Genomic DNA, 115,343 nt, shown 5'->3' with positions numbered 1-115,343 from the left:
GGACCTGGCCACCTTCGGGCACCTCTACGTGATCGGCGCCCCGCGCTCGGGCCGCACCCAGGCGCTGCGCACCATCGCGGGTTCCGCCGCGCGCACCGCCCGCCTCAGCGACCTGCACATCTACGGGATCGACGCGGCGGGCGGCGGACTGGCCGCCGTGGCCGCGCTGCCGCACTGCGGAGCCGTGGTGTCCCGGCACGACTTCGAGCACCTGGAGCGCCTCCTCGGCCGCCTGGTACGGGAGTTGACCGAACGTCAGGAGGCGTGCTCGGCGCGGAGCTGTTCCGGGCTCAACGAACTGCGCGACCTGCTGCCGGAGGCGGAACGGCCCGCGCACATCCTGCTGCTCGTGGACGGCTGGGACGCGCTGTCCCCGCTGATCGACGACTACGACAACGGGCGGCTGCTCGGCGACATCACCCGCCTGCTGCGCGAGGGCGCGGCCGCGGGCATCCACGTCGTCGCCACCTCGGAACGCTCCCTGATCGCGGGCCGGATCGCCGCCCACAACGACCACAAGCTGCTGCTGCGGCAGGCCGACCGCAGCGACTACAACCTCATCGGCATGCTGCCCAGCCAGGTCCCCGCGTCCGTCCCCGACGGCCGTGGCTGGCACATCGTCAGCCGCACCGAGACGCAGATCGCGCTCCTCGACGCCGACGACAGCGGCCAGGGCCAGGTCGAGGCGCTGCGCGGGATCGGCGCCGCGGCCACCCGGCGCGCGGTGAACGTCCCCGCCGACCGGCGCCCGTTCCCGGTCGCCCCGCTGCCCGCGGTGGCCGACTTCTCCGAGGTCTACGAGAAGGTGCCCGCCAATCTGCGCCGCCCGATGTGGGGCCTGCTGGGCGTCGGCGGCGACGGCGCGGGCGCGGTCGGCGTGGACTTCGCGCAGGGCGCGCCGTCCTTCCTCGTCGCCGGGCCGCCCGGCTCCGGACGCAGCAACACCCTTGCCTGCCTGGCCGTTTCGCTGCTCGCGGGCGGCACCTCGCTGGTGGTGCTGACCCCGCGCGAGTCGCCGCTGCGGGCGCTCGCCCGGCACCCGCAGGTCCGGCTGCTGACCGAGCCCGACCCGTCCGCCGACGCCGTGCGCGAGGCGCTGGACGCGATGGCGGGACCGCGCGTGGTCATCGTGGACGACGCCGACCTGGTCGCGATGGGCGGCGCGGAGAAGATCCTCAAGGACATCGTGGTCTCCGGAAGGGAACGCGGCATCGGCCTGCTCGCCGCCGGTCCCGCCGACTCCCTCTCGCTGGGCCTGGGCAGTTGGCTCACCGCGGCCAAGCGGTCCCGGCGCGGCCTGGTCCTCGCCCCGCGCAACATGTCCGACGGCGACCTGATCGGCGCCCGGCTGTCCATAAGCGCCGTACGGTCGCACGCCCGCGCGGGCCGCGCCTGGACCTCGGGCCCCGGCGGCACGGCGCTCACCGTGCAGGTCCCGGTCACCACGCTCAAGACGTCCTGAAACGCACAAGCGCCGGGCTCCCGTACCAACGGGAAGCCCGGCGCGGGTGCGTGACGGACCGTCAGCCGTTGGCGGCGTCGCGAATCTTCTTCGCCAGGTCGGCGTCGTTGTCCGCCATCGACTGCTTGATGCCGCGGAACTGCTCCGCGAAGTCCTTGATGCCCTTCACCGCGAGCAGCAGGCTGGAGTTGAACTTCTCGTACGACTCCTTCAGCGCCGCGCTGGACTGCTCGAAGACCATGCCGTCGTCCAGCAGGTTGTTCACGTCGGTGCGGAGCTGGTTGAGCATCGGGACGATGTTCTCGTTGGCGGTGTCCAGCTTGGACGAAGTGGTCTCGATCTTCTCGTAGTCGAGGGAGATGTTGGGCATCGCGGGTGTGCTCCTCGCAGGTTGACGGGCCGGGCTGACGGGCAGGTTGACGGCGCTAGTAGCCGATGTAGTCGTAACTGGGGTCGGGTTCTTCCTCGCTGTCCACCACGCCGTCGCCGTCCTCGTCGCCGACGAGCTTCCACTCCGCGCCCGCCCCGGTGCGCGTGTAGTCGCTCTCCTTGCCGTCGCCGTCGGTGACGGCCATGGTGCCGCTGCCGTCCTCGTTGATGTGGACGTCGGAGTGCGCCTTGCTGCCGTCGGCGTAGACGGTGTCCGTGATGTACGACCGGTGGTCGTCCTGGTACGTGGTGGTCGAGGTGTACGTCTGACCCGCGCCGGTGGTGACGGTGGTCTTCTCCGTGACGACGTTGTAGTCGTCGTCCAGGGTCAGTTGGGTGTGTACGGTGCCGCCGTCCGCGGTGGTCAGCGTCTTGTCGGTGGGCGGCGCGCCGGGGTCGGTGGGCTCGGGCCCCGGGTCGGACGCCGAGCAGTACGCCGGGGCGGTCTCGCCCGGCGCGACCTCGCAGGAGTCCGGATTCGCCTGGTACTGCTCCCACAGGTCGTGGTCCTTGACCCACTGGTCGTGGCCCAGCCACGCCTTGTGCTTGGCGACCCAGTCGCTCAGGCCCATGTCGGCGCTCATGATGCCCGCGCCCTCGGCGATCTGCGCGTCCATGTTGAAGAAGCCGTCGGCCACCGCCCCGAAGGTGTCCCCGAGTTGCCGCAGGTCGTCCTCGGCCTTCTCCATCGGGTGCTTGGAGCGGTAGTACAGCGTGCTGAAGGCGGCGGTGAGCTGGGCGTCGCCGAACACGTCCTGCGCGTCGCCCGAGTCGTCGTTGCCGAGCGTGGCGTAGTCGCTGTTCTTGAGCGTCGGCCCGATCTTGTCGGCCAGCTCGTGCAGGTCGTTGCGGGCGGTGTGCAGAACGGTGTAGTCGAGCGCGAAGTCGACCAATGCCATCTCCTCCTTACGGGCGCCGGGCGCCGGGCGCCGGGGGCCGCCGGGGTCACCGGAACCAGCCGGTCCGACATGTTCACGTACCAGCGGTCCCCGCGGTTCACCCAGGTCCGGGACGTGGGTCCGGGACTTCCCGCAGTGAACCGCCGGGGCTCCTCGTACGTGAGACATGCGGCAGAACTTCGCGGCACACGGCGGTACGGCAGGAGAGGACCCGGAATGCCACGCCCCACGGACTGGGACGCGCTCGGTGTGAGCGGCGACCCCACGCCCGGCGACCCGGTGCGGATCCACACCGTGGCGACCTCGATCGGCGACCTGGGCAGGACCGCCCGGGAGATCGACACCGCGATGGAGACGGTCCTCAACAAGACCGGGCCTGAGGCGTTCTCGGGCGAGACCGCCGAGGCGCTGCGGGACCAGATCAGCGGGCGGCTGCGCGGCTTCGTACAGAGCATCGCCGAGGCGTTCGAGTGGTCGAGCACCGCCCTGACCACGTACGCGGACGCCATGTCGACCGCGCAGAGCAAGGCGGACGCGGCGCTCGACCAGGGGCGCGGGCTGGCCAAGGACGACCCGAATCTGGAGACGCTGGCGAGCACCGCGCGCGACGCGGGTCAGACGCAAAAGGACGCGGCGAGCGCCGCCACCACCACGCTGCGCAAGGCGTCGGGCAACATCAAGTCGCCGGTGTCCGGCTGCGCGGAGTTCTGGGAGATCTTCCAGTGGATCGCCATCGCGCTGATCCTGCCCGCGCTGATCTTCGGCGGTCCGATCGCGCTGGTCGCGATGGCGGTCAACCTCACCATCTTCATCAAGACCGCGGTGGACTTCGCGCAGGGCAAGGTCGGCGCGCTCGACCTGTTCCTGTCCGCGCTCGGCATGATCGCGCCCACCACCCGCGCCGTGCCGATCTTCTCGCTGATCGCGAAGGGCTTCAAACTCGGCTGGCAGGCCATCAAGGCGGGCGGCATCGCCACCCTGACCTTCCTCAAGGACATGATGACCGGCATCGCCAAGCCGTTCGTCGCGCTGCCCTCGTTCAGTGAACTCGCCCACCTGACCGGGAGCTGGACCAAGGCGGGCGGGCTGTGGCTGTCGGGCGTCGGCAAGGGCCTCGGCCAACTCGGCGCCAACGCCTTCAAGGTCGGCTCGCTCACCGTCCTCACCGGCATCAAGGGAATTCCCGCCTTCTTCAAGGGAGTTCCGGAATTCGTCACCAACTTCGGCAAGGGCAGCGCGACGTTCTTCAAGAACGAGTTCGGCGGCGCGAAGTGGCTGCGGGTGTTCCTGCCCGCCGAGGGCGACGAGATCGGGAAGTTCGGCGTCTTCGGCGCCATGAAGATCGCGCTCGTCGACCGCGGTGTGTTCGGCAAGTTCAAGTACGGCGCGGCGGACATCGTACGGCCCGGCGTGCAGGCCGTCGGCAGCGGCGTCAGCCACCTGCCGACGCCGGAGTTCGGCGGCGCGGGCCACTCGGCGCCCGGCCTGTTCATCCCCGACCCGCCCAAGCTCAGCCTCGACCTCGGGCCCAAATTCAGCGACTCGATCACCTTCAGCTTCCAGGCGATCATGGGCAAGGACGCGCTGCTTGACACCCCGATCACCGAACTGTCCTCGATGCACCTGGGCGAGTGGGCGAACGTCACGCACACCCCGACCGGGATCACCTTCGACGTCGGCGCAGGGGTGCACGCGCTGCCGCCGCCCGCCGCCGCGATCCTGGCTCCGCCGCCGCCGATCCACATCTCCACCACCGGCATCAACACCGCGGGCATCGGCGCGACCGGCGTGCACGCCCAGGTCGGCGCGCCCTCCTTCCACGTGCCGGGCATCGGCGCCAACGCCGTCCCCAGCCACATCGTCACGCAGGCCACCGACCTGGTCGTGCCGCCGCAGACCGTGGTCTCCTCGATCGGGGTCCCGCACATCACCCCGGCGGCTGTCGTGACCACCCCGCCCGCCGGGACCGTGCACACCTTCACCCCGACCACCCCGGTGACCAGCGCCCATCTGACGAACCCGGCCGCGGTGATCGCCACCCCGCCGCCCGCCTCGGCCGTCAACGTCAACGTGGCGGGCGCGATCTCGATGCCGCCGCCCGCCGCCACCGCCGGTTTCGCCCACACGGTGCCCGCGCCCGCCCTGCCGCACCTGGCCACCAACGGCGCGGTGAACTTCCACGCGGCGACCGTACCGGTCACCGGGCACGTCCCCGCGACCTTCACCGGCGGCGTCACGCACGTGGTCACCGACATCCACACCGGCGGCTCCTTCAACGCGCTCGACTTGCTGCACACCCCGAACCCGGTCGCCGTGCACGCCTTGGCGCCGACCCCCAACGCGCTCATCACCGGCACCGCCGCGAACATCGCCAACAGCCACACGATGGCGACGCTCGCCCAGCACATCTCGGTGGACCTCGGCCCGGTCCACACCGTCGGGCACACCGCGAGCGACCTCACCCCGCCGCCGACCACCGCGCTGACCGCGACCCCGCCGCCCGCGTCGGTCGTCTCCGCCCCGCCGCCCGCGAGCGTCACCCACATGCCGCCGTCCGCGGCGGTTGCCCAGGTCCCGCCGTCCGCCGCGGTCACGCACATGCCGCCGCCCGTGGCCGTCACCCACATGCCGGGTACGCCCGCGGTGACCACCTTCGACCTCGGCGGTACGGGCGCGGGGGCGGGCAAGGGCAAGGGGCCCGAAGTCCTCACGGCCAACGGCAGCGGAAGCGGCGCGGCGGGCGTGGACCTCCCGCCCGCGCACCGCTTCGACGCCGCGATGGACCTGCTCGACAACGGCTCACTCGGCCGCCCCTCGCCGCTGCCGCACCCCGCGTCCGGCCACGGCACAGCTGGCCACGGCGCTTCGGGCCACGGGGTTTCGGGCCACGGCGCGGACGGCCCGGCCTTCGCCGGCACCGCCGTGCCGGGACTCGGCGACAAGGCGTTCGCGGGCGCCCCTGCGCGTTTCCCAGAACCGGCCCACGTCCCCGAACCGGCACACGTCCCCGAACCGGCCCCCGTTCCCGAACCGGCCCCCGTTCCCGAACCGGCGCCCGTGCCCGCCGCGCCCCCGCACACGACCGGTGACGTACGGCTCGGCGGACCGCCGCCGCGGCTGACCGCCAAGGAACTGGACCGGGCGTGGTCGGCCGACAGTGAGCGGATCGGCGCGCTGTTCGGCCCGGCGACCGACCCGTCACGGCCGCTGCGCTTCGACGCCTGGGGCGACTTCGTCCTGGCACGCCACGACCTCGGCCGCCTCGAACAGCACCTGGACGACCTGCGCGCGATGCCCGGCGGACCCTCCAGCGGCGAATCCCGCGCCGTCACCGAGATTAGGACCCAACTGGCCGCCGCCCAGCAGCAGTTCAACGTCGCGGTACGCGGCCTGCGCGAGCACGGCATCAACCCGGCCGCGATGGACCAGCACATCACCGACCTCAACCTCCAGTCGCTGCGCGAGCGGCCCCGGCTCCTCGGCGGCGCGGTGCCGCCGCCCGTCATCCGGGTCGAGGGCGCCGAAGGCGGGCGTCTCATCGAGGAGTCGGTGCCGCTGAGCGGCCCGACCGGCCTGCCGCACGGCCTCAGCGTCAGCATCGGCTACCACGTCAACGGCGTGGACATCAGGCTCCTCGACGGCGCGGGCAACGACCTGACCGCCACCACCCACCAGGTCGTCCAGGTCAACGGCGGCGGACTGTCCGTCCACGACGTGAACACCGGCATCCGGCAGACCTTCGACTCGCAAGGATCGCTGCGCGCCGAGACCGTCCCGCTGCGCGGCCCGCAGGCCCCGCTCGGCACCGGCATCTCCGTGACCTTCGACCGGACGGGCGCGGCCACCCACCACCTGGTCACCGGCGGCGCCGTGGACGCGGGAGCCACCGTCACCCGGCTGCCCGTACCCGGCGACGGCTTCCGCGTCGACCGCGCCGCGACACCCGGCACGTCCGCCACGTACCAGCTCTTCGACTCCGGCGGCCTGCACCTCGCGGACGGCCACGGGCTCCACACTGCCACCGGAGCCCCGCACTTCGTGGAATTCCCCGCGCCCGGCCGGGGCGGCGGCGCACAGCTCCTCGACGCCAACGGCGCGCCCGTGCACGGCTTCACGCCGGTCCGCGAGACCGACGCGACCGGCGCCACCGTCGCCGTGCGGATCGACCGCAACGGCGCGGACGGCGCCTTCGTCCGCCACGACATCACCGGCGGCCAGGCCGTGGAGACCGGTACGCCGCTGCGGCTGCCCGGCGGCGCGGCGGACGGGCGGCTCGTGGTGCGCCCGGTGGGCGGCGGCGCCCCGCACATCGAACTGCCCGGCGGCGTCAGGCCCGGCGGCGTCCAGGTCTTCGACCACGCGGGAGGCGGCCTGCGTGTCGAACGGCCCGGCGGCGCGGGACAGGCCATGACGTACCAGCGCTTCGGCCCCGACCACGTGCTGGCCGGGGACGGCCGCCAACTCCTGGGCGCGGACGGCCGACCGAGCGGCGCCGTGGACTTCCCCGTCGGCGGCGGCGCGGCCGGGCACCTTGACGGCGCGTGGCAGCCGGTGCCGCACCACGCCGTACGCGTCGACCTCGACCCGGCCACCGGCAACCCCGCCACGATCCGCGTCACCGACACCGGCCGCGGCGACTACTGGACGCACGACCACGCGGGCGGCCACCTCGGCGACCACGCCGTGATGCTGCACGGCCCCGGCGGCGCGCCCCTGCACGAATTCGGCGTCACCCGCTATCCGGCGCCCGGCACCATGGGCGCCGCCCAGCGGCTCGCGACCGACGCCAACGGCGTACCGCTGCCGCACTTCGCGCCGCACGGCGACGGCTGGCGCGTCACGGACCGCACGGCGGGCGTACGCGGCGGCGAGTACCGGCAGTTCGGCGCGGACGGCGGCATCCACCAGCAGGCGATCAACGTCACGCGCGACGGCGTCCGCGTGCCGGGACAGCGGTTCGTCCTCACCTTCACGCCGAACGCGAAGACCTGGCAGCTCATGGACACCGTCGCGGGCGCCCCCTTCACGGGCGCCGGGCGCGGCCTGCTGCACTCCGGGACGGTCGACGTGGCCACCGACGCGGGCCACGTCAAGCTGGTCGCCAAGCCCGGCAAGAGCGCCGTGGAGGTCTTCGAACGCCGACCGCTGGCGACCGGCGGCTTCCTCGACTCCCTCCGCCGTACCGACGCGAGCGGCTTCGGCAGGCTCTCCGGCCAGAACACCCGCTGGACGCACACCGATAACGCGGGCAATGTCACCAACTGGGGCCTGCGCAACGTCGGGACGCTGGACGGCAAGGCGTGGCGGGGCATCGACCACCACGGCACCCTGGTCCACGAGTTCCGCACCGGCATCGACGGCGGCGGCGTCCTCGGCGTCCGCGACGGCGCGGGCGACTGGTCGTGGGTGCGCTACGACGCCCACCACCTGCCGGTGCTCGGCGGCAGGCGCACGATGGACGCCGACGGCGGCTGGACCGACCATCTGCGGCTCGGCGGCGACGACATCGTCGTGCAGCGCCGGTGGGGCCCCGCGCACCTGCCGCAGTCCCACGCCAACCACTACCGCGAGGCCGTGCTCGACCCGGCCAACGGGCACCTGCCCAAGACGGTCACCATCGACCCCAACGGGGCCAATTCCACCAGGCAGTTGTGGAAGGAGCAGTCGGAGCACGGCAAGCCGGCCGGAGCCCTGGAGAAGCTGCCGGACAACCAACTCCTGGAAGTCCGGCGCTGGTCCGAGCAGCGCCCGCCGCAGTGGGTCCGCAAGCATCTCATCGGCATCGGCGACGCCGTGTGGGACACGCACGGCTTCCTCAAGGGCGACACCCGCTTCCAGATGTCGAAGTGGACCAGGACGGATCTGGCGACCGGCGCCGAGACCCACGGCTTCCGCTTCACCGCCATGAACGACAACGTGCTGGACATCGCGGCGGACGGCACCTTGACGCGCGGCACGTTCAAGCTGGACCACGGCAACACCCTCACCGTCGGCGACTCCGTCACGCTGCCCGCGGGTGTCGCCCCCGTCGCCCACCGGATGCCGTGGACCGAGGGGGCGGGGAAGCTCTCCGGCTACCGGATCGAGACGCCCGGCGCGCCCGGCGGCCGGATCTGGGAGGACCACTTCAAGGTCGACCACAACGGGGCCTTCACCGGCGGCGACTGGTACGGCGCGGACGCCGCCCCGACCCGGGTGGCGCGCGCGGGCTACGCGGACGGCACTGTCGTGGAGTTCCAGCCGGTCCCGGCCGCCGGGACCGTCCTGGACGGCGGCCCGGGCGTGCGGGCGGGCGCCTTCGAGGGCAACGGCGGCCCGGCCCTGACCAAGAACGTGCACGGCGCGCCCATCGGCGACGTACGGACCTGGCCCGGCGCCGATCTGCGGCCCGGCCACGGACACGGCCCGACGACCGTCACCACCACCGCGCCGCGCTCCCGGCACTGGGACTGGTCGGGCTACAACGGCCGGACCGACACCCGCCATTGGGCCTGGGACGGACTCGACGGCGCGGGCAACCGCACCACGGGATTCACCGAGTTCGGCCGCGGCTTCAACGGCGCCACACCGTTCGACGACTCCTTCCGCGCGTATCTCCGCACCGACAATGGCCCGGTGGCGATCCGCGGCCGGGACATGCTCGGCGGCGGCGAGCACGTGGACTCCTGGCGCGTCACCAACCCCGACGGCAGCCACCAGTGGCGCTGGGCGAAGTACGACGCGTTCGGCAACGCCGTGGACTTCCACGGCGCCGGCACCCGCCAGTGGTGGAATCCGCGGGCGGGCGGCGGGGCCGGCGCGTACGTGGACGACTGGTTCACCGGCGCCCGGTCCTTCCGCGACCGGGTCGACCTCGGCGGCGGCGCCGCGCCGATCACCGTCCGCGAGGTGCCCACCACCAGCACCACGGGACGTGTGCGCGAGTACCTGCCCGACGGCGCCCGCCTCGGCCCCGGCGCCCCCAACCCCGTGAACCTGAACGTGTGGAAGGAGTTCGACCACAACGCGGCCGTCGTGGAGAGCAAGGTCGTCGGCACCAACCAGGTCCTGACCACGGACGCCTGGCGCGGCCAGTGGGTACGGCACGACGGCAACGGCGTCATCCACGCCCAGGGCTCCGACAGCGGCTACATCTTCGAGGCGGACACCTTCGGACGCCTCCAACTCACCGGACGCGGCGTCGACTTCCGCGGCCCGGCGGCCGAACTGCGCGGCTGGGGACGACGGCTGCGCGAGCCCAACCGCATGCAGTGGAAGACCGACCTCAGCGGCCTGGACATCTCCCGGATCGGCGACGGCCTCTACCAGCCGCAGTGGAAGCTGGTCATGGAGAAGGCCGCCATCGAACTCTTCCAGGAATTCGTCCTGGAGTTCACCGCGAATCTCGCCGTCAACGCGATCGTCGCGGACATCCAGAACAGGCCGTTCTCCGGGAAGGACGCGCTCAAGGCGTTCGCGAACGCGAGCGTCAGCGCGGGCATCAAGACCGCCGTCGGCAGCCTCGTCCACGACAACAAGATCAGCGGGTTGCAGCGCACCGGCGACTGGCGCAACGGCCTGGCCAACACCGACAGCGGAAAGCCCTGGTACCGCAAGCCGATGAACCACGACAAGCACTGGTCCAACGAGTGGGCGGGCAACGAGGCTCCCACCCGCTGGCGCGGCGGCATGTACGACTTCGGCTACAACGCGGGCACCTCCACGCTCGCCGCGTGGGTCAACGGCAGCATGAACGCCTCGGTGTTCGGCATCACCGACGCCAATGGCGACACCGTCTACCTCAGCGGCGGAGCCGCGGCCCTGGACGGTCTGATCAACGCCGTCTCCGGCATGACCGGCGCGGTCAGCGTCGGCGCCATGAAGAACCTGTTCATCATGGGCGGCGGCAGCCGGCTCTTCCATCGGCAGGGCTTCGCCGAGTTCTTCCTCCAGTTCGGCTGGAAGCTCCCCGAGAAGGTCTTCACCTCCCAGCTCACCAACTGGTACCGCGCCGCCATCAACCCCTGGTGGTACCAGGGCGGTTACGGCGACACCGGCACCGCCGAGACCGGCACCGGCACCTCCGACACCAGCGGGGAGCCGCAGCCGTGACCACCGACCGTACGACCGACCACACCGTCCACGTCGCCGCCAAGGGACGCGGCGCCCACCGTACGATCGCCGCCGCCGTACGCGCCGCCCGGCCCGGCGCGACCGTCCTGGTGGAGCCCGGCGAGTACCGGGAGTCGCTGACCGTGGACCGGCCGGTGGTGCTGCGCGCCGAACACGGCGCGGGCAGCGTCACGCTGTACCCGGCGGCCGAGGGAACGCCCGCGCTGACCGTGGCCGACGCGCACTGCGCGGTGCACGGATTCACCCTGCGCGGCGTCGGCCCCGGAGAGGCGGCGGTCCGGGTGACCGACGGTTCGACGCTGGCGCTGCACGACTGCGTGGTCCTCGGCGGCCGGGTCGAGGTGACGGGCACGGACGCCGACGACGGCTCCCAAGGGATGCACGGAACAGTGGAGTTGGTCGTCCCCGACCCCGACGGCCTGGACTTCGACGCCGACCCCGACCCCGATCTGGCCCCGACCCGCGACCCGGGACCCGCGCTGCTCCTGCTGCGCTGCCGGATCGCGGGCGCGGGCGGCGCGGGACTGCACCTGTCGGGCACCGCCCGCGCCCGCGCCGACGACCTGCGGATCGAGGCCGTCGACGGCACCGCGGTCGTCCTGTCCGGCACCGCCCGGCTCTCCGCCGAGCGGCTGCGCGTACGCGACTGCACCGGCACGGGCCTGCGGATCCGGGGCCAGGCCGCCGCCGCACTGGTGGACTGCGCGCTGGAAGGGACCGGCGGCAGCGGACTGCTCGTCGAGGACGAGGCGGCGCTCGTCGCGGGCGACACCCGCGTCACCGGCGCGGGCGCGGTCGGCATCCGCCTCACCGGCTCCGCCACCGCCGAGATCGCCGACTGCCGGATCACCGGCTCCGTCACCAGCGGTCTCGTCGCCCAGGACGCCGCGCGGCTGGCCGCCACCGGCTGCGCGGTCACCGACTCCCGCGCCAACGGCCTGCTGGTCCTCGGCGCCGCCACGGCCCGCCTCGCCGACTGCGCGATCTCCGGCACCGGCTACAGCGCCGTCCACCTCGCCGACGCCGCCCAAGCCGCCCTGCTCGACTGCCGGATACGCGACAGCGCCGAGCACGGTCTGCACGCCGTCGGCACCGCGCACGCCGACCTCACCGAATGCGGCCTGTCCCGTATCGCCATGACCGGCCTGCACACCGCGCAGACCGCGACCCTCACCGCCCGCGGCTGCCGCCTCACCGACACCGCGACCGGAGTGCACGCCGTCTCCGCCGCGGGCACCGAGTTGGAGCACTGCACGGTGCTGCGCGCCGCGAAGACCGGTGTCGAGGTCGGCGCGGGCGGCGGCGTACGGCTCTCCCACGTGCGGGTCGTCGCCGCGGGAGCGGCCGGGATCGTGGTCGACTCCGGCGGCACCGCGCGGGTCGACGGCGGCTCAGTCGAAGGCAGCGCCGGCTCCGCGATCGTCGTGTGGACCGGCGCGTTCCCCGAGGTCAGCGGGGTCTTCATCGACGCGCCCGCGAAGAACGGCATCTACCTCGCCGAGGACGCGGGCGGCACCTTCACCTCCTGCGAGGTCGCGGGCGCGGGCTTCCCCGCCCTCCACGTGGCACGCGGCGCCGCCCCGGTCTTCCGCCGCTGCCGGGTCCGCGACTGCGCCGAGGATCTGGGCCAGGACGAGGGAGCGCGGCCCGCCTTCGAGGACTGCGTCTCCTACGACGTACGGCGGCCGACGATTCCGCAGCTCGGCGGGGGAGCGGCGGGCCGGGCCGCGGGCCTGCCCGCGTCGCCGTCCGGGACGGCCCCGCCCGGCGCACCCGGTGACGACGGACCGGACCCGGACGCGCCGGAGGAGGATCTGGACGACCTGCTCGCCGAACTCCACTCGCTGGTCGGCCTCGACGGCGTCAAGGGCGATGTCGGCTCGCTGGTCAAGCTGATGCGGACGGTACGGCGACGGCAGGAGGCCGGGCTGCCCGCGCCGCCGCTCAGCCGCCACCTGGTCTTCGCGGGCAACCCCGGCACCGGCAAGACCACCGTCGCCCGGCTCTACGGCCGTCTGCTCAAGGCGCTCGGCCTGCTGCGCCGCGGTCACCTGATCGAGGTCGACCGCAGCGCGCTGGTCGGCGAGTACGTCGGCCACACCGGGCCGCGTACCACCGCCGCCTTCCAACAGGCCCTGGGCGGCGTGCTGTTCATCGACGAGGCGTACGCGCTGTCGCCGCTGCACAGCGGCAACGACTTCGGCACCGAGGCCGTCTCGACGCTCGTCAAGCTCATGGAGGACCACCGCGACGACATCGTGGTGATCGCCGCGGGCTACCCCACCGAGATGGACCGCTTCGTCTCCTCCAACCCCGGCCTGTCCTCCCGCTTCAGCCGCACCCTGCACTTCGTGGACTACGACGCGGCGGAACTCGTCTCGATCGTGGAGCACCAGGCGGCCGAGCACCGCTACGAACTCACCGAGAAGGCCCGCGCGGAACTGAGCGGCTTCTTCGACCGGATGCCGCGCGGCGAGGGCTTCGGCAACGGCCGCTCCGCGCGCCAGGTGTTCCAGGAGATGACGGAGCGTCAGGCGCAACGGGTCGCGGAACTGGCCGATCCGCGGGCCGAGGACCTGGTCGCCCTCGAAGCCGACGACTTGCCGCCGCAATCCGTGGCCCTGCCCGCGGCACCCGCCGTCGCCCGCCCCGTCCTCAGACTCTGAGGAGACGCCGAGGCCCCGGCCCCGAGCGAACACCCCGGCCCCGAGCGAACACCCCGCCCCCGCGCCCGACATCCCCCCGGAGACCCCCCGTGCCGACGCCCGACCTCCCGCCGCCCGCCCTGGACAAGCCCGCGTCCGCGCCGCCGCCCGCCGCCTCGGACTTCTCCGCCACCTTCGCCGAGCACGCCTCCGTGCCCCGCCGCGGCCTGGTGCCCGGCGTGCGCGTGTGGGGCACGATCGGCGGCGCGGCGGCGGTGACGGCCGTCTGCGTGCTCGTCGTCCCGCTGCTCGGCGCCCTCGGCGGCGACAACGGCGGGGACGGCGGCCGTACGTCGGACACGGTGGTCGCCGCCGCGCGGACCCAGTCGCCGAGCGCGACGCCGTCGAGCACCGCCACCACCCCCGAGGCGGCGGTGACCACGACGAGCCCGCCGCCGACGACCAGGCCGCCCGCGGCCAAGCACGCCGCCGCCCCGCCCGCCGGGAACTCCAGCGGTTCCGGCGGTTCGGGGGGCTCGGCCGGATCAGGGGGCGGCGCCCCGCGCACCCGGGCCACGAAGAAGGCCACGAGCCCGGCGACCAGGCAGACCGCCAAGCCGCCGGCGAAGGCGACCAAGGCCGCCGCGCCGCCCGCTCCGGCCAGGGTCGGCGACTTCCTGGTCAGCGCCGGGTCGGGCAAGTGCCTGAACGCCTCGGCCGGTTCGGACGGCACCCACCTGCAACTGTGGACCTGCAACGGCAACGTCAACGAGCAGTGGACCTTCGCCTCCGACGGCACGATCCGCAGCAAGGGCCTGTGCATGGACGCCGCTTGGGGCAGCACGGACGACGGGACGATCGTCCAGATCGCCTATTGCAGCGGCAATCCGGCGCAGCAGTTCACGCTGAGCGGCGGCGTGATCCGCGGCGACCAGTCGGGCCTGTGCGTCGACGTATGGATGGCCGCGACCTCCGACGGCACTCCGATCAAGCTCCACCCGTGCAACGGCGGCAGCAACCAGGCGTGGAAACGCAAGGGTTGACGGTCAACGGCCCCGAACTCCGGGCCCGTGCGGGCGTGCGGTGTCGGCTCGGCGACAGCGGGGGCCGCGGCGCGACAGGGTGATACACCGTCAGATCACCCTGCCGTGCCGGAGCTCCCGCTGCCGCCGGTGCCGGAGGGCGTCCAGCGGTTCCGGCGCCTGCGACGACGGATGGCGGGCCTCCTTGACCAGGAAGTGCGGGCGCCGCTTGGTCTCGTAGGAGATCCGGCCGATGTACTCGCCGATCAGGCCGGGCATCACCATCTGCACGCTGCCCATGCCCACGACGATGGCGACCAGGGTGACACAACCGGGCGCGTCGACCCCGGTGACCAGCGCGTCCACCGTGACCCCGGCCGCGGAGAGCCCCCCGAGCCCGGCACGGGTCCGCGCGTCGAAGCGGTCGATGACCGCCTCCTCGTCGTAACAGGGCACGACGACCGAGAGCTTCGTCATGCGCGCCTCCCGGGGCGACGGAGACCGAGGGCGGTTCCGCGGAGCGCGGACCCGTCCAAGAGCCCGTCGCGCGTGGTGCGTTGGGGGAAGAGCCGTCGCGCGAGGGTGCGTCCGGCGGTACCCGAGGAGCCGTCGCGCCCCGAGCGGTCGCGGAACCGGCCGCCGACGCCGACCGCGAGCAGCACGGCCAGGGCGAGGCCGGAGGCCGGGAGCCCGGCGTTCAGACCGGGTGTGCGGAACGAGCAGGAGACCCGCGAACCGCCGCCCAGATCCACGGCGATGAGGCCGCCGAGGGTGCGGGGGGCCGCCGACGCCCCGCCGTCGACCGAACAGCGCCAGCCGGTCACGGCGGGCACGGCGAGGACCGCGGTGCCGTGGCCGCCCCGGCGGAAGGCGGCCGTGATCGTGTGGCCGCCCGCCGTGACCTCGGCCGGGCCGGTGGCCCGCAGCTTCGTGACCGCGCGCCGCAGCGCGCCCTGGTCGAGGCAGCCGACCGGGAACCGCGGGATGTCCTGCGCGGTGGTGGTGCCCAGCGCCAGCCGGATCCGGCCGCTCGCGGGCACGGCGCCGAGCGGCATGATCCCGTTGGCGGCCAGGAGGCGGACGCCGACCGCCCGGTACTCGGCGCCGTTCGCACGGACCGGGCCGGAGAACCAGGGCGTGTACAGATACGCGAGGGTGCCCGGCGCGCAGGTCGCGGTGAACGACGTCCAGGCCGCGCCCTTGGCGTTGCCCGGCAGCCGCCAGGTGCCGTTCGGCTCGGGGACGGGCCGGGGCCCGGAGGCGGGGGTGAGCAGCGGCACGCGGTAGACCCGGGCGCCGAGCACGCGCTGCTGCCGGGCGAAGACCGAGGTGTCGCGGACGGCGCCGTCGAAGGCCGCGCCGGGCCTGAGGGTGACGATCGGGGGAGCGGGCGCGGTGTGCTGGGCGACGGCGCTCGGCGCGCCGGGCACAATGCCGAGGGAACTGCTCACTCCCATGATCGCCCGGCCCACCGGGTCGTCGAGGCCGTAGATGTGACGGCCCCTCATGGTCCAGGCGGAGCCGAGGGCCTGGAGGGTGGCCGCGGTCCGCGCGGGCAGATAGCTGCTGTAGTACGAGCCGCCCTCGCCGCCGAGCAGCAGCGGGTCGTTGGCGGTGTACTGGTGCGGACCGGGGTCGGTGCGGGTCGCGGGCCAGTCGTCCCGCGCGCCGACCGCCGCGTGCGCGGTCAGCGACGCGGCGCTGATCGTCTCCCTCGGCGTCCACTGGGGGTTGTCGTCCCTGATCACGCTGACGGAGAAGACGCTGTAGGCGGTGGCGAGGAAGACCGAGCAGGTCAGCGCGGCGAACACGCCGATACGTACCCGGCGGTCGGTCCGGTGGCGGGCGAGCAGCAGCAGAAGGCCGAGGACGAGGGCGCTGTCGGCGAGGATCAGGATCCACTCGCCGCGCGTGAAGTAGTGGCCGCCGCTCACCACGGCGAGCAGGACCGCCAACGCGGCCCCGCCCGCGAGCAGTTCACGTGGGCGTGGCCTGCGGGAGAGCACCAGCCAGGCGACCGCCACCAGCATGGACGTCAGCGCGATGGCGGCGCGGTAGGGGCTGCCGTTGGGCATGGCCAGGCCGTGCCACAACAAGACCGTCGGCTTCCAGACGTACGACAGGGCCACCAGGACCAGCAGCCCGGTCCAGACCGCGCGTTCCCTGCCCGGCACCCGCCGCATGAAGGGGAAGGCGAGCACGAGCAGCAGCGGCAGCAGCCCGACGGAGATCCGCGGGGCGGACGGGTAGAGGCCGCCGGGCAGCAGGTGCGCGAGGTAGTCGAGGGCGGCGGGCGGCGTGTAGTCCTGGGGCTCGGCGGGCTGGGACGCCTTGCTGGCGGTGTAACTCACCGTCAGCACGGGCGCGGCCAGCAGCAGGCCGGTCGCGGTCGCCGCCGCGGCGCGCAGCAGTGCGCGCCAACGGTCCCGCACCGGACGGGAGTCGAGCAGCAGGCGGGCGCCGAGGACCAGACCCATGCCGAGGGTCGCCATGGCCGCGGTGTAGAAGTTCGCCGCCCAGCACAGGGTGATCACCAGCGTCGCGGGCACCCAACGGCGGCCGCGCAGACACCAGTCGTAGGCGATGCCGAGCAGCGGGAAGGACGACAGGCCCCACATCCACATGGGGTCGCCGAAGCCGTCCGAGATCGTCCAGGTGCTCACCGCGTAGCCGACCGCGAGCAGCGCGCGCAGCCACGGCGAGCCCGGCCGCAGCCTGCCGAGGTAGACCGTCATCAGGGCCGCGCCGAGTCCGATGCTCAGCACCGTGGCCGTGAAGACGGCCGCGTTGACGGCGTCGCGCGGGAAGAGCCCGACCAGCCAGGAGAACGGGTTCATCAGATACGTGAAGAAGTCGGCGAGGAAGGGGACGCCGTATCCGCTGCCCCAGTTGACGATCAGGTCGCCGGTGGCGCGGCCGTGCATCAGGTCCCACAAGTGGGCGTGGTACGGCACGAATTGGTTGCCGAGGTCGTTGACGGCCCGCGATCTCGGTCCGAACGGATACGTCCCGTGCACGGCCAGCGCCAGGCAGTAGGCACCCATGGAGACGGCCGCCGCGAGCAGCGCCGCCAGCGGTGTCGCGGCGGCCCGGAGCGCCGGGCGGCGCGGCGGACCGGCGGGCGGCGCCGCTGGGGGTGTGTCGATGGCCGCGGAGGAGGAGGTCAGCACCGTGTCCCGCTTGCTCGTATGCCTCGGATCGTCTCCCGGCGCATCCTACTACGTTCTTTGTAGTAGTTTTCGGCATCTCGTCGCTTCGTCGTCCTCCGGCGCCGACCGCCGGGGTTCATACCGCGGACGCCGTCGTACGCGACCGGCTCCGCAGCCGTCTCAGGGCCACGTCGAAGGCCCCGCGCGCGCCGGGTGCCAGGCGCAGCGCCAGCGAACCGCCCGCCGTCCGGTACGCCTGGATCAGCGCGACGCCGTACCGCCCGCAGGGGGTGACCGTGCGCCGCAGCCCCGAGTCCTGGGCGCGCGGCGCGAGCGGGGCCGTCACCGTGCCGTCGGCGTACCGCAGCCGCACCCGTACGTCCCAGGTCTGGGTGCCGCGACAGCCCGCGGCGGCGAGCCGGCCCACGTCGAGCGGGACGCTGGCGCGCCAGCGACCGCACTCGTCGTACGCCGTGGCCGTGGTGGTGACGGCGGGTTCCGCGCCGTCCCGCGCGATGACGTCGACCTCCACGGCGACCGGGCCGCCGACCGCGGCGAGGCGGCCGTACAGATCGCGGATTCGCAGCCGCAGTCGCCCGTGGCGGCCGGTGAACAGCGTGCCGTCGACCGTCAACGGCAGTGCTTGGAGCGGAAGTTGGCCGAGCCCGTCGAGCCTGACGTCGCGCAGGCCGTCCGACCAGACGGGACCGGCCGACGTCCGCGCGTACGGCGGGGCCAGTCTGGCCGGGTCCGCCGCGAGCTGCGCGAGCCGGGCCAGGTCGCGCGGGGCGTCACCGGCCAGCACCACCGCGGCGATCCAGCGGGCGGGGGCCGCCGCCGCGGCCCGCTCGGCGTCGGTGAAGGAGGCCAGGTAGGCGCGGGCCAGTCTCCACCACGCGCGCTGGTACGCGGGGTCGCGGCCGGGCAGTTCGCGGACGTACAGGCACAGGTCGTCATCGAGGAATTTGGTGCGGCAGGCGGCGGCGAGCAGGGGGCGGCGGGCGGCGGTGAAGACGTCGACGGCCTGGCGGTGGGCGGCGACGCGGGCGGCCCAGTCGCCGGTGTCCCGGCGGGCGGGCGCGACCGGCTCCCCGGCCTCGCGGCGCGCCCGCCGGACGCAGACGGTGTCGGGCACGACGGCGATCGGCGGTCCCGCGGCCAGGACGCGGGCGGTGAAGACGAAGTCCTCGTAGGCGAAGGTGCCTTCGGGGCAGCGGAGCCGGTGCCGGTCGAGGAAGGCGCGCCGGTAGAGCTTGTTGACGCACAGGGTGTCGCGCAGGAGCTCCGGATGGTCCTCGGGGGACGCGAGGACGGCGGCCTCGCGGTAGAGCGCGGGCTGCCAGCGCACCTCACGGCCGCCGGGCAGTTCGCGGCGGACGGCGACGCCGACGGTGACCGGCGTGCCGTGGGTCTCCGCGGCGGTCAGCAGCGCGCGTACGGCGCCGTCCGGCAGCACGCCGTCGCTGTCGAGGAACATCACGTACTCGGCGGTGGCGACCGCGACGCCGTCGTTGCGGGGCGTGCCGCGACCGCCGCTGTTCTCGGCGCGGCGCACGACGCGCAGCCGGGGCTCGCGGGCGGCCAGCGCGTCCAGGACGTCGGGCGTCCGGTCGCGGGAGGCGTCGTCCACCGCGACGACCTCGGTGACGGCCGGGCCCTGCGCGAGCGCGGACCGTACGGCGGCGTCGACGGACTCCGCGTCGTCGCGGGCGATGACGACGACGCACACGCCCGGCCCTGTCATCCGCATGGCGAACCGTCCATGGCGGCCACTCCCTGTCGGCCCTCTCCCGGTCGGCGGCCCGGTGCTCCGGGACGCCGTGATGCCGGTGGTTACTACACTCCTTGTAGTAACCACCCGGAACCGGAAGCTACTACAGACCTTGTAGTAGCGTAATAAGGGGAGACGAGATCACCGATGGCCCCTCAGCGCCGGAGCCGCGGCAGTCTGGCACGCGACATCCAGGCCGTACTCGCCGCGGGCGCAGGACCGATGACCCCCGCGCAGGTCCGCGACGCGCTCGGCGGGGAGCTGGCCTACACGACGGTGATGACGGTGCTCACCCGGCTGCACGCCAAAGGCGAGGTCACCCGGCGGCAGGAGGGCCGCGGCTACGCGTACACCGCGCCCGCGCACCCGGCCGAGGTCACCGCGCAGCGCATGCAGCGGCTGCTCGACGCCGACGACGACCGCGCCGGCGTGCTGGTCCGCTTCGTCGGCACGCTCAAGGCCGCCGACGAACACCTCCTGCGCAGCCTCCTCGACCCTCCGGGCCCCGAAAGTCGCCGGGACGGCGAGGCAACCGACGGCGCGGCCGATCCGTCTGACGGACCGGAGCCGGACGGAAAGCGGTGAAGGTGCTGACAGCGGTGGACGCGACGAACGGGCGGCACGCGACGGGCGCGACCGCCGTGCGCGGGCCGACGCCCAGGGACCCGACCGCGTCGCGCCGTTCGGCCTCCCCGGACCCGACCGCTGTGCGCGGGCCGATGCCTCAAGACCCGACCGCCGTGCCCGGATCGGCGTACCCGGACCCGACCGACTCGACCGCGTCGTGCGGATCGACGCCCCAGGACCCGACCTGCTCGACCGCGTCGCGCCGTCCGGCACCCCCGGACCGGCGGTGGGCGGCCGACACCGGGGAGGCGGCGTGACCGGAGCCGTCTGCGCGACTACCCTCGTCTGCCTGCTGTTCGCGCTCACCGCGCCCCGGCTCGGAAAGCTGCTGCCGCCCGCCACGGCCACCCGGCTGCTCGTGCCCGCCGCGCTCGCGGTGGCCGCCTCGACCCTGTTCGTCCTCGGCGAGCTGGGCTTCACCTGGCTCGGACAGGTGCCCGCGATCGCCGCGCTCGGACCGTGGTCGCCCAAGCGCCTCGACGCCCTCGACCCCGTGCCCGACCCGCTGGCGGCGGCCAGCCTCGTCCTGCTGGCCGCGGCCGTCGCGCACGCCTCGCTCACCGTCGTCCGCCGACTGCGCGCGCTGGCCGCCGTCTACCGGATCGCCCGCGGCCCCCGCACCGCCGACCCCGTGCTCGTCGTCGACAACGCGTGGCCCGACGCCTTCACCACCCCCGCCCCCGCCGCGCGCATCGTCATCACCACCGGCCTGCTCAGGGCGCTCACCCCGCAGGAGCGGCAGGTCGTCCTCGCCCACGAGCACTCCCACCTCAACCACCGGCACGTCTGGTGGATCCTCGCCGCCGAACTGGCCGCGGGCGTCAACCCGTTGCTGCGCCGTACCGCCAAGGCGGCCGGTCAGGCCGTCGAGCGCTGGGCGGACGAGGACGCCGCCCGCAGCGTCGGCGACCGGCAGCTCGTCGCCAGGACCATCGCCCGCGCGGCGCTGCTCCAGCACGACGCGCCGCACCCGGCCGCCGGAGCCGCGCCCGTCGCGGCGGCCACCGGCAGCGACGTCCCCGCGCGGGTGCACGCCCTGCTCGGCCGCCCGCCGCGCCGCCGCCCGCTGGCCCTCACGACACTGGCCGCGCTGCTGGTCGCCAGCACGGTCGCCACCGCCGCCGTCGAACGCACCGGCGAGCACCTCTTCGACCGCGCGGCCCAGCCGCCGCCCGCCACCGTGCGCGACCACGTCCACGCGGTCGCGCGCGTCCCCGCGCCCGACCGCGCGCGCACCCCCGCACCGGGCCGGGTCACGCGCCACCTCCACTCGTCGCTGGTGCCCGCCCTCGCACGGGACCGGGCCGACCGCGACACGGGCGGCGACCGCCTCCGGGGGTGAGCGCGGCTCGCACCGCCCTTGGCGCGCCCTGTTCCGCGCCGGTACGGACCGGCGTAGGTTCTGGGGCGGAGACCGCGGCCGCAACGGCCGCCGGGGGAGGGCTGCATGACCGTGCTCAAGGGCAAGACCGCTGTGGTCACCGGCGGTTCGCGGGGCATCGGCCGGGCGATCGTGGAATGGCTCGCACGCGACGGCGCGGACGTGGTGTTCGGCTACGCGCGCGACGCCGAGGCCGCGGCCGATGTCGTACGCACCGTCGAGGAGGCGGGCGGGACCGCGCGGGCGCTCCGGGCCGACCTCGTGGAACCCGGCGCCGCCGAGCGGCTGATGGCCACCGCCGACCGCCATCTCGGCGGCCTGGACATCCTGGTCAACAACGCCGCGCTGAGCATCACCCCCGCGCCCCTGGCCGACACCGACGAGGAGATGTACGACCGTGTGATGGCTGGCAACGCCAAGTCCACGTTCCTGACCATGCGTTACGCGGCCAGGCACCTGCGCGACGACGGCCGTGTCATCAACATCTCCACCCTCAACACGCTCCGCCCGGCGCCCGGGAACGCGCCCTACGCGGCCAGCAAGGGCGCGATCGAGCAACTGACCCGCGTGGCCTCCCGCGAACTCGGCGCGCGCGGCATCACCGTCAACACGGTCTCGCCCGGCGCCACCGACACCGACCTCCTGCGCGAGGCCAACCCGGGTGCGGACTTCCAGCCGCTCATCGACCTCACCCCGCTCGGCCGCCTGGGCCGCCCCGCCGACATCGCGGACGTCGTCGCCTTCCTCGCCGGCCCCGCCGCCCGCTGGCTCACCGGCCAGAATCTCCGCGCGGACGGCGGCCTCAGCTAGTGGGGACCTGCGGTCTCCCCGCCGTGTCCCCACGGTGGCCCCGCGACAGACCATCGGATTCCGGCTCCGAACGAGACCGCCGGACGACTCGCCAGACGAACACGGAGAAGACGTCATGACAGCATCCATCCTGGTCACCGGCGGTACGGGCACCCTCGGGCGGCACGTGATCCCGCTCCTGCCGGAGGCGGGCACCAAACCCCGGGTGCTGAGCCGTACGGCCCACGCGTCCGGCGACGGCGTCGAGTACGTCACCGGCGACCTGCTCACGGGCGAGGGAATCGACGCGGCGGTGGACGGCATCGAGACCGTCCTGCACCTCGCGGGCGACGCGAAGAGCGACGACAAGTCCACCCGCGCCCTGCTGACCGCCGCGTCGGCCGCGGGCGTACGGCACTTCGTCTACATCTCGGTCGTCGCGGCGGACAAGGTCCCGCTCGGCTACTTCAAGGTGAAACTGGCCGCCGAGCGGATGGTGGCCGAGTCCGGGCTGCCGTGGACGACGCTGCGCGCCGCGCAGTTCCACGAGTTCGCCTTCACCGTGATCGGGAAGATGGCCAAGCTGCCGGTGCTGCCGATCCCCGGCGTGATGCGGCTCCAGCCGGTCGACTCACGCGAAGTCGCCGCCCGCATGGTGGAGTTGGCCCTCGCCGAGCCCGCGGGGCGGGTCCCCGACATGGTGGGACCCACCGTCTACACGCTGGCCGAGGCGGCCCGCGGCTACCTCCAGGCGGTCGGCAAGCGCCGCCCGATCATGCCGGTCCCGATGCCGGGCAAGGCCGGGCGCGTGTACCGGGACGGGGAGAATCTGACCACCGAGGGCGCCACCGTCGGCGAGCGCACCTGGGAGGCGTTCCTGGCCGAACGGGCGGTCTGACCACGGTACGTGGGCACACCGCGGGCCGCCGTCCGCTCCGCGTACGAGGGGGCGGCCCTCACGTACGCGGAGGTTCGCCCCTGCCCCGGACCGGATGCTCCGGCTGCCCGGACGCGTCCCCCGGCGGGCGCGGCTCGGGTACGGGGGCGGGGGCCGCGCCGCCCGCGACCCGTGTGCTCGACCGGCGGGTACCGGTCGTCGCGTAGGCCGAATAGCGCGGCACCCAGCGCAGCAGCGCGCCCGCCGCCGCGAGGCCGACCGCGCCCATGAGGGCGATCCCGGCCGCGAGGCTGCCGAGGGCGGCGGCGGCCGAGACGGCCAGCGGACCGCCCGCCGCGCCGGAGTCCGCGCACAGCCGCCACACACCGAGGAACTGCGAGCGGGCGCGCGGCGGCGCGACATCGGCGCCGAGGGTCATGAGGATGCCGCTGCCGATCCCGTTGCCGAAGCCCATCAGCATGGCGACGACGGTCAGCGACGCCAGGCTGTGGGTCAGCGGCAGCGCGGCCTGCGCGCAGCCCAGCACCACCATGGACGGCACGGCGATCCACAGGCGGCCCGCCCGGTCCATCACCTGCCCCGACGGGTAGAAGGTCAGGGTGTCGACCAGCCCCGCGATCCCGAAGACCACACTGGTGGACGAAGGGCTCAGACCCAGATGGTCGGCCCACAGCGGCAGCACCGTCTGCCGGGTCGCGCGGACCGAGGCCACCAGCAGGACGGCCAGGCCCAGCGTCAGGAAGACCCGGCGGTGGCCGCGCAGCACCGACCGTACCGAGGCGGTCTCCCGCACGGCCCCCGCCGCCGGGTCCGCGACATCGCGCACGGTCAGCAGCACCACGACCGTCACCGCCGTGCACAGCAGCGCCAGCCAGTAGATGTCATGCACCGGGAACCTGGTGAGCACGGCCGCGCCGAGGAACGGCCCGACGAAGGCGCCGACACGCGACATGCCGCCGAGTGTGGACATCGCCCGCGCGCGCAGCCCGGTGGGCACGACCTCGGTGAGATACGACTGTCTGGCCAGGATGAAGACGGCGTTGGAGGCGCCGGTGACGGTCACGGCCGCCGCGAGCTGCCACACGCTGCGGGCCAGCGCGCAGCCGGACAGCGTCACCGCCGTGACCCCGGAGGCGACCAGCATCGCCTTGCGGTCGCCGAGCCGCGCCGCCAGCGCGCCGGCCGGCACGTCGCCGAGGATCTGCCCGACGCCGAGCAGCGCCAGTACCAGCCCGGCGCTGCCGACGCTCGCGCCGAGCGCTCTGCCGCTGAGCGCGAGCACCGGAGCGAGGGCGCCCATGCCCGTCTCGAAGATCAGGACCGGCAGGAAGACCGCCGGTATCAGACTCCTCAGGGACACGGGACGCGCACTCACCTGTTGATTGCCTCACCTCGGGCCGGACCTCACCGGGCACGCCCTCGGTCGGCGGCGGGCCGTCCACCATTCAACAACAGCCGAGATGTCGATCCGGGCCCGACCCGTTCGTATGGACAGTGAGAGCCGGTCGGCGCACCGGCCGCAGGAACCGGGCAGGAGCCCGGTACGGACCCGGGAGGCACCCCATGCCGCAATATCTGCTCAGCGTCTACCAGCCCGACACCGACGAGCCGCCGTCCGCCGAATTCCTCGCCCCGATCCGGCGCGACCTCGACACGCTCAACGCCGAGATGAAGGACGCCGGGGCCTGGGTCTTCGCCGCGGGCCTGTTCCCCGCGGGCACGGCCACCGTGCTGCGGCACAAGGGCGACGACATCCTGACCACGGACGGCCCGTACGTCGAGGGCAAGGAGCACCTCGGCGGCTTCACGATCGTCGAGGCGCCCGACCTGGACGCCGCCCTCGCGTGGGGCCGCGCGCTCGCCCGCGCGACGACCCTCCCGATCGAGGTCAGGCCCCTCCGGTACGGGCCGTCCGAGTGACGTCGGCATGACGCGCGAGCCGGAGCGACGGCCACCGTACGAGGGGCCGGAGCCACGGGCGGCGTACGGGCCGCGAAAGGGGGCGGCGCCCGAGCCGGAGGTCGCCCGCGTCTTCCGCGAGCAGTACGGCCGCGCCGTCGCCGTCCTCGTCCGCTCCTTCGGCGACATCGACATCGCCGAGGAGGCGGTCCAGGACGCGTTCACCACGGCGGTACGGCGCTGGCCGGCCGACGGGGTGCCGCCGAGCCCGGCGGGCTGGATCATCACCACGGCGCGGAACCGCGCGATCGACCGGCTGCGCCGCGAGTCCTCCCGCGCGGACCACCACGACCAGGCTGCGCTGCTGCGGGCCGACCGGGAACCGGCGCGAGAGGAGGGCCCCGTGCACGACGACCGGCTGCGGCTGATCTTCACCTGCTGCCACCCGGCCCTCTCCCCGGCGGCCAGGACCGCCCTGACGCTGCGGCTGCTCGGCGGGCTGACCACGGCCGAGATCGCGCGGGCCTTCCTGGTGCCCGAGCCGACCATGGCGCAGCGGCTGGTGCGGGCCAAGGGCAAGATCCGCGACGCGCGCATCCCGTACCGCGTCCCGTCCGACGCCGACCTGCCCGACCGGCTCCGCGCGGTGCTCGCCGTCGTCTATCTGATCTTCAACGAGGGCCACACAGCCGGTTCGGGCGACCGGCTGGTCCGCGCCGACCTGTGCGCCGAGGCGGTACGGCTCGGCCGCCTGCTGCACGCGCTGATGCCCGACGAGCCCGAAGTGCCCGGCCTGCTGGCGCTGATGCTGCTCACCCGGTCGCGGGAGGCGGCGCGCACCGCCGGGGACGGCGGCCTCGTCCTCCTCGCCGACCAGGACCGGAGCCGCTGGGACCGCGCCCTGATCGCGGAGGGCCAGGATCTCGTACGGCAGTGCCTGCGGCGGGGGCAGCCGGGTCCGTACCAGATCCAGGCGGCGATCAACGCCGTGCACAGCGACGCGCCGACGGCGGCGGCCACGGACTGGCCGCAGATCGTGACGCTGTACGACCAGTTGCTCGCGGTCGCCCCCGGCCCGGTCGTCGCCCTCAACCGCGCGGTCGCGGTGGCCGAGGTCCAGGGACCGGCGGCGGCGCTCGCCCTCGTCGACCGCCTCGACCTGGACGGCTACCACGTCCTGCACGCCGTCCGCGCCGACCTGTTGCGCCGCCTGGGCCGTACGCGGGAGGCCGCGGCGGCCTACGACGCGGCGCTTGAGCGGACCGACAACGCGGCCGAGCGGGCCTTTCTGGGCGGCAGGCGGCGGTCGCTCGACGGGCCGACGCCGTAGGGCCGGTGGGGGCGGCCCCGTATGCCCTTCGTCAACCGGCGCGCAGCGCGGCCAGGCGGTCGAGGAAGACGCGCTGCCCCTCCACGATCTTCTCGTGGGCCTGCGGCAGACCGAGCCAGGCCACCCGGTCGATCTCCGGGAACTCCTGGAGGCGGCCCGACCCCTTCGGCCACTCCATCGTGAAGGTGCCGGGCACGGCGAGGGCCGGGTCGAAGTCGGCGTGCAGCGCCCAGGCCGTGACGGCCTTGCCGCCGGACTGCTCGGTCTCGCCGAGCGGGAGGAGTTCGCCGTCGGGCAGCGGCAGGCCGACCTCCTCCCGGAACTCGCGCCGGGCGGCGTCCACCGCGGCTTCGTCCGGCCCGTACTCGCCCTTGACGATCGACCAGGCGCCCGCGTCGCGCCGGGCCCAGAAGGGCCCGCCCATGTGCCCGAGAAGGACCTCGATCCCGCCGTCCCGGTCCGCGCCGCCGACCTCGCGGAAGAGCAGGACCCCGGCGCTGCGCTTGTTCACCACACCGCCAAGTCTGGCCTCCCGGCCGAGGTTTACGGGAGAGGCGCACCAGACAGACGCCTGCCGGACCGGGCCCGCGCAAGGCCGCGTCCCCCCGCGCCCCGGTCGGCACCCTCGCACGGCGCCGCTTTGGCCGCAGCCGTCGCCGTCCGCGCGGCGGGGGGATCTCCATGGCGACGTCGACCGGGTGCCACCAGGCGTCCTGGGCGGCGCGGGGCGCCGATCGGGCGCGTGGCACGATGATCGGACCGCGAACCCCCGAACCCCCGAACCCCCGAACACCCGAACACCCGGAGCAGCGCGTGCGCCACCTCGACTATGACGACATCCGGCAGGCGGCCGACCGCATCGACGGCCACATCAGGCCGGTGGCCGTCACCAGGGCCGACCCCGGCCTCGTCGGCGGCGGCCGGGGCGGCGAGCCCTACGAGCTCTGGTTCGCCCTGGAATACCTCCAGTTCACGGGCTCCTTCAAAGCGCGCGGCGCGCGGAATTTCCTGCTCGCGCACAGCGCCGCCGGCACCCTCCCGGCCGCGGGCGTCACCATCGCGTCCGGCGGCAACGCCGGGCTCGCCTGCGCGTGGGCGGCCAAAGCGCTCGGCGTCCCCGCCACCGTCTTCGTGCCCGAGACGGCCCCCGCGGTGAAGGTCGCGCGCCTGCGGGCGTACGGCGCGGACGTACGCCTGGTGGGCAAGGAGTACGCCGAAGCGCTCGCCGCCTGCGAGGAGTTCACCGCCACCGCGGGCGCGCTGGGCAGCCACGCCTACGACCACCCGTACATCGCCGCGGGGGCGGGCACCGTACTGGACGAGATCCGTACCGCGATTCCCGGCCTGGACACCGTCCTTGTGGCGGTCGGCGGCGGCGGACTGTTCGCCGGGGTCGCCACCGCCGCGCGCGAGCACGGCATCCGCGCCGTCGCCGTGGAGCCGGAGAACGCCCGTACGCTGCACGCGGCCGTCGAGGCCGGTCACCCGGTCGACGTGACCGTGGACTCCGTCGCGGGCGACTCGCTCGGCGCGCGCCGCGCCACCGAGATGGCGGTCCACGCGGGCCGTCAGGACAACGCGCGGTCCGTCCTGGTGCCCGACCGGGCCATCATCGCCGCCCGCCAGACGCTCTGGGACGAGCTGAGGATCGTCACCGAGGTGGGCGGGGCCACCGCCTTCGCGCCGCTGCTGCCGACCGGGGGAGAGGACGGCGGCGGGCGGCCGTACGAGCCGCGCCCCGGCGAGAAGGTGGCGGTCCTGCTGTGCGGGGCCAACACCGACCCCGGCGATCTGGTGGCCCGCGCGGAAGGGTGAGCCGCGGCCGTTCGAGGTCGTCCCGCCGGGGCGGGGCGTTCCGAGCGGCGGGGCGTTCCGAGCGGCACCGCTTAGCGCAGGACGGCCGCCAGCGCCGAGCGGCGCCGCTCAGCGCAGGACGGCCGCCAGCAGATCGGAGCCGAGCGACGTCAGATCGGGCGCGTTGAGGGTGTACCGGACGTAACGGCCGTGGCGTTGGCTCGTGAGCAGGCCCGCGCGGCGCAGGACGGCGAGGTGGCGGGAGACCTCGGGGGGCGACAGCTCCCAGGCGTGGGCCAGCTCGACGGTGGTGTGCGGGCCGCGCGCGAGGGTGCGCAGCAGCCGCAGCCGTACCGGATGCGCGAGCGCTTCCAGCCGGAGCGTGACCGTCTCCATCGGCACCTGCTCGGACGGGCCCGGCTCGGCCACCGGGTACTGCACCACCGGCCGCCACCCGGGCGCGTGCACCGCCACCAGGTGCGGGCGGCCGAAGACGCTCGGGATGAAGGTGACCCCGTCGTCGCGGGCGGCGGTCGCGCTGTCCTGGAGCTTGTCCACGACGATCCGGTCACCGCCCGGCGCCAGGGCGACCGCGCCGGAGACCGAGGCGAGCGCCGCACCGAGACCCTGCCGCTTGAGCAGGTCGTGCTTCAGGCGCAGGTCGGAGGCGATGCGTACGGCGGCCCCCGACCAGGCGGCGTCGAAGAACGCCCCGGCGCACTGTTCGAGGGTGTCGCGCACCCGCGCCCGCACGGCGGCCGGGTCCGCGAGCAGCCGTTCCGCGAACGCCTCCTGCAACGCGCCGCGCGCCTGGGCGAGGTCCAGGGCCCGTTCGCGCGCGGTCGCGTCGGTGAGCGGCGACGGGGAGCCGAAGTGGATCCGGTTGCTGCCGCAGGTGGTGACCAGCGCGGCGGTCACGTACCGGGCGTCGTCGATCCGGTCCACATCGTCCAGTTCCTCGGCGAGGGTCGGCCGGGGCCGGGCGGGCACCAGGAAGTCGGCGCGCGAGGACCGCCACAGGAACTCCGCCTCCCGCAGCCGCTCGGCCAGCTCGGGCCGCAGCGCGGCCCACACGTCCGCGGCCCACCCGGCGAGCCGCGGATGGTGTCCGGGTTCCGCCAGGACGTGCAGCATCGCCGTCAGCTCCGCCAGCGGGGAGGCGGCGAACCGCAGCCGCTCGGGCGGCAGGCCGCCGATGTCGATCCGCAAGGTCACCCGCCCATTATGAGCAGCGCAAAGGCCCCTGGCCGCGTCGGTTGACGGTCTGCGTCAACCGACACGGCGGGCGCGGCGGCCGAACGCACCGTTGTCGCCATGGCAACCACCACCCAGATCCGGCCCCGCGCCCTCGTCCGCGCCTTCGGAGGCCCCCGCTACGCCGTCGCCATGACCGTGGACGCGCTCGGCACCGGCCTGCTCCGGCCGTTCCTGCTGCTCTACGGGGTGACGGTGCTGAGCCTGTCCGCGCCCGCCACCGGCATCGCCATGACGGCCGGTGTCGTCGTGGGGCTGGTGTGCGTGCCCGCCGTGGGGCTGTGGCTGGACCGGGGCGCGCGCAGTACGGCCGTGGCGGCGTCGATGCTGGTGCGCGTGCTGGGCGTGGCGCTGCTGCTGGCCACTCCGGCGGGCAACGGCTGGATGTTCGCGGCGGCGGCGCTCTTCCTCGGCATCGGCAACCAGGCGTGGCCCGCCGCCCACGCCGCCGTGGTGGCCACCGTCGCCCACGGCAGGGACCGCGACACCGCGCTCGCGGCGGGCCGCGCCCTGCGCAACGCCGGTATGGGCGCGGGCGCGCTGCTCGCCACCGCGTGCCTGGCGGGCGGCGCCGCCGCATTGCAGGTCCTGGCGGGCGTCACCGGGCTCGCGTATCTCACCGCCGCGGCCCTGGCGTGGTCGGTCCGGCTGCGCGCGGACCCGGCCGCCGCCCCCGCCGAGGGCGGCGACAGCGGTCCCGCGCCCCGGATGCGCGCGCTGCTGGCCGCCAACGTGGTCTACGTCTTCTGCCTCAACGTCCCCGAGATCGCGCTCCCGTTGGTCCTGGTGACCCAACTGCACGCGTCCCCGGTGTGGTCGGCGGCCGTCTTCGTGGCCAACACCGTGCTGGTGGTCACCCTCCAGGTCCCGGTCACCGTCCTGATGTCCCGCTTCTCCCGGCGGTCCGTGCTCGCCCTCGCCGGTGTCGTCCTCACCGCGTCCTACCTCGGCTTCCTCGCGGCCACCGAACTGCGGCACGGCTGGGGCGCCCCGGCCGTGGCCACCGTGTCCGTGGTCTGCACGCTCGGCGAGATCATCTACGCCGGAAGCGCCACCGCGCTCGTCACCGCCCTCGCCCCGGCCCACGTCCTGGGGCGCACCCTCGCCCGCTTCCAACTCTCCACCGGCTTCGGCCTCGCCGTCTCTCCCGCGGCCATCACCGCCCTCGCCCCGTACGGCTCGACGGCTCTGTGGGGCAGCCTCGCCGCCGCGACGCTCCTGTCCTCCGCCGCGGTCGCCACGGAGAAGGACCAGGGGGCACGGCTCAGCGGTTGACGCGGACGGAACGCCTCCTGCCGGACGGCCCTCCTGCCGGACGCCCCTCCTCAAAGCCGGTCTTCGCTGCTACGGTGAGAGTTCGGAAGGTTAACAAACTCAGACGCCGGACCGGCGCTGCCGTGCTGCCCGGGCGCGCGCGGACCGCGAGGACACCGCCGCGCGGGCCGCCGTACCGCCGCGCGCCCGTACCCGAGGCGCGGCGCCACCGGGACCCGCACCGCAACACCCGTACTTCGACCAGTGCTTCGACACGGAGGCCCGTTATGCCGACCCCATCCACGCCGCGCGCCCGGGACGGCGCTCTCTTCGTCGGCGGGGCCTTCGTCCCGGCCGAGAACGGGCGTACGTCGACGGTCCTCGACAAGGCGCGCCAGGAACCGCTCGGCCGGGCGGGCTGGGCCTCGCCCGCTGACCTGGACCGCGCCGCGCGGGAGGCCGCCGTCGCCGGACGGGCCTGGGCCGCCGCGGACTTCGGCGCCCGCGCCGATGTGCTGCGCGAGGCCGCCGCCCGACTGCGCGCCCGCGCGGGGGAGTTCGCCGACCTCATCGTCCGCGAGACCGGCTCGATCCGCGGCAAGGCCGAGTACGAGATCGCCGGAGCGGTCGAAGAACTCCACCTGGCCGCCGCGCTCGCCGGTCACATACGGGCCGAGACGCTGCCCACGCGCGCGCCCGGCCGGGAAAGCGTCGCGCAGCGCGTCCCGTTGGGCGTCGTCGGTGTGATCACCCCGTGGAACTTCCCGCTGGTGCTGGCCATGCGCGTCCTCGCGCCCGCCCTCGCCGTCGGCAACGCCGTCGTCCTCAAGCCCTCACCGCACACCCCGCTCAGCGGCGGACTGCTGATCGCCGATGTCTTCGCCGAGGCCGGACTGCCCGCGGGCGTGCTCCAGGTCGTGCCCGGCGGGCAGGACACCGGCGAGGCGCTGACCGCGCACCCCGACATCGCCATGGTCCACTTCACCGGATCCAGCGCCGTCGGCCGCACCATCGCGCGGGAGGCGGGCGAGCGCCTGAAGAAGGTCTCCCTCGAACTCGGCGGCAACAACGCCCTGATCGTCCTGGACGACGCCGACCTCGACCAGGCCGGACAGATCGGCGCCTGGTCCGCCTTCCACTACCAGGGCCAGACCTGCATCACCGCGGGCCGGCACATCGTCCAGCGGCCCGTCTTCGACGCCTACGTCGCCGATCTCGCCGCGCGTGCCGCCCGGATCACCGTCGGCGACCCGACCAGGGACGGCGTCGGCCTCGGCCCGATGATCAGCGCCGAACAGCGCGAACGGGCCCGCGAACTGCTCGCCGAGGCCGTCGCCGCGGGTGCCACGGTCGTCGAGGGCGGCGACGGCGACGGCCTCTTCCACCGGCCCACCGTCGTCACCGATGTCACCCGCGACATGGCCCTGTGGACCGAGGAGATCTTCGCCCCCATCGCCCCCGTGCTGGCCGTCGACACCGACGCCGAGGCTCTCGCCGTCGCCAACGACACCCCGTACGGCCTGGTCGACGCCGTCCTCACCTCCGACCTCGCGCGCGGTCGCCGCCTCGCCGCGGGGCTCGGCTCCGCCATGGTCCACGTCAACGACTCGACCTGCCTCGACGAGCCCCAGGCGCCCTTCGGCGGCCTCGCCGCGTCCGGCCTCGGCGGCCGTTCCGGCGGTGAGTCCAACCTCCACGAATTCACCCAACTGCGGTGGCTCACCGTGCAGTCCACGCCGGTCCACTACCCGTACTGACCGGGTCGGGTGGGGCCGTTGAGGGGGAGGGGGCCGGTGGGGGATGATCGGGGGCATGAGGGCACTGCTGATCGGAGCTTCCGGAACCGTCGGGAGCGCGGTGGCCGCCGCGCTGACAGCGGCACGGCACGAGGTGGTCGCGGCCTCGCGCCGGGGTCCGCTGAAGGTGGACCTCGAAGTCCCGTCCACGATGGACACACTCTTCGGTGAGGTCGACGGTCTGGACGCGGTCGTGTGCTGCGCCGCCAACGGCCCGCTGCTGGAGCTGGCGTCGGCCACGGACGAGGACTTCGCGACCGGGGTGCGGGCCAAACTCTGGGGCCAGGTCGCCCTGGTCCAGCGCGCGGCCCGCCATGTGCGCGACGGCGGCTCCATCACCCTGACCGGCGGCACCTTCGCCGCGCCCATGGCGGGCGGCTCGCTGGGCGCGCTCATCAACAGCGGCCTCGAGGGCTTCGTCCGCAACGCCGCGAGCGAACTCCCGCGCGGGCTGCGCCTCAACCTCGTCAGCCCCGGCTGGATCAGTGAGACCCTCCGGGCCATGTCCGCCGATCCCGCCGCGGGCACCCCCGTCCGCGAGGTCGCGGAGGTCTACGTCGGGATCGCGGAGGGGACGGTGCGGGGCCGCACCTTCCGCCCGTGAGCCGCGGGCGGGCTTTCTCTGCCTGAGCCGCGGGTCGCTGCGTCCCGTCCCTGGCGTTCCCGGCGGTCGTCGCGTTCCCCGCGTTCCCCGCGTTCTTCGCGTTCCTCACGCCTGCCGTGAGGGGCGGGCGGCCTCCCAGGCCGCGTCGATCATCGCGAAGACCTCGTCCACCGCGGCCTGCGGATCGGCCGACTCGCGGGCCAGCGAGAATGCGTCGATCACGAACCTCGCGAGCGTCCGGCAGGCCGTCGCGCTCTGCGGCAGTCCGGGATCGGCGACGAGGGCCGCGGCCACCGACTCCGCGTGCCGCAGCCGCATCGACTCCTCGTACTTCCGCAGCGCGGGCGACCCGTCGATCATCCGCCAGACCGGCGCGGCGCCGTCCGCCGTGCAGTGCCGTACCAGGGCGTGTATCTCGCGGCGCAGCGCGGGCACGACCGGCTCGTCCGGTGCCCGGTCGGTGACCGCCCGCGTGAGGCGCTCCTCGAAGTCCTCGTCCTGCTCGAACACCAGCGCCTCTTTGGCGGCGAAGTGCGAGAAGAGCGTGGTGACGGCCACGTCGGCCTCGGCCGCCACGTCACGGATTCCCACCGCGTCGTAGCCGCGCTCCAGGAAGAGCCGCAGGGCGGTGTCGGCGATCTTCCGGCGGGTCGCGGCCTTCTTGCGCTCACGGCGCCCGGTCGGCACGGTCATGACCGCACACTATCAGCTACGAAACAGGAACGGTTTCAAAACGCTAACCGTTAGTGTTACGGTCCGTCGCATGAAGAAAGTGAGCTTCGCCGAGTTCGGCGGCCCCGATGTCCTGCGCCTCATCGACGCCGAGGAGCCCCACGCCGGCCCCGGCCTGATACGCGTCGCCGTACGGGCGGCCGGTGTGAACCCCGCCGACTGGCGGGTCCGCGAAGGCCAGATCCTCAAGGCCCATCCGGTCCAACTGCCCGCGGGCGTCGGGCTGGACGCCGCCGGGGTGGTGGACGAGATCGGCGAGGGCGTCGACGGTGTCGAGATCGGCGACCACGTATTCGGCGAAGGGACCAGCACCTACGCCGAGTTCGCGGTCCTCTCGGCCTGGGCCCGGATGCCCGAAGGGCTGACCTTCGAAGAGGCGGCCGGATACCCCTCCGTGGTCGAGACCGCGCTGCGGATCCTCCGCGAGGTCGGCGTCGAGCCGGGACAGACCCTGCTGGTCAGCGGCGCCTCCGGGGGCGTCGGATCAGCGGTCCTCCAGATCGCCCGCGACCGCGGCGTCACCGTCATCGGCACCGCGGGGCCCGCCAACCAGGACTACCTCCGCGAACTCGGCGCCCTCGCCACGACCTACGGCGACGGCTGGACCGACCGGGTCCGCGCCCTCGGCCCCGTCCACGCCGCGCTCGACCTCGCGGGCTCCGGCGTCGTCCCCGAACTCGTCGCCCTCACCGGCGACCCCCGCAAGGTCGTCTCCATCGCCGACCTCACCGCCCCCGACCACGGCGTCCGCTTCTCCGGCACCGCGGGCAGCGTCCCCGCCGCCCTCGCCGAGGCCGCCGCCCTCATCACCCGCCGCGCGCTCCGCATCCCCGTCGACACCTCCTACCCCCTCGCCGAGGCCGCCGCGGCCCACGCCGACAGCCAAGCCGGCCACACCCGCGGCCGCAGAGTCCTGATCGTCTGACCCGCCAGCCGGACGGGACCTTGCGGAGGCCCTAGGGCCTGTCCGGCGGATCACGAACGGCCCCTTCGACCCCTGGCACGCACGCCCGCCGCGTTGCCGGAATACCCGAATAGCTCCGCTATGAGGCCATCCCGGCGCCTTGCGCTCGCACGCGCCAGGCGCCGCCTGGACCGCCCATGATCCGCCGGACAGGCCCTAGGTCATCGAGTCCAGGGCGCGGGTCAGGGCGACGTGGACGGCGCCGAGGAGGGTGGCGCGGTCGGCGAGGCCGCCGATGGTGATGTCGGTGGGCCAGGTCAGTTCGTGGACGGTGCGGCGGACTTCCAGGAGGACCAGCTGGTTCTGGCCCACGCCGCCGCCGAGGACGACGAGGCCGGGGTCGAGCAGGGCGACGACGGCGGCGACGAGGCGGCCGATGGCGGCGGCGTGTTCGTCGACGACGCGGCGGGCGGCGGCGTGGCCGGAGGCGGCGGACGCGAAGAGGGCCTTGGCGTCCAGCGGCACGGGCCCGCCGCCGGAGGCGGGCCAGGCGGCGCGGCAGCGTTCCATCAGGGCGTCGGAGCCGAGGAAGTGCTCGAGCCCGGCGCGCCGGGGCTGTTGGGACTCCGACCAGGGGAAGGGCAGCATGGCGGCCTCACCGGCGGCACCGTTCGCACCCTGCATCAGGCGTCCGTCGAGCACGATGCCGACGCCGATCTTCACGCCGACCTGGATGTAGGCGAACATCTGCTGGTGGCGGGCGACACCGAAGCGGTGCTCGGCGACGGCGGCGCAGTTGACGTTGTTCTCGACGGTGACCGGCACGCCGTCGGGCACGGCGAGCGCGTCGGTGATCCGTACCGTGCCGTCCGGCTGAAGGCCACCGCCTCCGCGTCCCGCACCGGAAGCCCCCACATTCGGCAGCGTCGGCGCCGCGACCACCACCTCGCGCAGCGGCCCGTACCGCGCCCCGACCTCCTCGCGCACCGTACGCACCACCCCCGCCGCCGCGTCCGCCGCCTCCGGTGTGACCGTCGGCTGGTCCGAGGGCAGCCGGACCTCGGCGATGCAGATCTCCTGCCCGTCGAGGGTGTACGCCGCCGCCCGGACCACGGTGGCGCCGATCTCGACGCCGAGGACGTGCCCGGCGGTCGGCGCGAGCGAGTAGAGGACGGCGCTGCGCCCGGTGGCGCCGCGTGAACTGCCCTGCCCCTCGACCAGCCCGAGCCGTGACAGCTCCGCCATGGCCACCGACATGGTGGGCCGGGACAGCGCGAGCGCGGTGCTGAGCTGCGGCCGGGTCGCCGGGCCGTCGGTGGCCAGCGCGCGCAGCACGGCGCGGGCGCTGGCGGGCAGTTCGAAGCGGTCGACGGCGGCGGTGGTGTCCATCAAGTCCCTTCTCGGACGGCGTCGGACGCTGCCGGACGGCGTCGGACGGTGCCGGACGGCGTCGGTCAGTGCCCGGACCGTGCCGGTCAGTGCCGACCAGGCCCCGGCGAAAGTCGCCCGGCCTGTGGGAGGGCGGCTCCCGATCCCACCCCGCGGCCCACGCGACAGGCGCGCAGGGCAAAGTTACCCGATCGACGTCACGGCACCCCGCTGTGTTCACCCGCTTGCCCGAACACCGCCGCCCCCGCGCCCGCCGCGAGCCGTACGTGACACCGCCCCGACGCCGCGACTCCGCCTCCCGCCGAGCCGGCGCTCCACCCCCCGCCGGGCCGCCGCCCCACCCCGCTCCGGGCCGCCACCCCACCCCGCCCGCGGGTACCTGACAACTCTTGACACCCTCCAACCCCGGGAGGAACATCTACAGTTGATCGTTTGACAACGTTGTCGTAAGCGATACACACGAAGGGCGGGAACCGTGTCGGACAGATCAGTGCGACCCGTGGACAGAAGGCGGTGGAAGGGTCGCGGCGTGCGCGCCGTGGCCGCGGTGGCGACGGCGGTCCTCGGCGTCGGCCTGGGCCTCGGCGCCGGGCCCGCCACCGCGAGTCCGGGCGCCTCCGGGGGGCATGACGCCGACCCGGCCTCGTACGTCAACCCCCTGATCGGCTCCTCGAACGCCGGCAACACCTACCCCGGCGCCGTGCTGCCGTTCGGCATGCTGGCGTGGAGCCCGCAGAATTCGACGGGCAACCAGTTCTCGACACCCGCCCCCGGCGGATACCGGTACGACGCGACGAAGATCCGCGGCTTCAGCCTGACCCACCTCAACGGCGTGGGCTGTTCCGGCGCCAACGGCGACATACCGATCATGCCGTACGTGGGCGACGTCGACTCCTCGCCGAGCGCCGACACCAAGGACGCGAAGTACGCCTCGACCTTCTCGCACGCCAACGAGACGGCGCAGGCGGGCTATTACCAGGTCGGCCTGGACAGCGGGGCCAGCGCGCGGCTGACCACCACCGAGCGCACCGGCACCGGCCAGTTCGGCTTCCCGGCCGACAAGCCCGCCAGCGTGCTGTTCCGTACGTCCAACTCCGAGAGCGGCAGCGCCGCGGCGGACGTCACCGTGAACGCGGCGGCCCGTACCGTGACCGGCTCGGTCAGCGCGGGCAACTTCTGCGGACCGCAGAGCGCGAACAACCGGCACGACGTCTACACCCTCTACTTCACGGCCCACTTCGACCAGCCCTTCGCCAAGGTCGGCACCTGGACCGACGGCACCCTGACGCCCGGCTCCACATCGGCCAGCGGCGGCACCGGCTACAACTCCAGCGGCAACGCGACCGCGGGCAAGGGCTCGGGCGCGTATGTGACCTTCGCGTCCGGCACCAAGCAGGTGCAGGCCAAGGTCGCGATCTCGTACGTGAGCGCGCGCAACGCCGAGGCCAACCTGACGGCGGAGAACCCGCAGCGCGCCGGCTTCGACTCGATCAGGTCGAAGGCCACCGCCGCGTGGAACACCGCGCTGCGCAAGATCCAGGTGTCCGGCGGCTCCGCCGACCAGAACACCACCTTCTACACCGCGCTCTACCACTCGATGCTGGAGCCGACCCTCACCAGCGACGTCAACGGCCAGTATCTGGGCGGCGACCGCAAGACCCACTCGCTGGCCAGGGGACAGCACGAGCAGTACGGCACCTTCTCCGGCTGGGACCAGTACCGGGCGCAGGTGCAGTTGCTGACGCTGCTTCAGCCGAGAGTCGGCAGTGACTACGCGCAGTCGCTGTTCAACTATGCCCAGCAGCGTGACGGCGAATGGGACCGCTGGCTGCTGGAGAACGGCAAGACCAGCATCATGTCCGGCGACCCGTCCGACGCGGCGCTCGCGGGCATCTACGCTTTCGGCGGCCGGGACTTCGACGTCAGGGGCGCCCTCGCCTCGCTGGTGAAGGCGGCCACCGTGCCGACCGCCAACGACTCCGACAGCTCCGGCTGCAACGTCGAATGCGTGGGCCAACGACCGGCGTTGGACAAGTACCTGACGCTCGGTTACGTGCCGTCCGACAACTGCCACTGCTGGGGCGGCGCCGCCGAGACCCTGGAGGACGCCGCCGCGGACTTCGGTCTCGCGGAGCTGGCGGGACAGGTCGGCGACCGAAAGAACCAGCGGAAGTTCCTCGACCGCAGCGGCAACTGGACCAACGTCTTCGATCCGAACGCGACCGCGCAGGGCGGCTACATGCGCGACCGCAAGTCCGACGGGTCGTGGGTGGGAGCCACCTTCAACCCCGCGACCGGCAGCGGCTTCGTCGAGGGCAGCAGCGCCCGCTACACATGGATGGTCTACTCCGACATCGCCGGACTGGCCAAGGCCATGGGCGGCAACGCCACCGCGATCTCCCGCCTCGACGCCTTCTTCCGCAACCCGGACGGCACCTTCGACTTCTCCGCGAAGGACGACACGCGCTACGACGCCACCAACGAGCCCGACATCAACGCGCCGTACGTGTACGACTACCTGGGCGCCCCGTACAAGACCCAGGAGACCGTGCGCGCCGAGACCGACGGCCTGTGGACCAACGCGCCCGGCGGCATCCCCGGCAACGACGACGCGGGCACGATGTCGTCCTGGTACGTCTTCTCCGCGCTCGGCATGTACCCGCAGGTGCCCAGCCGCGCCGACCTGGTGCTCTCCAGCCCGGTCTTCCCGCGCGCGGTGATCCACACCGGGCTCGGGAAGACGATCACGGTCAACGCCCCGCGGGCGTCGGCCGAGAACATCTACATCCAGGGCCTGCGCGTCAACGGCAAGAAGTCCGACCAGCCGTGGGTCCCCGCCTCGTTCGTCACCCGCGGCGGCACCCTGGACTACACCCTGGGCGGCACCGCGAACACCACGTGGGGGAGCGCGGCCAAGAACGCGCCGCCGTCCTTCCGCGACGGTGAGGCCCCGTTCTTCGCCTCGCCCGACCCCGGCCAGGTGAAGATCGAGCCCGGCGGCTCCGCGGACGCCGCCGTCAAGCTGTCCACGATCCAGGACAAGAAGGTCGACGTCCGCTGGACCGCGAAGCCGCCCGCGGGCATCACGCTCAAGCCCGCGTCCGGCACGGTGACCGTCCCGAAGGGCGGCGCCACCAGCGCGAAGTTCTCCGTGTCGGTGGCCGCCGACACCAAGGCCGGGGTCTACACGGTCCCGATCACGCTCGGCTCCGCGCACGGCGGCACCGCCCCGGCGGCCTCGCTGTCGGTGACGGTCGGCGTACGCGGCACCCTCACCTGGTACGTCAACAACAACGGCATCTCCGCCGACGACACGAATCCGTCCGCCAACTTCGACGGCGAGGGCTGGAGTTACTCGGCGGCGGCGCTCGCCGCGGCCGGTGCCGCGCCCGGCGGCACGGTGTCCTCCGGGGGCTTCGACTTCACCTGGCCCCAGGTGGCGCCCGGCGCGCCCGACAACATCGTGGTGGGCGGCGGCGACCAAGTGCTCGACGTCTCCAAGTCCGCAGCCGGTGCGACCAAGTTGAGCCTGCTCGGCAGCGCCAGCGAGGGCCAGACCACCGGCACGGTGACGCTGACGTACACCGACGGCACCACTCAGAAGGCCGACATCGGCTTCAGCGACTGGACGCTCGGCGGCGGCTCCCAGCAGCCCTCGTACGGCAACGTCGTGGCGGTGCACACCGCGTACCGCGACGTCCAGGGCGGCGGAAAGGACCCGGTGGGCACCGAGATCTTCTCCACCGCGCCGATCGCGCTCCAGGCGGGCAAGCAACTGGCCAGTGTGACGCTGCCGTCCAGCACGAACGGCGGTGACATGCACATCTTCTCCGTGGCGACCGCCTGACCCCGGCAGCCCACCGCGGAGAGCGCGGGGCGGGCGAGGACCGGCACGACCGGCCCCGCCCGCCCCGCACCCATGTCCGGCGCGAACGAACCGATCGCCGCCCGTTCAGGTCGAGTTGGCCCACGCGCTGTGGTGGCGTCGGCCCGTCAGGCCCTAGGGTCACTGCTGTCACAGGGCTGCCCCGTGCCGCGGGCGGCCCCCCACCGTCCACACCGGGGGTTCCGTTGACCGCACGCGCACTCCGTAGCCGCGCCGCCGCCCTGCTGCTCGCCACCGCGGCCCTGACCGCCGTGGGCACCTCCACCGCGCACGCCGACTCGCCCGGCGGGTGGGTGGCCGCAGGCAACACGGTGTACAGCACGCTCACCGCGGGCGAGGGCATCGCCACCCGCGCCGACGGCTCGGTCCTCACCCGCGGCCTCGGCTCGATCCCGCTGCGGCTGCGCATCGCGGGCTGGAACCACGTCGGAGACCCGGACATCGTCAACGGCTACGTCTTCGACGCCTACCAGGGCGGCGACAGCGCCACCTCGAAGATGTTCGAGGTCACCACGCCCGACGGGCACAGCTACGACTACGTGCACCCGCTGGACCAGGGCGAGTTGCTCAACAACTCCTTCGCGACCGTCTCGCCGGACGCGCGGTGGCTGGTCGAGGGGGAGTGGGGCACGGTCAACCGGCTCCAGGTCTTCCCCGCCCCGCTGACCAACCCGGCCACCCCGGCCACCGGCGGCACCCTCGCGCAGGCCGGACAGATCAGCCTCGACAAGGCCGTCACGGACGTCCAGGGCTGCGACTTCGTCTCCGCGACCCGGCTGGTCTGCGTCTCCGACAACGACGCCAAGGACGTCTTCCAGGTCAACCTGCCGCACGCGCTCGACGGCACGCCCGTCACCGGCCGGGTCGCCACCCTCTTCCAGGTGCCGCGCAGCAGCGTCTGCTCGGGCGGCTTCGAGACCGAGGGCGTCGACTACGACGCGAACGCGAAGGTGCTGCGGGTCGAGATCATTTCGCCGAGCGTGTGCGCGGTCTCCACCACCGCCTACGCCTACCGTCCGACCACCGGCTGACCCTTCCGTATCCCCCGTCACTGTCGTCGCCGCACCACGGGCTTGGTCCAGACCTATTGACGAGTGGTTCAGACCACTTTACGATCCGGTCCACTACGGCCTGTGAGTGCGCGACGACACCACGAGGAGTACGACATGATCGGTCGGAGGGTGCGTCTGCTGGGAGTCGGCCTCGCCATGGCCTTCCTAGCGCAGATTCCGGTCGCCGCGGCGACCCACGCGGCACAACCGGCGTCGGCCGCGGCCGACACCTGCGCGACCAAGGCACGGCCCTCGGGCAAGGTGCTCCAGGGGTACTGGGAGAACTGGGACGGCGCCGCCAACGGCGTGCACCCCGGCCTCGGTTGGATCCCCATCACCGACAGCCGGATCGCCGCCCACGGCTACAACGTGATCAACGCGGCCTTCCCCGTCATCCAGTCCGACGGCACCGTGCTGTGGCAGGACGGCATGGACACCGGCGTCAAGGTCGCCACCCCGGCCGAGATGTGCCAGGCCAAGGCGGCGGGCGCCACGATCCTGATGTCCATCGGCGGGGCCGCGGCCGGCATCGACCTCAGCTCGAGCGCGGTCGCCGACCGCTTCGTCGCCACCGTCGTGCCGATCCTCCAGAAGTACAACTTCGACGGCATCGACATCGACATCGAGACCGGCCTGGTCGGCAGCGGCAACATCAACACCCTCTCCGCCTCGCAGGCCAACCTGGAGCGGATCATCGACGGCGTCCTGTCCCGGATGCCCGCGGGCTTCGGCCTGACGATGGCCCCCGAGACGGCGTACGTCACCGGCGGCAGCATCACCTACGGCTCGATCTGGGGCGCCTACCTGCCGATCGTGAAGAAGTACGCCGACAACGGCAAGCTCTGGTGGCTCAACATGCAGTACTACAACGGCAGCATGTACGGCTGCTCCGGCGACTCCTACCAGGCCGGTACGGTGGCCGGCTTCACCGCGCAGACCACCTGCCTCAACAAGGGGCTCGTCGTCCAGGGCGCCACCATCCGCGTCCCGTACGACAAGCAGGTCCCCGGCCTTCCCGCCCAACCCGGCGCGGGCGGCGGTTACATGACGACCGGTCTGGTCTCCCAGGCGTGGAACAGCTACAGCGGCGCGCTCAAGGGCCTGATGACCTGGTCGCTCAACTGGGACGGCTCGAAGAACTGGACCTTCGGCAACAACGTCAAGGCGCTGCAAGGCCGTTGATCCCGCGCGGGAATCCGGGGCGCCCGTCCGCGGCGGGCGGGCGTCCCGGTCAACTCCGCGCGAATAAGCGGAGACTCAGCCCTCGATCAGCACCGGAGCCAGCCTGCGCCACTCCGCCAGCGGCAACGGCCGCGCCGGATCGCCGGTGACCACCTGGACCGCGAGGTGGTCGGCGCCCGCGGCGAGGAATTCCGCCGCCCGCGCCGCGATGACGCTCTCGTCGCCCACGGCGAAGACCGCGTCCACCAGCCGGTCGCTGCCACCGCCCGCCAGGTCCTCCTCGATGAAGCCCGAACGCAGCAGATTGCTCGTGTAGTTGGGCAGCGCCAGGTACAGCTTCAGATGATCCCTGGCCTTGGCACGCCCCGACTCCAGGTCCGTGTCCAGCACGACCTTGACCTCGGGCGCGAGCAGCGGCCCCGCACCGAGGACCGCGCGCGCCTTCGCGGTGTGCTCGGGGGTGACCAGATACGGGTGCGCGCCGCCCGCACGGTCACGGGACAGCTCCAGCATCTTCGGGCCGAGCGCCGCCAGCACCCGCCGCCCGGCGGGCACCGGCTCCGGCGCCGCGTCCAGCGCCGCCAGGTAGTCGACCATGGCGGAGTACGGCCGCGCGTAGCGCTTGACCAGCGGGCCGTGGCTGACGCCGAGCCCGAGCAGGAACCGGCCCGGATGCGTACGCTCCACCGCCGCCCACTGCGAGGCGACGTCCGCGGCCTCGTCGTTCCAGATGTTGAGGATGCCGGTCGCCACGGTCAGCCGGGTGGTGGCCTTCAGCAGCGGCTCCGCGACGGCGACGCCGGGACTCCCGCCGAGCCAGACGGCGCCGTACCCCAGCGCCTCGACCTCGGCGGCGGCCTCGTCGTACGCGCCGGTGTACGTCACTCCGGCGCCGTTCACCGCCGCCGTCCAGGCGCCGCTCCAGATCCCGATCCTGCCCAGCCGGTCGTGCTGTCCCATGTGAGCCCTTCCTCGATGCGCGCCGCGCGCCCGCCCGGTCGGCCGGGCGCGGTCCGTCACCCATGCAAGCGGAACGGGCGGCCCGTCTGTTCCGCACCCGGTGAGCCGAACGGGTACGAACAGCCGGGCCGCCCGTGTGAGGCGCCCTGGGACGGCGACCCTAGGGGGTCAGCTCCACGATCCGGGTGAAGCTGTTCTGCGCCGCTGTCACCACGACGCGGACCCGCGTGGTGGTGACGGAGCCCGCGAAGGGTATCCAGCGGTACTGGTCGGTGTTGCCGGTGAGGTCGGCCTGTGTCACCCACGCCGCGCCGTCCCAGGTCTGGACGGTGAAGGCGGTCGGGACGCCGTCGCTGTGCGAGGCGAAGCCCACGCCGTTCAGCGTGGTCGGGGCGGGCGCGGTGACGGTCAGGGTGTCGGGGTACCGGGAGTCGGTGTCGTCGTTCCAGAAGGTGCTCAGATCACCGTCGACGGCATTGCCCGCGGTGTACGTACGGGTCGCGCCGTCCACGACGTTCGGCGCGTGTTCGCTGGAGGCGGCGGCCGTGGTGCCCTGCGGCCAACTGCCGAGGACCAGCACCTCGAGGGCGGCCTTGGCCGTCGTACCGTCGGACGACCGTACGGTCACGGTGACCGGATACGTACCGCTCCTCGTCCCGCTCGGCGGTGTGACCTTGACGTTCGCCAAGGTCGCGGTGGACGCTGGGGTCAGCGGGACGCGGGCGGGTGTGGACGTCACGGTCCAGCCCGCGGGGACGTCGGCGCCGACCGTGGCCGTGGCGCCGGGCGCGGTCGAGTGGCCCTCGACCACCGCGCCGATCGTCGTACCGCCGTTCCCCTTGACCAGTGCGGGCGCGGGCGCGCCCGCGGAGACCGACACCTGGGTGTACGGGGTCCGCGGCGGGCGGACGGTGAAGGTGTAGTCACCGGACCCGGCGGTCACGGTGAGCGTCGTGCCGTCCGCCGTGCCCACGCTCAGGCCGGGGTCGCTCCGGCCGCGGCGGCCGTCCGCGAAGATCGTCCGGCCGCTCTCGGTCACCGTCGACCGGGCGCCGCCGAGCAGCGGCACCTTGATGGTCGCGGTCGAGCCGACCGGCACCACCGCGTGGTAGGTCAGCGTGGACCCGTCGCGCTGCCAGGCGCTGATGACCGTGCCGCGCGCGGTCCGCTGCCGCGCGGAGACCCGGGTGAGGTCGCCGACCACGCTGGGCGCGAGGGTGAAGGCGCGGTACGCGGCGCCCGCCGGTCCCGTGTCCGGCTGGATGCCGCCGAGCTGCTGGTAGTACCACTGGCCGATCGAACCGGCGAGACCGATGTGGTCCTTGGACGAGGTGCCGTCCGCCGCCGAGGAGTTCGGCCACTTCTCCCAGATCGTGCCGGGGCCGTTGGCCACCATGTAGCCGAAGCTCGGGAAGTCGGTGCGCTCCGCGACGGCCAGCGCCACGTCGTTGCGGCCGGACATGCCGAGCGCCTGGTAGACGAAGGACGTGCCGACGAAGCCGGTCGTCACGTGATTGCCGTGCTTGGCGATGTCCTGGACGAGCCGGTCGACGGTCGCCTTCTGCTGAGCGGCCGGGACCAGACCGAGCACCAGGGGCATGGCGTAGGCCAGTTGGGTGCCGGTGCTCCACACACCGGTGTCGGCGTCGAGGAACCGCTTGGTGAAGCCCGCCCCGATCTGCCGCGCCAGGTCGGTGTAGCGCCTGGCGTCCGCGGTGTCGCCGACGACCGCGGCCATCTTCGCCAGCAGTGTGGCGTCCAGGAAGTAGTAGCCGGTCTGGAAGAAGACGTGCGGGGTGCTGACCGTCGCCACCCAGTCGTCGCCCCAGGAGCCGGGCGCGGCGGTGACGACGTGGTCGCTGTCGCTGATCGTGCCGAGGTAGTCGACCCAGCTCTTCACCTGCGCGTAATTGGCGCGCACCAGGCCCGCGTCGCCGTACTGCGTGTAGGAGTCCCAGATGATCTGCGGGTAGGCCGAGCCCCACGCGGGGTCGGTGAACCAGTCGGTGGCGCCCTGGGTGGGCGCGACCGAGGGCAGGCTGCCGTCGGGGTGGGCGCTGGTGACGACGGTCTGCGCCCACTGGTCGTAGAACGCCCGCATGTCGAAGTTGCTCATCGCCTCGACGTCGGTGTCGCCCGCGTCGCCGAGCCAGCCGTGCTTCTCTCGCGTCGGGCAGTCCAGCGGAATCGACTGGAGGTTGTTCAACTGGGTCTGCACGAGGGCGGTCTGAATGCTGTTCAGCACCGTGTTCGACGTGTCGAACTGTCCGGTCGTGGCGACGTCGGAGTGCACTTCTTGCGCGGTGACGGTGACGGCGGTGCCCGCGGGCACGCCGGTGAGCTGGGCGTACCGGAAGCCGGAGTAGTTGAAGTGCGGGGCGTAGGTCTCGGCGCCCTTGCCCGCGAAGGTGTAATGCTCGGTCTGCCGGACCGGATCGCCGTCGCCGAAGCTGATGTTGGACGTGGTGACCTGTCCGTCCGAGGCGAGGATCTCGCCCTTCTTGATGTCAACGGTGGTGCCGGACGGGGCGCTTGCCCTGATCGTCACCCAGCCGACGATGTTCTGCCCGAAGTCGTACACCTGCGACCCGGCCACCGGGTGCGTGACGGCCACCGGCTTGAAGGTTTTGACGATACGTGTCGGAGGCGTCGTGTCGGCCTGGAGCCGGGTCAGTGCGCTGAAGACGGTGGCCGGGTGGGCGCCGTACACGCCGAGTTCGGCGAGCCGGAGATTGCACCCGGAGCCGTTGCAGTACAGCTTGGTGGCCGTGACGCGCACATAACGGGCCGTCACCTCGGCCGGTATCGAAACCGACGTCGTACCGGGGTTGGGCTGGTCGGCGCCGGTACGGTCCACGAGGGTCGTCGCGGTGGCGAAGGTCGGATCGTCACCGGCCTCGACGCGGTAGCGGACCGGGAATCCGGCGCCGGGCAGGTCGCCCGCCGGGTCGTTGGTCGGCCGGGCGGGGAAGAGTCTGACGCCCGAGAGCGGCTGCGCGGAACCGAGGTCGACCTGCACCCACTTGGTGTCGTCCGCGGTCGTCGCCACGGCCGAGTGGTAGCCCTGGGAGGCGTCCGTCGAGCCGTCGACGCCGTCGGTGAGGGCGGCGGGCGACCAGCCGCAGCAGGAGGTCGTGTCCCGCGAGGTCACCGGCCTGCCCTGCGCGAGGCTCTGCGGGTGCGTCGCGGCGGCGACCGCCACGACGGGCTTCCACGCGCTGTCGTCGAAGCCCGCGGTGTCCCAGCCGGTCACGGCCCGGCGGGCGTCGTACGTCTCGCCGAGGTAGAAGTCGTCGCCGGTCACCGGCCCCGCGGTGGTGCGCCAGGCCGGTCCGGTGCCGAATGTTGCGGAGGTGCCGTCGGTGTAGGTGACGTTGAGCTGCGCGACGAAGGTCGGCTGCCCGGAGAACTGTCCCTTGCCCGCCATGAAGGCCAACGCGTTGTGTCCGCGCACCAGTTGCCGGGTGACGTCGAAGTCGCGGTAGAGCACGCGCTTGGTGTAGTCGGTCACCGTCGAGTTGAGCACCTGGCCGGGTTCGGCCACGGCGCCGTTGACGTGCGGTTCCACGATGCCCTGTGCGCCGAAGTACAGCCGGGCGCGGGCGACGGACTTGGGGAGGTCGACGCCGCCGCGCACCAGCGCGCCGTCGGCGACCCGCAGCCAGGACGCGGACCAGTCGGACGCGGAGAACAGCGCGGTGTCGAAGTGCGCGGGGGCCGACCAGGGGGAGCGGTCGCCCGCCCGGTCCCAGGTGCGCACCGACCAGGTGTAGGTGGTGTTGCTCGCCAGCGCGGGACCACCATAAGAACGATTCACCGAATCGGCCGAACGAACGCGGCCCGAATCCCACACCTGATGCGCGTGGCCGCCCTTCCCGACGGCCGCCGCCTCGACCACGACCTGATACGCCGTCTGCGCCTCGGCACGCCGCGAGTCGTTCACCACCCACGACAACGTGGGGCGCTGACCGCCGACGACCGCGTCCGAGGACTCCCCGTCCACCTGCAAGGACGTCGGCGCGAGTGCGCCGAGGTGCCCGGACGACGCCTGGGCGGGCGTCACCGAGCCGACGGCGGGAAGCAGGGCCGCGACGGCCGCGGTCACCGCGAGGAGCGCCGATCGGCGCCGGGGGGCGACGCGAGCGGCGGTCGTCCGGACCGGCCGCTTCACGGTGTTCTCCTGGTATGCGATCGAAACGTTTCAAGATGCATGGATAGATTCATACGGTGTGTGGCGGTGCCACGACAAGGTGTGCGACAGCGATTTCTGGGCCGGCCGAACCGGCGGTGACGCGACCCTTGACCCCCGGCGGTGCGGCCCTGCAAGAATTCGTGTGCGATTGGTTGATTCTGTTCAATGCCGGTTGTTCGCCCGTGAGTTGCCGACGCTCGGTCGAGGGCGCCGGAATGCGCGTACCTCAATGAGGAGGGATCCACCATGCCGGTCGATCGCAGGTCGTTCCTGATCGCGGGGGCGGCGGGGGCCGTCGCCGTACCCTCGCTCCCCGGTCTCACCGCAGTCGCGAGCGCCCGTTCCGGATCAACAGGAACCACCATTCCGCGGACGGTCGACCTCGCCGACGGGTGGCGTTTCGCCCTCGTCAACCCGGGCGGCATCACCGACCCGACCGGCGCCTACGCCGACGCCGCACAGCCCGGCTACGACGACTACCGCTGGCGCACCGTCCGCGTCCCGCACGACTGGAGCATCGAGCAGACCCCGACCACCGCCAACGGCACCTCGGGCGGCACCGGCTATCTGCCCGGCGGACTCGGCTGGTACCGCAAGGCGTTCACCCTGCCGCCCTCGGTCGCGGGACGCCGTGTCTCCGTCGAGTTCGACGGCGTCTACATGGACAGCAACGTCTACTGCAACGGCACACTCGTCGGCAACCACCCCTACGGCTACACGGGGTTCGCCCTCGACCTCACCGACCTGCTGCACACCGACGGCCGCACCCCCAACGTCATCGCCGTCGAGGTCCGCAACCAACTCCCCAGCAGCCGCTGGTACTCCGGCAGCGGCATCTACCGCAACGCCCGCCTGGTCATCACCGACCCCGTGCATGTCGCGCGCTGGGGCACCCATGTGACGACGCCGGGACTCGCCGACACCCTCGCCGCCTCGCACGGCAAGGGCTACGCCACCGTCCGCGCGCAGGTCTCGGTCGTCAACGAGTCGGGCGCGGCGCCCTCCGCCACCGTCGTCAACACCGTCCTCGACCGGCGCGGCCGCCAGGTGGCGAAGGCCAGTTCACCGCTGACGCTGCCCGGCGCGGGCGGAGCGCGGGACGTCACCGCCGAACTGCGCGTGGACCGCCCCGACCTCTGGTCGTTCGACACCCCGGAACACCGGTACTCCCTGCTGACCGAAGTCCGCGTCAACGGACGGACGGTGGACACGTACACCACCGGCTTCGGCATCCGCCACGTCACGATCGACCCCGACCGCGGGCTGTTCGTCAACGGGCGGTACGCCAAGCTCAAGGGCGTCGACCTGCACCACGACCAGGGCGCGCTCGGCGCCGCCGTCCACATCGACGCGGTGCGCCGCCAGATGACGATCATGCGGTCGATGGGCGTCAACGCCTTCAGGACCTCGCACAATCCGCCGTCGCCGGAGATCGTCCAGGTCTGCGAGGAACTGGGCATCGTCATGATGGTCGAGGCGTTCGACTGCTGGCGCAGCGGCAAGAACACCTACGACTACGGCCGGTTCTTCGACGCCCACAGCGCCGCCGACATCACCGAGATGGTCGACGCGGCCCGCAACTCGCCCGCCGTCATCCTGTGGTCGATCGGCAACGAGATCCCCGACTCCACCAGCACCGCGGGCCTCGGCATGGCCGACGGGCTGATCACCGCGGTCCGCGCGCGCGACACCAGCCGTCCGGTCGTCATCGGCTCCGACAAATACCGCGGCCTGCCCGCGGTCGGCTCCGCCGCCGACCTCATGCTCGCCAAACTCGACGGCCTCGGCCTCAACTACAACACCGCGGCCTCCGTGGACGCCCTGCACGCCCGCTACCCGCACCTGTTCCTCTTCGAGTCCGAGTCGTCGTCCGAGACCTCGACCCGCGGCGCCTACCAGGAGCCGGAACACCTCAACACCGGCGAGAACCACACCCCGGGCAAGCGCGCCACCTCCAGCTACGACAACAACCTCGCGTCCTGGACGATGAGCGGCGAGTACGGCCTGAAGAAGGACCGCGACCGCGCCTTCTTCGCCGGCGAATTCCTCTGGTCGGGCACCGACTACATCGGCGAACCCACGCCCTACGGCGTCTTCCCGGTGAAGGCGTCCTTCTTCGGCGCCGTCGACACCGCGGGCTTCCCCAAGGACATGTACCACCTCTTCCGCAGCCAGTGGACGAGCGAGCCGATGGTCCACCTGGTGCCCATGGACTGGACCGACCACACGCCGGGCGAGACCGTCGAGGTCTGGGCATACGCCAACGTGGACACCGTCGAGCTGTATCTCAACGGCCGCTCGCTCGGGGTGCGGCGCTTCGACACCAAGAAGACCGTCGACGGGCGGACGTATCTGGAGACCACCGAGGCGACCGGCGACGACAAGACGGTCACCGGCGGCCCGTACCCCGGCAGCTACACCAGCCCCAACGGCAGCGCGGGCAAACTCCACCTGACCTGGAAAGTCCCCTTCGCACCCGGTGAGTTGAAGGCCGTCGCCCGGAAGAACGGCAGGACGGTCGCGACCGACGTGCTGCGCACCGCGGGCGAGCCGCGCGGCCTGCGCCTGACGCCGGACCGCGACTCCCTGACCGCCGACGGCGACCGCCTGGCCTTCGTCACCGCCGAGGTGATCGACGCGCACGGCACCGTCGTCCCCGGCGCCGGCCATCTGATCACCTTCAAGACCACCGGCGGCTCCCTGGCCGGAGTCGACAACGGACAGCAGGAGAGCGCCGAGCGCTACCAGGCCACCACCAGAACCGCCTTCCACGGCAAGGCACTCGCCATCGTCCGCTCGGGCACCGAGGCGGGCCGCCTCACCCTGACCGCGAGCGCGCCGGGGCTGCACCCCGCGTCCACCTCGATACGGACCGGCCGCGCGTCGGGACCCGTCGCCACCACACCCCCGGTCCGCTTCTCACCCGACCCGGGCCCAGGGCCCGTCAGCTACCCGCTGGCGGACGCCAGTTACTCCGGCGCGGGCAACGCGCTGCCCGCCGCGATGCTCGACGGCAACCCCGCCACCGGCTGGTCCAACGCCTTCAACAAGAGCGCCACCGCCCTGCTGCCCGCCTTCCACGGCGCCCGCCCCGCCGACTGGGTCTCGGTCGCCTGGGCCGCGCCGCAGCGGATCGACACCCTCTCGGTCACCTTCACCGTCGACGCCACCCACTCGCTGCCCGGCGCCGTCACGCTCTCCTATTGGGACGGCGACCGCTACGTGCCCGTCAAGAACCCGGCGATCACCTGGGCGACGGCGAGCGGCGCGCCGACGGTCATCACCTTCCCCGCCGTCCGCACCCCGCGGCTGCGCCTCGACCTGACCAGCGCCGCCCCCGGCACACCCGACGGCGCCCAGCGCATCACCGACTTCACCGTCAGCGGGAGCTGACCGCGCCGCCGTCACCGTTCGGTCGTGGTCCGTACCCAGGCGCCCCCGCCTCCGGGCGCGGGGGGGGGCGCCGGGCCCGGGGCAGAACGGGCAGACCGGGAAGGCCGATCCCGCCGCGGTCGCCCGGATTCTGGCCGCTCAGCCGGGCACCCGCTCCTACCTCGGCACCGGGTCGGGCGAGGCGGTCGTCGCCGACCGGTTCCTGAAGGCGGCCGGGGTCCGGGTCGGCGACACCGTCACCCTGGAGCACGACGGCCGCGGCACGCCGGTCCGTATCGTCGGCGAAGCGCTGTCCACGGGCGACTCGGGCACGCGGGTCCTGATGGACGAACGGACGCTCACCCGCGTCGGACTGGCCTTCCGGCCGGACACGTTCTCCGTGCGCCTGACGGCGGGCACCGACCGCGACCGCTACCTCGCGGCCCTCGACACCGCGCTCGGCCTCGGCGTGTTCAAAGCGCTCGGCATGGCGCCGCGGCAGACGGTCGCGATGGTGCTCACCTCGGCGGGCTCGGTCGGCGCGGTCGCGGGACTCGCGGGTGTGCCGCCCGGTATCGCCCTGCACGGCCATGTGCTGCCGATCATGGGCGAAGCGGCCGGTACGGGTATCCCGCACGCCGACCTCGCGGTTTACCACGCCCCGCAGATCGCCCTGCTCGCGGTGGCGGGCCTGGCCATCGCCGCGGGCGGGGCGCTGCTCCCGGCGAGCTGGGCGGCCAGGACGCGGACGGCGGTGGCGCTGCGGACCGAATGACGGGGTGACCGGGTGACCGAGCGACGGGTCGGGACGGGGGCGCCGGTCGTTACGAGGCGTCCTCGTCCTCTTCCTCGTGCGGGGCCTCCGGCGGCGCGAGGAACGGGTCGTTGACCGGCGCCGGGTTGGGCACGGTGGCCGGGCGCGGGGCGGTCTGCTCCGGATTGGAGAAGAGCGAAGGCGAAGAGTCCATGAAGATCCCCCAGTGAGTGGTGATGACGGCGGTCGCCGCTGTCTCGGTCCGCCCGCGGCGGTCGTCGCCGTCATTGGTGACGGCTCCGCCCTGGTGCGTGGGAAAACGGCAGGTCGTCCTGGGACGACGGTACGCGCCGCCTATGACGGTACGCCCTGCGGGCCGCAGGACCGAACGTGGCGTTGGCCCTGGCGGGTCGGCGGGGTCCGGAGCGGGGTCGAAGGGGGCCCGGCGCCGGCCTCGGTGCGGCCCGGCTCGGGCCTGTCGCGGCGCTGCGGCGGTCCCGTCGCGGCCCGGTCGCGGCCCGGTCCCGCGCGGTCAGTCGTGCGGGCGGCCGGGGGAGGGCGGGCCGGGGGCGGCGGCTTCGGGCGCGCCGCGCACCAGGGCGCGGCTCGTGGCCACCGCGAGGTCCGCGGTGCCGTCGACTCCCTCCCGCGGGCTCACGCGGCTGAAGAGGCCGCCGGGGTGCAGTGTCGCGTAGCCGTGGGCGGCCGTCACGTGCTGCTCCAGGAGCGTCAGCGCGGCGGCGGGACCCTGACCGAGGGCGTCCTGGGCCAGTTCGAAGAGCAGGTCCACCAGTCGGCGGCCCGCGTCGGCGAGGTCCCGGTCCTGGAGCGCCACCAGGGGCCTGGCGAAGATCACGTCGAAACCGGCGCCGCGCGCGCCGACGTAGCGGACGTACGCCCCCGCGGTCGCCGCGAAGCGCTCGGCCGGGTCCTGGCCCGCGCCGTCGGCCGCCTGCCGGAACCGCTCGGCCAGTTCCTCGGCGGCGCGGGTCGCGACCGCGGCCAAGAGGTGGTCGCGGTCGGCGAAGTGCCGGTAGGGCGCTGCCGTGCTCACCCCGAGCCTGCGGGCGACCCGCGCGACCGAGAAGGCCGCGGGCCCCGCCTCCGCCAGCAGATCGAAGCTCGCCTCGATCAGCGCGGGGCGCAGCTCGCCGTGGTGGTAGCGGCCCCGCTGGGGGCCGCCCTGCGCGTTCCCCGACACGGGCCGCCTCCTCGCGCGCTGGACGTGATAGTCCTCTTACCGTACCGTAGTGATAGCCCTCTTACATTCCTCGTGCGCGGAACTCCCCCCGCACACTCGAACCCCTCAATCCCGCAGGGACGGAAAAGTCATGACCGAAATCAAGGACAAGGTCGTCGCGATCACAGGAGCCAGCAGCGGAATCGGCGAGGCGACCGCGCTGCTGCTCGCCGAACGCGGCGCGAAAGTGGTGCTCGGTGCCCGTGGGACGGACCGGCTCGCCGCGGTCGCCGCACGGATCGGGAAAGCGGGCGGCGAGGTCGCCCACCTGCGCACCGACGTGCGCAGCCGCGCCGACGTCGCCGGGCTCGTGGGTCTGGCGACCGAGCGCTACGGGCGGCTCGACGTGCTGGTCAGCAACGCGGGGGCGATGCCGATCTCCCCGCTCGACGAACTGCGCGTCGAGGACTGGGAGGAGATGGTCGACGTCAATCTCAAAGGCGTGCTGTACGGCATCGCCGCCGCGCTTCCGGTATTCCGCGCGCAGGGCTTCGGCCATTTCGTGAACACCGCGTCCACGGCGGCCCACCGAATTGTGCCCAGTCAGTCGGTCTATTCGGGTACGAAAATGGCCGTGCGCGCCGTCTCCGAGGGCCTGCGGCAGGAAGCGGGGGGCAAGCTGCGGGTGACGATCGTCTCGCCCGGCATGACGAGGACCGAATTCGCGGGCGGCATGCGGCGCCCCGAAGCGCGCGCCAAGCTGGCCGAGATGGTGGAAGGGATCGCGATGCCGCCGGACGCCGTCGCCCGCGCCATCGCCTTCGCGATCGAGCAGCCCGCCGACATCGACGTCGGCGAGATCGTCGTCCGCCCGACCGCGCAGAGCTGACGGCGCGGGACCGGGTCGGCCGGTCCCGCGCCGCCGGTACGCCAACGCCGCACCTCGGACGGTCAGCGGTCAGGGGTCCGGGGTCAGCGGTCAGGAGGCGGCGGGTCTCAGGCGGTCGTGGTCGTCATCTGCCCGGTGCCGCTGTCCTGGAGCCACTGCGACCAGGACAGGTTGAAGTCGGCGTAGCCGTTGTTACCCGGGGCCTTGCCGCGCGGGGAGCCGGTGATGGTGACCGGGTCGCCCTGCTTGACGTAGTTGTAGAACCACTTGGCGTCGGTGAGCGACAGGTGGACGCAGCCGTGCGAACCGAAGCTGTGCCCCGGCTGCGGGTCCCCGGTCGAGTAGTGGATGTACGTGCCCGAATTCGTCAGGTGCACGTCCCACGGCAGGGTCAGGTCGTAGTAGTCCGGATTGCTCTTGTCGCAGGTTATGTGGACGCTACAGGACGTCATGTGGACCTTCTCCGCCTTGTCGATGACGGCCATCGTCCCGTCCCAGGACGGCCACGTGGGGCTGCCCGCGTCGATCGGCAGGGTCTTCACGACCTGTCCGTTGTGCGTGACCTTCATCGTGTGACCCGGCACCGACACGGTCGCCTCGTTGTCGTCGCCGACGGTGAACGCGTGGTGGTAGCCGTGCACCCCGTACCGCCCGTTGCCGTTGGGCACATCGGTCAGATTCGCGTCGACCGTGACCTTCGTGCCCGGCTTCCAGTACGACTCGGGCCGGAAGTCGACCCGGGTGGTGCTGAACCAGTGCCAGGCGCCGGTGGTCGGCACGGACGTGGTGATCTTGAGGTGCTTCTCTATGTTCGCGCGGGCCGAGGCCGCCACCGGGTTGGTGAAGAGCACCGAGACCGGCATCGCGACGCCGACCGTGGTCCCGGTCTGCGGGGTAATCGTGTCGAGCAGCATCGGCGGCCCCTTCGGGGTCGGCTTCGTCGGCGAGGGCGTGGCGCTCGGCTTCGCCGACGCCGACGCCTTCCCGTCGGCAGCGGACGAGGCGGCGTCGTGCCCGCTCCCGCCGCACGCGCTCGTGCCCGCGAGCACCGCTCCGGCCACCAGCGCGATACCCAAGCTGCCCCTGAACCGACTCATGCCCGTGCTCCACTCGTATCACTGCGTCACTTACGTCCGGTACGTACGGTCGTGTCCCGGCGCGTCCGCTACGCCTGATCACCACGGTACGTCTACTACAGACCCCTACCCGATCACGGCGGTTGCAGGGCTCACGTAAAGCGACGGCCAAGCCTGCCGGATCGCCGCGTGGCGCCTGTCACACAGGGTGATGCGGTGTCACCGGGCGTGTGCCCGGCGCCCGGACGCGCGGAATCGCCGCCCGGACACGCGGAATCCGCGCTGAGACGCGGAATCAGCGGCCGGACACGCGGAATCCGTACTCGGACCCGCGGACGCGGTGTCCGATCAGCCGGGACTCAGTGCTTGATCAGGCAGAAGGGGTGCCCCGCGGGGTCCGCGTAGACGCGCCAGCTCCGGGTCCCGGCGCCGTCGTCGAGCAGGATCGCACCCCTGGCCAGCACCTTCTCCTCGGCCTCGGCCAGATCGGGCACGCCGAAGTCGAGGTGGAACTGCTGCGGGGAGGCGGGCTCCGGCCAGCGCGGCCTGCGGTATTCGGTGACCCGCTGGAAGGCCAGCACCAGCCCGGCCGCGGTGTGCAGTGTCGCCCAGCCGTCGCTCAACGACCAGCGCGGATCGGGCCGGTCGACCGTACCGCCGAGCAACGACTTGTAGAACCTGGCGAGTTCCGCCGGATCGGAACAGTCGAGCACCACGCACTGCAATTCGGCAATCATGAACAGAGCGTAGGGGGCACGGCGGCTCCGGCGCGCGACGGCGGGGCCGAAACCGGCGGTACGGCCCCCGCACGACGGAATCTTGCGAACGGGACCTGTCTCACGCCGTCACACCTGGCGATAATGCGGGGCATGGGGTCAGTGATCACCGTGGTGTCGGTCGCGCTGGTGGTCGCGGGCGCCGCGGCGGCCCTGTTCTGGCTGGTTCGCGGGCGCAGGGGATTCGGGACGCCCGCCGACCGGGCCGCCTTCGCCACCCTGCACTCGGCGTCACTGGCCGCGCCCCCGCTGCGCAACGGCCTCGACCCCGAGTCGGCCCGCAGCGCCGCCCGCCATCTGCGGGCGCTGCTCGGCACACCCGCGCTGGCCGTCATCGGCGACAGCGAACTGCTGGCCTGGGAAGGTCCGGGCCGCAGACACGCGGCGCAGGCCGTGGAACACGCGCGGGAGGCGATGGACGCCGGGCGGCCGTGGGTGGTCCCGGCCGAGGAGATCCACTGCGGCGACGACCGGTGCCCGATCCGCAGCGCCGTCGTCGTACCGCTGGTGGTGGACGGCCTGGTCGTCGGCGCGCTGTCGGTGTACGCGCGCCAGGTGTCGGCGGGCCTGGTCAGAGCCGCGGGCGAGGTCGCGCACTGGGTCATCTCGCAGTTGGAACTCGCCGAGCTGGACCGCTCGCGCACCCGGATGATCGAAGCCGAATTGCGCGCGCTGCGGGCGCAGATCTCCCCGCACTTCGTCTACAACTCGCTGACCGCCATAGCCTCCTTCGTCCGCACCGACCCCGACCAGGCCCGTGAACTGCTCCTCGAATTCGCCGAGCTGACGCGCTACAGCCTGCGCAGGCACGGCCAGTTCTCCACCCTCGCCGAGGAGTTGCGGTCCGTCGACCGCTATCTGCGCCTGGAACGCGCCCGGTTCGGCTCCCGGCTCCGCGTCGATCTGCTCATCGCGCCCGAAGTGCTGCCGGTGGCCGTACCGTTCCTCTGCCTCCAGCCGATCGTTGAGAACGCCGTACGCCACGGACTCGGACCCAAGTCGACGCCGGGGCGCATCACCATCAGGGCCGAGGACGCGGGCGCGGAGTGCCGCATCAGTGTGGAGGACGACGGCGTGGGCATGGACCCCGAGGAGGTCAGGATGCGGCTCGCCGGGGAGGACGACGGCGACTCGCTCGGCCTGGGCAATGTCGACGAGCGGCTGCGTACGGTCTTCGGCGACGAGTACGGCCTGGTGGTGGAGACCGCCCCCGGCGCCGGGACGAAGGTCAACGTCCGGGTGCCCAAGTACCGGAACGGAGTACGCGCATCGTGAAACCGTTGCAGGTCCTGGCCGTCGACGACGAACCGCCCGCCCTGGAGGACCTGACGTATCTGCTGCGCGGCGACCGGCGGGTCGGCCGGGTGCTCAGCGCGGGCAGCAGCGACGAGGCCCTGCGGCTGCTGGAGGACGAGTCGGTCGAGGCCGTCTTCCTCGACATCCGGATGCCGGGCCTCGACGGCCTCGACCTGGTCCGCGTCCTCGGCCGCTTCGCCCGGCCGCCCGCGGTCGTCTTCGTCACCGCCTACGAGGACTTCGCCGTCGACGCCTTCGCCCTCAAGGCCTGCGACTACCTGCTCAAACCGGTCGGCAGGGAACGGCTGGCCGAGGCGGTCCGCCGCGTCGCCGCCGTCATCGAGGGCAACACACCGGGAGCCGCCCCGGCGGGCCGTTCCGACGAGCGCATCCCGGTCGACCTCGGCGGAGTCACCCGCTTCATCCGCCGCGAGGACGTCGCGTACGTCGAGGCGCAGGGGGACTACGTACGCCTGCACGCGGGCGGCCACGCGCCACTGGTCCGGATAGCGCTCGCCGTCCTGGAGGAGCGCTGGGCGCAGCACGGCTTCGTCCGCATCCACCGCGGGTACCTGGTCTCGCTCCGCCACGTGGAGGAGCTGCGCTCGGACGCCGGGCACTGGACGGTACGCGTGGCGGGCGGTGAACTCCCGGTCAGCCGACGCCACTCCAGGGAACTGCGGGACCTGCTGATGCAGTGGTCGCCCGCGCCCGGCGAGGGGCCGTCATGAGCGGTACGCAACCGCCACCGCCGCGCCGGGTCGCGGTGACCGCGCCGCGCCGCGACCGTACCGGCGGCTGGTCCGCGCGAGCCGTCGCCGAGGACCTGCACGCGCAGCCGCGCCTCGGCCAGGTCTATGTCCGCTCCCTGGTCAGGGACCAACTGCGGCTCTCGCTCGGCGTGCTGGCCGTCCTCGCGGTCGTCATCGGCGGTCTGCCCGCCGCCTTCGCGCTCGCGCCGGGGCTGCGCACGGTGGCCGTCCTCGGGGTCCGGCTCGCCTGGCTGCTGCTCGGCGTCGTCGCCTACCCGCTGCTGGTGGGCGCGGCCTGGTTCCACGTACGGCACGCGGAGCGCGTCGAGCGGGACTTCACGGATCTGCTCAACGCCCCGGACGCGCCGCCGGGTTCGGGCCCGGCACCCGCGGCCCCGACGGACACCGCCTTTGACCCGGCGGCGCAGGCCGCGCCCACCGCCCCTGACCCGGCACCCGCGGCCCCGACGCCCGGCGCCCCTGACCCGGCGGCGGGACCCGCGCCCACCGCCTCTGACCCGGCGACGGGCCCCGCGCCCAGCGCCCCCGGCCCGGAGGCCGGATGAATCCGGCGCTCGGCTTCACCGCCCTCGTCGTCGTCCTCGTGGCGACCGTCGTGGTCGGCTTCTACGGCCTGCGGCTGTCCCGCGCCACCTCCGACTTCTACGTCGCCTCCCGCGAGATCTCACCGCTGTGGAACGCCTCGGCGATCGGCGGCGAGTATCTGTCGGCCGCCTCCTTCCTGGGCGTCGCGGGCCTGTTGATGGCCTACGGCGTCGACATGCTGGCCTACCCGGTGGGTTACACGGCCGGATATCTGGTGCTGTTGCTGCTGGTCGCGGCGCCCCTGCGCCGCTCGGGCGCGTACACGCTGCCGGACTTCGCCGAGGAACGCCTCGGGTCCACCGCCGTGCGCCGGGTGGCGAGCGTCTTCGTCGCCGTCATCGCCTGGCTCTACCTCGTACCGCAGTTGCAGGGCGCGGGCCTGACCCTCCAGACGGTGACGGGCGCGCCGCGCTGGGTCGGCGCGGTGGTCGTGGCGGTGGCCGTCGTCGGCGTCTCGGCGGCGGGCGGCATGCGCAGCGTCACCCTCGTGCAGGGCTTCCACTTCTGGCTGAAGCTCACCGCCATCGCGGTGCCCGCCGTCTTCCTCGTCCTGGCCTGGCGGTCGGCGGGCACCCCCTCGCTGACCGCGCCCGACGTGCCGCGCTTCCCGCACACCACGGTCGTACGGCTCGACAGCCAGGTCCGCTTCGACGTGGCGACACCCGTGACGGTGACGGTCAGCGGCACCCTCGACGGCACGGCCTACGGCGCCAAGGGGGCGTCGCGCGCGGAGCGACACGGCGTGCCCGTACGGCTGGTGCGCGGCGAGCACACGGCGGAAGGCGGCACCGGCCTGACCTTCCCCGAAGGCGTCCCCGTGCCGCACAAGGTCGGCCTCGCACCGGCGACCGGCGCCAGGTGGGCGAGCCCGCTGTCCGGCGCGGGCGGCAGATCGCACCCGCTGTACGCCGTCTACTCGATCCTGCTGGCCACCTTCCTCGGCACGATGGGCCTGCCGCACGTCCTCGTCCGCTTCTACACCAACCCCGACGGACGGGCCGCCCGCCGTACGACGCTGCTCGTCCTGATCCTGCTGAGCGGCTTCTACCTGCTGCCGCCGGTCTACGGGGCGCTCGGCCGGATCTTCGCGCCGCAACTGCTGCTCACCGGGCAGACCGACACCGCGGTACTGGTGCTGCCGCAGATCACCCAGGCCGGTGAGGCGGGGCGGCTGCTGGCGGCGCTGGCGACCGCGGGAGCCTTCGCGGCCTTCGTGTCGACCGCGTCGGGACTCACGGTGTCGGTGGCGGGCGTGGTCTCGCAGGACCTGCTGCGCGGCTCGACCCACGGCTTCCGCTGGGCCTCGCTCGCGGCGGCCGTACCGCCGCTGGCGATGACGGTCGCGACCCCCGGCCTGCCGGTGGCCGACGCGATCGGCCTGGCCTTCGCCGTCGCCGCCTCGTCCTTCTGCCCGTTGCTGGTGCTGGGCATCTGGTGGCGCGGACTGACCGACCTGGGCGCGCTGTTCGGCCTGGTGGCCGGTGGCGGACTCGCCGCCGTCGCGGTCGTGCTGACCAGCGTGCGCGGACCCGGCGGCGGCTGGAGCGCCGCGCTGCTCGAAGAACCCGCGGCCTGGACCGTCCCCGTGGCCTTCGCCGTCATGGTCGTCGGGTCGCTGCTGACCCGCGGCCGGATCTCGCGCGCGGACGTCGACCGGGTGATGCTGCGCATGCACCTGCCGGAGGAGGTCGGCGCGCAGCCGGAACCCGGTCAGCCCGGTCGACTCGGCGTCCCCGCGCCGCGGGAGACGCCCGGCGCGCCGGGACCCGCCGCTGAGCGGTCACCGACCGTTCGCCGTATCTGACCGACCGCTCACCGTATCTGACGGACCGTCCGTCGCCCGGACCCGACCGCTGGGCGACGCCCGCTGTGGTGCTGTGGCCCCCCGACGTCGGCGTTCCTAGCGTGGGAGCGGGCCCAGCACGGCCCGCGGCGGCGTACGTACCGCGCTTCGCGCCGCCATTCCTCACCGAGGAGGGAACCGCAGATGAGCACCCCCGTCACGACCGAACGGCCGCCCGTGGACGGCATCGCCGACCCCGGACCGCTCGGCCTCGCCGCGTTCGCCGCCACCACCTTCGTCCTGAGTTCCTTCAACGCCCACCTCATCGACCAGAATCTGCTCACGGTGGTCCTGCCGCTCGCGCTGTTCTACGGCGGACTCATGCAACTGCTGGCCGGAATGTGGGAGTTCAAGAAGGGCAACACCTTCGGCGCCACCGCCTTCGGTTCCTACGGCGCCTTCTGGCTCTCCTACGCGGCCTATGTGAAGTTCGTCGTCGGCGACCTGCCCCCGGACACGGCCAACCAGGCCACCGGCCTCTATCTGCTGATCTGGGCGATCTTCACCGTCTACATGACGGTCGCCGCCCTGCGGACCAACGCCGCGCTGTTCGCGGTCTTCGTGGCCCTGTCGGCGACCTTCATCGTGCTGACCGTCGCGGAATTCGACAAGTCCGTCACCATCACCAAGGTCGGCGGCTGGATCGGGCTGGTCACCGCCGTGTTCGCCTGGTACGCCTCCTTCGCCGTCGTCACCAACAGCACCTGGAAGCGCGCCGTCGTCCCCGTGCTCCCGCTGTCAGGACTCTCCGTCGGCCGCCGCGGCGGACCGGTGGAGGAGCCCCACTCATGACCGAGGAGACCCTCTCCAACCTGCTCAGAGAAGACCGGCGCTTCCCCCCGCCGCCCGAACTGGCCGCGCGGGCCAATGTCACCGCGGCCGCGTACGAGGAAGCCGCGGCCGACGTCGAGGCGTTCTGGGCCGCCGCCGCGGCCCGGCTGGACTGGGCCGAGCCCTGGACCCGGGTACGCGACTGGAGCCGGGCGCCCTTCGCCCGCTGGTTCGTCGGCGGGAAGCTCAACGTCGCCGACAACTGCGTCGACCGGCACGTGCGCGCCGGGCTCGGCGACCGGGTCGCCTTCCACTGGGAGGGCGAGCCCGGCGACACCCGCACGCTCACCTACGCCGACCTCAAGGAACAGGTCTGCCGCGCCGCCAACGCCCTGCTCTCGCTGGGCGTGCGGGCCGGCGACCGGGTCGCGCTCTACATGCCGATGATCCCCGAGACGGTCGTGGCGATGCTGGCCTGCGCCCGTATCGGCGCACCGCACACCGTCGTCTTCGGCGGCTTCTCCGCCGACGCGCTGCGCGGCCGGATCCTCGACTGCGACGCGCGGGTGGTGATCACCGCGGACGGCGGCTACCGCAAGGGCGCCGCCTCGGCCCTGAAACCCGCCGTGGACGAGGCCGTGGAAGGCTGCCCCGACGTCCGCAGCGTCCTGGTCGTGCGCCGTACGGGCCAGGACGTGGCGTGGACCTCGGGCCGGGACGTGTGGTGGCACGACCTGGTGGACGCGCAGTCGGCCGAGCACGAGGCCGAGGCGTTCGACAGCGAGCACCCGCTCTACATCATGTACACCTCGGGCACGACGGCCCGCCCCAAGGGCATCCTGCACACCACCGGCGGCTACCTCACCCAGGCCGCCTGGACGCACTGGGCGGTCTTCGACGTCAAGCCGGAGCGGGACGTGTACTGGACGGCCGCCGACATCGGCTGGGTCACCGGCCACTCCTACATCGTCTACGGCCCCCTCGCCAACGGCGTGACCTCGGTGCTCTACGAGGGCACGCCCGACTCCCCGCACCAGGGCCGGTGGTGGGAGATCGTCGAGAAGTACAAGGTGACGATCCTGTACTGCGCGCCCACCGCGATCCGCACCTTCATGAAGTGGGGCGACACGATCCCGGGCCAGTACGACCTGACGTCGCTGCGGCTGCTCGGCTCGGTCGGCGAACCCATCAACCCCGAGGCGTGGATGTGGTACCGGCGCGCCATCGGCGGCGACCGCTGCCCGGTGGTCGACACCTGGTGGCAGACCGAGACCGGCGCGCAGATGATCAGCCCGCTGCCGGGCGTCAGCGTCTGCAAACCCGGCTCGGCGCTCCGGCCGCTGCCCGGCATCTCGGCGGAGGTCGTGGACGACACGGGCCGTCCGGTGCCGAACGGCTCCGGCGGCTACCTCGTGCTGACCGAGCCGTGGCCCGGCATGCTGCGCACCATCTGGGGCGACGAGCAGCGGTACATCGACACGTACTGGTCGCGCTTCCCCGGCTGGTACTTCGCGGGCGACGGCGCGAAGAAGGACGAGGACGGCGACATCTGGCTGCTCGGACGGGTCGACGACGTGATGAACGTGTCGGGGCACCGGATCTCCACCACCGAGGTGGAGTCCGCGCTGGTGTCCCATCCGCTGGTCGCCGAGGCGGCCGTCGTCGGCGCCACCGACGCCACGACCGGGCAGGGCATCGTCGCCTTCGTGATCCTGCGCGCCGACGGCGAGAAGGCCGCGCGGGAGGCGGGCGGCGACGACGTGGCCAGGCGATTGCGGGCGCACGTCAGCAAGGAGATCGGGCCGATCGCCCGGCCCCGGCAGATCCTCGTCGTCGCCGAACTGCCCAAGACCCGCTCGGGCAAGATCATGCGCCGACTGCTGCGCGACATCGCCGAACACCGCGACCTCGGCGACGTGACGACGCTGACCGACTCCACGGTGATGGACACCATCCGTGAACGGCTGCCCGGCGGCTCGTCCTCCGGCGCTCCGACGGACGAGGAGTAGCGGGGAGCGGCGTACCGCCCCGGATCCGGTCCCGGCCGGTACGCGCCGACGGCCCGCGAGGCGGTCTCCCCACCGCCCGCGGGCCGTCGTCACTCAACTCCCGTGCCGCTGGAGCGCCTTGTGCGAGACCAGCGTGTGGTGCCCGGCGCCGACCGCGTCCACGTACACGTTCACCCCGTCACCGCTCACGCGCGCGCCGCCGACCGCCCGCGTGCCGTCCCAGACGGTCCGCCCGTCCAGGGTGACCCGCACCCTCGCGCCGCCGGTCGGCACCGCGAGCCTGCCGGTGGTGCCGCGCGGCGCGTCGGTGGCCAGCGTGAAGCCGCCGCCGTTCGCGCGCCAGGACGCGCTGATCGCGCCGTGCGGCGTGGGCACCTTGCCCTGCGCCCACGTGAGGTCGCCGGGCGTGGGCACGATCGCGTACGAGGCGAAGCCCGCGCCGGTCGGCCGGATGCCCAGCACCTGGTTGGTGAGGCTGACCGTCGGCCCCGAAGCCCAGCCGTGCGCGAGGCTGGTGAACTGCGAAAGGGCGGGCTGTCCCGCCAGGTCGGCCTTCTCCCAGAAGGTGCCGCCCGGGTCCTGCGAGAGCTGGTACCCCCAGAAGGTACGGATCAGATCCAGGCCGCCGGTCTGCTGCGCGCCGCTCGCGTCGGCCAGACCCAGCCGCGCGCTCGCCTCGAAACCGCTGGGCAGCGGCTCGTAGATCGGCCCGATCGACGCGTTGGGCGTGCTCGGCGCCATCGTCAGCGCGCCGTAGGGACCCCAACTCGTCCGCCGCAGATAGTCCATCGCGCTGCTCGCCTGCCGCTGGTCGGCGACCCCGGTGAGCGCCGCCGCCGCGTTGGCGTCCTGCGGATAGGCGCCGGGGATCTCCCGCGAGAGCCGGTACGCACCGACGGCCGGGTCCCAGAGCTGGTCGTTGACCGCCTTCTTCACCACGGTCGCGCGGTCCGCGTACACCCCGGACGCGGCCTTGTCGTGCCGGGCGGTGGCCAGCTCCGCCATCTCCTGGAGATTGCGCACATACAGCGCGTTCACATAGGTCTCGTGTCCGCAGTCGCTGTAGCCGTAGTGGCCGCAGGAGTTGACCGCGCCGAAGGCGATCAGCCCCTGCGGGTCCTGGGCGCGCACCGACTCCAGCCACGCGGTGGCCTTCGTCAGCGCGGGCCACCACCTGTCGAGATAGCCGCGGTCACCGGTGTAGAGCCAGTGCTGGTACTGGTTGTAGACGAACCACGTCACGTACTCGCCGTACGTGCGGATCTCGTCCTGATTGTGCGGCCCCACCAGGCTCTCGCCGGGCATGTACCCGTCCGGCAACTGCTGCGCGGCCAGCGAGGACAGCGAATTGTCCACCGCGTCCGTGTCGTTGGTGCTCAGATACGTGACCGGGACCTGCACCGCCAGGTCGCCCTGCCACACGATGCGGTCCCGCTTGGCGCCGTCGAAGATGACCTCCTTGGCGGGATCGGCGTTCGGCACCTGACTGTCCGCGTGATCGCCCTCGCCCGTCGCGTACGGCCAGCTCTTGGCCGTGTCCGACATCCAGGTGTCGAGCTGCACGGTGTACGCGCCCGCGTACCAGATCTTGTTCAACTCGTCGTCGCTGGACAGGAACCAGCCCTGGTACGCGGCGGGCGACTTCTGCCGCGGCGCCGCGTCGAACTTCACGGACACCGCGCCGAGGTCCACCCAGCCGGGCCCGTCGAGGAACAGCGTCGCGTAGCGGAAACCGCCGCGCAGCTGAGTGTCCGTCAAGGTCGCGGGCAGCTTCGCCGTGTCCAGGGTGATGGTGTGGCTGTCGGCGTCGTAGGTGTACGGCTGGCCGGGATAGCCGTTCCAGATGTTCGCGGTGTCGCAGCCCGGCGCCTGGGCCGCCTCACCGTTGTTGTCGCCCGGAGCGGTGGCCGCGTACTGCACCGACTCGCTGAAGCACACGTGCAGTCGAGGCGGTGTCCTGGACGCGCCCGCCACCTTGACGCTGATCCGGCCGCCGACGTCCCTGCCGAAGTCCAGTGCCAGCAGCGGGGATTGGGTGCGGTCGCCGGTGCTGACCAGCCGAACGGCCCTGCGACCGTTGCCCAGCACCGCCTTCGGGTCGCCCTGGATCGCGCCGCCTCTCGCGGTCGCCGACAGCACGCGGACCGGGGTGACCGTGTGCCCGGCCGGCGCCAGGACGTACGGGCGCCAGTCGCCGGGGCGCGGGGTGTAGCCGTCCTGCGTCCAGGGGTCGTGCGCCTTCGCCGCCGCGGTCGTCGTCGGCGCGTCGGCGCCGATAGCCGAGCCGGGCAGCAGGCCCAGCATGACGGTCCCGGCCGCGACGGCAGCGGCAGCCGCGCGGCTCCTGCGGACATGAATGGGCATACGTCGTTCCCTCTCTGTGTCCCTCTGCGGAAGCGGGTGCGTTCCCGCGCGATCCCTGTGGGGCGCGGGCGGGCGGCCGGTCAGCGGCGGCGCACGGTCACCTTGCGGGTGCCCGCCGCCACGCCCGCGATCCGCACATAGCCGCCGGAGAAGGTCACCCCGGTGCGCCGCGCCGACCCCTGCCAGACCGTGCGGCCGTCGAGGCGTACGACGCAGGTGCGCGCGTCGGTCACCGGGACCGCGATCTCGTCCACGGCGCCGCCCGGCGCGTTCACCGTCAGGTCGAACTCACCGCCGCCGCGCTGCTGCCACGACGCGCCGATCACACCCTTCGCGGTGGTCAACTGGCCCTGTGCGAAACGCTGTTCGCCGGGGTGCGGCTCCACGCGGTGCCCCGCGCCCGCGTCGCCGGTGGGGGAGATGCCCAGGAAGCGGTAGGTCAGCGCCGAGGTCGGGCCCGTCGACCAGCCGTGCGCGGCGCTCATGTACGAACCGGAGTAGTCCGACGTGCCGTCGGAGCGGTAGCCCTCCCAGAACGTACTGGCCGTCCCCGTGGGGCTGTCGAGCATGAAGCCCCACTCGCGGCGGATCAGGTCGAGCGCGGTCGCGTCCTGCCCCGCGGCGAAGTGCGCGTGCACCTCCATGCCGCCGGGGAACGGGTGCACGGAGGAACCGCTCTTCTCCGGCGACAGCGCGCCGACCGCCGTCCAGCGCCACGCCAGCGAGGCGCTGATGGTCCGCGCGCGGTCCGCGGAGTCCACCAGGCCGAACCACACGGCCAGCGCGTTGCCGTCCTGCGGATACAGCGAGGCGCCGCCGCCGGTCGGCTTGTCGCGGTACAGGCCCACGGCCTCGTCCCAGTAACCGCCGCTCTCCACGGCCGACTTGAGCGCGGCGGCCTTCGCCTTCCACGCGCCCGCCGAGGCCGGGTCGCCGAGCGTCGTGGCGAGCGCGCTCGCGGTCACCAGCGCCCGGTACATGATGGCGTTGGCTTCGAGGTTCTTGCCGTCGGCGTCCGAACGCGCCCAGTCCGCCGCGCTGGTGACGTTCAGCAGCCCGTCACCGTCGATCTTCGCGACGATGTACGTCACGGCCTTCTTGTACGCGTCGTACGCCGTACGCGCCCACGCGGTGTCGCCGCTGAGCTGGACGTAACTCGCCGTGCCGATGAGCGTCCACAGGTGGTAGGCGTCGGAGTTGCCGATGAAGTTCACGGCCGGCCCCGCGTACGGGAGCGCGCCGTCGGCGTCCTGGTGGTTGTAGAGCGTCTGGAGCGAGTCGCGCACGGTCACCAGGTCGCCCAGCGACACATAGTCGGTCAGGACGGAGATGCCGAGGTCGCCCGGCCACACCGTGCGGTCGCGCTTGGCGCCGTCGACCAGCACCGTGCCGCCCGCCTCGCCGACCTTCGCGCTGTTGTCCCAGCCGAGGTCCGGCGGGCCCCAGACCCGGCCCTGGTCGGCGGCGATGATGTTGGTCTGCACGGTGTAGGCGCCCGCGTACCAGACCCGGTTGAGCATGTCGTCGTCGCAGTAGAAGTAGTTGGGGTACGCCGACAGGTCGGCGGCGTTCGGCGCGAAGGTGATCCGTACCGAGACATCGGTCAGGTCCACGGAGCCCGAGGTCTCGTTGACCACCGTCAAGTAGCGGAAGCCGCCCCGCAGTTGGGACGCCGGGTGCGCGGTCGCGGCGGGACCCGCGCCCGCGACCGGGGTGTCCTTGTCGGTACTGATCCGCCCGCCGGGCGTCACCGCGTACTGCACGGCGGGCTCGTTGTTGCTGCCGCCGTTGGACCCGTCGCTGGACGACGCGCTGACGAAGTTGGACAGCTCGGAGTACGTCAGCCCGACCGTCTGATTCGTTTCACCGCCCGGCCCGAAGCTGAGAGTGACGAATCCGCCGACCTCCTTGCCGAAGTCGAAGGTCACGGAGGAGCCCTTGCCGGTGATCCGGGTGACGGCCTTGGCGCCGCGCCCCTTGGTCACCAGCGCCTCGGGCCGCCGCACGACACCGGTGAGCGTGTAGACGGCGACCGGGCGCACCGTACGGCTGGCGGGGGAGAGGTTGAAGGCGTCCCACTTGCCCGAGGGCGCCTTGCCGCCGGGCCGCGAGGCGGGGACCGAGGCGCCCGCGGGCACCGCCGACGCGCCCTGCGGCGCGGCTCCCGCGGCCGGTTCCGCGGCGACGGCCCGGCCCCCGCCCGCCTCCGTCGCCGCGACGAACGCGGCGGCCAGCCCCGTCGTGACGAGTACGCGCCGTGTCGGTCCCTGCACTTCACTGTGCGGCATGTCTCTCCCGGATGAATCGTTTCAAGATCGCGGACGCGGAAACCCTCACTGATCTTCCTGGGCCGCCGAGCACACTACGTCGGTGTTTCGCGGCCCGTCCATACCCGTGCGGGGAGTTGTTGCCCGGCCGATCGCGGCGGATCCGGGCCGCGGAGCGGCCATGGGGGCTGTGACCAGGGAGGCGGTGGGGGCGGGGGAGGCGTCCCGCCCGGGGGAGAAGCGCGCCCTCTCAGCGGATCAGGCGGATCGAGTGCCGTGGCTCGTCCAGCCGGACCCTGGCACGCGGAGCTGTGGATCAACGACGCGGTCAGCGTAGAGACGTACCTGCGCACCTGGCGCACCCTGCGGGAATCCGCCGTGTACGGCGCCGACGCCCTTCGCGTCATCGGCGCGGCCCGGCGGGACCCGCGGGGGATCTGAGGGAGCCGGTCAGACCGTCGCGACCAGCAGCTCCTCGCCGTTGGAGGTGCGCAGGCCGTCCGGGCGGCCGGCGAAGTAGCGCTCGTTGAGGGCGGCGGCCGAGACGTGGCGGGCGTCGGTGAATCCGGCGGCGCGGGCCAGGGCCAGGATCTCGGCGGGGGCGTAGAAGCTGATGAACGGGGTGCCGGAGCCGCGGGCGCCGTTCTCCGCGGCCTGGCGGACGGCGCGCTCGTCGGGTTCCATCAGGTCCAGCGGCGGCATGAACGTCATGACGACGGTGGAGCCGGGTGCGAGCGAGGCGAGGGTACGCAGGGTGGCGGCGTTGGCCTCCTGCGTGAGGTACATGCTGACCCCGGCGGAGGCCACCACCGCGGGCCGTCCGGCGTCGAATCCGGCCCTCCTCAGCCGATCCCACCAGGAACCGGCCGTCTCGAAGTCGACCGGCACCAGGCGCAGCCCGTCGCCGACGCCGTAGCCGAGTTCGGTCAGCCGCCGCCGCTTCCACTCCTGCGGCTCCGGCCGGTCGACCTCGAAGATCCGCAGCCGGTCGGCGAGATCCGGCCTGCGCTGCGCGAAGGTGTCGAGACCCGCGCCCAGCAGCACGTACTGTCCGACGCCCTCGTCCAGCCGCTCGACGACCAGGTCCTCCACGAAGCGCGCGCGGGCCACGACACCCGCCCGGAAACGGCTGGTGCCTTCGGGATGCATGTCCCCGCGCTCCCGCCAGCCCGCCTCGGGGTCGGCCAGCCGCAATCCGATCTCGTCCGCCAGCACATGCGGCGGCGGGTCGTGCAGCACATGGACCGCCCGCCACAGCGCGACCCGTACGGCGGTGCTGTCGGGCTCGGCCGCCGCGCCGACGGCCTCCGGGACGGCGCGGCCCGCCGTCGATCGCTCGTGCCGCTCGCTCATGACGCGCTCCCTGTCGGTGCTGCCTGTCGCCTGGTGTGGTGCACGGCCGCCGCGCGGACGGTCAGCTCTTCGCCGGGGCCTGGAGGCTCCACAGCCGGCCGTCCGGGTCCCGTACGGTCATCTCCCGCGTCCCGAAGTGGGTCTCCTCGAACGGCGTGACGACCTCGACGCCCGGCGCGGCCTCGAAGGCGTCCGCGTCGGCCACGGTCAGCACCATCCGCGGCGCCCGCGGCTCCTGGGTCTCCGGGATCTCGGCGATGAAGAGATACGGTCCTTCGCCGTTGCGCAACTGCCCCGAATTGTGATCGGTCGAGAACTCCAGCTCGTAGCCGAGCCCTTGGAAGAACTTGGCCGCCTTGCCCCAATTGTGCGTTTCCAGGAACACGGCCTCGATGCCCCGCGTCGTCATCTCAACTCTCCTTGTCACTCGCTCGCCGCCGCTGATCGCGGGGCCTCCGCCGCCTCGTCGAGATACGCGCGCAGCGCCTCGGCGACCAGCGCCGACAGCGACTTCTCCGACTCGATGGCGTGGTGCTTGACCTGCTTGATCAGCCCTATCGGCAGATACACGTTGAACTGCTTGACGTCGTCGTCGCCCACATCGCCCATGCTAGCAATCTAGTTCCCTAGGTCAAGCTTCCGGGAAAAACCACGCGACGCGCGGCGCCCGATCGTCGATACTCCGCGCGTGGCCACCATGAACATCGGCAGGACCGAACGCGCCCCGTACCTCCGCTTCTCGCCGGCCGCGCGGGCCCGACGCGGCTTCGGCGCGATCCCGCCGACGGCGCTGGTGCTGCTCGGCACCCTCAGCGTCCAACTGGGCTCGGCGGTGGCCACGCACCTGTTCAGCGCGGTGGGCAGCCTCGGTACGGTCGCGCTGCGGCTGTTCTTCGCCGCGGTCGTGCTGACGGCGCTGTGGCGGCCGTCGCTGCGGATGGACCGCCGGGCGTGGGCCGTGGTGATCGGCTACGGCGTCACGATCGGCGTGATGAACCTCTGCTTCTACCAGGCGCTGACCCGGCTCCCGCTCGGGATCGCGGTGACCACCGAATTCCTCGGACCGCTGACGGTGGCCCTGGCCGGGTCGCGGCGGTGGCTGGACGCTTTCTGGGCACTGCTCGCGGCGGCCGGTGTGCTCCTGCTGGTCGGAGGACGCGGCGACATCGACCTCGTCGGTTTCCTGTTCGCGCTCGCCGCCGCCGCGTGCTGGGCCGCGTACATCCCGGTCGGCGCGGCGCTGGGCCGGCACACCGCCCACGGCAACGGTCTCGCGCTGGGCATGGTCGTCGCGGCCCTGGTGGCCGTCCCGTTCGGTGTGGCCGGCGGCAGTACGGCGCTGGTCCACCCGTGGGTGCTGGCCGCCGGATTCGGCGTCGCGCTGCTGTCGTCGGTGGTCCCGTTCTCGCTGGAACTGGAGGCGCTGCGCAGGATCCCGCCGCGGGTCTTCGGCATCCTCATGAGCCTCGAACCGGCGATGGCCGCCCTCATCGGCCTGATCGTGCTCCAGGAGGCGCTGCGCTGGACGCAGTGGATCGCGGTGCTGTGCGTGGTGGCGGCCTCGGCGGGCGCCGCGCGCGGTGCCCGCCTCGACGTCACGGACGCCCCGTAGGGCCTGCCCGGCGGACCCGTAAGGCTTGTCCGGCGGCCCCTGGCGCCTCGTAGGGCCTGCCCGGCGGACCGCGCCGAACAGGCCCCCGGCAGGGCTCAGAGCTTGAGCAGGAAGGTGAAGTCGCCACCCGCCTTTCCGCTCAGGCGGTGCGCCGAGACGATCTTCCCCTCGTCGATCAGCCGCTTGACCTCGGCGCGTGGGACGCCGAGCCCGTCGGCGATCAGCCGGACGGGCCGGAGCGGGATCTGTGCCGCGAAGCGCACGGACACCTCCAGGGCCTCGTCGTCCGCGTGACCGGGGCCGGTGATGTCGAGGCGCCAGGCGTCGGTCCAGTCGAGGGCGACGCCGTTGCGGTGCCGGACGGCCGGGTGCCGGAGCAGTTCGGCCGTCAGTCCGGGGTCGTTGGTGTGGAGCCTGTCCAGCAGGTCGGGGCGCAGGGAGCGCACGTTGACCCGCTCGAAGACCGTGAGCTTCGCGGTCTCCCCGCATCCTGCGCACAGGACGAGGAGCCAGACGTCGAGGGACTTGTGGTGCGCGTTGACCCGGAATCTGCCGCTCGCCCGGAAGCGATCGGACGGGCACGAGTGGCAACGGCGCACGACAAGAGGCGGGCAGGTGGGAGCGACCACCCAGGTTTGTGACACGAATGAACACCTGTTCGGTGAGAAAAACCGCAGCGAAAAGGGGCACGGCGCCCGGGGGCGACGTGCGACAGATCAGCGCCAGGGGTGTCTCAACAGGTGTACAACGGCGTTCCTTTGCCACGGCGACAGGTGCGGCAGCACGATAACCGTGCGTGGCGGCACGGTTCCACGGGTTTTCGCGGCCCGGCTCCCGAGGCATCCAGCCACACCGCGAATTCGCCCAACTCGGTACAAAATGCCCGCAAGGCGACCGTGTCCTCTGCCGAGTCGGTGCCGATTCAAGGGATTTGACGGACAAATACCCGCCATTGTGGGGGTATGCACCCCGTCCTTTGATCATCCTGCGCTGCGCCATTGACGCCAGGGGCTCTTCGGGCAAAGATTCCTGACGTCTCATTGGCATGTCCCCGTGCCTCCCACCACCTGTATCCCAGGTGTGCTCTGACAACGTTGTCAAACGAGTAGAGGACAAAATGACTCCACGGATGCCGCGTCTGCGCTCCGCGGCGCTGGCCGCGCTCACCGCGCTGCTCGCCGCCGGAGCGGCGACGCTGCCCGCGCAGACCGCGTCGGCCGACGGCGGTTCCGCCGCCGACGGCGATCTCACGCACCTGGTCAACCCTTTCATCGGCTCGCAGGACGACGGGAACACCTACCCCGGCGCCGCCGTGCCGTTCGGAATGGTGCAGCTCTCGCCCGACACCGGCCACAACACGGGTTACGACTACAACCAGGACCACATCCGCGGCTTCAGCTCCGTGCACCTGTCAGGCGTGGGCTGCGGGCTCGGCGGCGACCTGCCCGTACTGCCGACGACCGGTGCGATCACCGCCACCGACGACGCCGCCTACGCCGCGAAGTTCAGCCACGCCGACGAGACCGCTTCCCCCGGCTACTACAAGGTCGAGCTCGACACCGGCATCACCGCCGAACTGAGCGCCACCACCCGCACCGGCTGGCAGCGCTACACCTTCCCGGCGACCGACCAGGCCAATGTGCTGCTCAACAGCGGCCAGGCGCTGCACAAGGTGACCAGCAGCACGGTGACCGTGCTCGACGACCGTACGGTGCTGACCGCCATCACCGGCCGCGGCTTCTGCCAGGACACCCAGCCGTACACGGTCTACACCGAGACCCGCTTCGACCGGCCCTTCCAGTCGTACGGGACGTGGAGCGGCAAGACCGTGACGGCGGGCAGCCGTACCTCGACCTCCACCGGGCTCGGCGGCGCCTACGCGCGCTTCGACACCACGAAGGACCAGCAGGTCACCGCGGTCACCTCGCTGTCGTGGGTGAGCCAGGACGGCGCCGCGAAGAACCTCGCGGCCGAGGGGCGCGGCACCTTCGACACGACGGCCGCCGCCGCGCGGCAGTCCTGGCAGGACCGGCTCGGCCGGATCCGGGTGCGGGGCGGCAGCCAGGAGCAGCAGCGGACCTTCTACTCCTCGCTCTACCGCTCCTTCCTCGCGCCGAACGTCGGCAGCGACGTCGACGGCCGCTACACCGGCTGGGACGACAAGGTGCACCCGGCGGGCGGCATCACGTACTACCAGAACTGGTCGCTGTGGGACACCTACCGCACCCAGCAGCAACTGCTGTCGCTGCTCGCGCCGAGCGAGTCCCGCGACATGGCGCTGTCGCTGCTGCGCGTCGCGGACGAGGGCGGACAGCTCCCGCGCTGGGGGTACGCCACCGCCGAGACGAACATCATGACCGGCGACCCGGTGACCCCGTTCCTGGTGGACGCCTACCGGCAGGGCCTGCTCAAGGGCCATGAGGAGGAGGCGTACCGGGCGCTGAAGAAGCACGCGGACACCGTGCCGCCCGCCTCTTCGCCGTCCGCGGGCCGGCAGGCCGACGTCGAGTACCTGGCGAACGGCTATGTGCCGTACGACCCGGCGCGGCCCGGCAAGCCCGGTGACAACGACTTCCAGCACGGCCCGTCCGCGACGCTCGAATACGCGCTCGCCGACGCCGCCCTGGGCGGGATGGCGCGGTCGCTCGGCCACACCGCGGACGCCCGGCGCTATCTGACGCGAGGTCAGAACTACCGGAACATCCTCGACCCGAGCACCGGCTTCTTCCGGGCCAGGAACACCGACGGCGCCTTCGTCGGCCCGGCGGACCCCGCCTCCAGCGTCGGCTTCCACGAGGGCACGTCCTGGCAGTACATGTGGCTCGTCCCGCAGGACGTGCCGGGGATAGTGGATCTGATCGGCGGCAACGCGACCGCCAACGCCCGGCTCGACTCCTTCTTCGCCTACGGCCAGTTGGTGAAGGACCCGGCGGGCACCGCGCGCGATGTCTGGGTCAACGGCCCGTACTCGTACTACAACCAGGACAAGTACAACCCGCAGAACGAGCCCGACCTCAGCTCCCCGTACACGTATCTGTCCACCGGGCAGCCGTGGAAGACCACCGACGTGGTGCACGCCGGGCTGACCCTCTTCACGGACGCGCCGAACGGCGTCACCGGCAACGACGACCTCGGCACCATGTCGTCGTGGCAGGTGCTCTCGGCGATCGGCATCTACCCGATGACGCCGGGCACCGACCTGTGGGGGCTGTCCACGCCGGTCTTCGACCGGGTCGACCTGACCCTCGACCGGCACTACTACCCGAGCGGCAAGATGACGATCACCGCGCCGGGCAGCACCGACACCAACCGGTACATCCAGTCCGCGCGGCTCGGCGGCAAGAATCTGCGGACCACGTACATCAGCACCCGGGACATCAAGGCGGGCAAGGACCTCTCGCTCACCGTCGGCGCCAAGCCGTCGAGCTGGGGCACCGGCAAGAACGACGGGCCGCCCGCGCCCGCCCACGTGGCGGCGCCCGTACGGCACACCGCCGCGTCGCTCTCCCCGGCCGCGCCCGGCGTCCTCGCGGGCGGCCCCGGGACGGACGTGGACGTCTCCGCCGTCCTCACCGCCCCCGGCAAGGTCTCGGGCACCGTCACGGTCAGCGCGCCGCACGGGCTCACCGCGAGCCCGCGCACGAGCGGCTTCCGCGTGGACTCGGGGACGCTGCCCACCACCAAGGTGGTGCCGGTACGGATCTCCGCCCCGGCGGGCACCCCCGACGGCACCTACCAGGTCACCGTCAAGGTCACGCAGTCCGGCGGCCCCTCGGTGACCAGGACCGTGCCGGTCTCGGTCGCCACCTCGACCTGCCAGGGCGGCAGCGGGTACTGCCCGCAGGACCTGTCCGCGCAGTACGACGTGGACGGCGTCGGCACGGCGGGCGCGACCGGCGCCGACTTCGACGGCACCGGGACCAGCTTCCCCGCGGAACAGCTCCCGGCGCCGGGCCCCGGCGTGCTCGGCGGGCGGGCCTACACCTTCCCCGACACCACCGGCGCCGCGGCCAACTTCGCCACCGCGCACGGCCAGAGCGTCGCTCTCGTGCGGCGCTCCTACTCCGCGCTCGACGTGCTGCTCACCGCGCACCACGGCGACGTCACCGGCGCCGCCACCGTGCACTACTCGGACGGCACGTCCGCGCCCGTCACCCTGACCGCGACCGACTGGGCGGCCGGCGCTCCCCGGCTCGGCGAGGACGCCGCGATCCACGCCGACTCCCGCTACGACAAGCAGGGCGCGCCCGACGGTGTCGGGGTCGACATCTGGCACATCGCGGTCCCGCTGGACAGCGCGAAGACCGCCGTCTCCCTCACCCTGCCCGACGACGCCCGGCTGGCGCTGTACGCGATCAGCGGACGTGACGCGTGACGAGCGACGCCCCTGAACCCGTATCCGAACCCGCACCCGTACCCACAGCGGCACCCGCACCCGTAACAGAACGTCCCGGAGCACGACCCGGAGCCGCAAGCAGAAAGGCAACACCCATGAGACGTGGCCCACTTCGCCGCACCCTCACCAGAACATTGCTGGCAGGTGCGGTATCGATGACCCTGACCGTGCCCGCGTCCGCCGTGGCGCACGCGGACGCGGACGCGGCCAAGTCGGGCGGCGCCCCCGCCTTCACCACCTCCTTCGAGTCCGGCGACACGCAGCCCACGTGGAGCAGCACCGCCGAGACCGACGCCAAGGGCAACCCCCTGGTCTCCGGCGTGACCGCGGGCACCCTCCCGGTGCTGGCCGGCAGCGTCAAGGACAAGATCGCCGAGGTCACGGCCAGTTCGGACAATCCGCCGAACGAGGTCGCGAAGAACGCGGCCGACGAGGACGCCAACACCAAGTGGCTCACCTTCGCGAACACCGGCTGGCTCCAGTACAAGCTGTCCGAGGACGTGACGGTCAAGAAGTACGCGCTGACGTCCGCGAACGACTCGCCCGAGCGCGACCCGAAGGACTTCACCCTCCAGGGCTCCGACGACGGCAGCACCTGGACGACGGTGGACACCCGTAGCGGCGTGAAGTTCAGCGGCCGGTACAAGTCCAACATCTACGACGTCGCCGACCCCGCGCCGCACCGCTACTACCGGCTGAACGTCTCGGCCAACAACAGCGGCGACATCGTGCAGCTCGCGGACCTCATCCTGTCCGACGGCTCCCCGGCGCCGACGCCCGTCGCGGGCATGACCACCGAGATCGGCAAGGGCCCCGCCTCCGGGCCCAATGTGAAGCCGAGCGTCGGCTTCAGCGGCCTGAAGGCGCTCCAGTACTCGGGCACCCACACGAAGTCCGGCGCCGTGCACGCCTATAACAAGCTCTACGACGTGCGCATCCCGGTCAGCCGCAACACCCAGCTCTCGTACGACATATTCCCCGAGCTGACCGGCGGCGACCTGAAGTACCCGAGCACGTACGCCTCCATAGACCTGCACTTCACCGACGGCACGTACCTGAGCAAGCTGCGGACCCCGGCGCTCGACGAGTACGGCACCCCGCTCAGCCCGCAGGGCCAGGGCGCGGGCAAGATCCTCTACGCCTCGCAGTGGAACGCCGTGGTCTCCGCGATCGGCAAGGTCGCCGCGGGCAAGACGATCGACCGGGTCCTGCTCGGCTACGACGACCCGGCCGGCAGCTCCGAGGCGGGCGCGTCCACCCAGTTCAAGGGCTGGATCGACGACCTGACCATCGGCGCCGCCCCGGCGCCCACCGCCAAGAGCTACGCCGAGCACGTCGACACCCGGCGCGGCACCAACGCCTCCGGCTCCTTCTCGCGCGGCAACAACCTGCCGCTGACCGCGGTCCCGAACGGCTTCAACTTCTTCACGCCGGTCACCGACGCGGGTTCGACGAGCTGGGAGTACAGCTACGCGGCCCAGAACAACGCCGACAACCTGCCGACGCTCCAGGCGCTCGGCATCAGCCACGAGCCCAGCCCGTGGATGGGCGACCGCGACACCTTCCAGGTGATGCCGTCCGCGGTGTCCGGCACCCCGGACCTGAACCGGAGCAAGCGGGCGCTGGCCTTCGACCACAAGGACGAGGTCGCGCAGCCGCACTACTACGGCGTCACGTTCAAGAACGGCGTGAAGGCCGAGATAGCACCGACCGACCACTCCGCCGTCTACCGCTTCGCCTTCCCCGGTGACAACGGCGACCTGCTCTTCGACAACGTGAACAACAACGGCGGCCTGACCTTCGACGCCGCCAAGGGCACCCTGGACGGCTTCTCGGACGTCAACATCGGCGGCGGCGAGGCCGCGACGCGGATGTTCGTGCACGCCGAGTTCGACCGGACCCCCGGCACGGCCACCAAGGTCACCGGACAGGGCCGCGACAACGTCACCGGCTACGCGCAGTTCGACACGTCCAAGAGCAAGACCGTGACGATGCGCCTGGCCACCTCGTTCATCAGCGCCGACCAGGCGAAGAAGAACCTGGACCTGGAGATCCCGCAGGGCACGTCCTTCGACAGCGTCAAGAAGAGCGCCGAGCGGCTGTGGAACGCCAAGCTGGGCAAGGTCGAGGTCCAGGGCGCCAGCGACGACCAGCTCACCACGCTGTACTCGAACCTGTACCGGATGAACCTGTACCCCAACTCCGGTTCCGAGAACACCGGTACGGCCAAGAAGCCGGTGTACAAGTACGCCAGCCCGTTCTCCAAGGCCACCGGCAGCAACACGCCCACCGAGACCGGCGCGAAGATCGTGGACGGCAAGGTCTACGTCAACAACGGCTTCTGGGACACCTATCGCACCGAGTGGCCCGCCTACTCGCTGCTGGAGTCGAAGACCGCGGGTGAACTCGCCGACGGCTTCGTGCAGCAGTACAAGGACGGCGGCTGGATCTCGCGCTGGTCCTCGCCGGGCTACGCCGACCTGATGACCGGCACCAGCTCCGACGTCGCCTTCGCGGACGCCTTCGCCAAGGGCGTGGAGAATTTCGACGCCAAGGCCGCCTACGAGGCCGCGGTCAAGAACGCCACCGTCTTCCCGACCGCGGGCGGTGTCGGCCGCAAGGGCCTGGACACCTCGGTGTTCACCGGATACACCAACACCTCGGTCGACGGCAGCGTCTCGTGGTCGCTGGACGGCTACATCAACGACTACGGCATCGCCACCATGGCCGCCAAGCTCGCCAAGGACCCGCACACCTCCAAGGCCGACCGGCAGCGCTACCAGGAGGAGTCCGCGTACTTCCTGGGCCGCGCGCAGAACTACACCAACCTGTTCAACACCGGTGTCGGTTTCTTCGAGGGCCGCAAGGCCGACGGCTCGTGGCGCGTCCCGGACGCCCAGTACGACCCGCAGCAGTGGGGCAACGAGTACACCGAGACCAACGCCTGGAACTACGCCTTCACGGTGCCGCAGGACCCGAACGGCCTCGCCGCGCTCTACGGCGGCCAGAAGGGCCTGGAGAAGAAGCTCGACGCGTTCTTCAACACCCAGGAGACCGCCGACGGTGACGCGGGCGGCTACGGCGGCACCATCCACGAGATGCTGGAGGCCCGCGACGTCCGGATGGGTGAACTCGGCCTGAGCAACCAGCCGTCGTTCGCCATCCCCTACATGTACGACTACGCGGGCGACCCGGCCAAGACCCAGGCCGTCGTGCGCGAGGCCACCCGGCGGCTGTTCACGGGCAGCTCGATCGGCCAGGGCTTCCCCGGTGACGAGGACAACGGCGCCACCGCCACCTGGCAGATCTTCAGCGCGCTGGGCTTCTACCCGCTCCAGGTCGGCAGCGACAACTACGTGATCGGCTCCCCGCTGTTCACCAAGGCGACGGTCCACCTGGACAACGGCAAGAGCATCGTCGTCAACGCGCCGAACAACAGCAGCAGCAACATCTACGTGCAGTCGCTGAAGGTCAACGGCAAGGCGTGGAACAAGGTGTACCTGACGCAGAGCCAGCTCTCGTCCGGTGCGCGCCTGGACTTCACCATGGGCTCCAAGCCGTCCAAGTGGGGCACGGGCAAGAACGCGCTGCCCGCGTCGCTGACCCCGGCGGGCAAGGCGCCGCAGCCGCTGGCGGACCTGACAGGGCCCGACCTCGGCACCGCGACGTCCGCTGACGGCACTGATGTCGCCGCGCTCTTCGACAACACCTCGAAGACCGGGGTGACCTTCCCCGCCGCCGACCCGACGGTGCAGTACGCCTTCACCGGGGGCTCGGCGAAGAAGCAGGCCGGTTTCTACACCCTGACCTCCGGCAGCACCGCGGCACAGGACCCGAAGAGCTGGCAGCTCCAGGGCACCACCGACGGCAAGCACTGGAGCACGCTGGACTCCAGGAGTGGCGAGAGCTTCGACAGCCGCCTCCAGACCCGGCCGTTCCAGATAGCCCACCCCGGCGCGTACTCCACGTACCGCCTGGTGGTGACCGCCAACAACGGTGCCGCGTCCACGACGCTGACCGAGGTGGAACTGCTGGCACAGCAGGGGCAGGGAGGCCACGGGCACTGACCCGCAGGTCCGTACGACCCGTGTGAGACCGGGGGCCGCGACACCATGTCGCGGCCCCCGGCCGCGTTCCCGGCCCCGGTTCTTCGGCGCCCGCATCAGGGATGTCCCGGTGGGGCTGCCCCCACCCCCGTTCGGGCGCGGGCCGCAGTGACCCGGAACCCCGCGGCGCGGGAGGGTCGTTGAAGGCGCCGCGGTCGCGGCGACCTGACCGGAGAGCGGGAGACGGGGAGTCGGACCGATGACGGATTTCACGCGGTGCACGCGACGGACGATGTTGCGCGGGGGCGCGGCGGCGGCGATCGGCGGGGCGGTCGCCCTGAGCGGCGCGGGCGTCGCCGAGGCCCGCTCGGACGGGCGGCGGACCGGGACCGGCGCCGCGCGCCGCGGCACCGTGCCCTACCCCTTCCTCAAGGGCGCGTTCGCACCGGCCACCGAGGAGGTCACCGCCTTCGACCTGCCGGTGACCGGCCGTGTCCCGGCCGCACTCGACGGCCGCTATCTGCGCAACGGCCCCAATGTCCTGGGCCTGGAGGACCCACGGACCCACCACTGGATGCTCGGCCAGGGCATGGTGCACGGCGTACGCCTCAGGGACGGCCGCGCCGAGTGGTACCGCAACCGGTGGGTGAGGTCGGCGGGCGTCGCCGCGCAACTGGGGGAGCCCTACCACGGCCCCGTGCCCGACGACGACTTCGCCAACAACACGCACGTGATCCCGTACAAGGGCAAGCTCCTCGCGGTCCAGGAGAGCGGCCCGGCGCCGTACGAACTCGACGAGGAGCTGAACACCGTCCGCCCGTACGACTTCGGCGGCACGCTCAGCGGGGCGTTCACCGCGCACACCAAGTACGACGAGCGGGCGGACGAACTGCACGCGATCACGTACTACCCGACCTGGGACCACGTACGGCACCTGGTGATCGACCACACGGGGAAGGTCGTACGGACCACGAGGATTCCGGTCGCGGACAGCCCGATGATGCACGACTTCGCGCTCACCGAGCGGTATGTGATCATCTTCGACACCCCGGTGACCTTCGACGCGGCGGCGGCCGAGGCGGGCGCGATCGTGCCGTACGTCTGGAACGACAAGCACCCGGCGCGGGTCGGGGTGATGCCGCGCCGGGGCGGCCGGGTCCGCTGGTTCGAGGCCGACCCCGGCTCGTACTACTCGCACACGCTCAACGCCTACGACGACGGGCACTCGGTGGTCGTCGACTTCATCACCTTCCCCGCGCCGTTCTTCGCGGCGGGCCGCGGCACCCTCGGCGACGGCCCCTCGGCGCTCGGCACCCCCCGGCTCGACCGGCTGACGATCGACCTGGAGCGCGGCCGGGCCCGCCCGCGGCGGATCGACGACCGCCCGCAGGAGTTCCCCCGCATCCGCGAGAGCCTGGTCTCGCGCCGCCACCGCTACGGTTACGCCGCCACGGCCGCCGCGATGTGGACGGCGTACGAGACGCTGGACGGCGTGCCGCCCGACACCCACTTCGGCAACGCGCTCATCAAGCACGACCTGCTGCGCGGCACCACCCAGACGCACCGCTTCCCGAAGGACGCGGCCGTCAGCGAGCCGGTCTTCGTCCCCGCGCACGAGCACGCCAAGGCCGAGGACGACGGTTACGTCCTGTCCTACGTCCACAACCCCGACCGGGGCGCGGCCGACCTCGTCATCCTGTCCGCCCAGGACTTCACGGCCGCCCCGCTGGCCAGGATCCACCTCCCGGCCACCATTCCGCTCGGCCTGCACGGGAGTTGGGTGCCGACGGTCTGACGGGGGAGAGCGGCGACGGTCTGACGGGGGAGCGCGGCGACGGTCTGACGGGGGAGGGCGGCGCGCGGTCCGGCCCGGCACTGTCACAACAACTCTTTCGAAACAACTGTTGTGGGTTTAGGGTGCTGGGCATGACCGACGACTCCCCGCCCGCGCCGACCCCGTCCCCGTCGGTGCCCTCCGTGCCGGGACCCGCGGCGGACGTACGGCTCGACACCGCCGCGCTGCGCCTGCTCGCGCACCCCTTGCGGATCAATGTGCTGACGATGCTGCGCCAGCGCGGGCCGTCCACCGCGACCCGCGTCGCCGACGAACTGGGCATCAACCCCGGCTCCGCCAGCTACCACTTGCGGCGGCTCGCCCTCGGCGGGCTCATCGTGGAGGAGCCGGGGCGAGGCACCGGGCGCGAGCGGTGGTGGCGGGCCGCGCACCGCCAGTCGCAGCACGACCCGGCGGGCGGGCCGCCGGAGGAACGCGAGGCGGGCCGCCCGTACGCGCACGCCGTCGCCCTCGCCGGGGCCGACCGGCTGCGCAGGGCCGCCGACGAGATCCCGCTGCTCCCGCGCGAATGGCTCGACGTCAGCGCGTACGCCGACTTCGTCCTGCGGCTCACGCCCGAGCGGGCCGGTCGCGTGAAGGCGGAGATCTTCGAGGTCTTCGCCCGCCACCGGCAGGAGGCGGAGCGGGCGGAGCAGGCGGAGCGGCCCGCGGAAGGCGAGGTGCCGGTCGCCTTCCAGTTCCAGGTCTTCCCCGTGCCGGGCGCGGTCGCGCCGTCGGCCGCGCGGCCGGACGCGGGTGGCGTATGAGCGGACAGGAAGCGGCGGGGACGGCGGGCACGGCGGAGGCGACAGAGACGGCGGGGCGGGCGGGCACGGCGGGCACGGCTGAGCGTGTGGAGAGGGCGGCGGACCCGGTCGCGCCGCCCGCCTACCGCGACGCGAATGTGCTGCGCTGGCTGACCGCGTACACCGCGTCCGTCACCGGCGACCTGCTGTACTTCCTCGCCCTGACCTGGGCGGCCACCCGCGTGGCAGGACCCTCCCAGGTCGGCCTGGTGATCGCGGCGGGCGCCCTGCCACGGGCCGTGCTGATGCTCGGCGGGGGAGCGGTCGCCGACCGCTTCGGCCCCCGCAAGATCGCCGTCGCCAGCGACGCCACCCGCTGCGCGGTGATCCTCGCCGCCGCCCTGATGCTCGTCGCGACCACGCCGGGCCTGTGGCTGCTGGTCCCCGTGGCGCTGGTCTTCGGCGTCGTGGACGCGGTGTTCATGCCCGCCGTCGGCGCGCTCCCGCCGCGCATCACCACCCACGATCAGCTCGCGCGGGTCAACGGGATGCGCGGACTGTCCATCCGGCTGAGCAACGCCGTCGGCCCGCTGCTCGCGGGCGTCGTCCTCGCCGCCGGGGGCGCGGCGGGCGCCTTCACCGCCGCAGGCCTCCTGTTCGCCGCCTCGCTGGCTCTGCTGCTGACGGTGCGGACGGCGGAACCCGTCGCCGTACGGGAGAGCGAACGCCCTTCCCTGCTGCGGGAGTCCGCCGAAGGGCTGCGGTACATACGGCGGCACGCGCTGCTCGGCCCGCTGGTCGTGGTGGTCGGCCTCAGCGAGATGTGCTTCAGCGGACCGGTCGCCGCCGGTCTCGTCCTGCTCGCCGACGAGCGCGGCTGGGGCGCCTCCGGCATGGGATGGGTGGCGAGCGCCTTCAGCGTCGGCGCGGCGGGCGCCGCCATGCTGCTCACCGTCGGGTCGGGACCGCCTCGCGCGGGACTGGTGATGTTCTGCGCCCTGCTCCTCACCGCGGCGGGCACCGCGGCTCTCGGCTATGCCCCCACGCTGGCGTCCGCCGTCGTGCTCGGCGCGGTCGTCGGCGTCGGCAGCGGCCTCACCTCGACGCTCACCGGCGCTCTCGTCCAGACCGTCACCGAACCCCGCTACCTCGGCCGCGTCACCGCCGTCACCACCCTGTGCGCCCTCGGGCTCGCCCCCGTCCTCTTCCCCGCGGTCGGCCTCACCGTCGCCGCCTGGGGCTCCGGGGTTCTCTTCGCGGCCTTCGCCGCCGTCTGTCTTCTGGCCGCGTCCGTCGCCCTCGCCTCCACGACGCTGCGCCGCGTCGGCCTCGGGACCCCGCACGGGGTGTGATCCAACTCGCTTGTGGCGTATGCCCCCGGCCCCCGATACTGGCCGTACACGGAGCGGCACGTACAGCAGCACGCGGAGCTGTGCGCGCACGCGCAGAAGAGTACGCATACCGCACGGGCGGGTACGCGCGTGTCCCGCGCCGAGCGGGAACTGCCGCGTCGGCACCCGCGTCTTGTCCTCCAGCGGCCGGACGCACGGGCGCGCCCGCGGTGGGGTGGGGAAGCGCGACGGGCGGTGATCCCGTCCGCGCAGGAGCAGGGGGGAATTCGCCATGACCTGGGACCAGCGGGACGGAGCGGACGCCAGCGGTACGCCGGGCGGCGGCGGGAGACCGGACGGCGCCGACGCGCCGGGCGTTGACGGCACACCAGGCGCGGGCAGTACGCCGAGCGCCGGCGACACGCCGAGCGGCAGCGGCACACCGGGCAGCGGCGGCGCGCCGGAGGGCTTCGGGCCCCCGCCGCCGCCCGCGCCACCGGCCTGGCTGCCGCGGCAGCCCGCCGCGCCGCCCGGCATCCCGTCCGGATATCCGTCCGGCTACGCGCCCGGGTTCCCGGCCGGCCCGCCCGCACCACCGGCGCCGCCGCCCGCCCCGGCGAACGCGCTGCGGGCCGTCGCCGTCGGCCTGCTCAATCTCAGCGGCCTCGGCATCGGTTACGCGCTGACCCGCCGCTGGTTGGCCACGGCGGCCTGCCTGGTCGCGACCGGCGTCCTGCTCTTCGTCGCGCTGCCCGCGACGGCGGACGGCGTGTCCGGCGGCGTCGTCGTCGCCTACGCCGTCTTCCTCGTCCTCGCGGCCGCGCACGGCGCCTATCGCGGCCTGCGCACCCCGCTGTCCTGGCCGCCGCGGACGCCCGTCGCGATCGTGCTCGGCCTCGTGCTGCTCGCCGCGCCCGTCGGCGGCGTCGTCTACTACGACGGCGCGCGCGACGAGGCCACCCAGAAGATGCTGCTCGACCGCCTCGACACCGCCGACCAGCTCGTCCAGGCGGCCAAGAGCAAGCCGTTCGACGAGGCGCGCACCGACTACACCACGGCGCTGGCCGCGTACCGCGACCTCAGCGACCACCACGGCGGCTCCCGCGCCGCCAAGCGCGTACCCGACCGGCTGACCACGTACTACACGGCGGTCGGCACGCCCTACGAGCAGAAGAGGTACTGCGACGCCATCGAGCCGCTGAAGTACCTGCGGACCGTGCCCGAGCACTTCGACAAGAAGGCCCTCGGCACGCTGACCGGATGGCCGGACGACCGGCTCGCGACCTCGCTGTACGCGTGCGGTACGGCCGACCTGGCCGACGCGAGCGGCGCGGAGGCGAAGGACGGGTATCTGAGCGACCTGCTCTCCACGTACCCCAAGTCGCCGCAGGCGGCGAAGGTCGAGCCCGCCTTCAAGTCGACCATCGACGCGGCGGCCAGGGACCTGAACGGCGGCGACCCGTGCGCGGCCACCGACAAGGTGCGCGCCCTCGGCGTGCGCGCGGGCAACCTCAAGGGCGGGGACGCGGGCGTGGCCGCGGCCTTCGACAAGGACGCCCGCCGGGCCGACACCTATGTGCAGTCGGGCAGTTACACCTGCGCCGTCCACGAGTACAAGGGCGGCGACTTCAGCAGCGCGCTGGACAAGATCCGCGACTTCGTGAAGAAGTACCCGCGCGACAAGAACACCGCGTACGCCAAGAAGCTCGCCATCGCCGCCGAGGTCGCCGTGACGGTGCCCGCCGCGGGCAAGCGCATGCCGACCAAGGATTCCGGCGGCAGCATCTCCGTGACGGTCAGCAACGACAGCCCCGACCAGGTCGAGGTGCTGTTCACCGGACCGGTGACCGGCAGCTTCACGCTCAAGGGCTGCGGCGCCTGCAAGACGTACTCCAGCCAGGCGTCGGCGCAGACCTCGGCGTGCAACAACAGCGGCAGGAACTACCCGAAGAAGACGCTGAATCTGCCGGTCGGCACCACGTACTTCCTGCACAAGTCGACCAGTTCCGGCGACTCCGCGACGCCCGGCAGCGACACGGTCAAGCTCCGCAGCGGCTACATCTACACGGAGTGCGCCTATGTGGTGCGCGATTCGGCGCTGAGTTTCTGAGGCGCCCGGCTTCCGAGGCGCGGGCTTCTGAGGCGCGGGCTTCTGAGGCGCGAGCTTCCGAGACCTGAGCTTCCGCGACCTGAGGTTCCGAGGCGCGTGCTTCCGAACCAGTAGGCCGTGGGCGGTTGACGGCCCGCGACCCGCGCGGACACGGCGGGGCCCGGACGACCGGGCCCCGCCGTCGTCACTCCGCGATGCCGCGCGTCAGCAGCACGACGGTCACGAAGGTGCGGTAAAGCCGCACCGGATCCTCGTCGGTCATCCGTACCGTCACCGCGTCCGCCGGGTCCCGCTCGACGCCCGTGATCCAGGTCGCCATCTCCGCCAGGTCCGGATTGCGCATCCGCACCGTCAGCGTCGCGGGCAGCGCGATGTCCGGCAGGGCCGCCGACGGCAGCCCCTCGACCGCCCTGCGGGCGGCGTCCCGGATCACCTCGCGCGCCTCCTCCGGGTGCAGGCTGTCGGCCGCGAACCGCGACACCGACGACTTCACGACCGCGCCCACCGCGCCGGGACAGAACGGCTCCAGCTCGGCGGCCGTCGTCGCGTCCCCGGTGACCAGCAGCACCGGCACCCCGTGCCCGAGCGCGACCAGCGCGTTGATCCCGCTCTCGCCCGCGACGACCCCGTTGAGCCGCACCTCGCTGATCGCCGCCGGGTTGTACGTGTGCGACAGCGTGGCCCGCTCGCCCGACATCGAGCCGTGGTACGAGACGAAGAAGACCCCGTCGTACGAGGAGTCCAGGCCCTGCATCATGTACAGCGGCTTGTGGCGGCCGGACAGATAGCGGGCCCGCCCGGCCAGTTCGTCCGGGCGCAGATTGGCCATCGTGGAGTGCGAGTCGTTGACCAGGAACGCGTTCGCGCCGCCCGCTTCCGCGCCCTCGATCGAGGCGTTGACCTCCGCTTGGAGCAGCGTGCGGTAGTACGCGTACTCGGGCTGCCCAGGACGGCACTGCGACCAGTCGACGACGCCCGCCGTGCCCTCCATGTCGGAGGAGACGAAGATCTTCACAGCACGGTCCGGGGGCGGAATTCGGGCTCGGTCGACGCGTCGCTCATCAACGCGTAGACGCTGCCCTCCTGTCCGGCCGCGCCGCCGTGCCTGCCGTCGGGGGTCAGGGCCAGCGCGCGCAGCTCGGAGCGGAACTCGTCGGGCAGGGTGGCCGCGTCGGCGAGCGCGTCCCGGCACGCGTCGGACGGGTCGAGCCCCGCCGCCAGCAGGTCGACGATCGTACGGGCGGTGCCGCCGCGCATGCTCAGCTCGCCGCGGCCGGTGCAGGCGGCGCCACCGGAGCGCAGATCGCACCAGTTGCCCGCGCCGGGCAGCGCGGAGTCGCCGACCCTGCCGGGGTACTTGTACGGATAGCCGGAGGTCGAGACCCCGACGCACATCTCGCCCGACGCGTCCAGCGCGATGATGTTGATCGTGCCCCAGGGGCCGCCGTGCGGGGCGAGCCGGCGGATCAGCGCGAGCGCGCTCTCCCGGTAGCGGGCGTCGCCGTCGGTCGCCGCGGTGTTCTCACCCTCCACCGACTCCTGGGAGTCGGCGACCTGCTTGCGCCACTGCTCGCGCGAGGCGTCGGTCAGCAGGTCCGCGGTGTCGAAGCCGCACTCCCGCGCGAACAGCGCGGCGCCCTCGCCGACCAGCAGGCTGTGCTGCGGCAGTCTCTCCAGCACCGCGCGGGCCACCGAGATCGGGTTCGGGTACCCCTTGAGCGCGCCCACCGCGCCGAACTGCCGCCCGGAGCCCAGCATCAGGGAGGCGTCCAGCTCCACCACGCCCTGCGCGTTGGGCAGTCCCGCGGTGCCCACGTAATGGTCCGCCGGATTGTCCTCGCAGCGGCGCATCGCGGCCTCGACCGCGTCCAGCGCCGAGCCGCCGCGCCGCAGCACGTCCATCCCGGTCGGCAGTCCGACCTCGCTGCGCTCACTGCCGATGATCACCGCTTCGGGCATGTTCCTCCTGTCCTGTGCCTGACCGGCCGGAGCCCCCGTCGTGTGGGGGTTCCCGCCGCTTCGCCCGTCCGACCTGCGTATACGCGCCCGCGTATACGCAGCGCCGGACGTCTGCGCAGTCTGGCACCAGCCGCCCGCGCCGCGGTACCCGGCCTCGCCGGGACCGGGGAAGGGACCTTGGGCGGGCCCCGGTCCCACGCTCCGCCCGCGCTCCGCCCGCGCTCCGACCGGGACCCCGCCGGTCGCTCCGACCAGGACCGCGCCGGGACCCCTCCGGGGCCGCCGTCCGCCGTGAAAAACCATGCGGGGCCCGCCGCGCACCGGGGGGAGACTGGGCCGCGTGGACACGATGACGCGCTTCGGCCTGGCGGTGGTGGAGTGGGCCGCGGGCGGTACGGGAGCCGCGGCGGCCGAGGCGGCGGCGCGCGAGCTGGCCGCGGCCACGCACGTGAGGACCGCGGTGCTGGTAGAGGGGACCAGCGACCAGGCGGCGGTCGAGGCGCTCGCGGTCCGGCGCGGCCGGGACCTGGCCGCCGAGGGAACGGTCGTCGTGCCGCTCGGCGGCGCCATGAGCATCGGACGCTTCCTGAGCCTGGTCGGCCCCGAAGGGCTCGACCTGGCGCTGGCGGGCCTGTGCGACGAGGCGGAGGAGGGTTACTTCCTGCGCGCCCTGGACCGCGCGGGCGTCGGCTCGCCCCGCGACCGTCCGCAGATGGAGGCGCTCGGCTTCCACGTCTGCGTCGCGGACCTGGAGGAGGAACTGATCCGGTCCCTGGGCACCGACGCGGTACGGGAGGTCGCGGCCGAACTGGGCGAGGCGCGCTCCTTCCGGATCTTCCAGAAGCAGCCCGCGCAGCGTGAGCGCCCGGTCGACCGCCAGCTCCGGCGCTTCATCGGCACCCACAGCGGACGCAAGTCGCAGTACGCGCACGCGCTGGTCGACGCGCTGGAGCCGCACCAGGTCCCGCGCCCGCTGGACGGGCTGCTCGCGCACATCTGACCGCGCACCGCTCCTGCGGACAGAGCCACGCATACGGTGACGGATTCGTCGCGTCCGCACGCCCTCCGTGCCCGCGCCCCTGGACAACCAATGTTGTCATGATGTCGATCTCCTCCCTAGGATGCGGAGCATGCCGATCCCCGTGACGGCCACCGAACCAGGCGGCCGGGAGCAGTCCGCGGCCGTCCCCGCCCCTCCCGCCGAGGCCGCGGGACCCGGTCGAGCCGCTGAGCCCACCGCTTCCGTCGAGCGGGCCATGACCGGCCTGACCGACGCCGCCGTACGCGACCTCGTCGGTGAACTGGCCGCGCGATTCGACGAGTTGGCGCCGGGCGACACGTCGTGGGGGCAGCACCCCGAGCCCGCCGCCGCGCCGCTGAACCGGCTGCGCGTGCTGGCCCATCTCATGCGTGCCGTCGACCGGTGCGCGGCGCAGGAGGCCGCGGCCGCGGTCCGGCTCGGCGCGAACTACCCGCGGCTCGGCCAGGCGTGGGGCATCACCCGGCAGGGCGCCCGGCGGCGCTGGCCAGGACTCGTCTTCACCTCGAATCCCCCCTCGAGGCCCCTCATGATCAGGAGCGACCCGATGAACGCCCTCACCCCGCGCCGCACATACAGCGTCCTGCTGGTCGAGGACGACCCCGCGGACGCCCTGCTCATCGAGGACGCGCTGTCCGAGGGCGGCATGACCCGGCAGCTCTCGCACGTCGGCGACGGCATCGAGGCGCTGGAGTACCTGCGCGACCCGGAGCACGAGCGCCCCGACCTGATCGTGCTCGACCTCAACATGCCGCGCATGAACGGCCGCGAATTCCTCGCCGTCCTGCGGGACGACGACGAATTGGGCTCCATTCCGCTGGTCGTGCTGACCACCTCGGCGGCGCCGGACGACATCGCCGACGCCTACCAGAAGCACGCCAACGCGTATGTGACGAAGCCGGTCAATCTGGACGATTTCCTTGAGGCCGTGCAGCGCATCGACGCCTTCTTCCTGGAGACCTCCGCCACGCTGCCCGCGCCCGGCGAATAACCGCTCGGACCCGTCCCGCACCCCCGCATAGGGTGCGGGAATGGCCGACACTTTCTCCCCACCCACCCCGGGGGACATCCGAAGCCCTGTCCGCTTCCTGCTGTGGCTGGTCAGGAACCAGCCCGGCCGGGTCGCGGCCGGGGCGACCCTCGGCACCGTGTGGATGCTCGGCCTGGCCGTACCGCCCTATCTGCTCTCCCGCGCCGTCGACGACGGTCTCCGACCGCGCGACCACACCGCGCTGTTCGGCTGGGCCGCGGCGATGTTCGGCGTCGGGGTGCTCAACGCGTTCATCGGCATCGCCCGGCACCGCACCATGACCAAGGTGCGGATGGACGCCTCCTTCCGCGTCGTACGCGCCACCGTCCGGCGGGCCACCGAACTGGGCGCCACGCTGCCGCACCGGATGAGCGCGGGCGAGGTGGTGGCGATCGGGATGGCCGATGTCATGGTGATCGCCCAGTCGTTGACCGTCACCGGGCCCGGAATCGGCGCGGCCGTCTCGTATCTGGCGGTCGCCGCCGTGCTGCTGTCCATCTCGCCGCTGCTCGCCCTCGTGGTGCTGGCCGGTGTGCCGATGGTCGCCGTCACCGTCGGCCCGCTGCAACGCCGCCTCCAGCGGGTCGGCACCGGCTACCGCGACGAGCAGGGCGAACTGACCGCGCTGCTGGTCGACGTGGCGACCGGGCTGCCCGTGCTCAACGGCCTCGGCGGCAAGGACGTCTACGCGGCCCGCTACCGCCGCCGCTCGCAGGCGCTGCGCGACCAGGGCTACCGGGTCGGCTCCGTCACCAGCTGGGTCGGCGCGCTCGCCGTCGGGCTGCCCGCCCTCTTCCTCGCCCTGGTCACCTGGCTCGCCGCGCGCATGGCGGCCGACGGCTCGCTCGCCATCGGCGAACTGGTCGCGGTGTACGGCTACGCGGCCATGCTCGTCGTCCCGGTCTTCTTCTTCATCGAGGGCGGCAACGACGTGGCCCGCGCGCTGGTCGCCGCCCGCCGCGTGACCGGCTTCCTCGCCCTGACGCCGGAACAGTCCGACGGCGCGCACCCGGCGGCCGCCCCGCCGTCGCCCGCCGCGCTGCGCGACCCGCTCTCCGGCGTCGTCGTCCGCCCCGGCGTCCTCACCGCGCTCGCCTCCGCCCGCCCCGCCGACACCGCCGCCGTCGTGGAACGCCTCGGCCGCTTCGCCGCCTCCGACGCCGAGTGGGGCGCCCTGCGGCTCGACACCGTCGCGCTGCGCGAGACACGCGAGCGCGTCCTGGTCGCCGACAACGATGCCGCGCTCTTCAGCGGCACCGTCCGCGAGGCCGTCTCGGGCCGCGCCGACCCGGACGACGCCACCGTGCGCGCCGCGATCCGCACGGCCGCGGCCACCGACATCGTGGACGCGCTGCCCGCGGGCCTCGACTCCTCCCTCAGCGCGGGCGGCCGCAATCTCTCCGGCGGCCAGCGCCAGCGGCTCCGGCTGGCCCGCGCGGTCTGCGCCGACCCCGAAGTGCTGCTGGCCGTCGAACCCACCTCCGCGGTGGACACCCACACCGAGGCCGCGATGGCCACCGGGCTGCGCGCCGCGCGCACCGGCCGGACGACGGTGGTCACCACCACCTCGCCGCTGGTGCTCGACCGGGCCGACGAGGTCGTCTACCTCGTCGAAGGGCGCGCGGTCGCGGTCGGCCCGCACCACGAACTCCTGAACACCGAGCCCGGCTACCGCGCGCTGGTCTCGCGCGGCGCACAGGAAGAGGCGATCCGATGACCGCGCCGAGCGACCCGCCCGCGGCGGACACCGAACCGTCCCGGCGGGACGGCGTCCCCGTCCCGCGCCCTGCCGCCGGTACCAAAGTCCTGACCGCGCCGGGGGAGCCGCCCGCCGGGCAGGCGCCCGCCGCCCTGTCCGCCGCGCTCCCCGTCGCCGACCAGGAGCGGGTGCGGCGCGCCGCCGTCGGCGAGCTCGCCGCCGACAAGCGCGCGTTCTCCGCGGTCCTCGGCCTCAACGCGCTGGCCGCCGCGGCCGGCCTCGTCAGCCCGTGGCTGCTGGGCCGGATCGTGGACACAGTCAGGGGCTCGACCGGCCACGCCGCGGTGTCCACCGTGGACCGGCTGGCGGTGGCCATCGTGGTCGCAACGGTCGTCCAGACGGTGCTGTCGCGCTACGCGCTCAACCTCGCGGCCCAGTTCGGCGAGCGCGCCGCCGCGCGGATCCGCGAGCGCTTCGTGGACCGTACGCTCGCGCTGCCCGCCGCCGTCGTGGAACACGCGCCGACCGGCGACCTCGCGGCGCGCGGCACCACGGACATCGACGTCGTGGCGACGACGCTGCGCAGCGACGTGCCGACCGTGCTGATCGCCACCATGCAGGCGCTGTTCATCATCGTCGCCGTGCTCGTGCTCGACCCGCTGCTCGGCCTGTGCGGGCTGTCCTGCCTGCTGGTGATCGCGGTCGCCACCCGCTGGTACCTGCGCCGCGCGCGGACCGCGTACCTCGCCGAGGGCGCGGCCAACTCCGTACTCGCCGAAGTCCTCGCGGCGACCGCGGGCGGCGCCCGTACCGTCGAGGCCCTCGGCCTCCAGGAGCGGCGGATCGCCACGGCGGAGGCGGCCATCGCCGGCGCCGGACGCGCCCGCCTCGGCACCCTGTGGCTGCGCTCGGTGTACTTCCCGAGCGTCGACATCTCGTACGCGCTGCCCGTCCTCGGCGTGCTGCTCGTCGGCGGCGCGCTGTACGACCACGGCGGTGTCTCGCTCGGCACGGTCGTCGCCTCCGCGGTCTACCTGCGGCAGCTCGTCGGGCCGCTGGACACGATCTTGATGCGGGTCGAGCTGTTGCAGAGCAGCGGCGCCTCGTACGCGCGGGTCGAGGGCCTGGACATGCTGCCGCGTACGCGCACCGACGCCGACGCGGTACCGGCCGACGACCGGATCGAGGTCAGCGGCGTCCGCTACTCCTACGACCACGTCGGCGACATCCTGCACGGCGTGGACCTCGACGTGCGGCAGGGGGAGCGGCTGGCCGTCGTCGGTCCCTCGGGCGCGGGGAAGTCGACGCTCGGCCGGCTGCTGGCCGGGATCGACCGGCCGCGGGCGGGCTCGGTCACCGTGGGCGGTGTGCCGGTCGCCGACCTGCCGCCGGACCGCCTGCGCCGCCAGATCGTGCTGGTCACCCAGGACCACCACGTCTTCCGCGACACGCTGCGCGACAATCTGCTGATCGCCCGGCCCGCCGCCACCGACCAGGAGCTGCGCGCCGCGCTGGACGCGGTCGACACCGGCTGGGCCGACGACCTGCCCGACGGCCTCGACACCCGCCTGGGCGGCGACGGCCGCCACCTGGACGGCGCCAGGGCGCAGCAGCTCTCGCTGGCGCGGGTGATCCTCGCCGACCCGCACACGGTGATCCTGGACGAGGCCACCGCCCTGCTGGACCCGGCCACCGCCCGCAGCACGGAACGCGCGCTGGCGACCGTGCTGGAGGGCCGCACCGTCATCGCCATCGCCCACCGGCTCCAGACCGCCCACGACGCGGACCGCGTCGCCGTCATGGAGGCCGGGGTCGTCACCGAGCTGGGCACCCACGACGAGCTGGTCACGGCCGGCGGCGGCTACGCGGCGCTGTGGCACTCCTGGCACGGCGAGTAGCCCGCCGTCACCGGCGGGCCACTCGGGGGCGGTGTCACCAGCGCACCGGCAGCCGCTCGGGACCCCGGATGAGCAGGCCGCCGCGCCATTGGAGCCCGGCCGGGTCCGCGTCGAGCGCCAGGGCGGGGAAGCGGTCCAGCAGGCCGCGCAGCGCGATCCTGGCCTCCAGGCGGGCCAGCGGCGCGCCCAGGCAGTAGTGGATGCCGTGCCCGAAGGCGATGTGGCCCCGGGCGTCGCGGCGGATGTCGAAGCGGTCGGGGTCGGGGAAGCGCGCGGGGTCGCGGTCGGCGTCGGCGAGCGCGACCAGCACCAAGCGCCCGTCACCGGGGATCACCGTGCCGCCCACCTCGACCGGAGCGGTCGAGAAGCGGTAGGTGGGCGTCTCCACCGGGCCGTCGTAGCGCAGGATCTCCTCGACCGCGCCCTCCATCAGACCTTCCGGGTCGGCGCGCAGCGCGGCGAGCTGCTCGGGGTGGGTGAGCAGGGCCAGGACCCCGTTGGAGATCAGGTTGACCGTGGTCTCGTGGCCCGCGACCAGCAGCACCCAGGCCATGCCCAGCAGCTCCTCGGCGTTGAGCCGGTCGCCGTCCTCGTCCGCGGTGTGGATCAGGGCGCTCATCAGATCGTCGCCCGGCCGCTCGCGCTTGTCGGCGACCAGGCGGACGAGGAAGTCGTTCATCGCGTCCGCCGCGTCCGCCCTGGCCCGCGCCGACGAGGTGGACAGCGCGATGTTCGACCAGGCCCTGAACTGCTCGCGGTCCATGAAGGGCACGCCGAGCAGATCGCAGATGACCGAGATCGGCAGCGGGAAGGCCAGCGACTCCACCAGGTCGCCGCGGCGCGAGGGCTCCTTCGCCATCGCGTCCAGCATGCCGTCCGCGAGCGCCTGGACCCGCGGCGCCATCGCGTCCACCCGGCGGGGGGTGAACTCCCGCGCCACCAGCTTGCGCAGCCTGCTGTGCACCGGCGGATCGGTACTGAGCATGGACAGGCCGGACGCCACCGTCCGCACTCCCAGTTCCGGCGCCGCGTTGGACCACACCTTCGACAGCCGGGCGTCGTTGAGGAGCGCGCGGCCCGCCTCGTACCCGACGACCAGCCACGCCTCGTGGCCCTCGGGGATCACCACCCGGTGGACCGGCCCCCGCGCGCGCAGCTCCGCGTAGACCGGATACGGGTCGCGTCTGAACTCCTCGCCGAGCGCGCCGAGATCGACGACGGCGTCCGTGGTCATACGTGTCCTCCCCGGGGGACAGCGGCCGGGAGTCCGGCCGGAGGCTGGGCAGCGTGCCGAGGGGACGTTACGGCGTCACGGGCCGTCGCACCGCGTGTTCGGGGCTTCCCGCCGGGAGATCGGCGCGATCCCGCCCCTGGCCCCGGCGCGCGCCTCATCCGTATCCCGCGTGTTCTCCCGCCCCACCGCTGTCCAGGATCACCGGATACGTCTGTGACGTAGGCTTTTGTCATGGGCTCGGGCTGCGGGACAGCGCCGTGCCGAACCGAAAGTGGGCCGGAATGGACGTCGTGTACGCAGGGGGGCCGCGCGTATCCGGCCGCCTGCTCGCTCGCGTCGCGCGTGTCGTGCCCTCCGCCGTGCTGGTCGGAGCGGGCTCCGCCATCGTCGGCACCGCCCCCGACGGTCACTTCGGGCTGGCCCTGGCGGTCGTGCCCTTCCTGGCCGCCGCGGTGCACTCGGTCACCGTCACCGCCGTCCTCGGCGCCCTCACCGTCGCGATGTACGCCTCGCTGCGGCACTGGCTGACCGAGGGCACCGACCTGTGGCTGGTCAAGCTGGCGTTCCTCGCCGCCTCCGCCGTGGTCGCCGTCCTGATCAGCCAGGCCAGGGTCAGGGCGCAGCAGCTCACCCGCAGCCGCGACATCGCCCTGGGGCTCCAGCAGGGTCTGCTGCCGCACAAGGTGCCGCGCAACAGCGCCGTGGACGCCAGCTACCGCTACGTGCCCGCCGACACCGCGGCGGGCGTCGGCGGCGACTGGTTCGACGTGATCCCGCTGTCCGGCACACGGGTCGCGCTCGTCATGGGGGACGTGGTGGGCCACGGCATCCACGCCGCGGCGATGATGGGGCGGCTGCGTACCGCCGTGCACACCCTCGCCGACCTCGACCTCGCGCCCGACGAACTGCTCTCCCGCATGGACGACCTGGCGGTACGCCTCGCCGACGACGACGCGGACCGCGAGCTGGGCGCCACCTGCCTGTACATGGTCTACGACCCCATCTCGCGGCAGTGCACGGTGGCCAGCGCGGGCCACACCCCGCCCGCGTTCGTCCACCCGGACGGCCGGGTGGAATTCCAGCGGCTCGCGGAGAATCCGCCGCTCGGCGTCGGCGGCACGCCCTTCGAGAGCAGCACCCTCACCCTCGACGAGGGCACGGTCGTGGCGCTCTACACCGACGGCCTGCTCGACCTGCGCCACCAGGGCACCGACGCGGCCGTCGCCGCCCTCGCGCGGGCCCTGCTGCCCGCCACCGACAGCCTCGACGCGCTGTGCGACCGCGTCTGGTCGGGGCTGCCCGCGGAACACGACGACGACGTGGCGCTGCTGCTGGCCCGCACCAGGACCCTGGACGGCGCGAACGTCGCGAGCTGGGAGTACCCCGCGCTCCCGGAGAGCGTCCCGGCCGCCCGCGCCGCTGTCATGGCCCGGCTGGAGGAGTGGGGCCTGTCCGACCACGCCTTCGCCACCGAACTGGTGGTCAGCGAACTGCTCACCAACGCCGTCACCCACGCCCGCGGCCCGGTCTCGCTCCGGCTGATCAGGGACGCGGGGCTCATCTGCGAGGTCTCCGACGGCAGCGACACCTCGCCGCACATGCGGCACGCCCAACTCCTGGACGAGGGCGGGCGCGGCCTCTACCTCATCGGGCAGCTCGCCGACCGCTGGGGGACGCGCTACAGCGAGGACGGCAAGACGATCTGGGTCGAGCAGCACGTCCCAGCCCTGAGCGGGGCCTGAACGGGCAGCGCCCCCCGTCGGCCGGAAGCCGACGAGGGGCGCTGCGATCTCACGAACCGGTGCGGTCTACCAGCTCGTCAGACCGGCACCGTAGGGGTAGAGCGGATTCCCGTACGTCGTCGGCACCGTCTGACCGGCGTCGATCTTCGCCCGGATGTCGGCCCGCTCGGCCGCGGTGGCGCCGAGGTCGTAGGGCAGGTCCCACGCCTCGTTGGCGTCCGCCTGATTGTCGCCGCCACCGGGCTTGAGCACCTGGTCGAGGCTTCTGGGCAGCTGCCAGGGCAGCTTGCCGCGCGGGGTGTAGTCGCCGAAGAGCAGGCTGGCCGTCGCCGGTCCGACCTCCTCACCGCCGCGGTAGGTCACCACGATGGCGTCGGCCAGGTTGTTCCAGTCGCTCATGACGATGGGTCGGGGCAGGGTCAGCACGACCACCACCGGAATTCCCTGGTTCTTGAAATTCTGGATGAGGGCGAGCTGGTCCGCCGGGAGATACGGCTGGGTGTCGGGCCACGAGGTGGCGTGGGTGTACGACGGTTCGCCGACCGCCACGACCGCGAGCTTCGGGGCCGGTCCGGTGTCCTGGTAGACGTTGACACCGGCCGTCGCCGCTCTCGCCTTGATCGCGTCGAGCACGGTCAGCGAGCCGTAGTCCGGGTGGAAGTAGCTGGACCAGATGCAGCACGCGGCGCCGTCGGTCGCCCGCGGACCCGCTACCACGATGTTGTCACCGGAGTTGAGCCTGATCGGCAGCACACCGTTGTTCTTCAGCAGCGTGTTGGACTCCCGCGACGCCTGGTTGGCCAGCGCCGTGTAGCTCGGCTGGTGGAAGCGGTACGGGCCGTTGACCGGGTCGCCGTACGGGTGGTCGAAGATGCCCAGCTCGAACTTGAGCTTCAGGATGCGCGTGACCGCGTCGTTGATCCGGGCCAGCGGCACGCTGTTCTCGAAGCTCGCCATGGTGAAGTCGGCAGCGCCCGGGTCGGCGCCGCCCATCACGTCGGAGCCCGCGTTGGCCGCGTTGATCCAGGCCGTCGACGGCAGCCAGTCCGTGGTGATCAGACCGGTGTAGCCGAGATTCTGCCGCAGGTAGGTGAGGATCTTCGCGCTGTCGCCCGCGCCGGGACCGCCCGGGTCGAGATACGAACTGCCCGCGTAGCCGGGCATGATGTTGACCGCGCCCGCCTCCATCGCGGCCTTGAACGGGATCATGTGGTACTTGATCGTGACCCCGTCGTAGACGATGCCGGCCTCGCCGCCCGCGCCCTCACCGGGCCAGTGCTTGACGGTGGCGAGCACCGAGCCGGGGTTCAGCTCCGGGCCGCCCTGCAAACCGGCCACCAGCGCCCGCAGTTGGGCCGCCGCCACGTCGGCGTTCTCGCCGCCGCCCTCCTGGATCCGCGGGTACAGAACCTTCGTGCCGACCTCGGCCAGCGGGGACAGCGTGCCGCGCGCGCCGACCTCCAGCTCCTCCTTGCGCTGCATGTCGCCGAGCTTGTAGTCGAGCGGATAGTCCTTGCCCGCCGCCAGGGTGCTCTGCAACGGATACGTGGTCTGGTAACCGGCGGTGGTGTCACCGGCCGAGACCGGCGGGATGCCCAGCCGGGTGGCCGCCGTGGACTTCAGGACGTTGTCCAGGTCGGCGGGTTGCGCCGGTCCGAAGTGCCAGCCGGACATCGGGTACGACTGGACGTTGTAGAACATCTGGAACGCCTTCTCCTCCAGCGTCATCCGCCCGAGGAGATCACCGACCCGCGTGTCGACCGGCAGCCGCCAGTCCTCGTACGGCTCGATGGAGCCGTCCTTGTTGAGGTCCCGCGCGCCGTTGATGATGCTGATGCCGTCGGCCGCCTGCTTGACGTCGGGCAGGTAGACGCTGAACGTGCGGATGTTGGACGTGGTCTTCGCGCCCGAACCGCTGACCGAGACGACGAACCACTTGTACGTCCAGCGGTCGGTGATGTCCCAACTCGGCGTGTAGGAGGTGCCGGTGGGCTCGGCGACCTTGGTGTAGAGGTCGAGCAGATTGCCCGACGCGGTGAAGTCGTAGTCGGTGCGGCTGATGTTGAGCCACACCTCGTAGTGCGCGGCGCCGCCGACGGCCGCCCAGCTCAGCGCGGGACGCCGGGTGTTGGTGACCATGGCCTTGTCGGCCGGTGCGGACAGCGCGAACTGGTTGAGCGTGGCCGGGGCCTTGGTGGGCGCCGAGAGCAGCGGCGGGGTCGCGGTGGAGTTGTCCACCGTGCCGTACACCTGGAACTCCCAGAGCGAGTAGCCGTATCCGGTGGCGCGGGCCGTGCCGGTCAGCCGGACGTAGCGGCCCTGGCCGGTGACGGGCAGCCGCTCGATGCCGCCGGGGCCGTTGGCCGTGGTGTAGATCGGCGTCCACGCCGTGCCGTTGTCCGAGACGTCGATGTGGTAGCCCTTGCCGTACGCCGACTCCCAGTTGAGCACGATGCCGCTGATCTTGCCGATGTTGCCGAGGTCGACCTGGATCCACTCGTTGTCCGTGGAGAGGCTGGACCAGCGGGTGGTGGTACGGCCGTCGAGAGCGGCGGCCGGGGCGTTGCCGCCCTCGTACGACGAGGCCGACACCTGCTTGTAGGCGGAGATCACCGTGCCGGAGAAGTCCCCGCCGCCGCCGTTGGTGGGCGGGGTGGTGGTGCCCCCGGTGCCGCCGCCGGTCCCGCCGCTCCCGGTGGTGTACACCTGGAACTCCCAGAGGGAGTAGCCGTATCCGGTGGCGCGCGCGGTGCCGTTCATCCGGACGTAGCGCCCGGTGCCGCTGACCGTGAGGTTCTGGGTGCCGCCGGTACCGGTGGTGGTGGAGTAGACGTCGGTCCAGGTGGTGCCGTTGTCCGAGACCTGGATCTTGAAGGCGGTCGCGTAGGCCGCCTCCCAGGTGAGACCGACCTTGCAGACCGCCTGCGAGGAGCCGAGGTCGACCTGGAGCCACTGCGGGTCACCGGCCGCGCTGGACCAGCGGGTGCCCGCGTTGCCGTCGACGGCCGCGGAGGCGGGGGTGCCCGCGTTCTCCGTGGAGGACGCCGTGGCCGGGTGGTTGAGCGCGGCGTTGGCGGTGCCGCAGGTGCCGCCCGCGGCTCCGGTCGAGCCGTAGACCTGGAACTCCCAGAGGGAGTAGCCGTATCCGGTGGCGCGCGCGGTGCCGTACATCCGGACATAGCGCCCGGAAGCGTTTACGGAAAGGGTCTGCTTTCCGCCGGGTCCCGTCGTGGTCGAGTAGGCGTCGGTCCAGGTCGTGCCGGTGTCGGAGACCTGGATCTTGAAGGCCGTGGCGTACGCGGTCTCCCAGTTGAGGCTGACCGAGCTGATGGTCGCCGACGCGCCGAGGTCGACCTGGAGCCACTGCGGGTCACCGGCCGCGCTGGACCAGCGGGTGCCGACGTCGCCGTCGACGGCGGCCGAGGCGGGGGTGCCCGCGTTCTCGGTCGAGGAGGCGGTGGCGGTCTTGCCCTGGGACAGCAGGGTGTCGGCCGCGTGCGCGGTACCGGTCGTGGTGCCGATGGCACCGCCGGTCGCCAGGGCCGCCGCGAGGGCGACGGCCACCAGCGGTCTGCGCCGTCTGACGGACCTCAGAAATGTGGACAGGAGGCTCATGTGCATCTCCACGTGGGGGTGTGATGACTCTGATCACCGTGGAGGCCGTCGCCGGACGGGCGACGGGCGGCAGGCGGCGGCATCCACGGTGGCGGCTGCGAATTGCTCCGGACTCGTCGCACAATGGCCGGAGATGACGGCGGAGAGCGCTCTCCGTGGGAGTCTCTTGCAACGCCTGAACAGTGTCAATCCCCGTGACAGCGCCGGAGCCAACGCCCGTATGGATAACGGTTTTTGGGGTCGGAGTCGGCCTGTTTTCCGGATCGCGGCGGGTCCGGTTCAGCGGACGGCGGGGTGGTTCGCGAGCTGTCCGAGGATCAACTCGGCCAGCAGGTCCGGACGTTGCTCCGGCAGCCAGTGCGTGCCGCCGACGAGCGGGTGGAAGGCGTAAGGTCCCGCCGCCCAGCGTTCGGTCAGCCACGCCGACCGCGCGCTGATCACGGCGTCCGCCGTTCCCCACACGAACAGCGTGGGAACCGACACCGGCGCGGCCCGCAGCCCGCGGGCCGCCTCGCGGGGGAGCGCCCGGTACCAGCCGAGCGCGCCGGTCAGCGCGGCCCGGTCGGTCACGAACCGCCGCGCGTACCCGAGGGCCGTCGCCTCCTCCAGGCCGAGCCGGCGCAGCCAGCGCGCCCCGGTGTGCCCGCGGTCGTGGGTGATCACCGCCTCGGGCAGCCAGGGGAGTTGGAAGAAGAGCAGATACCAGGAGAGCAGGGCCTGACGGCTGGTCAGCAGCGACCGGCCCAGGGCGGCCGGGTGCGGCATCGACACGGCGGTCAGTGACGCGACCCGGTCCGGCGCCCGCTCGGCGAGCGCCCAGGCCACACTGCCTCCCCAGTCGTGCCCGACGACATGCGCGCGCTCCAGGCCCGCCGCGTCCAGCAGGCCGAGGACGTCCTCGACCAGCAGCGGCAGCCGGTAGTCGCGCGCCCGGCGCGGGCGGGCGCCGGGAGCGTACCCGCGCTGGAGCGGGGCGAGCGTCCGTACACCCGCCGCGCCCAGCGCCCGCGCGACCCGCGTCCAGCACGCCGGGCCCGCGGGGAAGCCGTGCAGCAGTACCACGGGCTCGCCGTCGCGCGGCCCCGCGTCGCCGACCGGGAACTCCCAGCCGCCGGAGCGGAACGACCTCATCGGCGCCGCCCGCCGACGGACCGGTCGGCGGCCCCGACGGGGGGGCAGGCGGACCGCGGTGCTCCCGGCGGGCGCAGGGGCGGTGTCCGCCGCCGCGTGCAGCCGGGGTCCGGCCTTGGCGAGGAAGGAGGTCATCGGCGTCACCGAGTGGTCCTCGATCAGGTCCCCGAGCACGGCGTCGGCCCGCGCGAGCCGGTCGGCGTACACCGGGTCGCGCAGCAGCGGGCCGAACACGTCGAGCCACTGGCCGAGGCCGAGCAGGTCGATGCCGGGCGGACGCCACAGCGTGGGCATCGTCAGCCGCGCGGTCCTGCGCGCGCCCGGCTCCTCCAGCAGGATCAGCGCGCAATTGCGGTAGAACTTCATGTGGTGCGACTCCTGGCGCGCGATCGCCTTCAGCAGATCGTCGAGTGCCGGATCTCCCACCAATTCGCCGATCCGCCGGTAGGTCGTCAGCGCGATGTACTCCTGCATCGCGCCCAGAACGCAGTACATCGCCTGGATGTGCGGCATGAGCAGACCGGCCGCGTACAGCGTCGGCCAGGTCACCAGTGCGCGGATGTGACGGGTGTTGCGACGCACCGCCGACGGTTTCCTCGGAGTGCCGAGCGCCGAAGCGGCGGCGCGCAGCGCGTAACCGTGCTCGGCCTCCTCCGCCAGCCACAGGATGTTGAACTGCGCGAGCGCGTTCGCCCGGTCGCCCCGGATCGCGTGCACCTTTCTGCGCATCAGCGCGGAATCGGTCTCGACGGCCGCGAGCGCGTACAGCATCGAGGCGAAGGTGTCGTTCCCGGTACGGCGGACGGCCGCGACTCGAGAGCGCCATTGCACCGGTCCCCAGGTGAGCGCGTAGGCGTCGAAGACTTCCTGGAGCTGGTTTTCCTGGTCTTTGCGCATGAATCCCCCAGACGGATGTGGAGCGGGCTGTTCGGTGCGACCGAGTCCGTGCGAAGTGACGTCGGGCCGGCGCCAAGTGATGGGCGGGCCGACGAGAAGTGACGCCTGGTCAGTACCAGACGAGGAAAAGGGAGTAGACGCCACCGGCGGTGGCGAGGAGATTCGCGGCGGCCAGCACGATGTCGCGCGGCCGGTTGAAGGGAAAGGACCGGATGTCGCGGACGCGGGCCAGGCGCCCGCTCAGCGCCTCGCACTCGGTGAAGTAGCGGCCCGCCGCCAGCAGAGCGGCGCGGTCGGCCTCCAGCCGCCGCAGCGCGATCCGCAGCCGGGCCTCCTCGCGCCGCTTGAATCCCCGGACCCAGCGCCGGGTGAGCAGCAGCGGCAGCCCGGTGTAGACGGGCAGCGCGAGCAGCCACTGGCCGACCACCGGGATCAGCACCACGACGCTGCACGGGAACGGCAGCGAGATGCCCACCGCGATCAGGGCGAAGCCGTGCAGGGCCATCGAGGTGTAGGTCGGCACCAGGACGGCGCGGGCGCGGCCCCAGCCGAAACTGCCGTCGGCGTTGGCCGGGTCGACGCCGTAGTGCAGGTCGCCGCGGAGCCGCCACAGGCACAGCAGTACGCGGCTGCCCGCGCAGTTCATGACCGCGATCCAGTAGACGCCCGCGGTGCCCACCGTGAGGTAGACGATGGCGCCGACCGGCGAGGTCTGCCAGCTCGCCCACCAGTTGGCGTACGCGGCCCTGCCCCAGGCGTGCGCCTGTCCGGCGGGCGCCAGCGCGTAGTAGATGCCCAGGCGTTTCTCGCTGAGCGAGATGACGAAGACGCAGACGAACGAACCGACGATCATGATCGGCGCCAGATTCCTTATTCGGCGAAATCGCAGATTGGTCCGGTCGATCTCGGCGTGGATCCGCGCCCGCGCGGCGGCGTTCGCCGGGACGGTGAGCGATCCGTCGCGTTCCATTCCCGGCAGCAGGTTCTCAAAGGCGGACCACTGCCGCTGGACGAGGGCCGGGGTGATCAGCAGGATGACGATCGCGCTCAGCGAGAGCAGGTCGCGCAGGAGCGGAAACCGATTTCCCGCCGACGCGTGCCGTCGGCAGTCCGGCCGGTCGAACCTGAGGAATTGGGCCAGGTCGGAACAGAGCTGCCCGCCCAGGTGCGGCATGGTCACCGCGCCGTACAGACCGGAGAACTCGAAGAGCAGGACGATGGTCACGACGGGAATTCCGCAGAGCCAGAGCCACCGGCGAGGGCTCGCGTTGATCCGTGACAGCAGAATGGGTTCCGCGGTGAAGATGTCGAATGTCTTTCCGGCAAGAGCCAGGCTGGTAGCCATGGGCGTCCCTGTCTCGGGTGGTGCGTGGCGCTTGTTGCGTGTTCCTGTGCGAAATTCCGTGCCGAATTGTCGGGTGAGGCGCTGTGCGCACAGCGTGTTCCGGGCGCGCGCCCCCTTTGTGCGCCCCGGCGATCCGGCTCGCCCTCCCGCGACTGGCCGGATTATGGCGACAGTACGGTCGGCCGGGTCTAATGTGACTGCGCGTTGCGCGGGCCGGGGGGCACTGCAATAAATACGCGACGCGTAGGGATCACCGGGGTGGCGATGGCGAACAGCACGCGTGGGCGGCCGTACGGATCGGTCGGACGGCGGCGGTCGGCCGTCCCCGCGCGTGCCCCGCTGCCGACGACCCAGGACCGCGCCGCGTGGCTGCTGCGGGTCAACCGGCTCTACGGCCGCGAACCGCGCTGGGCGAAGGGCGACTCCTTCGCCCGCTCCTTCCACGGCGGCTCCTGGCCCGCGCAGGTGAGCGTCAGCTCCATCTCCCGCTGGGAGACCGGCGTGACGAGGGTCGGCCATTCCGCGGTCCGCCGCTACGAGCAGTTACTCGGCCTGCCGCCGGGCCAGTTGACCGCCACCATCGACATCCTCCACCGGTACGCGGCCCCGTCCGCCGGAGCCGTACCGCTGCTGGCCCGCGCGCCGGGCGATCTCGGCGCGGCGGAACGGCGGGTCGACACCCTCCTGGACCGCGCCCTGGACGACGCGCCGGTCACCGGCGCCGATTGGGACGAGTTGACCGTGCTGCTCGTCCTCCACCCCCAACTGCGGCTGCGCTCACGGGACTGGACGGCCCTGGCCGAACGCCTGCTCACCGAGTCGCTGGTCTCCGACGGCCTGGCCTGGCAGCAGCGGCACGAGGCGCTGAACCGGGTGCTCGGCCACCCCTCGGGTCAGGTGGCGGCGGTCTCGGCGTGCATCGCCTGGGCGGCGGACGCCCACAACCAGGTCTTCCTCGAACCGGTCTGCCTCCTGGACTCCAGCGCGCACCCGGACGCGGCCTCTGGCGTGCTCGCCCAACTGGCCAGGCCCACCAACGACAGCGCCTTCCTCGGCGCGCTGCTGGCCTGCGTCCGCAAGGTCCGGCTCCAGCACTTCGACCGGCCGCAGTCGGCCGTGCTCGCCCGGCTGGTCAAGCAGGTGGCGTACGACGCCGACGGGCGCCAGGCGGAGGAACGCGCGCTCGCCGCGGTCGTGTCGCGCATGCTGGACGGCGCGCCGCCGTCGCTCCCGGCCCGCACCCGTACCGGTGCCGGGGAGCGGTACGGCTCCGACATCGCCGCCCGCGTCACCGCCTCCGCCCTGTCGGCCGTCTCCCGCGAGATCCCGCGCTTCACGGACCCGCTGCTGCCCCTGCTGGTCCGCGAGATGCTGCTGCACCCGGTCTTCGACATGCGCCTGTACGCGGCCATGATGGTCGCGGCCACCCCCTACCGGGCGCCGGTGGCCGCCGCGATGTCGTACGAGCTGTCCCGGCTGGCCGTCGCCCGCGATGTCACGCTCGCCGGGCGGCTGCTCGAAGCCCTGCGGATCGTCGGGGGTACGGCGGAACGGCCGCTGGTCCAGCGGCTGGCGCTCGCTCCCACCCTGCCGGAGGCGGTGGTCAGGGCCGCCACGTCGGCGCTCGCGCACATGGGCGGGGTCAGCCCGCGGTCCTTCTGGGAGAACGCGCTGGCGCTGACCCCCGCCGCCGGCGGCGCCTCCCGCCCGGCCGGTGGGCGCGCGGCCTCCGCCGCCGTCTACGGGCTCGGCATCAGCGGCGAGACCGATCTCCTGCGGCGGGTCTCCGGCGACCTGCGCATTCCCTCCAAGACCCGTGCCGCGGCGTCCTGGTGGCTGCGGCTGCCGTCGCGGGTCAGGGCCGGCGGCGCCGCGAAGCGGGCGTGACCGCCGCCGCGACGGACGGCCGCCGCCGGGAACGGGGTTCCCGGAGGCGGCCGTTGGGGGACGGGAGCGGAAGCGTGGCCCCTGCCCGTGTGCTCAGCCCTTGCTGGAGCCCAGCGACAGACCGGCGATGAACTGCTTCTGGAGCAGGATGTAGACCACCAGCGTCGGCACCGCCGCGATCATCGCGGCGGCGGCGATGAGATTCTGGTTGGAGACGAACTGCCCCTGGAGATTGGCCAGTGCCGAGGTGACCGGGCGTTTGTCGCCCGACGACATCAAGGTGATGGCCCAGAAGAAGTCGTTGTAGATCCAGGTCGTCAGCAGCGTCGCCAGCGCCGCGAGCGCCGGACGGCACAGCGGCAGGGTGAGCTTCCAGTACCGGGTCCACAGCCCCGCGCCGTCGACCAGCGCGGCCTCGTACATCTCGTCGGGGATCGACTTCATGTAGTTGCTCAGCACGAAGACGCAGAAGCCCAGTTGGAAGGCCACGTTGATGACGATGAGGCCGAAGACCGAGTTGTACATCAGGCCGCTGCCGCTGAGGAAGCCGGGCAGCGAGATCTTCAGGTAGATCCGGTACAGCGGGGTGATGATGACCTGCTGGGGGAGCAGGTTGCCCGCCGTGAAGAGGATCAGCAGCGCGATGTTGAGCTTGACGTTGACCCGGGTCAGCACGAAGGCCACACCGGACGCCAGCGCCAGCACGACGATCACCGCCGGAACGGTGATGAGCACCGAGTTCCAGAAGAAGTGCTTCATGTCCGACTGGGTCCACGCGTCGGTGAAGTTCTTGAACGTCAGGTGGTGCGGCAGCGAGACATAGCCGTACTTGCGGGTGTCGGAGTACGGGCGGACGGCCACGTACAGCGCGAAGGCGATCGGCAGCAGCCAGAGGACCGAGGCGCAGATCAGGAAGACCTGAGAGGCGATCTGGCCCCAGGGGCGCGGCTTCCCGGGGCCCGGGGGCCGCGCGGCGGGTTCGGTGTGCAGCCGCGGCAGGGTATCGGTGGTCATCGCGATTCCTCACGGCTGAACGTCTGGTACAGGAAGACGCTGATCGGCACCAGCGAGATCACCAGCAGCACCACGCCCAGCGCGGAGCCGAAGCCGACCCGTTGGGTCTCCCCGACGATGTTGGAGGTGACCAGGACCGAGAGCAGCTCCAGGCCGTTGATGCCCTTGTTGGTGATGTACACCAGGTCGAAGGCGCGCAACGACTCGATGACGGTGACCACCATGATGACGATGTTGATCGGACGCATCACGGGGAAGATCACCCGCCAGAAGGTCTGCCAGGCGTTGGCGCCGTCGACCAGGGCCGCTTCGCGCAGCGTCGGGTCCACGGCCTTGAGCCCGGCGAGGTACAGCACCATGACGTATCCGGCCTGCCGCCAGGTGGCCTCGACCAGGACCGACCACAGGTTCAGGTGTGGATTGCCGAGCCAGTCGATGGCGTTGTCGTTGCCGTTGCGCCCGATGACGGTGTTGATCAGCCCGAAGTTCTGCGAGTACATGAACTCCCAGATGATGCCGACCAGCGCCAGGGAGAGCATCACGGGCAGGAAGAGGATGCTCTGGTACATCCGGCTGCCCCGGATGCCGCGGTCGATGAGGACGGCGAAGAGCATGCCCAGCGGTGTGGCGATCAGGACGAAGACGGCCAGCCAGATCAGATTGTGCCGGACGGCGGGCCAGAACTCCGGGTAGATCGTGGCGGCCTGGTGGTAGTTCTGGACGCCGTACACACAGCCGTTGTTGAGGATCGACGGCAGATTCGGCTGGCAGGTCTTGGTGTGCAGACTGCCGACGCCGTTCCACTTGGTGAACGACAGCAGCACCGTGCCGAGCGCCGGGAACCAGACGAAGACCAGGTCGAGCAGGAGCGGTATGCCCAGCAGGAGCGCGACGACCACGCGGTCGCGCGCACTCAGCCTGCGTATGCCCCGGCGGCGGCGGACCTTCGGCGTGGCCGTGGTTTCCGCCGCCGCCGGGGCGGGCGTCTGGGGGGAACTCATCAGGAGTAGATCGCCTTCGCCTGGGCCTCGGCGCTCTTCTGGAGGCCGGCGATGTTGCCCGTGCTCGGGTCGTCGATGAACTTCTGGATGATCGAGATCATCGCGGTGGCCATCGCCGGGTCGGCGTCGCGGTCCATGAACTGCGCCACCGCCTTGCACTTGGCGATCTCGGCGACCGACTTCTTCTGGATCGCGTTGTACGTCGGCACCTGGAGGCCGGTGGCCAGGCCGACGTCCCACTGGTCGGTCTTGAGGAAGTCCGACTCGGCCTGCCCGGTGCCGATGTACTCCAGGATCGCCTTGGCCGCGTCGGGGTTCTTGGCCTTCTTGCTGAGCATGAAGCCGTCGGTCGGCGCGTCCATGTAGTCCTGGCCGTACGACGGGTTGATCGCGGGGAAGGTGAAGAAGTCCAGGTCGGCGAGGTCGGCCTTGTCCGAGACGTACTGCGCGGCCACCTGGTTGGTGCCCTGGAACATCATCCCGGCCTTCTTGGTCTCCAGCGTCTTGGCCGCGTCCTGCCAGATCCGCCCGTTGGCGCCGGTCTGCGTGTACGGCAGGATCTCGGCCCAGTGCTGGAAGACCGTGTGCACGCCCTGGTCGGTCCACGGGATCTCGTGCTTCATCAACTTGGTGTGGTAGTCGTACCCGTTGATCCGCATGTTCAGGATGTCGAAGGTGCCGAGGGCGGGCCAGCCGTCCTTGTCGCCGAAGGCGATCGGGATGATGCCGTCGCCCTTCATCTTCTTGGCGAGCGCCACGTAGGCGTCCCAGGTGGTGGGCACGGAGTAGCCCTTGGCCGCGAACTGGCTCTTGTTGTAGAAGACCACCCACGGGTAGTTGTACAGCGGCACCAGGTACTGGTGGCCGTCGAGGCCGGTGGAGAGCTTCTTGGCCGCGTCGCCGAAGTTGCCGCCGATCTTGTCCCACACGTCGTCCAGCGGCTGGGCCAGGCCCTGCGCGGCGAAGTACTGCATGCGGTAGCCCGCGAACCAGGTGAACAGGTCGTCCGGGGTGCCCTGGAGATAGCTGGTGATGTTCTCCTGGAACGTGTTGTGGTCGACCGTGTTGATCTTGACCTGCGCCTTGGTGCTCGCTGCGGCTGCGGTGGTGAGGGCCGCGAAGGCGGCCTTCGGCGCGGAGTCGGAGTAGTTGGACCCGAAGGTCACCGTGCCGCCGACCTTGCCGCCGGAGGCGCTGGGGCTGCTCTTGTCCTTGGAGTCCTTGGAGTCGCTGCCGCAGGCCGTCAGCAGGCCGCCGGAGACGACGGCGAGACCGGCCGCGCCCGCGACGCCTCTGAGCACGTTTCTGCGCGACGGCGACGTACCGCTGTCCAGGCCGCTTCCCGCTGTGCTGCTTCCCGTTGATTCGACGTCCGACATGGTGCCTCCATGTGTGTGTGGCCGTTCCGGGTGCGGTAGGCGAGCGATGGCGGAGTGGACGTTTCTGGAGGGCCTGTAGCCTATCGATTTCCAACAGAAGTCACCAAGATGAAACGCCATCTCAACCGCAGGGGTAGTTCTACGCCAGATACCCAGGAGCGTCAACGCCCCATTACGGATGCGTTGCCGGACCGTGATGTGCAGGTAGCGTGCTGATTGGCCGCCCAATTCCGTTGCCGCCCCGCATGAGAGGGACGGTTCAGGGTAGCGGTCGGATCGTGGCAGCTCGGAGGCGGTCCGAGCACGATCGAACCGGATGGAACAACATGCACCAAAGGGGCAACGGACCCTGAAGATCCATCTCTTCTAATGTTTGATATTGCGTGCTTCCGGCGCCATGGCCGAGTCGCGGGGACGCCCGCCCGGTGAACTCGACATCCGCGCGCCCGAATTGCCGGAGATAGCGGTAAAGTTCGGGCATCACGCGATGATCGGCAATGATCGCCAACACCGGACGAGATCGTTCCGGAAGTCCACCGGCCCGTTTTGCTCCGGTCGTGTGGCTGCCCTGTGTGGCCGGACGATGCCAGGCTGTCCCCATGATGGGCTACATCCCCGAGGAAACGACCAGCTTCGAGGGGCGACAGGAGGAGTTGGCGCGGTTGGACACCGCGCTCGCGACCCACCGGCTGGTCACACTCACCGGTGCGGGCGGCGTCGGCAAGACCCGTATCGCGCAGCGCTCCGCCGCCCGCACCGCGCAGCGGGCCGCGCCGCGGTTCCCCGACGGGGTGTGGTGGGCCGACCTGTCGGCCCTGGAGAACGCCGAGTTGCTGCTGGCCACCGTCTCGGACGCGGTCGACCTCTCCGATCACTCACCGCGCATGCCGGTGGAAGCGCTGTGCGAATGGCTCGCGGACAAGCGCCTGTTACTGGTCCTGGACTCCTGCGAGCACCTGGTCGAGGAGTGCGCGCACCTGGTCGGCGAACTGCTCACCTCCGCGCCGGGGCTGACCGTACTGACCACCAGCAGGCGCCCGTTGAACCTGGTGGGCGAGGAACTGACCGAAGTGGGGCCGCTGGACGGCGACGGCGCCGACGCGCTCGCGCTGTTCACCCGGCGCGTGACCGACTCCGACCCCGACGCCCTCGCGGGCCCCGGCGCCGCCCGCGCCGCCGCAGAGATCTGCCGCCGCCTCGAAGGCATCCCGCTGGCACTGGAGTTGGCCGCGGCCCAGGTCGGCCCCTCCACCGTCGAGGACGTCTCCTCCCGGCTCGGCTTCCGCTTCGACGTGCTGGCCCGCGCCGACTTCGTCTGGCCGCCGCGGCACCGCACCCTGCGCACCACCATCGGCTGGAGCCACGAACTGTGCGCGCCGGTCGAGCGCTTGCTGTGGGCCCGGCTCACCGTCTTCCGCGGCTCCTTCGACCTCACCGCCGCGCGCGCGGTGACCTCCGGCGGCCCGCTGGCCGAACACGCGGTCGCCGCCACCCTGGAGCGCCTCGTGGCCCAGTCCGTGGTCCGCAGGGACGGCCACCGCTACCGGATGCTCGACACCATCCGCGAGTACGGCCAGGAGTGGCTGCGCGAGCTGGGCGAGGAACACGCCCTGGCCGACCGGCACGCCGGGCACTTCCTGGAACTGGCCCGGCGCGCCGACGCCCTGTGGTCGAGCAGCGAACAGGCCCGCTGCTACCGGCAGATAGACGACGTCCACACCGACCTGCGCACCGCGCTCGACCACCTGCTGGCCACCGAGCCCGCCCGCGCCGCCGAACTCGCCGGACTGCTCTGCTTCTTCTGGACCTGCTGCGGCCATCTCAAGGAAGCTCGCGGCTACTTGGAGCGCGCGCTGATGGCGCACGACACCCAGGGCCCCGAACGCACCCGCGCGCTGTGCGCGCTGGGAGTGACCATCACCCTCCAGGGCGACTACCCCTCGGCGCTCCAGGTCAGCGAACTGGCCACGCGGGCCGCCGCGTACGACGGGGACAAGGAGGCGCAGTTCGCCGCCGCGTACCTGTCCGGGCTGCTGGCCCTGCTCACCGGCCGCGCCGAGGACGCCCGCGACACCGTGGACGCGGCGCTGGCCGCCGTACCGGGCTGGGCCTTCGACTCGCCCTCCCGGCTGCGCTGCCACCTCGTCGCGGTCTTCGCGCTCACCGGCCTCGGCCGGCTCCCCGAGGCGCGGGCGCGGGCCCGCGAACTGCGTCAGCACTGCGCCCAGCTCGGCGAGGTCTGGACGCTGTCCTACCTGGAGTACCAACTCGCGCTGATCGCGCTGTTCCAGTCGGCGCCGCACGAGGCCGCGGGACACGCCCGCACCATGCTGGAGAGCAAGCGGCTGCTCGGCGACGCCTTCGGGATCGCGCTCGGCCTCGACCTGCTGGCCGCCGCGCTGGCCGCCGAGGGCAGGGGCGAGCAGGCGGCCACCGTCTACGGCGTCGGCGAGTCGTACTGGCGCAGCGTCGGGCACCCGCAGCGCGGCACGCCGGAGTTGCGCGGGGTGCGCGAGCAGTGCGAGGCGACCGCCCGCGCTCTGGTCGGCGACGCCGCGTACGACAGGGCGTACCGGCGCGGCGCCACGGAGTACGGCCGCACCGCGCTGGCCGCCGCTCTCGCCGAGGAGCCCCCGGCGCAACGCTGACCGCCGTGACCCGGCGGTGTGACACGTGACACGGGTCGCCGCCGTGGAGACGGCGCGTTGGCCGATACTGATCGGTAACGAATATCGTGTGTTCCCGGAGCCGACTCCGGCGCTTCACGTTATCGCATTGATGTCAATTGCCCTTTCGGCGGAACCACTGTGCGCCTTTTGCCGTTTACCGTACGGGATTAGATCCGCAGGACGCGCCGCAAGGGGGGTGATCCGGCCGTGCGAGTGACGGCGCCGAAGCGGGCTCGGACGGAGAAGCCGCAGGTCGGGGCGGTTGGTCTCGGACAGGTGTGCCATACCTGCGTCGATTCCAGGCCACCTCTCGGCGTGGAGGAAGGATTGGTCTTCTTTCCTGCTGAATCGCGGGATCATTCGTATGGCGACCCTGCGTTGAGCGACGTACACCACGTCGAGGACGATGGGTCACTGCCTGATGCAAGGTCTGACCCCCATCCATGGCCGATGGCCTGAAAGGCTCCCATGAAAGCTGAGATCGCCGTGCCCGACGGCGCACGGCACACCCGAATTCTCGGTGTCGGCGCGTATCGCCCCCGGTCGGTCGTCGACAACGCCGAAGTATGTCGATACATCGACTCCTCGGACGAATGGATCCGCTCCAGAACCGGCATCGTGACCCGCCGCTGGGCCGGTCCCGACGAAACCCTGGGCGTGATGGCGGAGCAGGCCGCCAGCAAGGCCATCGCGGCAGCCGGGCTCACCCCGGACCGCATCACCTGCGTGATCGCCGCCACCTTCACCCACCTCATGCAGACACCCGCGGTCGCCACGGAGATCGCCCACCGGATCGGCGCCACCGAGGCCGCGGCCTTCGACATCACCGCGGGCTGCGCCGGATTCGTCCACGGCGTGGTGCTCGCCTCCGACGCCGTGCGCGCCAGAGGCGGCCACGTCCTGGTCGTCGGCGTGGAGCGGATGACCGATCTGCTCGACCTCAGCGACCGTTCGACGGCATTCATCTTCGGCGACGGCGCGGGGGCCGTCGTAATCGGCCCGTCGGACACACCGGGCATCGGCCCGGTGGTCTGGGGCGCGGACGGCTCGCAGGCCGACGCGATCGAGCAGACGGCACCCTGGGACGTGCTCAAGGACGACCCCGGCCACGCGTTCCCCGCACTGCGCCAGGACGGGCAGCGGGTCTTCCGCTGGGCGGTCTACGAGATGGCCAAGGTGGCCAAGCAGGCGCTGGACGTGGCGGGCGTCGGCCCGGCCGACCTCGACACGTTCATCCCGCACCAGGCGAACGAGCGCATCATCGACAGCATGGCCAAGTCCATCGGCCTGCCGCCCGAAGTCACCGTCGCCAAGGACATCGTGACCAACGGCAACACCTCCGGTGCGTCCATCCCGCAGGCCATGGAAGCGGTGCTCGCCTCCGGCGAGGCCAACTCCGGCGACACCGCACTGCTGCTCGGGTACGGCTCCGGCCTGTCCTACGCCGCGGTGGTCGCCACCCTGCCCTGACCCACCGCACTCCAGCACAGCGCGCAGCGCGACCACTTGGCACCGGCCGCCGCCCCGGCACACAGGGGCGGCGGCCGGCGCCTTTTCCGCCCGCGACACCCGCCGTGCCGAAATGAACGATCATCGGCCGTCACAGCTGCCGGAGTTAATGACTCTACGTACCAGGAGGAGAACGGGACCCGCCCGGAATCTCGCGCGACCGGGCGCGCACCGCTCTCCCTCTCCCCACTGGTGACGTGTGACGAAGAAGGCGGGTAGCTGATGAAAGCCCTGGTCACAACGGACAACGCGGACGGCCGACTCCGGCTCGACCCGGTCGACGAGCCGGAACCGCTGCCCGGACAGGCCCTGATCGCGGTCAGCGCGGTGGCCGTCAACCGCGGCGAGCTGTCCGTGCTCGACGAGCTGCCCCCCGGCTCCCGGATCGGCTGGGACGTCGCGGGCACCGTACTGCGCCCGGCGGCCGACGGATCGGGCCCGGCCGCGGGCACCCGCGTCGTCGGCCTCGCCGACCGCGACGGCTGGGCGGAGCGCGTCGCCCTCGACACCCGCAGGCTCGCCCGGCTGCCCGACGCCGTCGACTGGGCCGCCGCGGCGGCCCTTCCCGTCGCGGGCCTCACCGCTCTCTACGCCCTCCAGCGGGCCGGCCGTCTGATCGGCCGCACCGTACTGATCACCGGCGCGGGCGGGGGAGTCGGCCGGGCCGCCGTCCAGCTCGCCGCCGCCGCGGGCGCCCACGTGATCGCCTGGGTCGGCTCCCCGGACCGCGCGACCGGTCTCGCCGCCCTCGGCGCCGATGTCGTCGCGACCTACGGCACCGACCCCGGCGTGCCCGTCGACATCCTGCTCGACAGTTGCGGCGGCTCCGTCCTGACCTGGGCCTTCGAGTCCGTCGCCCCCGGCGGCAGCGTGGTCGTCTACGGCAACACCGCGCGGGCCGAATTACGCCTTCCCCGCGACTGGGGGCGCGCCCGGCCCGGTGTCAGCCTCCACTACGTCTTCCTCTTCGACGAGATCACCCGCCACGACGTCGGCCACGACCTGGCCTTCCTGCTCCAACTCGTCACCGAGGACCGGCTGGACCCCCAGGTCGCCCTGGTCGGCTCATGGACCGATCCGACGCCCGCGCTGCGGTGTCTGGACCGCCGTCAGGTCAACGGCAAGGTGGTGCTGGCCCTTTGACCCGGGCAGCTCCCGGATGTTCACCGCGCGAAGGGATCGTGCGACCTCCGCGCGGTGAACGCGTCAGCGGCAGGGGCTACTTGGCCCAGGGGGACTGCTTCTCGTAGCGGGGCCGCCAGGTCTTGCGGAAGAGGAAGCGGACCGGCGGCGGAACGAGCGCCAGCACCTTCTGCTCGGTCGCGGCCGGCGCCGAGTCCAGGAGCCAGGGGAAGAACGTCGCCGCCCCCTTCGTCCCCACCTGCCTGCGCTGTTCCGCCCCGAAGGCGTCCCACTGCTTGGCGGTCACCACGGCCCCCACCAGCGGCAGCCCCGCGTCCTCCTCGTGGTCGAAGTGCGCCGTCAGCGCGTCCCGCAGCCGCTCCACGTCCTGGCTCAACCCGGCCGTGTCACCCGCCGCGAGCCGCGCATCGACCGCCGCGATCAGCGGATCGAGCACCGCGTGCTCGGCCTCCATCGCGTCCAGCAGCGCGACCCGCTCGGGGTCGCTTCCGATCCGCCCGCGCATGGCGGGCCACAAGGTGGTGTCCTCGGCGGTGTGGTGGATGTCCAAGTAGTAAGTGAAGTTCTTCCAGCCCTCTTTGAAGGCCCGCGGACTCCCGGCCTTGTGGTCGGCGGCCGTGACCAGCCTGCCGAGGTCGCGCCGGAAGGCGTCGTGCACCGCGTACATCATGGTGAAGTCGAGCCGGGACTGCGCATCCGACGGGGTGTAGGTACTCATGCGTGCCTCCTGATGAGTGCGTGCGCGGGTACGTGGTCAGATGGTGGCATCGACGCCTGTCACGGTGCTTCCTCCTCAGGAACCCCGAGGCCCGCGGCGGCGGCGACTTCCGCGCCGATCGGGGCGAACCCCGCGATAAGGAGGCCGGGTTCGGCCGCGGCCCCAAGTCGCGGGGCCCGGCACGTCACCCCGCCGCGGTCCGCAGCGCCGCCTCCAGCCGCGGCCCCGCGTACTGCCTCACCCATGCCAGATGCTCGCCCCCGGTCCCTCGCGGCACCACCTCGACGAGCATGATCAGGAAGAGGTAGCAGCGGTACAGCGCGATCCGCCGCCGGGCCGCCGCGTCGAAGTCCGTACGCCCGCCGCCCGCGCCGTATCCGGCGAGGAAGGCGGAGTCGCGCTCGATGTCGTCGCGCCCGATCGACAGCGACGCGAAATCCGCCAGCGGGTCGCCCCAGAACATCCGCTCGCCGTCGATGAGACCGCTGACCGTACGGGCGCCCGCGGGACCGTGGAGCAGGATGTTGCCCGGCCACAGGTCGAAGTGGACCAGCGCGGGCTCGGTGACCTCGTCGAGCACGGACGCCGCCGTCGCCAGCGCGGCGCGGATCTCGGCGACCGGGAGCGGCAGCCAGGGTCCGTACCGCTCCGCGTCGGCCAGGACGGCGTCGGTCATGGCCGTGAAGGCGGGCCGCCAGCGGGAGTCGAGCGGGGCGAGGGTCTGCGCCGGGTAGCCGAAGGCCGGTCCGCGCACCGAGTGCAGCCGGGCCAGCAGGCCGCCGGTCTCCCGCCACAGCCGCGCGCTCTCGGCCTCGCCGACGCCCTCCGCGGCCTCTCCCGCCGCCGACCAGGTGACACCGGGGCAGTGCGTCATCAGCAGGAAGGGAGCGGCCTGTTCGCTCCCGTCGTCGTACTCGGCGTGCACCACGCGCGGCGCGGGCACCCCCGCCGTGGCGGCGCCCTCGTAGAACCGGGCCTCGCCGCGCAGCAGTTCGCGTTCGTAGCCGAGCTTCGGGACCCGCGACGGCGGCGGGACCTTGAGCACGAGGACGGCGCCGTCGGTGAGTTCGACGCGGTGCATCGCGTTGTACGTGCCGCCCTGGAGCGGCGCGTGTCCGGCGATCCCGGCCGCCGGGATTCCGGCGCGCTCCAGCGCTCCGGTCACCGTGTCGTCCCGCGTCAGCGGTGCCATCCGCCCCTCCCCGTGGTCGCCTTCCGTGGGGCCGAACCCTACGCGGTCGCCAGTCCCCAGCCGAGCGCGCCCACGGCGGCGGCCGCGTAGGCCCACACGGCGGCGAGCACGATCCGCCGCCGGACGGACTCCGACCAGGGCGTACGGGCCAACAGCCAGGCCAGCGCGGGGAGTACGAGGACCGCGTGCAGGCTCACTGCGTGCAGCGGCTTGAGGGCGCCGGTCGAGTGGTACGCGGCCTGCTGGTCGCCGGTCTTGGTGTCGACGACCCCGCGGGCGATCATCGCGGCGCCCGAGAGCAGGCCGACCAGCAGCAGCGCGAATCCGGCGCGCAGCGCGAGCGGCATTCCGGCGGGTCCGGCGGGCCGGGCGCGGAAGGCGGCGACCGCGAAGGCGGTGAGGACCACGACGAGCAGCGCGCCGCCGACGGCCAGTGACATGGCGACG

74 protein-coding genes and 5 pseudogenes (2 of these 79 running past the window's edge) are annotated in these 115,343 nt (G+C 72.6%); 44 read left to right on the top strand and 35 right to left on the bottom strand.

The window, feature by feature from the left end:
* Positions 1–1,462, top strand: the 3' end of a protein-coding gene (locus ACIO6U_RS14435) for an FtsK/SpoIIIE domain-containing protein (protein WP_401718866.1). It extends 3,314 nt beyond the left edge of the window; the window shows 1,462 of its 4,776 coding nt (coding positions 3,315–4,776); the start codon falls outside the window, past its left edge; it ends in the stop codon at positions 1,460–1,462.
* A gap of 61 nt (positions 1,463–1,523) precedes the next feature.
* Here the strand turns inward: ACIO6U_RS14435 and ACIO6U_RS14430 are convergent, their stop codons facing one another.
* Together ACIO6U_RS14430 and ACIO6U_RS14425 are read right to left on the bottom strand one after the other, a co-directional pair.
* The gene (locus ACIO6U_RS14430; RefSeq protein WP_188282265.1) at positions 1,524–1,832 is read right to left on the bottom strand and encodes a WXG100 family type VII secretion target; all 309 of its coding nucleotides are present in this window, start codon (positions 1,830–1,832) and stop codon (positions 1,524–1,526) included.
* A gap of 55 nt (positions 1,833–1,887) precedes the next feature.
* Positions 1,888–2,790 (bottom strand): hypothetical protein, encoded by a 903-nt coding sequence (locus ACIO6U_RS14425; RefSeq protein ID WP_391045924.1) that lies wholly within the window; start codon positions 2,788–2,790, stop codon positions 1,888–1,890.
* 216 nt (positions 2,791–3,006) lie between these two features.
* Here ACIO6U_RS14425 and ACIO6U_RS14420 point away from each other — a divergent pair, with 216 nt between their 5' ends.
* From ACIO6U_RS14420 to ACIO6U_RS14410, 3 genes are all read left to right on the top strand, one after another.
* Complete coding sequence (locus tag ACIO6U_RS14420; protein WP_401718862.1) at positions 3,007–10,881, top strand: putative T7SS-secreted protein; 7,875 nt, start codon at positions 3,007–3,009, stop codon at positions 10,879–10,881.
* Complete coding sequence (locus tag ACIO6U_RS14415) at positions 10,878–13,568, top strand: right-handed parallel beta-helix repeat-containing protein (RefSeq protein WP_401718859.1); 2,691 nt, start codon at positions 10,878–10,880, stop codon at positions 13,566–13,568. The genes ACIO6U_RS14420 and ACIO6U_RS14415 overlap by 4 nt, the downstream gene beginning before the upstream one ends.
* An 89-nt stretch (positions 13,569–13,657) precedes the next feature.
* Positions 13,658–14,590, top strand: a complete 933-nt coding sequence (locus ACIO6U_RS14410) for an RICIN domain-containing protein (RefSeq protein WP_401718856.1) — start codon at positions 13,658–13,660, stop codon at positions 14,588–14,590.
* Between the two features lie 90 nt (positions 14,591–14,680).
* On the opposite strand, the pseudogene ACIO6U_RS14405 reads toward ACIO6U_RS14410, so the two are convergent.
* The 3 genes and pseudogenes from ACIO6U_RS14405 to ACIO6U_RS14395 all read right to left on the bottom strand — a co-directional run.
* A pseudogene (locus tag ACIO6U_RS14405) lies at positions 14,681–14,965 on the bottom strand (hypothetical protein); the annotation flags it as partial.
* A 77-nt stretch (positions 14,966–15,042) separates the two neighbouring features.
* Positions 15,043–17,739: a YfhO family protein gene (locus ACIO6U_RS14400; protein ID WP_401718853.1), complete on the bottom strand. Its 2,697-nt coding sequence runs from the start codon at positions 17,737–17,739 to the stop codon at positions 15,043–15,045.
* Between the two features lie 115 nt (positions 17,740–17,854).
* The gene (locus ACIO6U_RS14395) at positions 17,855–19,468 is read right to left on the bottom strand and encodes a glycosyltransferase family 2 protein (protein WP_401718850.1); all 1,614 of its coding nucleotides are present in this window, start codon (positions 19,466–19,468) and stop codon (positions 17,855–17,857) included.
* Between the two features lie 168 nt (positions 19,469–19,636).
* On the opposite strand from ACIO6U_RS14395, the gene ACIO6U_RS14390 reads away from it, so the two are divergent.
* From ACIO6U_RS14390 to ACIO6U_RS14375, 4 genes are all read left to right on the top strand, one after another.
* Positions 19,637–20,074 carry a BlaI/MecI/CopY family transcriptional regulator gene (locus tag ACIO6U_RS14390; RefSeq protein WP_391163112.1) on the top strand — a complete coding sequence of 146 codons (438 nt, stop codon included), beginning with the start codon at positions 19,637–19,639 and terminating at the stop codon, positions 20,072–20,074.
* 295 nt (positions 20,075–20,369) lie between these two features.
* The gene (locus tag ACIO6U_RS14385) at positions 20,370–21,458 is read left to right on the top strand and encodes a M56 family metallopeptidase (RefSeq protein WP_401308448.1); all 1,089 of its coding nucleotides are present in this window, start codon (positions 20,370–20,372) and stop codon (positions 21,456–21,458) included.
* A gap of 105 nt (positions 21,459–21,563) precedes the next feature.
* The gene (locus ACIO6U_RS14380) at positions 21,564–22,307 is read left to right on the top strand and encodes an SDR family NAD(P)-dependent oxidoreductase (protein ID WP_401718846.1); all 744 of its coding nucleotides are present in this window, start codon (positions 21,564–21,566) and stop codon (positions 22,305–22,307) included.
* A 115-nt stretch (positions 22,308–22,422) separates the two neighbouring features.
* Positions 22,423–23,184, top strand: coding sequence for an NAD(P)H-binding protein (locus ACIO6U_RS14375; RefSeq protein WP_391045909.1), 762 nt, complete (start codon positions 22,423–22,425; stop codon positions 23,182–23,184).
* A gap of 58 nt (positions 23,185–23,242) precedes the next feature.
* On the opposite strand, the gene ACIO6U_RS14370 is transcribed toward ACIO6U_RS14375, so the two are convergent.
* Positions 23,243–24,544: an MFS transporter gene (locus ACIO6U_RS14370; RefSeq protein ID WP_401718843.1), complete on the bottom strand. Its 1,302-nt coding sequence runs from the start codon at positions 24,542–24,544 to the stop codon at positions 23,243–23,245.
* 203 nt (positions 24,545–24,747) lie between these two features.
* Between ACIO6U_RS14370 and ACIO6U_RS14365 the strand changes: the two genes are divergently transcribed.
* Entirely contained in the window at positions 24,748–25,104 is a 357-nt protein-coding gene (locus tag ACIO6U_RS14365) for a YciI family protein (RefSeq protein WP_401718841.1), read from the top strand.
* 7 nt (positions 25,105–25,111) lie between these two features.
* Positions 25,112–26,413, top strand: a complete 1,302-nt coding sequence (locus ACIO6U_RS14360; protein ID WP_401718838.1) for an RNA polymerase sigma factor — start codon at positions 25,112–25,114, stop codon at positions 26,411–26,413.
* A 31-nt stretch (positions 26,414–26,444) separates the two neighbouring features.
* On the opposite strand, the gene ACIO6U_RS14355 is transcribed toward ACIO6U_RS14360, so the two are convergent.
* Positions 26,445–26,927: an NUDIX domain-containing protein gene (locus ACIO6U_RS14355; RefSeq protein ID WP_401718835.1), complete on the bottom strand. Its 483-nt coding sequence runs from the start codon at positions 26,925–26,927 to the stop codon at positions 26,445–26,447.
* Positions 26,928–27,226: 299 nt separating this feature from the next.
* On the opposite strand from ACIO6U_RS14355, the gene ACIO6U_RS14350 reads away from it, so the two are divergent.
* The gene (locus ACIO6U_RS14350) at positions 27,227–28,228 is read left to right on the top strand and encodes a threonine/serine dehydratase (RefSeq protein WP_355341575.1); all 1,002 of its coding nucleotides are present in this window, start codon (positions 27,227–27,229) and stop codon (positions 28,226–28,228) included.
* A 108-nt stretch (positions 28,229–28,336) separates the two neighbouring features.
* On the opposite strand, the gene ACIO6U_RS14345 is transcribed toward ACIO6U_RS14350, so the two are convergent.
* A complete protein-coding gene (locus tag ACIO6U_RS14345) occupies positions 28,337–29,422 on the bottom strand; it encodes a DUF5937 family protein (RefSeq protein ID WP_391119019.1) in 1,086 nt (361 codons plus the stop codon).
* A gap of 99 nt (positions 29,423–29,521) precedes the next feature.
* On the opposite strand from ACIO6U_RS14345, the gene ACIO6U_RS14340 reads away from it, so the two are divergent.
* From ACIO6U_RS14340 to ACIO6U_RS14330, 3 genes are all read left to right on the top strand, one after another.
* Complete coding sequence (locus ACIO6U_RS14340; protein WP_391045897.1) at positions 29,522–30,736, top strand: MFS transporter; 1,215 nt, start codon at positions 29,522–29,524, stop codon at positions 30,734–30,736.
* Between the two features lie 266 nt (positions 30,737–31,002).
* Positions 31,003–32,472, top strand: a complete 1,470-nt coding sequence (locus ACIO6U_RS14335) for an aldehyde dehydrogenase family protein (RefSeq protein WP_391045896.1) — start codon at positions 31,003–31,005, stop codon at positions 32,470–32,472.
* A gap of 55 nt (positions 32,473–32,527) precedes the next feature.
* Positions 32,528–33,115, top strand: a complete 588-nt coding sequence (locus ACIO6U_RS14330; RefSeq protein ID WP_401718830.1) for a short chain dehydrogenase — start codon at positions 32,528–32,530, stop codon at positions 33,113–33,115.
* Between the two features lie 105 nt (positions 33,116–33,220).
* Here the strand turns inward: ACIO6U_RS14330 and ACIO6U_RS14325 are convergent, their stop codons facing one another.
* Positions 33,221–33,808, bottom strand: a complete 588-nt coding sequence (locus ACIO6U_RS14325) for a TetR/AcrR family transcriptional regulator (RefSeq protein ID WP_401308422.1) — start codon at positions 33,806–33,808, stop codon at positions 33,221–33,223.
* Positions 33,809–33,878: 70 nt separating this feature from the next.
* Here ACIO6U_RS14325 and ACIO6U_RS14320 point away from each other — a divergent pair, with 70 nt between their 5' ends.
* The gene (locus ACIO6U_RS14320; protein WP_355341593.1) at positions 33,879–34,772 is read left to right on the top strand and encodes an NADP-dependent oxidoreductase; all 894 of its coding nucleotides are present in this window, start codon (positions 33,879–33,881) and stop codon (positions 34,770–34,772) included.
* A 195-nt stretch (positions 34,773–34,967) separates the two neighbouring features.
* On the opposite strand, the gene ACIO6U_RS14315 is transcribed toward ACIO6U_RS14320, so the two are convergent.
* On the bottom strand, positions 34,968–36,140 hold the full coding sequence (locus ACIO6U_RS14315) for an ROK family protein (protein ID WP_401718826.1): 1,173 nt from the start codon (positions 36,138–36,140) through the stop codon (positions 34,968–34,970).
* Between the two features lie 529 nt (positions 36,141–36,669).
* Between ACIO6U_RS14315 and ACIO6U_RS14310 the strand changes: the two genes are divergently transcribed.
* The 3 genes from ACIO6U_RS14310 to ACIO6U_RS14300 all read left to right on the top strand — a co-directional run bounded on the left by ACIO6U_RS14310 (position 36,670) and on the right by ACIO6U_RS14300 (position 42,260).
* Positions 36,670–39,987, top strand: a complete 3,318-nt coding sequence (locus tag ACIO6U_RS14310; protein ID WP_401718823.1) for a GH92 family glycosyl hydrolase — start codon at positions 36,670–36,672, stop codon at positions 39,985–39,987.
* A 224-nt stretch (positions 39,988–40,211) separates the two neighbouring features.
* Positions 40,212–41,057, top strand: coding sequence for a hypothetical protein (locus tag ACIO6U_RS14305; protein ID WP_401718821.1), 846 nt, complete (start codon positions 40,212–40,214; stop codon positions 41,055–41,057).
* A gap of 135 nt (positions 41,058–41,192) precedes the next feature.
* The gene (locus ACIO6U_RS14300) at positions 41,193–42,260 is read left to right on the top strand and encodes a chitinase (protein ID WP_355341605.1); all 1,068 of its coding nucleotides are present in this window, start codon (positions 41,193–41,195) and stop codon (positions 42,258–42,260) included.
* A 75-nt stretch (positions 42,261–42,335) separates the two neighbouring features.
* On the opposite strand, the gene ACIO6U_RS14295 is transcribed toward ACIO6U_RS14300, so the two are convergent.
* Together ACIO6U_RS14295 and ACIO6U_RS14290 are read right to left on the bottom strand one after the other, a co-directional pair.
* Complete coding sequence (locus tag ACIO6U_RS14295) at positions 42,336–43,220, bottom strand: LLM class F420-dependent oxidoreductase (RefSeq protein WP_401718817.1); 885 nt, start codon at positions 43,218–43,220, stop codon at positions 42,336–42,338.
* 160 nt (positions 43,221–43,380) lie between these two features.
* Entirely contained in the window at positions 43,381–47,391 is a 4,011-nt protein-coding gene (locus ACIO6U_RS14290) for a family 78 glycoside hydrolase catalytic domain (protein WP_401718814.1), read from the bottom strand.
* 267 nt (positions 47,392–47,658) lie between these two features.
* Here ACIO6U_RS14290 and ACIO6U_RS14285 point away from each other — a divergent pair, with 267 nt between their 5' ends.
* Entirely contained in the window at positions 47,659–50,805 is a 3,147-nt protein-coding gene (locus tag ACIO6U_RS14285; protein ID WP_401718811.1) for a glycoside hydrolase family 2 TIM barrel-domain containing protein, read from the top strand.
* A gap of 322 nt (positions 50,806–51,127) precedes the next feature.
* Positions 51,128–51,559, top strand: coding sequence for a hypothetical protein (locus ACIO6U_RS14280; RefSeq protein ID WP_401718808.1), 432 nt, complete (start codon positions 51,128–51,130; stop codon positions 51,557–51,559).
* A 49-nt stretch (positions 51,560–51,608) separates the two neighbouring features.
* Here ACIO6U_RS14280 and ACIO6U_RS14275 read toward each other — a convergent pair whose 3' ends face one another.
* A complete protein-coding gene (locus ACIO6U_RS14275) occupies positions 51,609–51,752 on the bottom strand; it encodes a hypothetical protein (RefSeq protein WP_391045879.1) in 144 nt (47 codons plus the stop codon).
* A 318-nt stretch (positions 51,753–52,070) separates the two neighbouring features.
* Complete coding sequence (locus tag ACIO6U_RS14270) at positions 52,071–52,739, bottom strand: TetR family transcriptional regulator (protein ID WP_391045877.1); 669 nt, start codon at positions 52,737–52,739, stop codon at positions 52,071–52,073.
* A 130-nt stretch (positions 52,740–52,869) separates the two neighbouring features.
* Between ACIO6U_RS14270 and ACIO6U_RS14265 the strand changes: the two genes are divergently transcribed.
* Positions 52,870–53,607: an SDR family oxidoreductase gene (locus ACIO6U_RS14265; protein ID WP_401718804.1), complete on the top strand. Its 738-nt coding sequence runs from the start codon at positions 52,870–52,872 to the stop codon at positions 53,605–53,607.
* A gap of 107 nt (positions 53,608–53,714) precedes the next feature.
* Here ACIO6U_RS14265 and ACIO6U_RS14260 read toward each other — a convergent pair whose 3' ends face one another.
* Both ACIO6U_RS14260 and ACIO6U_RS14255 read right to left on the bottom strand, forming a co-directional pair.
* Entirely contained in the window at positions 53,715–54,704 is a 990-nt protein-coding gene (locus ACIO6U_RS14260; protein WP_391045872.1) for an Ig-like domain-containing protein, read from the bottom strand.
* 338 nt (positions 54,705–55,042) lie between these two features.
* Positions 55,043–55,420 carry a VOC family protein gene (locus tag ACIO6U_RS14255; RefSeq protein ID WP_188284292.1) on the bottom strand — a complete coding sequence of 126 codons (378 nt, stop codon included), beginning with the start codon at positions 55,418–55,420 and terminating at the stop codon, positions 55,043–55,045.
* Positions 55,421–55,543: 123 nt separating this feature from the next.
* Here ACIO6U_RS14255 and ACIO6U_RS14250 point away from each other — a divergent pair, with 123 nt between their 5' ends.
* The 6 genes from ACIO6U_RS14250 to acs all read left to right on the top strand — a co-directional run bounded on the left by ACIO6U_RS14250 (position 55,544) and on the right by acs (position 62,736).
* Positions 55,544–56,734 carry a sensor histidine kinase gene (locus ACIO6U_RS14250; protein ID WP_401718802.1) on the top strand — a complete coding sequence of 397 codons (1,191 nt, stop codon included), beginning with the start codon at positions 55,544–55,546 and terminating at the stop codon, positions 56,732–56,734.
* Entirely contained in the window at positions 56,731–57,486 is a 756-nt protein-coding gene (locus ACIO6U_RS14245) for a LytTR family DNA-binding domain-containing protein (protein WP_355341632.1), read from the top strand. The genes ACIO6U_RS14250 and ACIO6U_RS14245 overlap by 4 nt, the downstream gene beginning before the upstream one ends.
* A complete protein-coding gene (locus ACIO6U_RS14240) occupies positions 57,483–58,073 on the top strand; it encodes a hypothetical protein (protein ID WP_401718798.1) in 591 nt (196 codons plus the stop codon). Before ACIO6U_RS14245 ends, ACIO6U_RS14240 begins: the two co-directional genes overlap by 4 nt.
* The gene (locus ACIO6U_RS14235; RefSeq protein WP_401718795.1) at positions 58,070–59,917 is read left to right on the top strand and encodes a cation acetate symporter; all 1,848 of its coding nucleotides are present in this window, start codon (positions 58,070–58,072) and stop codon (positions 59,915–59,917) included. The genes ACIO6U_RS14240 and ACIO6U_RS14235 overlap by 4 nt, the downstream gene beginning before the upstream one ends.
* 183 nt (positions 59,918–60,100) lie before the next feature.
* On the top strand, positions 60,101–60,748 hold the full coding sequence (locus ACIO6U_RS14230; RefSeq protein WP_401718792.1) for an acetate uptake transporter: 648 nt from the start codon (positions 60,101–60,103) through the stop codon (positions 60,746–60,748).
* The gene (gene acs / locus ACIO6U_RS14225; protein WP_401718790.1) at positions 60,745–62,736 is read left to right on the top strand and encodes an acetate--CoA ligase; all 1,992 of its coding nucleotides are present in this window, start codon (positions 60,745–60,747) and stop codon (positions 62,734–62,736) included. The genes ACIO6U_RS14230 and acs overlap by 4 nt, the downstream gene beginning before the upstream one ends.
* A gap of 93 nt (positions 62,737–62,829) precedes the next feature.
* Here acs and ACIO6U_RS14220 read toward each other — a convergent pair whose 3' ends face one another.
* Together ACIO6U_RS14220 and ACIO6U_RS14215 are read right to left on the bottom strand one after the other, a co-directional pair.
* Positions 62,830–65,100 (bottom strand): alpha-L-rhamnosidase C-terminal domain-containing protein, encoded by a 2,271-nt coding sequence (locus tag ACIO6U_RS14220; protein WP_401718787.1) that lies wholly within the window; start codon positions 65,098–65,100, stop codon positions 62,830–62,832.
* Positions 65,101–65,180: 80 nt separating this feature from the next.
* Entirely contained in the window at positions 65,181–67,388 is a 2,208-nt protein-coding gene (locus tag ACIO6U_RS14215) for a hypothetical protein (RefSeq protein WP_401718784.1), read from the bottom strand.
* Positions 67,389–67,664: 276 nt separating this feature from the next.
* Between ACIO6U_RS14215 and ACIO6U_RS14210 the strand changes: the two are divergent.
* Positions 67,665–67,808 (top strand): annotated as a pseudogene (locus ACIO6U_RS14210) (transcriptional regulator); the annotation flags it as partial.
* Between the two features lie 9 nt (positions 67,809–67,817).
* Here ACIO6U_RS14210 and ACIO6U_RS14205 read toward each other — a convergent pair.
* The 3 genes from ACIO6U_RS14205 to ACIO6U_RS14195 all read right to left on the bottom strand — a co-directional run bounded on the left by ACIO6U_RS14205 (position 67,818) and on the right by ACIO6U_RS14195 (position 69,320).
* Positions 67,818–68,720 (bottom strand): class I SAM-dependent methyltransferase, encoded by a 903-nt coding sequence (locus tag ACIO6U_RS14205; RefSeq protein ID WP_401718782.1) that lies wholly within the window; start codon positions 68,718–68,720, stop codon positions 67,818–67,820.
* A 61-nt stretch (positions 68,721–68,781) separates the two neighbouring features.
* Entirely contained in the window at positions 68,782–69,129 is a 348-nt protein-coding gene (locus ACIO6U_RS14200; protein WP_401718779.1) for a VOC family protein, read from the bottom strand.
* Between the two features lie 14 nt (positions 69,130–69,143).
* Complete coding sequence (locus ACIO6U_RS14195; protein ID WP_401719727.1) at positions 69,144–69,320, bottom strand: ribbon-helix-helix protein, CopG family; 177 nt, start codon at positions 69,318–69,320, stop codon at positions 69,144–69,146.
* A gap of 97 nt (positions 69,321–69,417) precedes the next feature.
* Here ACIO6U_RS14195 and ACIO6U_RS14190 point away from each other — a divergent pair, with 97 nt between their 5' ends.
* On the top strand, positions 69,418–70,332 hold the full coding sequence (locus ACIO6U_RS14190; RefSeq protein ID WP_355341784.1) for an EamA family transporter: 915 nt from the start codon (positions 69,418–69,420) through the stop codon (positions 70,330–70,332).
* A 95-nt stretch (positions 70,333–70,427) separates the two neighbouring features.
* Here the strand turns inward: ACIO6U_RS14190 and ACIO6U_RS14185 are convergent, their stop codons facing one another.
* Positions 70,428–70,976, bottom strand: coding sequence for a DUF1062 domain-containing protein (locus tag ACIO6U_RS14185; RefSeq protein ID WP_401308369.1), 549 nt, complete (start codon positions 70,974–70,976; stop codon positions 70,428–70,430).
* A 485-nt stretch (positions 70,977–71,461) separates the two neighbouring features.
* On the opposite strand from ACIO6U_RS14185, the pseudogene ACIO6U_RS14180 reads away from it, so the two are divergent.
* From ACIO6U_RS14180 to ACIO6U_RS14155, 6 genes and pseudogenes are all read left to right on the top strand, one after another.
* Positions 71,462–73,792: pseudogene (locus tag ACIO6U_RS14180) on the top strand (GH92 family glycosyl hydrolase); the annotation flags it as partial.
* Positions 73,793–74,883: 1,091 nt separating this feature from the next.
* Complete coding sequence (locus ACIO6U_RS14175; protein ID WP_401718776.1) at positions 74,884–78,795, top strand: GH92 family glycosyl hydrolase; 3,912 nt, start codon at positions 74,884–74,886, stop codon at positions 78,793–78,795.
* 238 nt (positions 78,796–79,033) lie between these two features.
* Complete coding sequence (locus ACIO6U_RS14170) at positions 79,034–80,569, top strand: carotenoid oxygenase family protein (protein WP_401718773.1); 1,536 nt, start codon at positions 79,034–79,036, stop codon at positions 80,567–80,569.
* Positions 80,570–80,700: 131 nt separating this feature from the next.
* The gene (locus ACIO6U_RS14165; RefSeq protein WP_401718770.1) at positions 80,701–81,375 is read left to right on the top strand and encodes a helix-turn-helix domain-containing protein; all 675 of its coding nucleotides are present in this window, start codon (positions 80,701–80,703) and stop codon (positions 81,373–81,375) included.
* On the top strand, positions 81,372–82,706 hold the full coding sequence (locus tag ACIO6U_RS14160) for an MFS transporter (RefSeq protein WP_401718767.1): 1,335 nt from the start codon (positions 81,372–81,374) through the stop codon (positions 82,704–82,706). The genes ACIO6U_RS14165 and ACIO6U_RS14160 overlap by 4 nt, the downstream gene beginning before the upstream one ends.
* 271 nt (positions 82,707–82,977) lie before the next feature.
* Positions 82,978–84,795, top strand: a complete 1,818-nt coding sequence (locus ACIO6U_RS14155; RefSeq protein ID WP_401718764.1) for a hypothetical protein — start codon at positions 82,978–82,980, stop codon at positions 84,793–84,795.
* A 184-nt stretch (positions 84,796–84,979) separates the two neighbouring features.
* Here the strand turns inward: ACIO6U_RS14155 and ACIO6U_RS14150 are convergent, their stop codons facing one another.
* Both ACIO6U_RS14150 and ACIO6U_RS14145 read right to left on the bottom strand, forming a co-directional pair.
* Positions 84,980–85,810, bottom strand: coding sequence for a M55 family metallopeptidase (locus ACIO6U_RS14150; protein ID WP_355341672.1), 831 nt, complete (start codon positions 85,808–85,810; stop codon positions 84,980–84,982).
* Positions 85,807–86,754, bottom strand: a complete 948-nt coding sequence (locus tag ACIO6U_RS14145; RefSeq protein WP_401718761.1) for a N(4)-(beta-N-acetylglucosaminyl)-L-asparaginase — start codon at positions 86,752–86,754, stop codon at positions 85,807–85,809. The genes ACIO6U_RS14150 and ACIO6U_RS14145 overlap by 4 nt, the downstream gene beginning before the upstream one ends.
* Positions 86,755–87,094: 340 nt before the next feature.
* On the opposite strand from ACIO6U_RS14145, the gene ACIO6U_RS14140 reads away from it, so the two are divergent.
* The 4 genes from ACIO6U_RS14140 (at position 87,095) to ACIO6U_RS14125 (ending at position 92,420) form a co-directional block, all read left to right on the top strand.
* The gene (locus ACIO6U_RS14140; protein WP_401308351.1) at positions 87,095–87,754 is read left to right on the top strand and encodes a TOPRIM nucleotidyl transferase/hydrolase domain-containing protein; all 660 of its coding nucleotides are present in this window, start codon (positions 87,095–87,097) and stop codon (positions 87,752–87,754) included.
* Between the two features lie 130 nt (positions 87,755–87,884).
* A complete protein-coding gene (locus ACIO6U_RS14135) occupies positions 87,885–88,784 on the top strand; it encodes a response regulator (protein WP_355341680.1) in 900 nt (299 codons plus the stop codon).
* A gap of 40 nt (positions 88,785–88,824) precedes the next feature.
* The gene (locus ACIO6U_RS14130; RefSeq protein ID WP_401718757.1) at positions 88,825–90,540 is read left to right on the top strand and encodes an ABC transporter transmembrane domain-containing protein; all 1,716 of its coding nucleotides are present in this window, start codon (positions 88,825–88,827) and stop codon (positions 90,538–90,540) included.
* Complete coding sequence (locus ACIO6U_RS14125; RefSeq protein ID WP_401718754.1) at positions 90,537–92,420, top strand: ABC transporter ATP-binding protein; 1,884 nt, start codon at positions 90,537–90,539, stop codon at positions 92,418–92,420. Before ACIO6U_RS14130 ends, ACIO6U_RS14125 begins: the two co-directional genes overlap by 4 nt.
* 34 nt (positions 92,421–92,454) lie before the next feature.
* On the opposite strand, the gene ACIO6U_RS14120 is transcribed toward ACIO6U_RS14125, so the two are convergent.
* Positions 92,455–93,654, bottom strand: a complete 1,200-nt coding sequence (locus ACIO6U_RS14120) for a cytochrome P450 (RefSeq protein WP_401718751.1) — start codon at positions 93,652–93,654, stop codon at positions 92,455–92,457.
* 281 nt (positions 93,655–93,935) lie between these two features.
* On the opposite strand from ACIO6U_RS14120, the gene ACIO6U_RS14115 reads away from it, so the two are divergent.
* Positions 93,936–95,396: a SpoIIE family protein phosphatase gene (locus tag ACIO6U_RS14115; protein ID WP_391163172.1), complete on the top strand. Its 1,461-nt coding sequence runs from the start codon at positions 93,936–93,938 to the stop codon at positions 95,394–95,396.
* A gap of 66 nt (positions 95,397–95,462) precedes the next feature.
* Here the strand turns inward: ACIO6U_RS14115 and ACIO6U_RS14110 are convergent.
* The 4 genes and pseudogenes from ACIO6U_RS14110 to ACIO6U_RS14095 all read right to left on the bottom strand — a co-directional run.
* A pseudogene (locus ACIO6U_RS14110) lies at positions 95,463–97,007 on the bottom strand (glycoside hydrolase family 3 C-terminal domain-containing protein); the annotation flags it as partial.
* Positions 97,008–97,610: 603 nt separating this feature from the next.
* Positions 97,611–99,011: pseudogene (locus ACIO6U_RS14105) on the bottom strand (discoidin domain-containing protein); the annotation flags it as partial.
* 279 nt (positions 99,012–99,290) lie between these two features.
* On the bottom strand, positions 99,291–101,039 hold the full coding sequence (locus ACIO6U_RS14100; RefSeq protein WP_401718748.1) for an alpha/beta fold hydrolase: 1,749 nt from the start codon (positions 101,037–101,039) through the stop codon (positions 99,291–99,293).
* A 109-nt stretch (positions 101,040–101,148) separates the two neighbouring features.
* Complete coding sequence (locus tag ACIO6U_RS14095; protein ID WP_391045830.1) at positions 101,149–102,384, bottom strand: hypothetical protein; 1,236 nt, start codon at positions 102,382–102,384, stop codon at positions 101,149–101,151.
* A gap of 264 nt (positions 102,385–102,648) precedes the next feature.
* On the opposite strand from ACIO6U_RS14095, the gene ACIO6U_RS14090 reads away from it, so the two are divergent.
* Positions 102,649–104,271, top strand: a complete 1,623-nt coding sequence (locus tag ACIO6U_RS14090; protein WP_391045828.1) for an XRE family transcriptional regulator — start codon at positions 102,649–102,651, stop codon at positions 104,269–104,271.
* A 93-nt stretch (positions 104,272–104,364) separates the two neighbouring features.
* Here ACIO6U_RS14090 and ACIO6U_RS14085 read toward each other — a convergent pair whose 3' ends face one another.
* The 3 genes from ACIO6U_RS14085 to ACIO6U_RS14075 are packed head-to-tail and all read right to left on the bottom strand — an operon-like array spanning position 104,365 to position 107,587.
* A complete protein-coding gene (locus ACIO6U_RS14085) occupies positions 104,365–105,285 on the bottom strand; it encodes an ABC transporter permease subunit (RefSeq protein ID WP_391045826.1) in 921 nt (306 codons plus the stop codon).
* Entirely contained in the window at positions 105,282–106,286 is a 1,005-nt protein-coding gene (locus ACIO6U_RS14080) for a sugar ABC transporter permease (RefSeq protein ID WP_355341711.1), read from the bottom strand. The genes ACIO6U_RS14085 and ACIO6U_RS14080 overlap by 4 nt, the downstream gene beginning before the upstream one ends.
* On the bottom strand, positions 106,286–107,587 hold the full coding sequence (locus ACIO6U_RS14075; RefSeq protein ID WP_391163272.1) for an extracellular solute-binding protein: 1,302 nt from the start codon (positions 107,585–107,587) through the stop codon (positions 106,286–106,288). The genes ACIO6U_RS14080 and ACIO6U_RS14075 overlap by 1 nt, the downstream gene beginning before the upstream one ends.
* 677 nt (positions 107,588–108,264) lie before the next feature.
* On the opposite strand from ACIO6U_RS14075, the gene ACIO6U_RS14070 reads away from it, so the two are divergent.
* From ACIO6U_RS14070 to ACIO6U_RS14060, 3 genes are all read left to right on the top strand, one after another.
* Positions 108,265–110,313, top strand: a complete 2,049-nt coding sequence (locus ACIO6U_RS14070; RefSeq protein ID WP_391045824.1) for an NB-ARC domain-containing protein — start codon at positions 108,265–108,267, stop codon at positions 110,311–110,313.
* Positions 110,314–110,802: 489 nt separating this feature from the next.
* Positions 110,803–111,804 carry a beta-ketoacyl-ACP synthase III gene (locus ACIO6U_RS14065; RefSeq protein ID WP_355341720.1) on the top strand — a complete coding sequence of 334 codons (1,002 nt, stop codon included), beginning with the start codon at positions 110,803–110,805 and terminating at the stop codon, positions 111,802–111,804.
* A gap of 261 nt (positions 111,805–112,065) precedes the next feature.
* Complete coding sequence (locus tag ACIO6U_RS14060; RefSeq protein ID WP_355341723.1) at positions 112,066–112,986, top strand: zinc-binding dehydrogenase; 921 nt, start codon at positions 112,066–112,068, stop codon at positions 112,984–112,986.
* A gap of 76 nt (positions 112,987–113,062) precedes the next feature.
* On the opposite strand, the gene ACIO6U_RS14055 is transcribed toward ACIO6U_RS14060, so the two are convergent.
* The 3 genes from ACIO6U_RS14055 to ACIO6U_RS14045 all read right to left on the bottom strand — a co-directional run.
* The gene (locus ACIO6U_RS14055; protein ID WP_355341726.1) at positions 113,063–113,704 is read right to left on the bottom strand and encodes a hemerythrin domain-containing protein; all 642 of its coding nucleotides are present in this window, start codon (positions 113,702–113,704) and stop codon (positions 113,063–113,065) included.
* Positions 113,705–113,888: 184 nt separating this feature from the next.
* Complete coding sequence (locus tag ACIO6U_RS14050) at positions 113,889–114,896, bottom strand: phosphotransferase family protein (protein WP_401718742.1); 1,008 nt, start codon at positions 114,894–114,896, stop codon at positions 113,889–113,891.
* 38 nt (positions 114,897–114,934) lie between these two features.
* Positions 114,935–115,343: the 3' portion of a hypothetical protein gene (locus ACIO6U_RS14045; RefSeq protein ID WP_401718739.1), read on the bottom strand. It continues 374 nt past the right edge of the window; 409 of the gene's 783 nt are visible here — the last part of the coding sequence; the start codon falls outside the window, past its right edge; its stop codon occupies positions 114,935–114,937.

This window comes from Streptomyces sp. NPDC087422 (assembly GCF_044744145.1).
GTDB lineage: Bacteria > Actinomycetota > Actinomycetes > Streptomycetales > Streptomycetaceae > Actinacidiphila.
This window is presented reverse-complemented; position numbering and strand designations above follow the sequence as displayed.

What these genes read in the sequence shown, in the direction of transcription:
- ACIO6U_RS14220 (WP_401718787.1), bottom strand. Translation starts at nt 65,100, where the DNA reads ATGCCCATTCATGTCCGCAGGAGCCGCGCGGCTGCCGCTGCCGTCGCG.
- ACIO6U_RS14375 (WP_391045909.1), top strand. Translation starts at nt 22,423, where the DNA reads ATGACAGCATCCATCCTGGTCACCGGCGGTACGGGCACCCTCGGGCGG.
- ACIO6U_RS14275 (WP_391045879.1), bottom strand. Translation starts at nt 51,752, where the DNA reads ATGGACTCTTCGCCTTCGCTCTTCTCCAATCCGGAGCAGACCGCCCCG.
- ACIO6U_RS14160 (WP_401718767.1), top strand. Translation starts at nt 81,372, where the DNA reads ATGAGCGGACAGGAAGCGGCGGGGACGGCGGGCACGGCGGAGGCGACA.
- ACIO6U_RS14330 (WP_401718830.1), top strand. Translation starts at nt 32,528, where the DNA reads ATGAGGGCACTGCTGATCGGAGCTTCCGGAACCGTCGGGAGCGCGGTG.
- ACIO6U_RS14265 (WP_401718804.1), top strand. Translation starts at nt 52,870, where the DNA reads ATGACCGAAATCAAGGACAAGGTCGTCGCGATCACAGGAGCCAGCAGC.
- ACIO6U_RS14430 (WP_188282265.1), bottom strand. Translation starts at nt 1,832, where the DNA reads ATGCCCAACATCTCCCTCGACTACGAGAAGATCGAGACCACTTCGTCC.
- ACIO6U_RS14145 (WP_401718761.1), bottom strand. Translation starts at nt 86,754, where the DNA reads ATGCCCGAAGCGGTGATCATCGGCAGTGAGCGCAGCGAGGTCGGACTG.
- ACIO6U_RS14200 (WP_401718779.1), bottom strand. Translation starts at nt 69,129, where the DNA reads ATGACGACGCGGGGCATCGAGGCCGTGTTCCTGGAAACGCACAATTGG.
- ACIO6U_RS14120 (WP_401718751.1), bottom strand. Translation starts at nt 93,654, where the DNA reads ATGACCACGGACGCCGTCGTCGATCTCGGCGCGCTCGGCGAGGAGTTC.
- ACIO6U_RS14250 (WP_401718802.1), top strand. Translation starts at nt 55,544, where the DNA reads ATGCGGGGCATGGGGTCAGTGATCACCGTGGTGTCGGTCGCGCTGGTG.
- ACIO6U_RS14365 (WP_401718841.1), top strand. Translation starts at nt 24,748, where the DNA reads ATGCCGCAATATCTGCTCAGCGTCTACCAGCCCGACACCGACGAGCCG.
- ACIO6U_RS14295 (WP_401718817.1), bottom strand. Translation starts at nt 43,220, where the DNA reads ATGGGACAGCACGACCGGCTGGGCAGGATCGGGATCTGGAGCGGCGCC.
- ACIO6U_RS14255 (WP_188284292.1), bottom strand. Translation starts at nt 55,420, where the DNA reads ATGATTGCCGAATTGCAGTGCGTGGTGCTCGACTGTTCCGATCCGGCG.
- ACIO6U_RS14340 (WP_391045897.1), top strand. Translation starts at nt 29,522, where the DNA reads ATGGCAACCACCACCCAGATCCGGCCCCGCGCCCTCGTCCGCGCCTTC.
- ACIO6U_RS14165 (WP_401718770.1), top strand. Translation starts at nt 80,701, where the DNA reads ATGACCGACGACTCCCCGCCCGCGCCGACCCCGTCCCCGTCGGTGCCC.
- ACIO6U_RS14100 (WP_401718748.1), bottom strand. Translation starts at nt 101,039, where the DNA reads ATGCGCAAAGACCAGGAAAACCAGCTCCAGGAAGTCTTCGACGCCTAC.
- ACIO6U_RS14190 (WP_355341784.1), top strand. Translation starts at nt 69,418, where the DNA reads ATGAACATCGGCAGGACCGAACGCGCCCCGTACCTCCGCTTCTCGCCG.
- ACIO6U_RS14280 (WP_401718808.1), top strand. Translation starts at nt 51,128, where the DNA reads ATGGACGAACGGACGCTCACCCGCGTCGGACTGGCCTTCCGGCCGGAC.
- ACIO6U_RS14205 (WP_401718782.1), bottom strand. Translation starts at nt 68,720, where the DNA reads ATGAGCGAGCGGCACGAGCGATCGACGGCGGGCCGCGCCGTCCCGGAG.
- ACIO6U_RS14325 (WP_401308422.1), bottom strand. Translation starts at nt 33,808, where the DNA reads ATGACCGTGCCGACCGGGCGCCGTGAGCGCAAGAAGGCCGCGACCCGC.
- ACIO6U_RS14125 (WP_401718754.1), top strand. Translation starts at nt 90,537, where the DNA reads ATGACCGCGCCGAGCGACCCGCCCGCGGCGGACACCGAACCGTCCCGG.
- ACIO6U_RS14130 (WP_401718757.1), top strand. Translation starts at nt 88,825, where the DNA reads ATGGCCGACACTTTCTCCCCACCCACCCCGGGGGACATCCGAAGCCCT.
- ACIO6U_RS14135 (WP_355341680.1), top strand. Translation starts at nt 87,885, where the DNA reads ATGCCGATCCCCGTGACGGCCACCGAACCAGGCGGCCGGGAGCAGTCC.
- ACIO6U_RS14070 (WP_391045824.1), top strand. Translation starts at nt 108,265, where the DNA reads ATGATGGGCTACATCCCCGAGGAAACGACCAGCTTCGAGGGGCGACAG.
- ACIO6U_RS14085 (WP_391045826.1), bottom strand. Translation starts at nt 105,285, where the DNA reads ATGACCACCGATACCCTGCCGCGGCTGCACACCGAACCCGCCGCGCGG.
- ACIO6U_RS14115 (WP_391163172.1), top strand. Translation starts at nt 93,936, where the DNA reads ATGGACGTCGTGTACGCAGGGGGGCCGCGCGTATCCGGCCGCCTGCTC.
- ACIO6U_RS14395 (WP_401718850.1), bottom strand. Translation starts at nt 19,468, where the DNA reads ATGCGGATGACAGGGCCGGGCGTGTGCGTCGTCGTCATCGCCCGCGAC.
- ACIO6U_RS14235 (WP_401718795.1), top strand. Translation starts at nt 58,070, where the DNA reads ATGAATCCGGCGCTCGGCTTCACCGCCCTCGTCGTCGTCCTCGTGGCG.
- ACIO6U_RS14080 (WP_355341711.1), bottom strand. Translation starts at nt 106,286, where the DNA reads ATGAGTTCCCCCCAGACGCCCGCCCCGGCGGCGGCGGAAACCACGGCC.
- ACIO6U_RS14390 (WP_391163112.1), top strand. Translation starts at nt 19,637, where the DNA reads ATGGCCCCTCAGCGCCGGAGCCGCGGCAGTCTGGCACGCGACATCCAG.
- ACIO6U_RS14285 (WP_401718811.1), top strand. Translation starts at nt 47,659, where the DNA reads ATGCCGGTCGATCGCAGGTCGTTCCTGATCGCGGGGGCGGCGGGGGCC.
- ACIO6U_RS14260 (WP_391045872.1), bottom strand. Translation starts at nt 54,704, where the DNA reads ATGAGTCGGTTCAGGGGCAGCTTGGGTATCGCGCTGGTGGCCGGAGCG.
- ACIO6U_RS14320 (WP_355341593.1), top strand. Translation starts at nt 33,879, where the DNA reads ATGAAGAAAGTGAGCTTCGCCGAGTTCGGCGGCCCCGATGTCCTGCGC.
- ACIO6U_RS14380 (WP_401718846.1), top strand. Translation starts at nt 21,564, where the DNA reads ATGACCGTGCTCAAGGGCAAGACCGCTGTGGTCACCGGCGGTTCGCGG.
- ACIO6U_RS14065 (WP_355341720.1), top strand. Translation starts at nt 110,803, where the DNA reads ATGAAAGCTGAGATCGCCGTGCCCGACGGCGCACGGCACACCCGAATT.
- ACIO6U_RS14050 (WP_401718742.1), bottom strand. Translation starts at nt 114,896, where the DNA reads ATGGCACCGCTGACGCGGGACGACACGGTGACCGGAGCGCTGGAGCGC.
- ACIO6U_RS14060 (WP_355341723.1), top strand. Translation starts at nt 112,066, where the DNA reads ATGAAAGCCCTGGTCACAACGGACAACGCGGACGGCCGACTCCGGCTC.
- ACIO6U_RS14155 (WP_401718764.1), top strand. Translation starts at nt 82,978, where the DNA reads ATGACCTGGGACCAGCGGGACGGAGCGGACGCCAGCGGTACGCCGGGC.
- ACIO6U_RS14300 (WP_355341605.1), top strand. Translation starts at nt 41,193, where the DNA reads ATGATCGGTCGGAGGGTGCGTCTGCTGGGAGTCGGCCTCGCCATGGCC.
- ACIO6U_RS14240 (WP_401718798.1), top strand. Translation starts at nt 57,483, where the DNA reads ATGAGCGGTACGCAACCGCCACCGCCGCGCCGGGTCGCGGTGACCGCG.
- ACIO6U_RS14215 (WP_401718784.1), bottom strand. Translation starts at nt 67,388, where the DNA reads ATGCCGCACAGTGAAGTGCAGGGACCGACACGGCGCGTACTCGTCACG.
- ACIO6U_RS14175 (WP_401718776.1), top strand. Translation starts at nt 74,884, where the DNA reads ATGACCCTGACCGTGCCCGCGTCCGCCGTGGCGCACGCGGACGCGGAC.
- ACIO6U_RS14315 (WP_401718826.1), bottom strand. Translation starts at nt 36,140, where the DNA reads ATGGACACCACCGCCGCCGTCGACCGCTTCGAACTGCCCGCCAGCGCC.
- acs (WP_401718790.1), top strand. Translation starts at nt 60,745, where the DNA reads ATGACCGAGGAGACCCTCTCCAACCTGCTCAGAGAAGACCGGCGCTTC.
- ACIO6U_RS14360 (WP_401718838.1), top strand. Translation starts at nt 25,112, where the DNA reads ATGACGCGCGAGCCGGAGCGACGGCCACCGTACGAGGGGCCGGAGCCA.
- ACIO6U_RS14335 (WP_391045896.1), top strand. Translation starts at nt 31,003, where the DNA reads ATGCCGACCCCATCCACGCCGCGCGCCCGGGACGGCGCTCTCTTCGTC.
- ACIO6U_RS14420 (WP_401718862.1), top strand. Translation starts at nt 3,007, where the DNA reads ATGCCACGCCCCACGGACTGGGACGCGCTCGGTGTGAGCGGCGACCCC.
- ACIO6U_RS14090 (WP_391045828.1), top strand. Translation starts at nt 102,649, where the DNA reads ATGGCGAACAGCACGCGTGGGCGGCCGTACGGATCGGTCGGACGGCGG.
- ACIO6U_RS14055 (WP_355341726.1), bottom strand. Translation starts at nt 113,704, where the DNA reads ATGAGTACCTACACCCCGTCGGATGCGCAGTCCCGGCTCGACTTCACC.
- ACIO6U_RS14230 (WP_401718792.1), top strand. Translation starts at nt 60,101, where the DNA reads ATGAGCACCCCCGTCACGACCGAACGGCCGCCCGTGGACGGCATCGCC.
- ACIO6U_RS14170 (WP_401718773.1), top strand. Translation starts at nt 79,034, where the DNA reads ATGACGGATTTCACGCGGTGCACGCGACGGACGATGTTGCGCGGGGGC.
- ACIO6U_RS14095 (WP_391045830.1), bottom strand. Translation starts at nt 102,384, where the DNA reads ATGGCTACCAGCCTGGCTCTTGCCGGAAAGACATTCGACATCTTCACC.
- ACIO6U_RS14425 (WP_391045924.1), bottom strand. Translation starts at nt 2,790, where the DNA reads ATGGCATTGGTCGACTTCGCGCTCGACTACACCGTTCTGCACACCGCC.